Below are 115,343 nucleotides of genomic sequence, written 5' to 3' on the forward strand. Positions count from 1 at the left end.
GCCCCGTCGTCCCGATTCCCGGGCGGCGGGGCTTCGCTGTGGGCGGAACGGGGCTCGTTCACAACGCGTGTCGCAATCCCACCCCATGTCGCCGGGAGCGATTAGGCTCGGAGGACATCCGGGGGCCCGCCCCCGCGCTTCGAGAGGGAGCCTCATGGCACGCATCGGTGAGAGCGCCGACCTGTTCAAGTGCTCCTTCTGCGGCAAGAGCCAGAAGCAGGTGCAGCAGCTGATCGCAGGACCCGGCGTCTACATCTGCGACGAGTGCGTCGAGCTGTGCAACGAGATCATCGAAGAGCGCATGGCCGAGTCCACCACCGGCGTGGTCACCGACTTCGATCTGCCCAAGCCCCGCGAGATCTTCGGCTTCCTCGAGGAGTACGTCGTCGGCCAGCACGCGGCCAAGCGCGCGCTGTCGGTCGCCGTGTACAACCACTACAAGCGAGTCCGGGCTCACGGCACGATCCAGTCCGCCGAGCAGCGCGCCGACGAGGTCGAGATCGCCAAGAGCAACATCCTGCTCCTCGGTCCCACGGGCTGCGGCAAGACCTATCTCGCGCAGACCCTCGCGAAGCGGCTCAACGTGCCTTTCGCGGTCGCCGACGCGACGGCGCTCACCGAGGCCGGCTACGTGGGTGAGGACGTCGAGAACATCCTCCTCAAGCTCCTGCAGGCCGCCGACTTCGACACGAAGCGCGCCGAGACCGGCATCATCTACATCGACGAGGTCGACAAGATCGCCCGCAAGGCCGAGAACCCGTCGATCACGCGGGATGTCTCGGGCGAGGGCGTGCAGCAGGCGCTGCTGAAGATCCTCGAGGGAACGGTCGCATCGGTCCCGCCGCAGGGCGGCCGCAAGCACCCCCATCAGGAGTTCATCCAGATCGACACCACGAACGTGCTGTTCATCGTGGCCGGCGCCTTCGCCGGGCTCGAAGACATCATCTCCTCGCGGGTCGGCAAGCACGGCATCGGGTTCGGTGCTCCGCTGCACAACAAGGGCGACGATCTCACCCTCTTCAGCGAGGTCCAGCCCGAAGACCTGCACAAGTTCGGGCTCATCCCCGAATTCATCGGCAGGCTTCCCGTCGTGGCCTCGGTCTCGCCGCTCGATCGCGAAGCGCTCATGGAGATCCTCACCGAGCCGAAGAACGCGCTGGTCAAGCAGTATCAGCGGATGTTCGAGCTCGACGGCGCGACCCTGGAGTTCGACTCCGGAGCGCTCGAGGCCATCGCCGAGCTCGCCGTCGAGCGCAAGACCGGCGCCCGTGGCCTGCGCGCCATCCTCGAGGACGTGCTCGGGCCGATCATGTTCGAGATCCCGTCGTCGGACGACGTCGAGAAGGTCGTCATCACGCGGGCAGCTGTCGAGGAGGGGGCGACTCCGACGCTCGTCCTGCGGCAGAAGCGCAAGAGCGCCTGACGACGCGCCCGGCAAGGGGCTGACGCATGGACGAGTTCGTTCCCGACCTCGATGACTTCAGCGGAGTGCTGAGCGTCCGTCGCGGCACGGATGTACTGGGGGAGTGGGCGACGGGGATCGCCGATCGCACCGCCGGCGTCGCGAACACTCCGGAGACGCGGTTCGGACTGGCCAGCGGGACCAAGACTTTCACCGCGGTCAGCCTGCTCTCTCTCGTCGCCGACGGAAGCCTGTCGCTGCAGACGCGCGCACGCGAAGTGCTGGGCGACGATCTGCCGCTCGTCGCCGATGACGTCACGATCGACCACCTGCTGACCCATACTTCGGGCATCGGCGACTACCTCGACGAAGAGGTCGATGCGCTGGCGCCGCTGTCGGTGCCGGCGCAGCAGCTCGATTCGACGCCGGCCTATCTCGCGATGCTCGATGGATTCCCGACGAAGTTCGCGGCCGGCGAGCGGTTCTCGTACTGCAACGGCGGGTACGTCGTGCTCGCCGTGATCGCGGAACGTGTCTCGGGCGTGCCGTTCGCCGACCTCGTCGCGCGCCGCGTGTTCGGGCCTGCCGGGATGGCGGCATCCGGATTCTTCCGCTCCGACCTGCTTCCGCCGGGGACGGCGGTCGGCTACCTGGACGACGGTCGGTCGAACGTCTTCGCCCTGCCGGTCCTCGGTTCGGGCGACGGCGGCGCGTACTCCACGGGCGCAGACCTTCACCGGTTCTGGCTGGGTCTGGTGGCAGGCCGCATGCTGCCGCCCGAGCTCGTCGCGCTGGCCATCCAACCGGTCACGCCGGATGCCGACGAGGGCATGGGCTATGGACGCGGCATCTGGCTCGAAGGAGACCACCTCCTGCTCGCGGGCGGGGACCATGGCGTCACGGTGGTCAGCCGGCACGACCCGGTCACCGGAACGACCTCCTCGGCGCTCGCCAACAGAGGGGCCCCGACGTTCGCGCGGGCGCGCAAGGCGATGGAGGCGGCTCTCGCAGGCGGGATTGTCGGAGCCCCTTCGTAGCCTGACCGGGTGAGCATCGAGCCCTTCGAGATACACGTCCCCGACACCGAACTGGACGATCTGCGGGAGCGGCTGGCCCGCACGCGGCTTCTGGACGACTCGCCACACCGACCACCCGCCGGTATGACCGCCGGCTATCTGCGCGAGCTCGTCGATTCCTGGCAGCGCTTCGACTGGCGCGAGCGTGAGGCCTGGCTCAACCGGCATCCGCAGTTCACCGCCCCGATCGGCGATGCCGTCATCCACTTCGCTCATCTGCGCTCCGAGCGCGCTGATGCGCCCGCCCTTCTGGTGATGCACGGCTGGCCGCACACCTTCGCGCTGCAGCTCGACTTCGCCGCCCTGCTGCGCGACTTCCACGTCGTGGTGCCGAGCTTTCCGGGCTTCGGGTTCTCGAGCGCGTACGCGGAGGGCCTCGTGACGGAGCAGCGGCTGGCCGAGACCATGCACGCGCTGATGACCGAGGTGCTCGGCTACCGGCGTTACATCACCTACGGCGAGGACGTCTCGGCCAATGTCAACGAACTGCTGGCGGCGCGGAATCCCGATCACATCATCGGAACTATCGCCACCCACGCGCACTTCCCGTCCCGCGCCGAGCGGGAGACGCTGACCGAGCCGGACGAAGTCGCGTTCTTCGAACGTCTTGCCGCCGACCACGTCACCGAAGGCGCGTACGGCCACGTGCAGGCGACCCGCCCCGACACCCTTGCGGCGGCGCTCAACGACTCACCCGCGGGCCTGCTCGCCTGGCTCACCGAGAAGCTCGTCGAGTGGAGCGACACGCCGCCAGGCGATCCGGCGCTCATCGAGGGGCGCATCTCGCGCGAACGGATCCTCACGGAGGCGATGATCTACTGGGTCACGCAGAGCATCGGGTCATCGTTCCGGCCGTACTACGAGGGCGCCGACCAGCCCGATGCCATTCCGCCGGTCGGCGTGCCGGCCGCGGTCTTCATCCAGCGCCACGAGGCCGACTACCCCGAGTCGCTCGCTCGCCGGTTCTATCGCGACCTGCGCACCTTCGAGCGACTCGACGAAGGCGGTCACTTCACGGTCGCCGAGGTGCCGGCGGCGATGGCGGACCGTACGCGTGCCTTCGCGCGGGAGCTCGGCATGCTCTGAGCCCCCGCGCTGCTCCAGAATGGCCGCTTCCGGTCATGGACGATGGCCCGTCGGGGCGACGCGGACGAAGCGGGCGCCCGGCTTGACTCGCAGGCATGACATCACTCGACACCTCGACCCTTGGCTTGGCTGACGACGTCGGCAGACTCAGTTCCGTCTCGCTCGACCCCACTGACGCGGCGTATGAGCTGCCCGGACCGGCGAGATCCGGTCACCTGCTCATCGACCGGCGTCTCAACGGTCCACGTCGCTTCGCCAACGGCGGCTTCGCCGCAGGCGCGATGGCGCGCTATATCGATGCCGACACGGTGACGGTTGTCCTCCGTCGGCCGATACCACTCGGTCGTCGCCTGGACGTGGTCGGTGAAGGTGCCGGATGCCGCGTCCTGCGACGCCGCACGCTGGTGGCGGAAGCGCACCCCGGCCGGCTCTCCGGCGCACCCGAGCCGCCGGCGCCCGACTACGGCGCGGCGCTGCTCGCGCGCGACGCGCATCCCTTCGCCGACGTGCGCCATGCGCTCTCCGACTGTGTGGTGTGCGGTCCCCGACGCGTCGATGGCATGCACGTCACGCCCGGGCCGGTGCCGGATCGCCCTGATCTGCTCGCCGCCCCATGGGTCGTGGGCGCACGCGACTCGGTGGGGGGCGCGGCGCCGATCGAGGCCATATGGGGAGCGATCGACTGCACGAGCTATCCTGCGGCTGCTTTGGGGTCGAGAACGCTGTGCCTTCTGGGGACGATCACGGCAGCCGTCGAGCGTCGCCCCCGCATCGGGGAGGACCTGGTCGTCTACAGCTGGACGCGCGAGCAGCGCGGGCGGAGGTACGAGACGTCAGCGGTGCTGATCGACCGTTCCCAATCGGTCGTCGCACGTGCGGACGCGACCTGGATCGCCGTCCGGCGCCGGCGGCTCCAGAGGATCGGGACACGGTGACACTCTCGGCGAGGCAGGATGGCCTGATCCGGCCATCCGGTATGGCGGATTCGCGCGATGACAACCGGAGCGTCGGGGAGTTGACTGGCGGCATGAGTGAACAGAATGCACAACGAGCCGCAGCCGATTCCGCGGCGTCGGCTGCGGGCGAGCTCGCCGATCGATTGATCGAGTCCCTGGCCCCCGCTCTCGAGCTGCTGACGATCGAGTTCGGGCGGCGCCTCGGCCTCTATGAGGCGGTCTTGGCCCGCGGCAGCGTCGACCCGCTCGAGCTGTCTCAGGCCGCGGGCATCCACCGGCGGGTCGCGCGGGAGTGGCTCGAGCAGCAGACGGCGGCCGGGTTGCTCGACGTCGACGACGCCGCAGCGGAGCCCGACCGCCGGCGTTTCATGCTTCCGCCCGGGCATGCGGCGGTGCTGCTGGAGCCCGAGAGTCCGGCGTACGCCATGGGTGCGGCGACCATGTTCAGCGGCACGGCCAGCGCCTTCGAGGCCGTGGTGGCGGCCGCCGCCACGGGTGAGGGCGTGTCATACGGGACGTTCGGAGCCGGAGTCCGCCATGGGCTGCAGCAGCTCAACCGGCCGGGATTCGTCAGCGACCTCGACGACTGGCTCGCCTGGATGCCCGACATCACGGAGCGCCTGCGCGACGGCGGCCTCATCCTCGACCTGGGTTGCGGGACAGGATGGTCCTCGGTCGCGCTCGCGCGGCTGTTCCCGCGCGCGCAGGTCGTGGGAGTCGACCTGGACGATGCGTCCATCGCCGAGGCGCGCCTCCTCGCCGCCGAGCTGGGGCTCGGCGGTCGGCTGCGATTCGAGAATGCAGACGCGACCGATCGGCGGCAACTCGCTGCGCTCACGGGCGCGCCCGTCGACCTCGTCACGATCTTCGAGGCGCTCCACGACATGAACGAACCGCGGCAGGCGCTGGAGGCTGCCCGCGCCGTGCTCGCCGAGACCGGGGCGGTGCTCGTCGGCGATGAGCGGGTCGCGGAGGCTTTCGGCAGCCGAGGCGACTTCCTCGAACGCTTGAACTACGCCTTCAGCGTGCTGCACTGCCTGCCGGCGACGATGGCCGAGGGCACGGGCACCGCGAACGGCACCGTCCTGCGACCGTCTACGGTGCGCGCGTGGGCCGCCGATGCGGGTTTCGTGAACACCACCGTCCTGGGCATCGAGCACCCGTTCTGGCGGTTCTACCGGATGGACGGCTGAGCCGTTCGGGCCCTCGTCCTACACTGAGAACGTGATCCCGGAGGACCAGGTCGTCCGTCATGCTCGCGTGGGCGAGCTCGACGTGGCCTGGTCCGCGGTCGGTTCCGGGCCGCCCCTGGTCCTCGGCGGCTGGTGGTCGAGCCACCTGGCATACGATTGGGAATCCCGGGCGTTCCGCGAGTTCGTCGGCCGTCTCGCCGCCCATCGCACCGTCATCCGGTACGACCCGCCCGGCGTCGGTCTGTCGCGGCGGCGGGGGTCAGTGCCGCACAGCCTCGCGCTGCACACTGACGCACTGGCCGCGGTGATCGGCCACGCGACGTCCGATCCCGTCGCGCTCGTCGCCGGCTCGTCGGGCTGCTCGGTGGCAGTGGCGCTGGCGGCGCGACGACCGGAGCTCGTGGATCGACTCGTGCTGTACGGCGGGTACCGGCGGGGGGTCGACATTGCTTCGCCGACCGATCGCGAGGCGATGGTCGAGCTCGTCCGCGCCAACTGGGGGATCAGCTCACGCGTGCTCACCGAGATCTTCCTGCCGGATGCGACTGCCGCGCAACGGCAGGAGTTCGCGCGCGGCCAGCGGCGCGCGGCGTCGGCGGACGACGCCGCGGCGGCGCTGGCCGCGGTCTACGAGCTGGACGCCTCGGACTTCTGCGATCGGGTCGAGGCCGAGACCCTGGTCCTTCACCGCCGAGGTGACCGCGCGATCCGGTTCGCGCTCGGGCGAGACCTCGCCGCCCACATCTCCGGGGCGCGGTTCGAAGAGCTCGACGGTGTCGATCACTTTCCCTGGTACGGGGACTCGGATGCCGTGCTCGAGCGGATCCTCGACTTCCTGGGCGTCGAGACGGCGGCGACGGTGCGGGCGCAGACGCCGCGTCCGATCGACGCTGCGGACCTCGGTCTCACGGCGCGCGAGACCGAGGTCCTGCGCCTCGTGGCCGAGGGGCTGACGGACTCACAGATCGGCGAGCTGCTGTTCCTGAGCCCGCACACAGTGCATCGGCATGTCGCGAACGCGCGCACGAAGCTCGGGGTCCCTTCGCGGTCGGCCGCCGCCGCCCTCGTCGCCGCCGCGATGGCACGAGGCTCTGCCTAGTCCAACGCTCAGTCGAGAAGGCCCCGGCGCTCGAGCAGGGGACGGATGTCGGCATCCCGCCCGCGGAAGTCGCGATAGGCCTCGAGTGGATCCTTCGAGCCGCCGACGCCGAGTAGACGATCGCGGAATCGGTCGCCGTTCGCGCGTGTGAGGCCGCCGTTCTCGCGGAACCACTCGACGGTGTCGGCGTCGAGCACCTCGCTCCAGATGTACGAGTAGTAGCCGGCGCTGTAGCCGCCCGAGAACACGTGCGCGAAGTACGTCGACGAGTACCGCGTCGGCACCGCCGGGTTGCCGAGGCCGATGCCCGCCAGAGCGGATGCCTCGAACTCGGCGACATCCCCGACGTCCGCTGCCTGGGCCTGCGTGAGCGAATGCCACGCCTGGTCCAGCCAGGAGGCGGCGAGGTACTCACTGGTCGCGAAGCCCTGGTTGAAGGCCTCGGAGGCGTGGAGCTTCTCGACGACGTCGGCGGGGAGCGGTTCGTCGGTGTCGACGTGGCGCGCATACGCGGCGAGGATCTCGGGCCAGTAGATCCACATCTCGTTGACCTGGCTGGGGAACTCCACGAAGTCGCGGAAGACGTTGGTGCCGGCGAAGTGGGGATACGTCACGGTCGCGAACAGTCCGTGCAGCGCGTGACCGAACTCGTGGAAGAGCGTGGTCACCTCGTCCAGCGTCAGGAGCGTGGGGCTGCCCGGAGCGGGCTTCGGGACGTTGAGGTTGTTGACCACGACGGGTCGCGTGCCGCGGAGCTCGGACTGCAGCACGATCGAGTTCATCCACGCGCCGCCGCGCTTGGTGTCGCGCGTGTACAGATCGAGGATGAACAGGCCGAGCTCGCTGCCGTCCTCGTTGTGCACCTCGAACACGCGTGCATCGGGGTGGTACGCGGGGATGTCCGGGCGCTCCGTGAACGAGAGGCCGTAGAGCTCCGTCGCAGCCCGGAAGACGCCGTCGTGCAGCACGCGCTCCGCCTCGAACCACGGCCGGAGCGCGCCGCGGTCGAGGTCGTACTCGGCGGCGCGCACCTTCTCGGTGTAGAACGCCCAGTCGTGCGCCTCGAGCGCGAACGGCCGAGGGGACTGGTCGATGATGGCCTGCAGGGCGTCCTGCTCGCGCTGCGCATTGCGGGCTGCCGGGACGGCCAGGCGGCGCAGCAGGTCGTGCACGGCCTCAGGGGATCCGGCCGTCTCATCCGAGGTGATGTACGCGGCGTGGCTGTCGTAACCGAGGATCGCCGCGCGCTCGGCGCGCAGCGCGACGATCTCGCGCAGCACGTCGCGGTTGTCGAACTCGTTGCCGCGCGAGCCTCGTGCCCGGGAGGCCTCGAGGATCCGCTGCCGGCTGGAGCGGTCGGTGAGGGATGAGAGATACGGATGCCCCGTGAACAGCGTGAGCGTGACGACCCAACGGCCTTCGAGGCCTCGATCGGCGGCGGCCTGCGCCGCTGCCGACAGCTCGCCCACTGTCAGGCCGTCGAGCTCGTCGATCGAGTCGAACACGACGGCGAGATCGTTCGTGTCGCCCAGCAGGTTCTTCTCGAACGTCGTGGTGAGCGTGGACAGCCGCTGGTTGATGGCTGTCAGCTTCGCCTTCGACGCATCGTCGAGCCCGGCGCCGGCGTGGGACATCTCACGGAAGTGGCGCTCGACGAGATACCGCTGCTCGGGCGTGAGGTCGAGGACGTCGAGCTGCTCGTGGATCGAGCGGATGCGCGCGTACAGGAACGCATCGAGCTGGATGGAGTCCTGGTGCGCCGACATGAGCGGAGCGAGTTCTTCGTCGATCGCCTGGATCTCGGGCGTCGCGTCAGCCGACGAGACGGTGTAGAAGGTGCGGGCGACGTCGCCGAGCAGTTTCCCGCTGGTCTCGAGCGGGACCAGCGTGTTCTCGAAGGTCGGTGCCGATCGCACGCGCGTGATGTTCGAGATCTCCGTGCTGTGCTCGGCGAAGGCGTGTGCGAACGCCGGCAGGTAGTGCTCGGGGCGAATCAGCGTGTAGTCGGGGAGGCCGTAGGCCAGGCGTGCGGAGTCGAGCAGGGGATTGTCGTTCGGCATGGAGTCAGCCTAGTCACGCGCCGGGTCGATGCCGCCATCTCTTTGCAAAAGGCTCGTTGCAAAGAAGTGCTTGCAAAGAAGTCTTTGCATCGCTATCGTGAAGGCATGACAACGAACGAGAACCCCGAAGAACAGGTTCCCGCCTCCGCGATGGACGAACGCCACGCGAAGGACCGGGTCCTCGACTCCGGGGCGCTACGTGCCCTCGCGCACCCGCTGCGAGTGAAGATCTACGACATCCTCAGCCAGTACGGCCCGCAGACGGCCAGCTCGCTCGCCGAGCTGCTGGGGGAGTCCAGCGGCTCGACCAGCTACCACCTGCGGGCGCTGGCGAAGCACGACCTCATCCGCGAGGCCGCCGATCGCGGCGTCGGACGCGAGCGCTGGTGGGAACGGCCCATCGGGGGCATCTCGTTCGCCAACCCCGATGCCATGTCGACGCCCGCCGGCCGCGCGGCGACGCAGGTCGTCATGAACGAGTTCCTGCGCGGCCGCAACGAGCAGCTTCTCGACTTCGTCAACCGCGGCATCCGCGGCGAAGACGAGGCCTGGGAGGACGGAACCCTCATCTCCACTGCCACGGCGCGGCTCACCCCCGCGCAGAGCAAGGATCTCGCGGCCAAGATCATTGCCCTGATCGACGAGGCCGTGGATGCATATCGACACCAAACCGGCGAGAACGTGCGACCCGTCACCATCCGGGCCGACGTGTTCCCGCTGCCCGACCTGGGAGAAAAGTCATGACCGCCATCACCGCCTCTCACTCGATCAGCGTCGTCACGCCCTTCGAGCGCACGCTCCTCAGCGCTTCAGCGCACCTCGACCGCTTCGTCGCCACTCGCCTCGAGCGCCGTGCGACGGCCGTTCCCCACATTCGCGCCCAGGTCGCCGCCGTCCAGGCGCGGACCGACGCGCAGGCACGGGGTGCGATCGGAATCCTGCCCCGATGACCACCGTGGAGGCCGCCACGAAGACCGGACGTTCCGGCCGTCCGAAGCGCACCCCTCTGGGGCGCGACTTCGGCAAGCTGTGGACCGCGGCGGCGTTCAGCAACCTCGCGGACGGACTGGGCCGGACGGCCGTCCCGCTGATCGCGACGACACTCACCCGTGACCCGCTTGCGATCTCGATGATCGGCGCACTGGCCTTCCTGCCCTGGCTGATCTTCGGCCTGCCCGCCGGCATGATCGTCGACCGTTTCGACCGCCGGTACATCATGGCGATCGCGAACGCCCTTCGCGGCGCGGTCGCTCTCTGGCTGGCCATCCTGACCGTCACGGGTTCGCTCGAGCTGTGGGCTCTTCTCGTCGGCACCCTGATCTTCGGCCTCGGCGAGACCCTGTTCGACAATGCGACGAACGCCGTGATCCCGGGCGTGGTGACGCGGCCGCAGCTCGATCGAGCCAACGGCCGCATGCAGGCCGCGCACATCACGATCGACATGTTCGTCGCCCAGCCCATCGCGGGCGTGCTCTTCGCGGTGTCGCTGGCACTGCCGCTCTGGGTCGGTTCCGCGGGCTACCTGGTCCCTATCGTGCTGGCACTGCTCCTTCCGATCTCGGCGGCCCGACCGCTCCGCGACCGCGAGCGCGTGGTCGATGCGGATGCGCCGTCCGTCGCCGCGGGCACTCCGGTCGCCGAACCGGTGCCGGCTGAGCAGTCCACCTCGAGCGTCTCCGCCCGCGTCGCGATCAGCTACCTGTGGGGCAACCACTACCTGCGGGCCATGGTGCTCTTCACGTCGCTGATCGGCAGCGCGCTCTCGTTCGCGCAGGCCGCGACGATCCTCTACTTCCTCGACGTGCAGGGGGTCACCCCGGCCGCGATCGGCTTCGTGACGGCCGGCATCGGCATCGGCGCCCTGCTCGGCTCCCTGTTCGCCTCACGCCTGGTCGAGCGCTTCGGACGGGGTTCGGTGATGCTCGCCGCCAACGTCGGCGCGGCCGTCGGCCTCTTCCTCACCGGTCTGGCTCCGAACGTCTACACCGCCAGCGCCGCCTACGCCCTGGCCGCGTGCTCGATCTCGGTGTGGAACGTCCCGTGGGGCGCGCTGCGCCAGCAGATCGTCCCGGCGGAGCTGTTCGGCCGCGTCCTGGGGATCATCCGGATGCTGACGTGGGGACTGTTCCCGATCGCCACGCTGCTGGGCGGCTGGGTCGCCCGAGCCGACCTGCGGCTGCCGTTCCTGGCGGCCGGCATCTTCATCGTCGTCGTGACGGGGATCGGCGCGCACCTGCTCATCGTGGGCACGCGCCGAGCGGGCGCCGAGGCACGCGTCGAGGCGGAGTGAGCTCGGCGCCTCAGCCGAACCCGTCCTCCGGATCGTTGCGGGCCACAGCCTTGCCCTCGGCGTCGAGCGAGACGATCACACCGGTGTCGAGCTCGGCGATCGGCTTGCCCTCGAGCCAGGTCAGCGTCCAGCGCGGGCGGGGCTGCCCGAGCTGATCCGCCGGGATCGTCTCGTCGACGGCGCGGATGCCGAGGCGCAGCGCGTCCGGAACGGCTTTGGGCGGTTCGTCACCGGAGGTCCAGCGGGTACCGAGCTGCATGTCAGGCCTCCTGGGGAGCGAGTTCGACGCTGTCGATGACGAGGTCCTCGCCGCCGCCGAGCAGCTCGAGGCGCTCGATGCGGCCGACGGCCTGCAGATCGCCTTCCGCGAGGCGAAGGCGCTCGATCGTCTGGTCGTCGGCCCGAAGCGTCATCGAGGTGACCACGGTCTTCTGCGAAGCCTTGGCCTCGGTCTTGGCCCGACGGATGCCGATGAGTGCGGCGCTGGCCGCCGAGAGCACGTGGGGGTCGCCCTCGATGCCGAGCGGCTCCGGCCACGGCGCGGTGTGCACCGAGCCGTCGTTGAACCATGACCAGGACTCCTCGGCCGCGAACGAGACCACCGGCGCGAACAGGCGCAGCAGCGCCGACAGCGCGGTGCGCAGCGCGAGCGCGGCGGATGCCTGCCCCACATCGGTCTGGTTGTACGCGCGCTCCTTGACGAGTTCGAGGTAGTCGTCGCAGAACGTCCAGAAGAACGACTCGGTCACTTCGAGCGCGCGCGCGTGGTCGAAGGACTCGAGCGCCTTCGTGGCGTCGCGCACGACGGCGTCGAGCGTGGCCAGCATCGAGGCGTCGAGCGCATGCGTGACCTGAGCGCCCTCGGGCACGGGGAAGGACAGCACGAACTTCGCCGCGTTGAGCACCTTGATGGCCAGGCGGCGGCCGATCTTGATCTGCGTCGGGTTCTGCGGGTCGAAGGCGGCGTCCGTGCCGAGGCGGCTCGACGCGGCCCAGTAGCGGACGGCGTCCGAGCCGTGCTGAGCGAGGATGTCGGCGGGAGTGACGACGTTGCCCTTGGACTTGGACATCTTCTTGCGATCGGGGTCCACGATGAAGCCGGAGATCGCGGCATCCGACCACGGTGCGCGCCCGTCTTCCAGGGCGCTGCGCAGCATCGTCGAGAACAGCCAGGTGCGGATGATGTCCTGGCCCTGAGGGCGCACGTCGAACGGGGCGACGAGGTTCCACAGCTCGGGGTCGCGCTCCCAGCCGCCGGCGAGCTGCGGCGTGAGCGACGAGGTCGCCCACGTGTCGAAGATGTCCTTCTCGCCGTCGAAGCCACCGGGCACGCCGCGCTGGTCCTCGGTGTAGCCCGCGGGTACGTCGGTCGTGGGGTCGACGGGCAGCGCGGCGAGGTCGGGCGTGAGCACACGCGAGTAGTCGCGGGTCCCGTTCTCGTCCAGCGCGTACCAGACCGGGATCGGCACGCCGAAGAACCGCTGGCGCGAGACGAGCCAGTCGCCGGTGAGGCCGTTCGTCCAGTTCTCGTAGCGCACGCGCATGAAGTCGGGGTGCCACGACACCTCGCGGCCGAGCGCGAGGAGCTTGTCGCGCAGCGCCTCGTCGCGGGCGCCGTTGCGGAGGTACCACTGGCGGGTCGACACGATCTCGAGCGGGCGGTCGCCCTTCTCGAAGAACTTGACCGCGTGCGTGAAGGGCTTGGGGTCGCCCTCCATCTCGCCGGACTCCTGGAGCAACTCGACGACGCGCTTCTTGGCGCTGAACACCGTCTTGCCTGCGAGCTCCGCGAACGCCGCCTTCGCGGCATCCGTCACGATCACGTCCGGCGCCTCGTCCATGACACGGCCGTCCTGCCCGAGGATCGTGCGGTTGGGCAGGTCGAGCTCGCGCCACCAGATGATGTCGGTGACGTCGCCGAACGTGCAGATCATGGCGATGCCCGAGCCCTTGTCCTGCTGGGCGAGCGGGTGGGCGAGCACCGGCACCTCGACGTCGAACAGCGGGGTGCGCACCGTCGTGCCGAACAGCGGCTGGTAGCGCTCGTCGTCCGGGTGCGCCACGAGAGCGACGCAGGCCGGAAGGAGCTCGGGGCGCGTCGTCTCGATGTGGACGTCGCCGGAGCCGTCGCTCTTGTGGAAGGCGACGCGGTGGTACGCGGCCGGCTGGTCGCGGTCCTCGAGCTCGGCCTGCGCGATGGCCGAGCGGAAGTCGATGTCCCAGAGCGTGGGGGCCATCGCCTGATAGGCCTCACCGCGCTCGAGGTTGCGCAGGAACGCCAGCTGGCTGGTGCGCATCGTGTCGTCCGAGATCGTGCGGTAGGTCTGGGTCCAGTCGACGCTCAGGCCCAGCGCGCGCCACAGCGCCTCGAAGTGCTTCTCGTCCTCGACGGTGAGCTTCTCGCACAGCTCGATGAAGTTGCGACGGCTGACCGGCACCTGGTCCGCCGCGCGGCTGCTCTTGTTGTCGCCGCCCTCGTACGGGGGCGTGAAGTCGGCGTCGTAGGGGAGCGTCGGGTCGCAGCGCACGCCGTAGTAGTTCTGGACGCGGCGCTCGGTGGGCAGGCCGTTGTCGTCCCAGCCCATGGGGTAGAAGACCGTCTTGCCGCGCATGCGCTCGAAGCGCACCTTGACGTCGGTGTGCGTGTAGCTGAAGACGTGCCCGATGTGCAGGCTGCCCGAGGCCGTCGGAGGGGGAGTGTCGATCGAGAAGATGCCGGCGCGGCCGACCTCGGCGGCGCGGACGCGGTCGAACAGGTACGTGCCCTGCTCGGTCCACGCGGCATCCCACTTGCTCTCGAGACCTTCGAGGGCGGGCTTGTCGGGAATCTGCGCGTCGGCCACGGGGTCTCCTAGATCGATATGTGCGGCACTGTGTGAGCGTGCCTGAGTGTGGATGCTCGATTCTACCCGCGCACCGTCAGGCGGGCCGAACCCGGAGCTTCGCGCGTTCGCCAGGGATCGCCACTTTGCAAGTCGTTTGCGCCGGATGCCGCTTGCGAAGTGGCGATCTCCTGCGAAGTGGCGCCGGCTCCTCCCCGCGGAGAGGTGCGCCCGCGCTTATCCACCGACCACTCGACGCGGAGACCGCTTCGGATGCCGAGGACCGAGGCTGTCTGCGTGTCGAACATCGCGAAACAGTCGCCGGCGCTGATCGGCATGCTGGCAGCCGTTCGCCGCGGCGGCGGCGTCGCGCGCGCCCGCACCCTGATCGACGCCGGTCACAGCCGCTACACCGTTCGCAGAGCCGTGGAGTCCGGTCAGCTGATCCACGTCCGGCGAGACTGGGTCGCGCTTCCCGAGGCGGATCACGAACTCGTCTGGGCGGTGAGAGCCGGGGTCGTCGTCAGCTGCGTGAGCCAGGCCAAGCGCCTCGGGCTCTGGGTGCTGCGGGTCGATCGCCCGCACGCGGCGGTCGTCGGGGCTCGCAGGGTGCGAGCCGGGAATGCGACGGTGCACTGGGCGGAGCCGGTCGTGCCGCGGCATCCGGATGTCGTCGTCGACCCGATCGAGAACGTCCTTGCTCTCGTGGCTTCGTGCCAGCCGTTCGAGATGGCGCTCGCGGTGTGGGAGTCGGCGCTCCGCGGCGGAATGGTCGCGCGTGCGTCACTGGAGCGACTGCCCCTCGGAGCCCAGGCGCGGCGGATTCTCGGTGTCGCGTCGCCGTGGTCGGACTCCGGCCTCGAGTCGTTCGTGGTTCCCCGGCTGAGGTGGATGCGACTTCCGATCGTCCCGCAGGCGTGGATCGCCGGGCACCGCGTGGACTTCCTGATCGGCGAGCGACTCGTGCTGCAGATCGACGGCGGGCACCATGTCGGTGCGCAGCGGGCGGCCGACATCGAGCACGATGCGCAGCTGATGCTGCTCGGGTATCACGTCATCCGGGTCGACTACCGGCAGGTCGTCGACCGCTGGCACATCGTGCAGGACACGATCATGCGGGCCGTGGCTCAGGGGCTCCACCTCGCCGGATGACCGCGGCGACCGCCACTTCGCAAGAGATCGCCAGTTCGCAAGACGTTTTCGCCGGACGCCGCTTGCGAAGTGGCGATCTCCTGCGAAGTGGCGGAGTAGAGCGCCCGGCTCAGTCCTGGACGTCGATGCCGTGGGATGCCGCGAGCGCGCGGGCCAGCTGCTCCACCTGCCACGGGCTCAGCGTCGCGCCGCGCAGCGCGCCGACGTTCAGGTAGGACGCGGCGTCGAGTCCGCGCAGATCGACGCTGTCGGCGCGCATGCCACCCGTGTCGACCTCGTCCGCGCGGGTGTTCTCGAACCGGACCCGCGTGAGCGTGGCCTGCGGCATGTCGAGGGTGACGATGGTGCAGTCGGCGACCAGCAGGTCCTCGACCTTGGCGCCGCCGAGCGAGAGGTAGTCGATGCGGACTCCGCGCAGCTCCACCTCGTCGATCCCGGCCGTCGCGAGGTCGAGAGTGCCGATGCGGCCTCCCGTGATCCGCACGCGCCGCAGGCGCGCGTCACGGGCGACGACGGTCGTCGCGCGCAGCTCCTCGATCGAGACATCGACGAGCGTCGCGCCGGTGAGATCGAGGCGGTCGACGGATGCCGCGGCCACCGTGCACTCGGTGAGTGCGGCGTGCGCGGCATCCGTCACCGCATCGAGGTCCGTGATGCGCAGCTGGAAGTGATCGCCTCGGGCTGTGAGGCCCGGCGACTGATCCAGGCGCGGCGGGAGGTCGGGCGCTCCGATACGCGGCGGCTGCGGATGCACATCGGAGCGTCGGGCCATGGAACGACCGTACCGATCAGGCGGGGGCGACCTGCTCTTCGCGCTCGGCGGCTCCCGTGAACTCCGGCTCGATCGGCCGGCGCGAAGCCGCCCAGGCCGACACCAGGGTGACCGCCGACAGGATCGCCAGCACGACGCCGGGGTGCCACCACGCGTTGCCGGTCGCGACGCCCAGCTCGAACGTCAGGTACGGCACGAACCCGCTGATGGTCGCCGCGAGCGCGTACGCGAACGACAGCGCCGAGTAGCGGAAGTGGTCGGGGAACAGATCGTTCATGAGGCCGCCCAGCGCCGCCCACGCCATCGTCGGCAGGATGCCGCCGACGATCATGGTGCCGACGAGGATCGGGAAGGTCGCGAACTGCAGCAGCCAGTACATCGGGAACGCGATCAGCAGCGTGCCGATGGCGCCCCACAGCACGACCCGGGCGGAGCCGATCCGGTTGGCGAGGGCGCCGAACAGCGGGATCGTGACGAGCTGGACCAGGCCGCCGATCGTGGTGGCGATCAGCAGAGCGTCGAACGTGAAGCCGAGCTCGGTCACGCCGTAGTTGATCGTGTAGGTGTTCATCAGCGAGTAGGACCCGATGCCGAGGAGGGCCGCGCCGATCGCGATCGCCATGGCCGCCGGGCGCTGCGCGAACATGGTCACGAACGGCAGCCGATCGCGACGTCCCTCGGTCACCACGCCGCGGAACACGGGGGTCTCGGTGATCGACCAGCGCAGGTAGAGCGAGACGAGCAGCAGCGGGAACGCGAGCAGGAACGGAATGCGCCAGCCCCACTCGACCATCTGCTCGGTCGGCAGCGACAGGGTCAGGACGATGAAGACGACAGCCGAGAGGATCGAGCCGACGGGGGAGCCGAGCTGGGGGATCGCGGCGTAGAACGCGCGCTTGACCCGGCCGGAGTGCTCCGTAGCGATGAGGATCGAGCCGCCCCACTCGCCGCCGAGCGAGAGGCCCTGCGCGATGCGCAGGATGATCAGGAACACGGCGCCGAACCAGCCGGCCTGCGCATAGGTCGGGAGCACGCCGATGAGCCCTGTGGCCACGCCCATGATGCCGATCGTCCACAGCAGGGTGGCGCGGCGGCCCAGGCGGTCGCCCATGTAGCCGAACAGGATCGCGCCGATCGGGCGGATCACGAACGCGAGGGCGATCGTCAGGAAGGCTGCGGCGGTGGCGCCGACCTCGCCCAGCGGCTCGAAGAAGAGCGGGCCGACGAAGAACGCCGAGAAGTAGGCGAAGAGGTAGAAGTCGAAGGATTCGAGCGAGGTGCCGACCATCGAAGCCCACGCGACGCGGCGGGTGGGGCTCGAGGTGGCGTCGGGGGTGAAATCAGTGGTGGTCACGGGCGTCAATCCTGGCATGAGTCCATCAAACCGCGGCACCCCCGTCCGCATTCCCCTTGCGCCGCCACGGTAGACTGGGCTCACCAGCACCGATCCGGCCATCACCGGGGAGCTCTCGGAAGAACAGGACCCCGGTCCTCAGTAGAACCGAGCGGGTCAGGCCCGTCACAGCCGCTGAAGAGAGGCCATCTCCCCACCCCGGGAGAACGGCAAGCGGGGTGGTACCGCGGCTCGGTGGAGTCGTCCTCGCAGGAAGCATCGCAACCTGCTGGAGTGACATGACCTACCCCAAGTCCTCGTTCGGACCCGCCGCCGATTCCGTCGTGCCCAGCCCGCGCTTCCCCGACATCGAGCGCGACACGCTCGCGTTCTGGAAGGACGACGACACCTTCCGCGCGTCGATCGCGCAGCGCGACGGCGCCGACGAGTGGGTCTTCTACGACGGACCCCCGTTCGCGAACGGGCTTCCGCACTACGGGCATCTGCTCACCGGGTACGCGAAGGACCTCTTCCCGCGCTTCCAGACCATGCGCGGCAAGCGCGTGGACCGCGTCTTCGGCTGGGACACCCACGGCCTGCCCGCCGAGCTCGAGGCGATGAAGCAGCTCGGCATCACCGAGAAGACCCAGATCGAGGAGATGGGGGTCGCGGCCTTCAATGCCAAGGCGCGCGAGTCGGTGCTGGCCTATACCCGTGAGTGGGAGGACTACGTCACGCGCCAGGCCCGCTGGGTCGACTTCGAGCGCGGGTACAAGACCCTCGACACCTCCTACATGGAATCCGTGCTCTGGGCGTTCCAGACGCTTCACGAGAAGGGCCTCGCCTACGAGGGCCACCGCGTGCTGCCGTACTGCTGGCGCGACGAGACGCCGCTGTCCAGCCACGAGCTGCGCATGGACGACGACGTCTACAAGATGCGCCAGGACCCGTCGGTCACGGTGACCTTCCCGCTCGTCGGTGCCAAGGCCGAGTCGCTCGGCCTCACGGGCGTGCGCGCCCTGGCCTGGACGACGACGCCCTGGACCCTCCCGACCAACCTCGCGCTCGCCGTGGGACCGGACATCCGCTACGTCGTCGTGCCCGGCGGGCCGGCCGGCGCCGCCGACGTGCACCACACGCCCGACGGCCGGGCGGACGATCCCGCCGAGGCCTTCGCGCACCGCTACCTGCTGGCCGAGGAGCTGCTCGCCGGCTACGCCAAGGATCTCGGCTACGAGTCGGCCGAGGCCGCGCGCGAGGCCGTCGTCCACACGGTCGTCGGCTCGGAGCTGCAGGACGTGTCGTACGACCGCCTGTTCGACTACTACGCGGATGCCGAGACCTGGGGCACAGGCCGCGCCTGGCGCATCCTCGTCGACGACTACGTCACCACGGGCGACGGCACCGGGATCGTCCACCAGGCCCCGGCCTACGGCGAGGACGACCAGCGGGTGACCGAGGCCGCCGGCATCCCGCTCATCATGAGCCTGGACGACGGCGGGCGCTTCCTGCCGCAGGTGACCGACGTCGCCGGCGAGCTGTGGATGGACGCCAACACACCGCTCGTCCGGCTGCTGCGCCAGCAGGGGCGCCTGCTGCGCCTCGCGAGCTACGAGCACTCGTACCCGCACTGCTGGCGGTGCCGGAACCCCCTGATCTACAAGGCAGTCTCGAGCTGGTTCGTCCGGGTCACCGACATCAAGGACCGGCTCCTCGCGGGCAACGAGCAGATCACCTGGGTGCCCGAGAACGTGCAGCACGGCCAGTTCGGCAAGTGGCTCGAGGGCGCGCGCGACTGGTCGATCAGCCGCAACCGCTACTGGGGCACGCCGATCCCGGTGTGGAAGAGCGATGACCCCGAGTACCCGCGCGTGGACGTGTACGGCTCGCTCGAGCAGATCGAGCGCGACTTCGGTCGCCTGCCCCGCAACACCGAGGGCGAGGTCGATCTGCACCGGCCGTACATCGACGACCTGACGCGCCCGAACCCGGATGACCCGACGGGGCGCAGCACCATGCGCCGCATCGAGGACGTCCTCGACGTGTGGTTCGACTCCGCATCGATGCCGTACGCCCAGGTGCACTACCCGTTCGAGAACCACGACTGGTTCGACGCGCACTCGCCCGCGGACTTCATCGTCGAGTACATCGGGCAGACCCGCGGCTGGTTCTACGTCATGCACGTGCTCTCGACCGCGCTGTTCGATCGTCCCGCGTTCACGGGCGTCTCCTGCCACGGCATCGTGCTGGGCAGCGACGGGCAGAAGATGTCGAAGTCGCTGCGCAACTACCCCGACGTCAGCGAGGTCTTCGACCGCGACGGCTCCGACGCCATGCGCTGGTTCCTCATGGCGAGCTCGGTGCTGCGCGGTGGCAACCTCGTCGTGACCGAGGAGGGGATCCGCGCCGGGGTCCGGGAGTTCATGCTGCCGCTGTGGAGCACGTGGTACTTCTTCGCGACCTACGCCAATGCCGCCGGCGCCGCGAACGCCGCCGATCCCGAGGCGGGGTACGAGGCATCCTGGCGCACCGACTCCACGGACGTCCTGGACCGCTACATCCTCGCGCTCACGGGTGACCTCGTGCGCGATGTCGCGGCCGACCTCGAGGGGCTCGACTCGACGATGGCGGCCGCCAAGCTGCGCGACTTCGCCGAGGCGCTCACGAACTGGTACATCCGGCGCTCGCGCGACCGGTTCTGGGTCGGCGTGGTCCCGGGCGACGAGAGCACGAAGCAGGCCTTCGACACGCTGTACACCGTGCTCGAGACGCTGACCCGCGTCGCCGCCCCGCTCATCCCGCTCGTATCGGAGCGCGTGTGGCAGGGCCTCACCGGCGGACGCAGCGTGCACCTGCAGGACTGGCCCGACGCCTCGGCCTTCCCCGCCGCCGACGACATCCGCTCGGCGATGGACGCCGTCCGCCACGTCTCGAGCGTCGCCAACGCGCTGCGCAAGAAGGAGGGCAAGCGCGTGCGCCTGCCGCTCGCGAAGCTGACGGTCGTCACGACGGATGCCGCGTCCCTCGGCCAGTTCGACGGGATCCTGCGCGATGAGCTCAACGTCAAGACGGTCGAGCTGGTCGAGCTCGACGCCGACGTCGCCGAGCGCTACGGCATCAGCAAGCGCCTGTCGGTCAACGCCCGCGCCGCGGGTCCGCGCCTCGGCAAGCAGGTGCAGCACGTCATCGCCGGTGCCCGCGCCGGCCTCTGGGAAGAGGTCGACGGCGCGATCGTGGTCGACGGCGTCGCCCTGCAGGAGGGCGAGTACGAGCTCACCCTCGAGGCCGGCGGCGTGGCAGAGGGAACGGCCATCGCCCTCCTGTCAGGCGGCGGCTTCGTGCTGCTCGACACCGCGACCACTCCGGAGCTCGAGGCCGAGGGTCTGGCGCGCGATGTCATCCGCGCCGTGCAGGACACCCGCAAGGCTGCCGGCTTCGATGTCAGCGACCGCATCCGGCTCGGGCTCTCGTTCGCGGATGCCGAGGACGGCGAGGCCGTGTCCGCCGCGTTCGACGCCGCGGACATCGCCGGCGAGACCCTGGCCGTCGAGCACGCTCTCGCGGTCGGCGCACCGGGCGGCGACGGCGCCGACCACTCGGCGGACTTCGCGGCGGGAACGTTCGCGAACCGCGGTGCGTTCACCGTCTCCGTGACGAAGATCGGGGCATCCGCATGACCGCCAGGGATGAGGCCCGCGCCGACGCCGTGTACGCGGCGCTGCTGGAGCGCCAGGGCGAGCGCTGGGTGCAGCCGCGCGTGGAGCGCACCCGCCGGGTACTGGAACTGCTCGACGATCCGCAGAAGACCTACCGCGTGGTCCACGTGACCGGCACGAACGGCAAGACCTCGACCAGCCGCATGATCGAGAGCCTGGTCCGCGCACACGGGCTGCGGACCGGCCTGTTCACGAGCCCGCACCTGAAGCGGTTCACCGAGCGGATCATGGTCGACGGCGAGCCGATCGACGACGCCGCGATCGCCGACGCGTGGGACGAGATCGAGCCGTTCGTCGGCCTGGTCGACGCCGAGCTGACCGCGGCCGGCGACGCACCGCTCACGTTCTTCGAGCTGCTGACGGTCCTCGCGTTCGTCGCGTTCGCCGATGCCCCCATCGACGTCCTCGTGCTCGAGGTGGGCATGGGCGGCTCGTGGGACTCCACGAACACCGCCGACGGCGACGTGGCGGTCTTCACGCCCATCGACATCGATCACGCCGATCGGCTGGGTGAGACCATCGCCGAGATCGCCACCGTGAAGGCGGGGATCATCAAGGACGGCGCGGCGGTGGTGTCGGCACGACAGGATGCCGCGGCCGAGGCCGCCCTCCGCGACGCCGCCCGCGCGCAGAGCGCCACGATCGCGTTCGAGGGGCAGGACTTCGGTCTCTCCGAGCAGCGACTGGCCGTCGGTGGCCAGCAGATCGCGGTGCGCGGACTCGCCGGCACGTACGACGACGAGTACCTGCCGCTCTACGGCGGTCACCAGGGCTTCAATGCCGCTCTCGCGATCGCCGCCGTCGAGGCACTGATCGGGGGAGCATCCCAGCCCATCGCGGGCGACATCCTGACCGAGGGCCTCGCCCAGGCCACGGCGCCCGGGCGCCTCCAGCTGGTCGGCATCGCACCCACCGTGCTCGTCGACGCGGCACACAACCCGCACGGCGCCAAGGCGCTGGTCGCCGCGCTCCAGGAGTCGTTCACCTTCGACGAATGGGGCGTGGTGTTCGGGGTCTTCGCCGACAAGGACGCCGCGGGCATCGTCGCGGCGCTCGCACCGGTCGCGACGCACGTGTTCGCGACCGCACCGGCATCCGATCGCGCCGAGGAGGCCGACCGCATCGCCGACCTCGCGGAGGCGAACGGCCTGCAGGTCACGGTGCACGACGATCTCGCTCAGGCCGCCGAGGCGGCACGGGCGTGGGCCGCGGCATCCGAAAGCCGTGCCGTGGTCGTCGCCGGCTCGGTCGTCCTGGCGGGCCAGGCGCTCGCGCTGGCCGAGGCCGAGGACTGGAAGAGCGGGTGGGACGCGTGACCGGCACCGCAGCACCGGCTCCGCAGCCGCGGCGTGCCCGCGGCGCCGCCGAGTCGCTCGCCTCGATCGTGCTCGCGTTCGAGTCGATCATCGCGTTCCTCGGCGGTCTCGTGATCTACGGCCTGAAGGCCCTTCCCGAGCCCATCGAGCCGTGGTGGGGGATCGTCGCCGGCTCGGTGGTGGCCGTCCTCATGATCCTGACCGGCCGGTTCGTGCGGTACCCCTGGGGCATCGCCCTCGGCTGGGCGCTGCAGGTCGTCGTGGCGCTGGGCGCGATCTTCGTGCCGGCCTTCGCGCTCGTCGCGCTCATTTTCGGCGGCATGTACGGGTATGCGACGATCAAGGGAGCCCAGCTCGACCGGCGCAATGCCCAGCTCGCGGCGAACACCCCTGACGAAGCCTCAACGGCGAACGGAGACTGACATGTCCACCGAAGAGACCCTCATCCTGGTCAAGCCCGACGGCGTGGCGCGCGGCCTGACCGGCGCGATCCTCGCCCGCATCGAGGCGAAGGGCTACTCGCTCGTCGACATCCGCCTCGTCGAGCCCGACCGCGGCACGCTCGAGCGGCACTACGCCGAGCACGAGGGCAAGCCGTTCTACGAGCCGCTCCTCGAGTTCATGATGTCCGGCCCCTCGGTCGCCATCCGCCTCGCGGGCAACCGCGTCATCGAGGGCTTCCGCTCGCTGGCCGGCACGACCGACCCGACCACGGCCGCCCCCGGGACCATCCGCGGCGACTTCGGCCGCGACTGGGGCCTCAAGGTGCAGCAGAACCTCGTCCACGGCTCCGACAGCCCCGAGTCCGCCGCGCGCGAACTCGCGATCTGGTTCGCCTGACCGCAGCGGTCAGAACAGGCTGCCGAGCACGTTCAGGCGTGCCTGCGCCAGGACGGCGATGAGCGCGTAGCTCAGCACGGCCAGCAGGGGCACCCAGCCCATCAGCGTGTCGGCCGTCCGCCGGACTTGTGCGGGCGCCGGCAGGATGCCGCTGCGGAGGATGTGCAGCGTGACGGCGTAGAAGGTGGGGATGGTGACGATCCAGGTCACCATGCACCACGGGCAGAGCGTTCCCAGCACGTAGATGCTCTGCACGATCAGCCACGCGACGAAGAGGAACGCGAAGAGCAGGCCCGCGTCGAATGCGAGCCAGAACCAGCGTGCGAACCGCGCGCCGGCGAGGATCGCCGCACCGACGACGACGGGCGCGACCCAGCCGGTGAGGCCGAGGATCGGGTTGGGGAAGCCGAAGACGCTGCCCTGCCAGGAGTCGAGGTTCGCGGTGCACTGGACCAGCACGCTGAAGTCGCACGACGCGATCGCATCGGGGTCGGCGAGAAGGTGGAACTTCTCCACGGTGAGCTGGAACGCCGCCCACCACCCGACGGCTCCTGCGACGATCAGCCAGACCGCCAGGGCGGTGGGGCGGGTGTGCGTCTGCGCCTGGGCCATGCGTCGGATTATGGCATCGGCGACTGGGCGGCGGCCCCGTGCGACCCGCCCGGGAAACTCCCGGCGCGGCGCCGATGAGCAATCGACGGGGGAAAGTGCGATAATGGTGGTCGATGGGCAGCGGCCGCGCCGCGACGCACATCACCAGAAGACTTCAGGGCGACGAATGCCCTTGGCAGCGCGAGCTCCCGCCGCATGAGCCGGGAACCCGCTGCAGACCGAGTGAGTTTCGCGGCACCGCAGGTGCGGCACCGCACGAGATTACGCCGGGTGGCGCGCGGTGCCGACCCGCAGGGAGTAAGCCAGTGATGGCCGATGGAACAGATTCAGAACTCAACCTCAACGCTGACTCGGATGCCGCGCTAGCGCCAGACGCAGCGCCCGCCGAAAGCGCGGACCAGGTCGACCAGGCAGAGGCGACGCTCGCCGACGCCGAGGTCGACGCGGTCCGCGAGTCCGTCGAGGCGATCGGCGAGGACGTCCACGATGAGACGCGCGCGGTCGCCGACGAGCGCCCCGAAGAGGCGGCGGAGTCGCCCGCCGAGGCTCCTGCAGCGCCCGAGGCTCCTGAAGAGCCCGAGGTCGCCGCAGAGTCCGCAGTCGAGCCCGAGGCCACCGAGCCCGCGGTAACCGAGCCGGAGCCCGAGGCCGAGGCCGAGGAGACGCCGCTCACGGCCGTCGCACTCGGTCTCCTGCCCGAGGTCTTCGTCTCCGAGGTCTCCACGCAGCTTCACTTCTACGCGCCGGCCGTCGCCCCGCTTCCCGCGATCGACGAGCCCGAGCCCGAGGCCGAGCAGTCCAGCTCGACCTCGCGCCGCCGCAACCGTCGTCGCGGGGGAGAGGGCCGGGACGAGGCATCCGCTCCCTCCGAGCCTGCGCCGCCGCGCCAGCGTGCCGTCGAGCTCATCACCGAGCCGCAGCGCATCAAGGGCTCCACTCGCCTCGAGGCCAAGAAGCAGCGCCGCCGTGACGGTCGCGAGGCCGGCCGCCGCCGCGCCGTGGTCACCGAGGCCGAGTTCCTCGCGCGCCGCGAGTCCGTCGACCGCATGATGATCGTGCGGTCCAAGAACGGCCGCATCCAGATCGCCGTCCTCGAAGACAACGTGCTCGTCGAGCACTACGTCGCCCGCAGCCAGGACTCGTCGCTCATCGGCAACGTGTACCTCGGTCGCGTGCAGAACGTGCTGCCCAGCATGGAGGCGGCCTTCGTCGACATCGGGCGCGGCCGCAACGCGGTGCTCTACTCGGGCGAGGTCGACTGGGATGCCGTCGAGACCGGCAACCAGCCGCGCCGCATCGAGCTCGCCCTCAAGTCCGGCGACAAGGTCCTCGTGCAGGTCACCAAGGACCCGGTCGGGCACAAGGGCGCCCGGCTCACCAGCCAGATCTCGCTGCCGGGCCGCTACCTCGTGTACGTGCCGGGCGGCGCCATGAACGGCATCTCCCGCAAGCTCCCCGACACCGAGCGGGCGCGACTGAAGAAGATCCTCAAGGAGGTGCTCCCCGAGTCCTCCGGCGTGATCGTTCGCACGGCGGCCGAGGGCGCCACCGAGGATCAGCTCACGCGCGACGTGCAGCGTCTGACGACGCAGTGGGAGCACATCAGCAAGCAGATCCAGTCGATCCAGGCGCCCGCCCTGCTGCACAGCGAGCCGGACCTCCTGGTGAAGATCGTCCGCGACGTCTTCAACGAGGACTTCTCGAAGATGCTCATCCAGGGCGAGGACGCGCACCAGACGATCACCAAGTACGTCGAGAGCGTCGCTCCCGACCTGCTGGACCGCGTCGTCGCGTACGACGGAGACCGCGATCCCTTCGACGAGTTCCGGGTCACCGAGCAGATCGAGAAGGCCCTGGACCGCAAGGTCTGGCTGCCGTCGGGCGGCTCGCTCGTCATCGACCGCACCGAGGCCATGACCGTCGTCGACGTCAACACCGGCAAGTTCGTCGGCTCGGGCGGAAACCTCGAGGAGACGGTCACCAAGAACAACCTCGAAGCCGCCGAGGAGATCGTGCGGCAGCTGCGCCTGCGCGATATCGGCGGCATCATCGTCGTCGACTTCATCGACATGGTGCTCGAGTCCAACCGCGACCTGGTGCTGCGCCGTCTGGTCGAGTGCCTGAGCCGCGACCGGACGAAGCACCAGGTCGCCGAGGTCACCTCGCTCGGACTCGTGCAGATGACCCGCAAGAAGCTCGGCCTCGGACTGCTCGAGACCTTCAGCGAGCAGTGCGAGGTGTGCGCGGGCCGTGGCCTGATCGTGCACCACGACCCCGTGGTGAAGCACCGCGGGCCGCAGAGCTCGGGCGGCGCCCCGTCCGGCCGGCGCACCCGCGGCAACGCGGCACCGCAGACCAACGGCGGCTCGAACGGCACGCACGTGATCACGGAGGGCGTGAAGTCCGCGCTCGCCCAGATCGCGGCATCCACCATCCACCATCACGACGAGGCGCACGAGACCGTCATGGCCGACGAGCCGGCTGTCGTGGCGGAGGCCCCGGCTGAGCGGCCCAAGAAGCCCCGCAAGAAGCGCGAGCCCGCGGCGAAGGCGAAGGCCCCGAAGACCGAGACGGACATGCTCCTGGATTCGGTCCTCAGCGCCCTGCCCGAGCCCAAGGCCCCCGGTCAGGGACGCTCGCGCCGCCGCGTCAGCACCGCTGCGCTCACGGGCACCCCGGTCGCCCACACGCCGTCGGAGGACTGACCCTCACGTCTCGCCGCGCCGCCGCAGGCCTCTCGGGGTCAGCGGCCGGCGCGGCGTTCGCGTGCGGTGACCCGGAGGCCGGACGCGATGAGCCGCCGCACGAGCTCGTGCCCGCTCACGTGCTCGGCGCCGGCCGCGACCAGGCGCGCGTGCGCCTCGTCGGGGACGTCATAGTGGTCGCGGTCGAAGCCTCGGCGGGGGATGCCGTTCGCCGCAGCGAAGGCATGGAGCTCCGCGAGATCCGAATCGCTCACCAGATGAGCCCACAGCCTGCCGTGCGCCGGCCAGCGCGGATCGTCGATGAGGATCGCCACGAATGCGATCCTATTCGGCCTGTCCGGACACGGCTCCGGGCGTGCTTTTGCCGTTGGTGCCGGCATCCGGTAAAGTAGTCCTTTGGTGCGTCCCGTTTCGCAGGACATGGCGATGCCCGACAGGCTCAGCAGCCGGCTGGCCGTCGCTCCCGCACCGGAACTTCCTCTTCTCGCAAGGGCAGAGTCTCGCTAAGACAATCGGAGCCGTGCGCTCCATCCAGTAGAAACAGGTGTGAAGTGGTTTACGCAGTTGTGCGCGCCGGTGGCCGGCAGGAGAAGGTGGAGGTCGGCACGATCGTCGTCCTCGACCGCCAGAAGGCGAAGGTCGGCGAGACGCTCGAGCTTCCCGCTGTGCTCTTCGTGGACGGTGACGCAGTCACGGTCGACGCTGACAAGCTCGCCAAGGTGACCGTCACCGCCGAGGTGCTCGGCGAAGAGCGCGGCCCCAAGATCGTGATCCAGAAGTTCAAGAACAAGACCGGTTACAAGAAGCGCCAGGGGCACCGTCAGGACCTCACGCGCGTCAAGGTCACCGGCATCAAGTAAGCCCAGGAGAGACGCAGAGATGGCACACAAAAAGGGCGCAAGCTCCACCCGTAACGGTCGTGACTCCAACGCTCAGCGACTGGGCGTGAAGCGCTTCGGCGGCCAGAAGGTCCTCGCCGGCGAGATCATCGTCCGTCAGCGCGGCACGCACTTCCACCCGGGCGCCAACGTCGGCCGCGGTGGCGACGACACGCTGTTCGCCCTCGAGGCGGGCGCGGTCGAGTTCGGCCAGAAGGGCGGCCGCAAGGTCGTCAACATCGTTGCGGCGGCCGCGGAGTAATCCACGGAGCACACACATTCTCGAGGAAGGGGCGGGCTTCGGCTCGCCCCTTTCCCTTTACTCTGGGCATGACCCAGACAGCTCCGTGAGGGGGATCGCATGGTCACGTTCGTCGATCGTGTAACGCTGCATCTGAGTGCCGGCAAGGGCGGCAACGGCTGCGTCTCGGTGAAGCGGGAGAAGTTCAAGCCGCTCGCCGGCCCCGACGGCGGCAACGGCGGCCACGGCGGCGACGTCGTGCTCGTCGCAGACCCGCAGGTCACGACCCTGCTGTCGTACCACCACTCGCCCCACCGCTCCGGCGGCAACGGCGGCTTCGGCATGGGTGATCACCGCTCCGGCGCCGCCGGCGAGACCCTCGAGCTGCCCGTCCCGGTCGGCACGCTCGTCAAGGACGTCTCCGGCGAGCCGCTCGTCGACATGATCGACCCCGGTATGCGCTTCGTCGTCGCGCCCGGCGGCATCGGCGGCCTCGGCAACGCGGCGCTGTCGAGCCAGAAGCGCAAGGCCCCCGGATTCGCGCTGCTCGGCACGCCCGGGTGGGAGGGCGACGTCCTCCTCGAGCTGAAGACCGTCGCCGATGTGGCCCTGGTCGGCTTCCCCTCCGCGGGCAAGTCCAGCCTCATCGCCGCGATCTCCGCCGCGCGGCCCAAGATCGCGGACTACCCCTTCACGACCCTTCACCCCAACCTCGGCGTCGTTCAGGCCGGCGACACGCGCTACACCGTCGCCGACGTGCCCGGACTGATCGAGGGTGCCAGCGAGGGCAAGGGCCTCGGCCTGGAGTTCCTCCGCCACGTCGAGCGCTGCACGGCGCTCGTGCACGTGCTGGACTGCGCCACGCTCGATCCGGGCCGCGATCCGCTCACGGACCTCGATGTGATCCTCGCCGAGCTCGGCGCCTATCCGGTCCCCGAAGGCCAGACGCCGCTGCTCGAGCGTCCCCAGCTCATCGCCCTCAACAAGGTCGATGTCCCCGAGGCGAAGGATCTCGCCGATCTGGTGCGCCCCGAGCTCGAGGAGCGCGGGTACCGCGTGTTCGAGATCTCCACGGTGAGCCACGAAGGACTCCGCCAGCTGAACTTCGCGCTCGGCGACATCGTCGAGAAGCACCGCATCGAGCTGGCCAAGACTCCCGCGCCCGAGCGCATCGTCATCCGCCCCAAGGGCTCGCAGAAGGACTTCTGGGTGCGCGTCGAAGGCGGCACGTACGGCAACATCTACCGCATCCTCGGCGAGAAGCCGGTGCGCTGGGTGCAGCAGACGGACTTCCAGAACGAGGAGGCCGTGGGATACCTGGCCGACCGGCTCGAGAAGCTCGGCGTCGAGGACGAGCTCTTCCGCGCCGGCGCGATCCCGGGCGCCACCGTGGTCATCGGCGAGGGCGACGGCATCGTCTTCGACTGGGAGCCCTCGCTCAAGTCCGTCGCCGAGCTGGCTACCGCGCCTCGCGGCACCGACCCTCGCCTCCTGCAGAGCAGCCGCCGCACCACATCGGAGCGCCGCGAGCGGTACCACGAGATGATGGACGCGAAGGCCGATGCCCGCGCCGAACTCGAAGCGGAACGCCTTGCGAAGGCGGACTGGAGCGCGGAGGGCGACGAGTGATCGCACTCGAGCGTGACGGCATCCGCTCCGCGCGGCGCGTCGTCGTCAAGGTGGGATCGTCGTCCATCAGCGGTGAGAACGCCGCGAAGATCGGTCCGATCGTCGACGCCATCGCTGCTGCGCACGCCCGCGGCGCCGAGGTCGTGCTGGTGTCGTCCGGCGCCATCGCGACCGGCATGCCCTTCCTGCATCTCGACGAGCGCCCGAGCGATCTCGCGACGCAGCAGGCCGCAGCCGCTGTCGGGCAGAACCTGCTGATCTACCGCTACCAGGCGGCTCTTCGCCCGTTCGAGATCGTGGCAGGCCAGGTGCTGCTCACTGCCGGCGACCTCGAGAACAGCACCCACCGCTCGAACGCGCGCCGCGCGATGGAGCGGCTGCTCGGACTGCGCATCCTGCCGATCGTCAACGAGAACGACACCGTGGCGACCCACGAGATCCGCTTCGGCGACAACGACCGCCTCGCGGCGATGGTGGCCCAGCTCATCGGGGCCGACGTTCTCGTGCTGCTCAGCGACATCGAGTCCCTGTACACGAAGCCGCCGGGGGAGCCCGGCGCAGTGCCGATCCGGCGCGTGGCGCACGACGAGGACCTCCACGGGTTCGAGTTCGGCTCCGTCGTCGTCAACAGCGTGGGCACCGGGGGAGCGGCGACCAAGGTTTCCGCAGCGCGGCTGGCCGCGGCATCCGGAATCGGCGTGCTGGTCACGAGCGCCGACCTCGTCGCGGAGGCTCTCTCCGGCGAGCCGATCGGCACGTGGTTCCAGCCGAACCCCGACCCCGCGGCACCTCTGCCCACGGGTCCGGTGCGCACCGCCCAGCGATAAACTGACCGGATGACCACGACGGCGACGACAGCCCGAGAGCGGATGCTGCTGGCCAAGGACGCCGCACGCACCATCGGCCTTCTCGGCGACACCGAGAAGAGCGACGCGCTTCGCGCGATCGCCGATGCGATCGAGCAGGCGGCGCCGCAGATCGTCGCAGCGAACGCCGAGGACCTCGAGCGAGGGCGCGCCGGCGGCATGGCCGAGGGCCTCCAGGACCGACTGCGGCTGGACGCCGACCGCGTCTCCGCCCTGGCCGCGGCGGTGCGCGACATCGCCGCACTGCCCGACCCCATCGGTCGCGTGCTCGACGAGCGCACACTGGCGAACGGCGTCTCGCTGACGAAGGTCGCCGTGCCGTTCGGTGTCGTGGGCTCGATCTACGAGGCGCGGCCGAACGTCACCGTCGACATCACCGCTCTCGCGCTGAGATCGGGCAATGCGGTCGTGCTCCGCGGCGGCTCGGCGGCGGAGCGGACCAACGCCGCGCTGATCCAGGCCATGCGCGGCGCGCTGGCCGACCGGGGCATCGATCCCGAGGCGATCCAGACCGTCGACGAGTTCGGCCGCGAAGGAGCCCGCGAGCTGATGCAGGCGCGCGGCCTGATCGACGTGCTGGTTCCCCGTGGCAGCGCCCAGCTGATCGAGACCGTCGTCACGGAGTCCTCCGTACCCGTGATCGAGACGGGCGCGGGCGTGGTCCACATCGTGCTCGACGAGTCCGCCCGGCTGGAGTGGGCGCGCGACATCGTCGTCAACGCCAAGGTGCAGCGCCCGAGCGTCTGCAACTCGGTGGAGACCGTGCTGGTACTACGGGATGCCGCGCCCCGCCTGGTTCCGCCCGTCGTGGACGCGCTGCGCGCACAGGGCGTGACGGTGCACGGTGACGAGACGGTCGCGGCCCTGGCGGACGGCGTCACCGCGGCGACCGAGGACGACTGGTCGACGGAGTATCTCAGCCTCGACATCTCGATGCGCGTGGTCGACGACCTCGATGAGGCGCTCGAGCACATCCGCCGCTACTCGACCCACCACACCGAGTCGATCATCACCGACGACGAGGCCAACGCCGAGCGCTTCCTCGCCGAGGTCGACTCCGCCGTCGTGATGGCGAACGCGTCCACCCGCTTCACCGACGGAGGCGAGTTCGGCTTCGGCGCCGAGGTCGGGATCTCGACGCAGAAGCTGCACGCGCGCGGCCCGATGGGCCTCACCGAGCTCACCAGCACCAAGTGGCTGGCGCGGGGCGGCGGACAAGTACGCGTCTGACCGCCTAAACTGGATCCAGCCTGACCCCAGAGGCGAACCGAACGGAGCCCGAATGACCCTCGCCACGATTGTCGCCCTCGCCGCGGAAGAATCCGAGCACCACGGCAACGTGGCACTCGAGACGGTCGGCTACGGCATCATCGCCGTGTGCGTCTTCGCGGCTCTCGCACTCGTCACGCTCTCGTACCGCAACGTCGCCAACCGGCACGCGCACAAGGCCGAGGCGTATGCGCGTGCTCACGCGAACGACGTGCACCAGGCAGGACACGGCCACTAGGTCGACTGGATGACGGTGGCGTCCACCCCGCGAATCGGGGTCATGGGTGGGACATTCGATCCCATCCATCATGGGCACCTGGTCGCCGCCAGCGAGGTCGCGCAGTCTTTCGATCTCGACGAGGTCGTCTTCGTACCTACCGGACAGCCGTGGCAGAAGGAAGACGTCTCGCTGAGCGAGCACCGCTACCTGATGACGGTCATCGCCACGGCATCCAATCCGCAGTTCACGGTGAGCCGCGTCGACATCGACCGATCGGGCCCCACCTACACGATCGACACACTGCGCGATCTGAAGGCGCAGCGGCCCGATGCGGAGCTGTACTTCATCACCGGTGCCGACGCCTTGGCGCAAATTCTCAGTTGGAGGGACCATGATGAGTTGTGGGACCTCGCGCACTTCGTCGCCGTCTCCCGTCCGGGCCATGTGCTGAGCACGGAGGGACTGCCCAGCGAAGACGTGAGCCAGCTCGAGATACCCGCTCTCGCCATCTCGTCCACCGACTGCCGTGACCGCGTCGGACGCGGACATCCCGTGTGGTACCTCGTGCCCGACGGGGTTGTCCAATACATTGCGAAGCATCACCTCTACCGGAGCAAGGAATGAGCACACCTGAGCAGCCGGCGAACCCACCGCTGACACGCAAACAGATTCGCGAGATCCGCAACACCGGGTCGACGCCCGTCATCACGCCTGAGGAGATCGACCAGGCGCCGTCCGCCGCGCCCGAGGGGGCCCCTGAGGTCGAAGCCGAGGAGACCACGCCCGAGGTCGTCGAAGCGGCGCCGGAGGCCGACCCCGCCCCGCCGGCTCAGCCTGCGGCTGCCGCGATGCCCACCTGGTCCGCCGCTCCGCTGCCGCGGGCGGCAGAGCCCGCCGTCGTCGGCCCCGCTCCCGACGCCGATTCATCGGTCGATCTCGGCGCCTCGCCGCTGACCCGTCGTCAGGCACGTCAGCAGGAGCGCATCCGCACGGCCTCCGTGCCCGTCATCACCCCTGAGGTCGCCGCCGCTCATGCGGCCACCACCGGCTCCGCTCCCGTCGCCGCGACCCCTCCGCTGACGCACGCCGAGAGCCCGAGCCTCGACAGCGGCATGCACGACCTCTTCGGACTGCACACCTCGCCGGCTCCGATCATTCGCGATGAGGCCGCCGCTCCGGCCGCGGTCGCCGTGGCGACCGACCGTGAGCCCGCCTCGGCGTTCTCGCCGTGGGCGCAGCCCGAATCCGACTCCGAGTCCGAGTCCGACGAGCGTGCAGCCGACGAGCAGGAACGCGTCGTCAGCCCGCTGCTGGGTGCGGGCCTTCTCGAAGGCGAGCCCGTCCTCGCCGACCTGCCGCCGTCCTTCGACCAGCTGCTGTCACGCTCGACCGGCTCGGTGTCGATGCCCAACGCGCTGATCCTCTCTCAGGCCCCGGAGGTCGCCCCCCTGGGCGCGGCTGTCACGGCGACGGGCGAGGTCATGATCACCGGCACCCTCAACCTCCCCGAGGGGCTCGGTTCGACCGGGCACGCTCGCGGGACGGCCGACGGCAAGGAGATCGACGCCACGCTCGTGGACGGCGAGCTTCCCGCCCATTCCTCTCCGACTCCCATCGCGGCAAGCGCAGCGGTGAGCACGGTCAAGACATCCGGCGAAGTCATCAAGCCCCCGGCCCCCGAAAAGGGCAGCCGACTCATGATGACGCTCGCCATCACCGCGGGCGCGCTGGCGCTCGCCCTTGTGGGCGTGCTCATCCTCGCCTTCGCGACAGGAGTTTTCGCATGACAGCGACCGCACAATCCCACGACATGCTTCAGATCGCGGCCATCGCGGCGGACTCCAAGGGCGGCGAGGATCTCATCGCCCTGGACGTGTCGGAGCCGCTGCCGCTCGTCGACATCTTCCTCCTCGTCACGGGACGCAGTGAGCGCAACGTCGCCGCGATCGCGGACGAGATCGAAGACCAGCTGCACCAGGCCGGACACAAGCGGCTGCGCCGCGAGGGACGCGCGGAATCGCGCTGGGTGCTGTTGGACTTCGGCGACCTCGTCGTGCACGTCTTCCACGAGGAGGAGCGCATGTACTACGGCCTGGAGCGGCTCTGGAAGGACTGCCCCGTGGTCCCCATCGAACTGCCGGCTCCCGCGCCCGCGGAGTAGGCCGGGCGTGGTTCGGACCACGCGCTGACGTGTTGTAAGCTTGTCGAGTTGCCCCGCGGGGCAGCAGAACAAGGGCCTGTGGCGCAGCTGGTAGCGCACCTGCATGGCATGCAGGGGGTCAGGGGTTCGAGTCCCCTCAGGTCCACCAAAACTCCCGGTAAAGTACCAAATCTTCACTCCCTGATCAGGGAGCTTCAATGTTTGGTAGTCGTTTACTGGACACTTCGCCGAGTCGACGCAGCGCGCTCTCGGACCTTCTCGAAGTATCTGGAAGGTACGCGGCACCGCCCGCGCACCTTCGCTATATGGACGCTGTTGGCACCTCAGAGTCGGGACATGGGGACTACGTCTCGTTGGCCGAGCTTGCCGCCGAGCTAAAGGTTTCCGTCCAGACGATCTATGACCTGCGGAGCAAGGGTCGTGGCCCGCGTGGGTTCCGTGTCGGCACGCAGTTGCGGTTTCGCAAGAGCGAGATCGACGCGTGGGTCCACCGCATGGAGCTGGCCGACGAGCGGCGTCACGCCGGCGGTGCGTGGTGAATGGCGGGCGGCCACGCACGCTGATTGGCTCATACGGAACCATCAGTGTCAGAAGGCGAGGCGCGTCGTACGTAGCCTTGGCGCGCATTCGTGACGCCGACGGGCGTCTGCGCAGAGTGACGGGCGCGGCCCGCACGGAGTCGGCCGCTCGAGCCCGTTTGAGGGAGCGCCTGCTGGACAGACCGGGCTTCGGGGCGGGAGGTCTGCTCGATCTCAGCAGCTCCTTCCGTGACCTCGCCGATCTGTGGCTCGAGGATCTGGAGATGCGGGAGCTGTCGGATGGGACGAAGAAGAACTACCGCGATGATCTCCGCCTCCGCGTGCGGCCGCAGTTCGAGCACTTCTCACTCGGTGAGCTCACCACCGGCCGCGTGGAGTGGTTCCTCCGCTCTGAGAGGGCCGTGTCGTTCTCTCGTGCGCACCACTCGCGGACGATTCTTAATCAACTCTTCGGCTTTGCTCTCCGGCACGACGCGATTCCGCGGAATCCGGTGCAGGGAACGAGCCCATTGCGCCGGCCGAAGGGCGAGCGTCAGGCGTTGACCGTGGAGCAGATCAACGCGATCCGCGATGCCGCGGGTCGCTGGCGGACCGGACCCGACGTCAAGGGACCCAAGCCCGACGGGCAGGTGCGCGACATCATCGAGGTGCTCCTCGGCACCGCGCTGCGCATCGGCGAGTGCCTCGCTCTCCGCGTGTCCGATGTAGAGGACGGTCCCAGCGGTATGACGATCTCGGTGACGGGGACGGTCGTGTTGCGCACCGGCAGCGGTGCCGTCCGTCAAGACCACCCAAAGACCGAGCACTCTATCCGCCGAATCGCAGTTCCCGATTTCGCTGCGGACGTCGTTCGAGCACGGCTCGCCGGCATCTTGACTACCGACCCGGGACGGACCATCTTCGCCAATCGCGCGGGCAAGCCACTGAGCCCGTTCAATGTGCGACGTACCTTCCGAGCGTTCCTCGAGCTGGCAGATCTCGCGGGGGAGGGGATCACGTTGCGCTGGTATCGGCGGACGGGTGCAACGGTCATCGCGCGCGGGGCGAGCGCCGACGCTGCCGCCACCTTCCTCGGCCACGGATCGACCGCGATCACAGAAGGGCACTACATCGAGCCCGACCGCAGCGTGGATCGGGGGCCGGCAGGAATCCTCGAACGGACCCTACGCCGGGTGAACCCCGATACCTCGCTGCTCTCGACGGACGACGAAGCGGTCGACAATCCGGCGCTCGACTTCCTCGACGAGGAAGACATCGAAGCGGCCTAGTGCCTATTCGATCGGTTGATCTCGATCGTTCGTGCCCCAACTCGCGATCGGCCCGCCATTCGGGCCGTGGTTCCGCAGGAACTCGCCGTGGACGCGCTCGCAGGCGAGGCGGAGGGTGCTTGACCAGCCGATGACTTCGCCGCGGAAGCTGACACGGTAGCGAACGTCGTCGTCGCTCACTCGGCGGATCTCGATCGTGCCGTACACGCGGTCGTATGCGTCGAGCAGGCTCCAGGTGCCCGTGGGATTTTCCTGCGCTGCCAGGAACGGGTGCCATCGGCGCTGGTCGACCATGGGGTTCCTCCTCCGGCCGACACGGATGAGAGAGTAGAACGACCTGCAGACATCGCCGTGTGAATCGTGGGCGCTGGGTGCGCACCTTCATGCCATGAGCGATCGTGAGCGCGCTGACGCCGTCCTCGAGCACGTGGCTGTGCTCGCGTTCCTGTACTACCCCGGCATCGAGGTGGATGATCCGAGCTACAGCCTCGCCGACGACATCGAATGGTGTCTCGCGCGGCTGGGCGATGTGGCCGACGTAGAGCGGGAACGGATGCGTGCGCTCTTCGAAGGAGCGATCACGGACCCCACCGCGACGCGCGAGGAGTTGTTCACGGCTCTCGTTGAGCTCGACGGCGTTCTCGCAGTGGAGCACCATGAGTGACGCGCAGCCGAGCGACGACGAGCGGGCAGCGCGCCTGGCCGCGCAGCGGAAGGCATGGAACGACGCGCACCCGACCTACTACGCCGAGTACCGTGAGCGGAACCGTGAGGACATCCGCCGGAAGAACCGCGAGCGGGAGCGTGATCGTGCTCAGCGCGAGCGGGAGGAGAAGGCGCGCCGTCAGAAGGGGATAGATCGCGCAAGAGCGTGGGCAGCGGAGCACCCGGAGGAGCGTCAGCAAGCGCGCGAGCGCTACAAGCAGAAGCACCCGGAGACGTACAAGCAGGCGCAGCGCGACTATTACCACCGGAACCGCGACGCGATCGCTGAGCGGCGGCGGGCGCGTGAGGCTGCAGACCCAGCGAAGGCGAACGAGGCTCGACGCCGCGCGGTCGACCGGGCCCGGGCTGCCGGCCGCGACCCGGCATGGTCGCCCACTCCTGAGCAACGTGCGACCTATCGTGAGCACGAGAACGAGACAAGGCGCCTGCAGCGTCGCCGCGCGCGTGCCGGACTGCCCGAGCGACAGCTCCACCGGGTTCACGCGCCGGAGCGACGTCACAACGATGCCGCGGCGGACGCATTCTTCGCGCAGAAGCGGACCGGTGAAGACATCGCCCGAATTAGAAATCAGGACGATCCGACTCCTCCGGACTTGGTGCACGCGTGGCGGGAGCGTTCGGAGAACCGACGTGTCGCGCGTGAGATCCTAGCGATCGCTGAGGAGTACTTTGCCGATCACGAGGTCGAGTTACGGGCACGGGTCGCGGAGGCATCCCGCGTGCGGTTCCGGGGCGGGATGCTGCCGCTCGACGTATACACGGAGCCACGCCGTCACGCCCTCGAGTTCGCAAGCCGGGGCTATCTGCGCGCCAACGCTGCGTCCCCGACGTCATCGCTGACGATCTTTCGCTGGCTCACGACCGATTACGCCCAACGGCGACCCGACATCACGCTCTGATCGATCCGCATTCGGGCATGCTCGGGAGAGCCGCGCGCTTCGCGAATGGTGTCGCAGCGCACCTCTAGGCTGAGCGAATGGTCGACTATGGGGAAGTCGTTGGGGACGGTGTTGCCGCAGGGCTTGGAATGCTGTGGGCGGGGGTCGCGGCGAACCCGTGGACGGTGATCCTGTTCGTAGGGATTATCGTCGGCGCTCTTTGGTTACAACTGACACCGACCCGACGGGGTCGCCGCCGATGACCACGACTGCACCTGCGGACGGGGTCGGCTCTGTCCCCGCCGCGGCGGTGATCTCGGCGTGCCTGAGCGCTCAGGCCGGTGTCCCTGCCCGATCCCGCGTGTCGCGCGTGTTCGGTCAGTCCCCGCTATCGGTCGACTCGCGACCCTGGTATCTCGGCGCACTCGGTGAGCTACAGGTCGCGGAGCGCCTGGCGAAGCTCGGGCCCGACTGGACGGTGCTGCATTCCGTCCCGATCGGCGATCGGGGGAGTGACATCGACCACGTCGTTGTCGGTCCTGCCGGAGTGTTCACGATCAACACGAAGTTCCACGACGACGCCCGGATCTGGGTCGGAAGCACGCGGCTTCTAGTCAACGGCCAGAAGACCGATCATCTGCGCAACTCCCGCTACGAGGCGCAGCGGATCGCCAGGAAGCTGATGGCGGTCGCGGGGGAGCCGATCGACGTCTACCCGGCGATCGTTCTCGTCGGAGCCCGCAGCGTCACGATCCGTGACCGACCCGTGGACGTGACGGTGCTCCGAGACACCGAACTGGTCCGCTGGCTCACCCGGCGCACAGCCATGCTCACGGCTGATGCGCGCGACCGCCTCGCTGAGATGCTGACGCGCCCGGAGGCATGGGGTACGACATCCGGCGCCTCCTCGGAACCGGACCTCACGGCATTCGCCGCTCTTCGCCGCGAAGTGGGCGCCGCGCGGCGCGTGCGGATGTTGTGGGGAACGGCCGGTCTGCTTGGCGGCATAGTGGTGGCCGCGACTCTCTCCATCAATGCCTATGCAACGCTCCTTGGCGGATAGCTCGCATGATGGACTCATGCCGCTGAGTCCGACCATCGCGATGCTTCCCGACACTCCCGATTCTCGGCTGCTAGCCGAGTTGAGTTCCTACTCGGACGACTTGTCCGAGGCGAGTGACGCGATCGAGCAGGCATTGGAAGCAGGACACGAATCGCCGCTCTGGCAGCCGCTGACAAGCTACGCCGTGGTCGCCTACATGCGTGCGTTCGCGCACTCCAACGTCCGGCCCGGCCTCCTCGCGTATGTTCCAGTCCCTGACGATCTGGTCGAAGCGCACGACATGATTCGCGGCTACCGGAACACGACCATCGCGCATTCGCAGTCGGAACTCTCGATGTCGTTGCCCCTTGCCTCGCTCACGGCTGAAGGGACTGTCCGCCAGGTGCTGCCGATCACGATCCGCCACAATCTTCCGCAGACCACGGCTCGCCGCATCGCCGACGCTGTCGACCGGATGAGCGCCCTCGTGGCCGAGTTGATCCAGCCACTTGCCGAGCGGCTCACCGCCGAGTACCGGCACGCAAGCCCTGCCACGATTGCCGGCTGGCCCGTCCCCGACCTGGATCATGAACCTGCTGACCGATTCACTGCGCAATCAAGGAGACGGCGACCGCCGCGCTTCGTCGCGTATTGGGACGTCGGCGGCGTGCCAGTCGACGGCCCTCGCTAGCGCGCCGCGGCTGCGACGTCGTCTGCGAGCCTATCGATGACGTCTGCTAGGCCGCGATTGGCCAGGTCCCACGGGCCTACCGCCCGGGGGTCTCCTCGATCAGCCGCAGGAGTAGCTCGGGAGGAGTCTTCTTGTTGACTAGCAACGCCTCTCGAGCCCCTTGCCCGCCGTGAACTGCGACGTAAGTGAGAGCCTCCAATGATGCGTGCTCGTTTGCTGCGACGGCGGCGACTGCTTTCGGATTGCGGCTGGATGCCGCGGCCATGATCCGCTGTTGATCCGTTCCCTCGGCGAACCCAATCAACATCGACTCCGGGAAGTTTGGATGCTTGATCGCCAAGTTGATCATGTCTTCATCTTTGGTCCCGCCGCATGCGACCTGTCGGAGGAAGAGCTCGGGTGCGTGCGGGTTGCGGATCAGCGCCTTTCGGACCGCGTCGTCGTTGCCGCGGGGGTCTCCGGAGCGGAGGCGTGATGCAACAGCCTCGACGACATTCCTATTGTTCGATCCTGCGAGGCGGACAAGCAGGTCACCCTTCGTGTAGTAATCCTTCGCTACGAGCACTGCAGTTGGGGCGTCTCCCGTGTTCGCCAGCTGTTCGAGGATCGCGATCGGGAGCTCTCCATAGCGCGCGGCCAACGTCCGCCACGTCTCGGAGTTGCCCGTCTTGATCATGTGATCGAGCGCGGCCGCTGAGATTTCGAGGCCACCGAACACGTGATCCAGTGTGCTGATCGACTTAAGGACCGCCGCTCGGACGGAGGGGTGCTCGTCGAACGTCATGCGGCTACGAGCGGGCTCAGAGAGCGCGACCCAGAACGCGCCCGCGTTCGACGCTACCGCGGTGCGAATATCAGGATCGTCGTCTTGGGCCAGCACCTCGAACCCAGCCCGATATGCGACCTCACGAGGCTCTCGCGTATACCCGGAGCGCTCATGCTCACGAATCGCGGCGTCCGGATGCGTCGACCCTGCGGCGGCGACGCGAACCGAAGGTTCAGCGTCCGCAGCGAGGCGCGCGAACGCAGCGGCTGGTGTCGAACGATTGGCGGCGACTGCCCGGCGAACTGCATTCGCCGGATCGTTGGCGAGCTCGTCGAGGATCTCAGGCGATGCGTCTGGATTGGCAGCAAACCCGATCCGGTCGGCTTGACCATCCTCCCGCATCCAACTCCGACGCGAGATCTCGCGGCGAACCTTGCGCGCCATGTCGGCCTTGGCTGCGGCCGTTGCGCTGCCATCCCAGATCGTCCATGTGATGGTGTGACCGTCATCGCGTTCGCTGCGCGTCGTCGTCCGACGCGCCACCCAATCGCCGTCGCTGAGGAACTCAAGGGTACCGACCGCGGAGCCGGGGTTCTCTACGATGTCACTCAAAATCCGCTCTCGCGACCCCTCAAGATCGCGAGGCACCCGATCAGGGTCACCCTTCATCCAAAGCTCCCGATGAGCCCCGCGAGCCACCGCGTCGAGCACATCCGGAGACGCTGCATCGTTCTTGGCCAGAGCCGCCCATACTTGCGCCTCCTCCGCGAGTCGTCGCTGATCGCGGGGAGACGATGACCGCGCGAGGACGCTCATGACCGACTCGACAAGCACGCTCAGAGCCTCGGCGGGCGTGTTCGAGTTTGCCGCAGCCGATATGAGTGGTTCGAGTGGGAAAGTGTCACGCTCTGTGCTGTACGAGGGTCTCGCAGGTCGCGCCGCTCTACGAGCAAGCTGGTCGTTCACTATTTTTGTGAGCACTGGTGCCGTGGCTGATGCATTGGCTGCCACTGCTGCGACGACGTCCGCCGCATCATCCACCGCGAGCCGCATCAGCAGCTCGGGCGGCATGGACGCGTTGCCTGCAACGGACTTTCGTACGGTCTTGTCTGCGTCAGCGGCGAGACTGACAAGGCTGGAGACCGGCATTCCCTGCCCACGAGCCGCGGCGGCACGAATGTTTGGTGCGGGATCGAGGGCGAGTATCTTCAGCACGTCTGACGGCGCGGCCGCTCTCGACGCGACCGCAAATCGGACACTGGAACTCTCGTGCTTTGCAAGGCGCCGCAACACGTCATCCGGCGTGGTCGCCTCCTTGCCGTAATCACGAAGGAGGTCCTCTCCGGCCGTGTCAATGATCGCCAGCACTAGCTCCGGCTTCAGCTCGGGTGGAGTACGCGGGTTGCGCGCGATGGCCTCGAGAAGCACCGGGTCACTCTCTCGCGCGAGACGCCGTATCTCAGCGCCATCGTTCGCAATTCGAGCTCGAGCCACGCCAGCGACACCTTCCGCAGAATCAGTCGCGAGCAGTGTGAGGACGTCCTCCTTCACGTTGGGCGAAATAGCTACGGCTCGCCGAACTGCCTGGTCCCGATCGTTCGCAAGCAGCTCGAAGGTCGCCGAGCTTATGTACCCACTACCGCGCACATGGGAGATCCGCTTCGCGATCGGTTCCGTAGGGATCGTGGCCAGGACGATCGGACGGAGGTCCTCCTGCTCGTATAGGTACGCTCGTGTCGATGTTGGTGTCGCAGGATTCTCGGCGAGGGAACGGGCAATCGCCCGCATTTTCGGCTTCTCCCGATCGTGCCAACTAAACAGGCCGCCCAGGGTGTCTGCGGAAGCGCACGTGTTCCTCGCCACAGCCAGCTTTATCTCCTGCGGCGCGTCGTGCCAGGCAAGGCGAGACAGAACTGCCGGCGGCGTCGCGGGATTCCCAGCGGCAGCAACCTTCTCCGTGAGTGTCGCTCCGCGACGGTTGAGAATGTCACCCAGCACGGCTCCCGGTGTGTTCGGGTTTCCGAAAACTGCGGCGCGAATGTGCTCATCCCGACTACCCGCCAGACGCTCAAGTGAGGGTCCTGGGGTGGAGGTGTTGCCGGCGGCGGCGAAGGTGACGCCAGGTGCACCATCGTCCGCCAAAATTTCCAACACGCTGGGAGGTGTACTGACATTACTAGCGACGAGTGCGCGAAGCTCCGGATTCCCGCTTCGCGAAAGCCTGGCCAATCGCGCCGGCCGGGTCTGCGGGTCTTGAGCTGCGGTACCGCCGAACATCACGACGTTCGACTAATCGAAGCGCATGCGGTGTTGCGTCGTGTTATCGATAGGCGCCACGACTGGTCAGACGTTCCGGGCATCAACGCTCCTCGGTCGGCGGGCAACGTGGATCAACACTATCGACTGCATTCGACACGGCGTTCGACGTTGGGGGGACGGGCCAGGCGGTCATCACAAGGCCCGCGACTATCGCCGTACGCGGTTTCGACCAGCGCCTTCCGAATCGACAGATGCGCGGTCATAAGAGTGACTAGTCTGGACCGTCGTGGGTGGTATGCAACGACTCCTTGACGAGATCGAGTCGCGCGGCTGGTCCGACGTGAATAAGACAGTCTGCTCGGAGTGCTTGACCGATTACGCGCTTAGCGCGGCGGTCCGTGACGCCGGCGGACGCGCGCCTTGTGACTACTGCCACGACTCACCCAGTCACCCCGAGGCAAGCGCTTCCGTCAATATCGTGCTCGACCTAATCGTCGACGGCTTCCGGTATGAGTACGAGGATCCGGTTGAGCAGGTGGTTTACTCCTCCGCAGACGGTGGATACCAAATGGGCCTGCTGGATCCGTGGGACCTCCTGGGAAACCACGAGGTCACTGAAGATGGGCACTTGTTTGAGGATCTTGCCGCTGCGGTCCAGCAAGACGCATGGGTCCAACGAGACCCCTACGCGGCATCACCGACAGACGCCCTGCGATGGGGATGGGAGTCCTTTCGCCAATATGTGAAGCACCGCAGGCGATACACGTTCCTCGTGCGCGACACTAGGTCGATGTACGGCGCAGGGGAGATCACGATGGATGCGATACCAGCTGCACTCGCCGACGCCGTCGAGACCGCGGGCCAGGTACGAGTACTCGACGCAGGAACGAAGTGGTGGCGAGTGCGTGTACACACGCCCGGGGAGCACCATCGTTCGGCTGCGGCGCTTGGATCGCCACCTGACCAGTGGGCCAAGGACAACCGCATGACAGCCAAGGGCATGGGAGCGTTCTATGGTGCGTCCACCGCCGTCGGCGCCCAAACGGAAGTCGCTGGATACGCGGGCCCCACAGACGTGGGAACTATCGGGGAGTTCGAACTACTTCGTGACATCACGGTGGTGGACCTGACGACGGTTGATGAGGTGCCCTCACTCTTTGATCCTGATCGACGGCACGAACGGGCACCGATCGCGTTCATGCGCGATTTTGTCGAGGACGTCGCGCGCGTAGCTGACCCCACAGATCGCCAGAATCTGGACTACGTTCCAACTCAAATCGTGGCGGAGTACCTGAGATACGAACTCCGGGGCCCCGCCGGTCCTGTAGATGGCATCCTTTGGCGCTCCTCGAAAGACCCGACCGTGACGAACTGCGTCGTTTTCGCGACGAACGAACAGATGGCGGAGGTCGGCTACGCCGATGTCAATTCCACCCTCGGACTCGACCCGACCACGGTTCGAGTAATTGCAGCGCCTTTGTAAGGCGTCACGCGGGGGCGGAGATTGATCGTCACGAAACTGCTGGTCATCGCACACCCCCATTAGTGGACCCAGCCGGAGTGATCACAGCGGCCTCCGCCGCAGGTCGCTGGAAACTAGCCAAAACATCGTAGGTGCCGTGAGTTGCGGGGTGACACCCCACAGGCGAATGCGCCACCAAATTCGACAACACGCCGAGGTCACTCGGGGCGCCGGGTCTCCGCTGCGATGAAGGCGTCCTCCACGGCCCGGCGGCGGGCGACGTCCTCGACGACGAACCTGCGAAAGTCGGTCGACCGGTCCTCGATGGGGATCTCTTCGACCGACGGCGCCGGCTCCTCCCCAGGCCACGCCGTCTGACGTGTAGCTCTGTCGCGGTCGAGCCGCGAGCCGCATGCGGCGACCCAGTCGTGCAGGCGCTCTCGGGCCTCGGCGAAGTCCTGATGCCAGCCGAGGGGAGCGGAGCCATGCTGCTCCTCGTCGTATGCGCAGAGCCAGTGCAGGTGTAGGGCGGAGAGTTCCCAAACGAGTTCGGAGTGGCGATGCCACAGCGGCGGGATGATCGACGGTCCGAGACCGTAGGTGCGTCGTAGCCAGTTCACCCACCTGTCGAGTTCAACCCACTCGAATGCGGCTCGATCCGAGGTGAGCACGTTCCAGTTCACCGGGCGGGGCACGCTCGGCAGGCCATCGGCCTCACCCTCGGGGCCGTCCGGCGTTGGTGGCTCGAACTCATACCCGGGAAAGTGCAGGGGCTCGTCGGCGGTCATCAGGCGCTCAGATGGCCACGGGACGGACCGCCGGCTTTGCCGTCGACGGGGCGGATGCCGCCACGGACGGAAGCGCGTTGCGGCGGCGTTGCAGGATGTAGTTGGTGCGCGCGGAGTCGTGGCCGAGGCGCTTCGCTACGAACTCCTCGGTCTCGACCATTTCGCCGTCGCGTTCCCGCGTCGAGGTGTGCGTGTAGCCCTCGGCGATGAATACGTCGCCCTTGTTGAACATCGCGTAAGCCCGTTCCGCGTTGCGGCGGAACATCACGAGGTCGTGGTACGTGGTCTCAGTCTGGGTGAATGTGCCGTCTTCGTTGCGTTCGAAGTGCTCCTGCCCGATGCGCACCCAGAACCGGGCTTCACCTTTCGCGTTGAACGCCAGTTGAGGCTGCGACGCGATGAACCCGGAGAGAGACTGCTGGGTGTGGATAGTCATCGGATGCTCCTACCAAAGGGCCGCAGGTCGGCCATCACCTGGTAGGTGCGTGGCCTATCCCCGCCGCAGTTGTTCCTCGACTCGAGCCCTTTCAGCGCGAAGTTCTGCAGCGTCGGGCCGGGCAGTCCATTCGCGCATGCGCGTGACGATCGGCGGCGCCGACCTCAGCAGTAGGAGCGCCGTGCCGTACGGCAGCGTGCGAATCACGTCGGGCGGCATGATCGGAACCCGGCGCGTTGATCGCTGGTTAGAGCGCATGCCGCGTTCACCGATAGTGATCGAGTCGGTGGCCTCGTCGCGGTCGCCAATCAGGGTGGCGATGTCTTGGAGGTCTCGAGACCCTGAGGCGCCGCCGAGCACGATCTTGGCGATACTCGCGTCCCAGATCGCCGTGGCTGCGTTGTCGCCCCACCGCTGACGGGCCTGCGCGAGCGACTGAAGCACCGGCATCGTGGTGACACCGGTGCCTCCGCCTTCGGCCATCAGGACAGGCAGCGACGGCAGAGGGGCAAGGTTGCCGATCTCATCCAGCGCGAGAAGCAGCGGCGGGTCGAGGCGGGCGCCTGGGGATCTCGCGGCAACGCGCCTCGCGGTTTCGACGAGGTCTTCGACCAGAGCGGCGACGAGGGAGGAGGATGCGCCGGTGCCGGCGCCCGTCGCGAGAAGGTACAGGGTGCCGTTGCGTCGGAGAAAGGTCTCCGGATCGAACTGCTCGTCCTGGCTCGGGCTGACTGCATCGAGAACACGAGGGTCAGCCAGAGCCGCCAGCGCCAGGGAGACGCCCTGCCAGATCGAGTCGCGCGTGCGGGGGTCGGCGTCGATCATCGCCTCAAGCGACTCAGCCCATCCCGTCGCGGCCGCAGGATTGGACGTGAGGATCGCGACGGCATCCTTCGCCGCGGCCGGATCGAGCGTCCAGCGAAAGAGCTCACCAGGTGAGCGGCCGTCGAGCGCTGCGGCGTGCAGCAGCGACTGAAGGGCTGTACGGGTTTTGCCCTCCCAGAAGCCGCCGTTTTCCACCCCAACGCTCGACAGGCCTGTACCGGCCGCAAGCCCCGCGGCGCGAATCATCGCGGTGAGTGGGAGCTCGCAGCCGCGTACCGGAGACCACCGCAAGCCCGCCGGTACCCCCGGGGCAAGATGCTGTGGATCGAACACGGCGACGGGCCCCCGTCTCATGCGCGAGCGAATGGTGGTCGTGAGGTTGTCCGGCCTGGTGGAGGTGGTGACGACGGCGCCAGGTGCGTCGAGGATCGCGTTGATGACGACGTGGGCGCCCTTGCCCGACCGGGGAGGGCCGATCACGAGGATCGAGTCCTCAACCGACGTCCACACCTTCGTTCCTCGCGCCACTCCCACGAGGTAGCCGACGTCCTCGCATCGCGGCTTGTCGACGGACGCGCGAAGGTGGGCAGCGCGCTTCAGCAACGCGTGATCGGAGGCAGCGCGGCGCACGTCGGCCGTGGTCGCGATCCCAGCAATCCGGTTCGGGTCGGACCTGGCGTGACGAGTGTGGTTTCGGATGACGCGCCACACCCACCACCCCGAAACGCTGACTAGCGCCACGAACGCCACGACGACAGCCCAGTACGCCACGGCGTTGAGCCCGGGAGATCCGAGTGCCGCCCCCGGGTCAGCGGGGGAGCCGAAGACACCGAGCCCCGCGGCCAGACCACCTGTCGGCTGCTCCGCTCCTGACAGGAAGGCGGCGAGATTGCCGCCCACACGCAGGATGCCGGCGATCGCAACGGCCCCGCCGAGAGCGAGCAACGCGACGTTGGTCAGCCCGTCGGGACCGGAGACGCCGACACCGTGGGGTCCCGTCATGTGACGATCCCGAAAACACACGTGCCGGAGATTCTCCCCACGAGGACAATCGCGCCCTCGGCGGTCACGCGGCAGAGCCCCGGTTCCAGCAACGCTCGAGCGGACCCGTCCGCAGAAGCCTTGATGTGACGCACGATGATCGCTAGGGCTACTTCTTCGCCCGGGAGGAAACCCTCTTCGCCGTAGACAGCGCGAGGCGGCTCGACCAAGGGGGTCGCATCGATGAGTGCTGCGGGTGCGGCCAGTGGCTCCGCCGGAGCGCTCGACCCTGCGTCCCGGATCTGCGGCGGCACAGTCGGGGCGACCGAGCCCTGCAGCGGCCGGGTGATGAGGTCGGTGAAGACCGTGCCGTCTGCCTCGTGGACGACGACCCGCACCGGCGACCCGTGAGCGAGCAGGACCGTGTCTATGACTTCCGCGAAGGACGCGCGGGTCCAGGGTGCCCCGAACCGAGGCGGTTCGAACGGCGTCCCATCGACGGCGACGGTCATCGTGCCGTCCGCCGAGATCGTCATGGTGATCACGGGAAGGACCGCCGGCACGAGGATCGCGTCGATGGATCGTCGTAATGCGTGCGCTGTCGTCATTTTACGCCCTCCGTCATGCGACCCGTCGTGTCGAATGCTGCGAGCTCCGCGGGGTGCAGCTGGTGCTGGACCACGAAGCTACGGTCCTTGATCCTCCAGAGACCTTGACCCGTGGCGAGGCCGGGCAGCAGGCCCTGCTCGGTGCCAGTGAGGCCCAGCGCGGTCGCAGTCGCTCCGAGTTGGTCCGCTTCCTGCCGGTAGATGATCCGCGTCTCCGCGTTGGCGAGGAGGGATGAGGCGATCGCGCGCATCGCGGAGCCCTGGTCGCCGACGTTGTCGAGGTCGGAGAGCTTGTGGAAGACGAGCAGGTTCGCGATTCCGTAGTGGCGGGCGAGTCGCCACTGAGCGTCCATACGTCGCAGGAGGGCGGGATGCGACATGAGCCGCCAGGCTTCGTCGTAGATGACCCAACGCTGCCCACCGTGAGGGTCGAGGAGCGCCGACTCCATCCAAGCGGAGGAGCAGGTCATGAGGACGGACACGAGCGTCGTGTTCTCGGCAACGCGAGACAGATCGAGCGAGATCATCGGCAGGCTCGGGTCGAAGGTGACGGTGCTGGGACCGTCAAACAGTCCGGCGAGATCTCCCGCGACCAGCCGACGCAGTGCGTGCCCCACGACCCTGCCGTCCTCGACGAGGCGTCGGTCGGCTTGCTGAGATGCGTCCGGAGAGAGGATGCGTTCGACGACCATCGGCAGGATCGGGGTCTCGCATGAGCGGACAGTGTCCGCGAGAGCGAGATCGATCGCGGTGTGCTCCAGCGGGCTGAGTGGTCGTTCGAGCACCGTTTCGGTCAAGGCGCCGATCAGGTCGCGGCGACGAGAGGCGACCTGACCAGCCCAGCTCTCGTCGGAAACGCCGGAAGGGCGATGCCCCTCATCGAGCGGATTGAGTCGGTTCGCCATGCCGTGTCCGAGCACGATTGCCTGCCCGCCCACGGCTTCGGCGACGGCCGTGTGTTCCCCCGTCGGATCGCCGGGTACGTAGACGCGACGGCCGAAGGGGATCGAACGCGTGTAGAGGCTCTTCACCAGCGATGACTTACCGGAGCCCACGATCCCTGCCAGGACGATGTTTGGCGCGGTGATCATTCCACGTGAGTACAGCACCCACGGGTCATAGACGAATGACGCGCCCGAGTAGAGGTCCTGGCCGACGAAGACGCCTTGCGAGCCGAGTCCGCCTTCGGCGAGGAACGGGTAGGCTCCGGCGAGCGTCGCACTGGTGTCCTGGTGGCGCGGTATCCGCAGGCGGCCGGGGGTTCGCAGCGCGGCGGGCCGCGACTCCCCGGCGGCAGGCAGGTAGGCCGTCGCGCGTAGATCCGCGCGCTGCGCTTCGACCTGGGCACGGTCGGATTCGGTGGTGGCAGCGCGAGCGGCGGCACTGAGACGCTGGGATGCCTTCCGTCGGGCGCGACGCTCCTTCCTGCGTTCGCCTGCCGGGTCCACGAGCGTTGTGGTGTGAATGCGCTCACCCCCTTGCGCGTTCACAGCGACATCCCGTTGCGGCGGTGAACTTTCGCACCAGACCCCTGGAAGGCGAAGGGGCCAGGGCGCTGAAACGAGTCGTTCGGATTGACGCGGGGCGCGAGTGATTCCGAGACCTGCGGCGCGGCGACGACGGACGGGCCCCATGCGATTCGGCTGGAGTGCTGAGATGCCCGATCCAGGGCCAAGCTGGCTCGAGCGACAAGGGTCGACGCACGCCGCAGCGCGAGGGCGGCTGCATGGGCTTCCTCCACCCCAGCCCAGTGATCACCGTCGTCAGTCCGGGCGATCGCCTCCGAGCTGGTGTGCGCGAACGCGAGCTGATCGAGCACCTGTTCGAGCGATCTCAGGCCGCCCAGCAGATCCCCGACCACCTCGTACGTCTGTGCCGGATCATCGAACGTGCGCGTGGCGTGCGCGAGAGCGCGCAGAGCGTGACATGCTTCCTCGCCATCGACGACAGGATCCTGAAATCTAGGCATTGTGTGTCCCTTGCAACAGAAGTCGTCAGTCAGGTGCGCGAGGTGTCCCCGCGCGTCATACGGTTCGGCACAGGGGCAGCGCGGCGACGGTGAACGCTTGCGCCTGCTGACCCACGAGCCTCCGTGTTTCGCAGGCAGCTTGCACGGCGGCCTGCTCGATCGCCGCGACTGCGGCATCCAGCTCGTCGACGCTTGGCGCCGACACCGCCACGAGCCCGGTGAAACGCACCACGCCGTGACCAGCCGTGAGGTCTGACTCTTGCTGCACGACGTCGTTGTATTCGGCGGTGCGCGCGGCATCCTCGATCTGCCCGACCTTCGCCCGCTGCGCAGCATCCGAGAGAAGCCCTACCTTCTTTCTCCTGATGTCTCGCGCAGCGAGGTCGGCACGGACCGGCGTGCACGTCAGAGTGAATGTGCGTTGGATACCCGAGGTCAGCAGCAAAGGGGAGAGGAAGCCGGGGTACACCTGTGACCTCGGCCACTCCGAGATCCAGAGAACCGCGTGGTGGGCCGAGTCGGTACGCAGCCGGTCCCAGGTTTCGGAGACTGCGATGGGGCCGGCCGTTGCGAGAGATCGACCGATGTCCCCGTGTCTCTCCAGCGCGGGAGCGGCCGCGGGATCGTATGCGGAGCGCAGTACGACCGCGACCTCGCCTGGGCTCAGCCAGCCTGTGGGCGTTAGGTCGGCTGCCCGCAGTGCTGCTACGAACGTCGTCATCTCCTGACGCAGTACGCTCGCGGCCCCCTTCATGCCACCCCCGGCGGCGCGGATCTGGCGGGCCGCCGCACGCATGTCGAGCGCGAGGGCGATTGTCGTCTCGTGTCGTTCGCCTGCGGGGCCGGCGCGCTCAATGAGCTCCTTGTATGTGACCGCGGGCCAAGAGTCATCGTCGACGCCGTGCCGGGCCCACCATTCGGCGAGCCCGCTTCCGGAGCTGGGCACCGTGCGCTCGGAGATCTGCACGCGCGCGATACGACCCGACCGGCAGACCGTCGCGAGCACCCGCCCCCAGCCGGCCACCCGACGCTCCTGTTCGCCGCTGTCGAGAAGAACGAAAGCCGGATGCGTGATGCCGGCGATCGCCGTCAGGGTCTGGGCATGAGGGTCTTGGATCATGGCGGCGCCCGTCTCGGGGTCGACCCACTCTCGGAGCGCGGCGGCGTCGCCGGGGAGTGCGAGCGTGCCCGCGGGGCGCGGCTTGACCAAGTCCGCGCGGAACCGCAGCTGGCCGCCGACGCTTCGCCACACCCAACGCGTTGCGATCGGCACCCATTCAATGAGCTTCCGACCACCCACGGGGACGAAGGCAAGAGCGACGCTTGTCACCCAGATCGGCGAGGTGAGGCCGAAGAGGATGCCGCCGCCCAGGTACACGGCGCTGGTCAACGCGATCAGTCCGATGGCGAGCGTCACGAGCTGCGCCAGGGAGAGGCCGAGCATCACGCCTCGCTTGGACAGACGGGAGAACTGAACCGGGTGCAGCTGGTTCGCGCGCGGGGGGTTGTTCGCTGTCATGCTGTCGTCCTTTCGCGCGGCGTGGGGATCGGCCGCGTGGGCGGGTTCGGTGTGCGCGGCTGTGGCATCGGTTGCCCGGTAGCCGGCGAGGGTGTCGGTGCCGGTGGCATGTCCGCCGGAATGGCACCCTCGGCATGTCCCATGGCTGCTGATCCGGTAGCGTTGGCGAGCTTGGGTCCGGCGGAGGCAGCCTTGCCAGCCACCTGACCGCCGACGATGACTGCGGCGGCCGGGCCGGCGGCCGCCGCAGCTCCTGAAGTTCCTGCGCCTGACGCTGCTGCCCCAGACGCTCCCGCGCCGGCACCCGATCCGGTGGCGCTGCCGGCGGCGCTCGTTGCCACCGGGGGCGCCGAGCCGCTCGAGGTTCCACCTCCGTCGAGGATCGACTTCGCCGACTTCGCAGTCCCGGGGCTAACCGGCACCGGGACGGGCCGATTCAGTGCTCCCTTAGCCTCCTGTTCGGTCGACATCGCGTGGTACATATCGACGCCGACGAACGAGATGAACTTGTAGGTCATGTAGGGCGCGAAGGCCGCGACGAGCATGAGCACGACTCCGGCCACAGGATCGCTGATCGAGGCGAGATCAAGGTCAATCGGCGCCGCGGTCTGATTGATCGCGACCAGGAAGAGGACGACGAGCACGAGCTTGGAGAACACGAGGGCCACAACGAACGCCACCCACTTGCCGAACCAGCCGCGGGCAGCATCCCAGGAGAATCCAGCCAGTGCGATCGGCGCGAACACGATCGCCACCAGGAGCAGAGCTTTGCGGATCAGGAGCGAGAACCACACAATCGCGGTGGCTGCGATCGCGAGTCCTGCCAGGAAGATCGTCATGATCGCGCCGACGCCTGGGCTCGCGATATTGATCGCGACCAGGCCGGCGGCCATCAGGGCGATTCTGTCGCCCATTCCCTCCATCGTGTTTCCGGTTGCCTGGACGATCCCGATGGCCAGCTGATCTGTGACCTCCAGCAGCGTCGCCGTCAGGGTGATTGCGACGAACGATCCGAGGACGGACTTGCCGAGCCCCACAGCAGCCCGGGAAAGCGCAGTCGGATCGCGATGCGCCAGTCCGGTGATCAGTTGCAGGCAGAAGAACACGAGCATGACGAACAGCGCGACGCCGAAAAGCAGGTTGTACACCTGGGTGTACTGGTCACCGGTGACGTCGACGAGGGTGGTCGTGTCGAACACCGCCCAGACGGCTTCGAAAAACCACGCGGCGGCTGCGGCGAGCGTGTGGGCGAGCCAATCGAAGGGCGCGGCAACGAGCGAAGTGACACCCGACCCGACGGTCTGGCATACCTCGGCGATCGCCGGGATATCGCAGACCCCGCCCACTCGCGTCGTTCCTCTCAATCGGCCGCGTCTCGCTCAGACGGACTGGCCGACACCCCAGAAGAAGTTCACAAGCGTGACGGACGCCCCGCAGATGAGTGCCGCGCCGCACGCCACCAGAACGCCGAGCTTGCCCCGTGAGGCGAGATGGGGATTCGATGAGTTGGCTCCATACCCCCACGCGACAGCGGCGATGATGAGGGCGAGCACGGCGAGAATGAGCCCGACTGTCATTACTGCGCCGACGATGACGCGGAGTTGCTCGATGCCGGGAAGTCCCGACCCGTTGGGAACGATGTCGATCACGGTCGTGCTCCTTGTCTGCGCAGAAACGAACCTGCGTACAAGGTGCGTGCGGCGTCCCCGAGATCCGTCGACCCGCGCAGTCCGTGCACGCACTCTGGCTAGAGCTGTTGGCCGACCCCGATGAGGAAGTTCATCCAGGCGACCGCCGCGCCGGCAAGTGCCGCTGCGCCGACAGCAACAAGAAGGCCGGTACGGGCTCGCGTGGCTGATTGGTAATTCCCGCTCGTCGACGCGATCGCCCATGTGGCGGCGCAGATGAGGATCGCGAGTACCGCGAAGACCAGGACATACATGAGGAGCGCGCCGACGATCACGCGGAGGTCACCCGCTCCTCCAACCGCTCCGAAGTCCGGGAAGATGTCCATTTCGGTCACCTCATGCGCCTGCCGCGCACGCCGTCCTGCCAGCGGTCGCGGCATCCAATCCTTCGGCGCCGTGCTCGGCGAGCCACGGGTCTGCGTCGATCGCCGGCTCGAACGCTCCGCCGGGACGGATCTCGAAGTGCAGATGAGATCCCGTGGACTTGCCGGATGACCCTACGTCTCCGATGTGCTGGCCAGCGGTGATGCGCTCGCCGACCGAGACATGTACGCCGGTCGGCCACATGTGCGCGTACGCCGACGCCACCCGCTCTCCGTTGACCGTGTGCTCAATGACGATCAGCTGTCCGTAACCCCCATACGGCCCTGCCCAGCTGACGACCCCGTCCGCGATCGCGAAGATGGGTGTGCCGTCCGCCGCAGAGAAGTCGGTTCCTGCATGGAATGCGGGTCGACCGGTCATGGGGTCAGTGCGCCCGCCGTAGCCGCTCGCCCGCACCCACGTGTCGCTCGGGAGGGGGAAGACGACGCGGGTTGTCTCGGGGACGGAATCGAGAGGCGCGCCGCCTCCGGTCGCCGACGCGATTGGCCGGGTCAGCGCGACGAGGACGGCTTCCGCAACGGGCTGATACTCCTCATAGCGGTCGGGGAAGGCTGAGCGCTCGACAGCTTGCGCAGCCGAGCCGGGATCGGCTGCTTGCCAGCCGGGGATGTCGAGAAGCCCCGCGGGGGAGGGGAAGTTGGGTCCTTCTGCTCCGCCGAAGAATGCGCGCACCTGGTACTCCGGATCCATGAGCTCCTCGACGGTGCCCCAGCCGGAGGTCGGGCGCATCTGAAAGAGGCCGAGTGAGTCGTGGTCGCTGCCGACGCCGTCGTTGGGTATGCCGAGCGATGCCGGATGGGCGGCGTTTGCGAGCATCCGCAGGGTCGACTCGGTGAGCGCGGCCATCAGCCCGATCAGCACCCCCTGCCGCCCGACACCCTCAATGCCACTGCCTACCGTGATGATCGTCGCGGCGTGGGTGAGCTGTGCCTGCCCGAGGGTCACAGACACGCCGTCGCTCCGTCTTGCGGTCAACCTTTCGGGCACGTCGGTCACGACTAGCTGGCCGGACGCCTGGCAGGCAGCAAAAGCGGCGGGGGAGAGGACGAGGGGGAGAGCGATCAAGCCGGCGAAAGGCAGCGTGAATAGAACGACGGCAAGGGCGATCACGAGCTTCTTCATATGCGGCGTCCGTCACCGGAGCGGGTTGTCGACCGCGGAGAGCCGGAGCAGGCGGCATTCGTCGAAACTCGGCTCGCAGGCGATGAAGAGGGTGAATGCGATTGGTCGAGACGTCTCCTGCGCCTGGGTCCCTACGATGCCCGCGCGGTGGCGTGTTCCCGTGACCGTGTACGCGATGGTTCCGGGAAGGATTTGGCCAGGTGTCGCTTGATCGATCGCGTCGTTCCAGGATGCCGGCACGAACGCCTCGTCGATGATGAGCCACTGGCGCGTGCCGTAGGTGCGCAGCGTTATCCAGGCTTCCGTCGTCGGCAGGTAGGTGCGGACATCGGAGGCAAGCCCGGCGGTCTCGGCTCCAGAGGGATCCCCTGCATCGACGACTACCTGTGCGTAGTCGGCGGGATCGAAGTCCGTGGCGGCGTCCCAGTTGATGAGCGCGCCGGCGGCTTGGCGCGCGAACGCCTCGGCATTCGATGTCGAGCGGATCGGGGGAAGCGTTGCGCTCGAGGCGCTCGGTTTGGGGCTGACGTCCGAGGCAGCCGGGGCTGTCGGCGCGACGGCGGTCGTCGGAGTGCTGGGCGACGGTGCCAGTACAAGGCCGTACAAGCCGACGCCGACAAGTGCGGCCAGCGCGCCGAACCCGATCGAGAAGAGAAGGACGATGCGCCGCCCTGGGCTCACAGACGCGGTCATCACGCGATATCCCGTCTCAGCTGGACACGTGCGCTGCGGAGCGCCGCGAAGAACTCCACGGTCGAAGCGAGCGTCGCTTCGAACTGCTCGAGTTGCTCATCCGTCAGTTCAGTAGCCACAGCCGCGACATCGAAATGGGTCCACCAGAGATCCAGGTCCTCCCACACACGCACGAACGCACGGACGGGAAAGACGTGCGCCGTCGCAGCACGAGACCTGGATGGTCGCTGGCTGCGCTTCGCCTCCTTGACTCTCGCGAGCGCCGCGTTCGCCAATTGCTCGAGTTCATCGGGCGGCTCGAAGTCCTCGGGCGCTTCGAAGTCCTCGAACTGCTGTGGCGACACCGGCTCGAGGAGTTGCCTGATTCGCGCGTGTGACGCGGCGACACTGCCGCCCTCGTCGATGAGCCGCAGTTCTTGGCTCGCTTTCTCCTTTTGGGCAGGGTCGGTGCCGGGGTCAGCGACAACGCGCTGTAATTCGGCAATGCGTTCCAGCGTGGTGTACGACGCCTTTCCGGTGACCATCTGGGCTGCCTGGGTGCGACTCTTGCCTGCTTTGAATTGCGGTGGTGCCACGGTGGCACCACCGTCCTTTCCATCCCGAGAATCCGCACGGCTGAAACGCGTCGCGGACTGCCGGCGAGTCGCGTCGTCAGTGATGTGATCCTTCAGTTCGGTGTACAGGGCAGCTGCCTCTGTCGGCGTGAGCGGTTTGTGGAGGAGGTTCTCGGCCTGCTCTGCCAGCAACTCGGCGAGCCGATCCGAGATCCCGGACCTCACCCATACCTTGATCGTCTTCTCGCCCAGCCGCTTCAGCGCTTCGAGCCGACGGGCACCGCACACCAGAACGCCTTCTGGTGTCACGGTGACAGGCTGGAGAAGTCCGTCGCGGGTGATCGACTGGGCGAGCTCATCGATGTCTCCGAACTCGGTACGGTGCCGCTTCCCGACGACGATCGATTCGATCGATCGTTCGAGCTCGATGTGGCCGACTCTGGTTCCCATGGTCACCGCCTCGATCGCTCGGCGGGGGCGGCGAGACTCACCGCGAGGACGAGATCGTCATCCGTCAGCAGTGAACGTAACGGTTCACCGATCAGCAGGCGGAGCAGGATGCCGCGTCCGGCTGTCGTCCGGGCGACCTCGGGTTCCGGGTTGCCGAGGACAGCGCGTAGTAATCCGTTCCACGATGCGGACGACAGATCGAGGAGAGTTCTTCCGTGAACGTCGCGCCGAAGCGATTCCCAGGCGGTCGCACGCGAGGGAACCTCACTGAGTCGTGCGCAGATGTACTCCATCGCGGTTCGCGCGGGCGTGCGCGGCCAGCCGAGTAAGGTCATGAAGGCGATCGCATTCTCGACTGCCTCTCCAATCCCGGCGCCGTCCGATGAGCACCCGTCATCGAGCGCGTCCCCGGCACCCTGGACACGCAGTGACGGGTGATAGTCGCTCAGGGGGTTCTCTCGGTCACTGAATCGCTCGGGGTCGTGGAACGACGAGAACTCGGGTCGGCGCGCCTGGTAGACCGAGCACAGCAGGCCGTTCGCCCGTTCCTCCGCGATCAGCGTCACCTGCACGGCCCGAGTGACTACCGCCCAGGGGTCGTCGGCATTGCGCACCGCCGACGAGCGCATTGCGTCGAATGCGGCCGCCGCGGCATCCCATGGATCGAGTCCGTGCTTGCGCGCCAGCTTTGCGTAGCGCCGAACGACATACTCCATGAGCGCTGCGGCTTCGGCGTCGCGGCGCCAGGCGCCGTGGTCCTGCGCGGCGAGGCGTTTGAGCACTTTGCGCAGCCCCTCGGAGCTCTCAAACGCGGCGGGCACGCTCGCCGACTCGGACGAGTCCGGAACGCGCTGCGAGTGCACCGATGCGGCGGCAGCTGAGCGGGAACCCTGGCTCGACATGGCAACCTCGCTACCGACCGATTCCAGAACGACGGACGGACACGTGATCAGCGCGGCCGTTTCCGAACGCCTCCACCGGCGGTAAGTGAAGGGCCCGTTCTCGGATTGCGCGGCGAGTAGCCGCAACCCCCTGCGTCGGGAAAGCGCGCGCTCGCCAGGCGAGCGAGGACTCGAGGTCGATTCCCTGGCTCGCGACGCGCCCGGTGACCGCGGGAACGAGTTCCGTAGGTCGCATCCAGACCACCTCGCTTCGAACCCGCTCAGCGCCAGATAGGGACAGCGGCTGCCTCGCAAGCGAAGGATCGCCGTGCCGCGCCAATTCGGAGACCTCTTCGGGTGACCGCTTATCGACGAGTTCACGTTCACGCTCGGACGCGTCCACGCGAAGCGGTAGGCCGGGTCGCCCGACTCGCTCGTATTCGTTCATGACGTAACCTCCTTCTGAACCTCAGGTGTGCCGATCGTCCCCGCGAACCACCGGCCGACTGTCGACGGATGAACTCCCGTGGCGCTCGCAATCTCCTTGTTCGACATCCCGCGCTGCCGCATTAGCGCGGCAACGCTTCTCCGGGCACCCTTCTCCGGAACCTCGACCAGCGAGCGAATCGGAACGACTTCTGTGGACAGGTCTCGTGGCGTCTCTGCTGTGGAGGAAACGTGAAGCCGGAATCGCTGGGTGAGAACGACCGTCAGGTGAGTGATCGCGAGAAGCACCAGCGGCGGTACTGCGGCAACCGACGCTGCAAGCACGGGAAGAACATCGGCATCGGCCGCGACGACGGCATGGATTGAGTTTGCGGCGACCGATACCGCAGCACCGATCATGAGCAGCACCCACGGATACCACGCACCCGGTGTCCGGCGAGCGCGACGACGGCAACGGTTCCGACGACGATGATTCCGTCCACAATGAGCGGCCACGCCCACGCCTGCGTCGTCGCGATGCCGGACGCGTGGGCGAGATCCGTGAGAGCGGTGAACGACAACCAGAACGCACCGACAGCGATGAACACAGTGCCGACTACCGCGGTCCATACGGCAATCCGTCCTGACCGCAGGTCGGTCGTAGCGGGGATCATGAGATCACCTGCCCGCTGAGCGAGCGGGATGCTGAGCTGCCACCACTGATGCGAAAGGGTGGCGTCTGCCCCACCACCGTTCGGTACGCAGATCGGATGGTCGTCAGGATCTCAGCCCGATGCAACCCCGCATGCTCCGCAGCAGGCCCGAGTACGTTGCGCGCGCTGTGATCAGTGACGCCGTTCTCGGCGAGCCGGCATGCGGCCCAGTACAGGGCGCGGTTCCGCTCGCCCTCAGCCCGTGCGGCCAACCACGCCGCGAGACGCTCCGCGTCAACATCGCGGCGGGCCTCCGCGGGCATTGACACAACAGAGGTCGGCCTCGGGTCAAGGAACTGTCGAAGCGCCGATCCGTCGATAGACACGGCGTCCCCGCGTCCGGCGCCGATCAGCTCATACGCAGACCTGTTGCCTTCGAACAGCACCTGCGACGGCGGCACGATGACGTAGCCGCCCTCGCCCCGGAAGTCGATGCCGGCGCTAGCGGCCTGCCACGATGCCTGAACGTGATCAGGGTCTGCGGGGTAGTAAGCGTGCATCCCCCCGGATGCCGTCTTCACCAGCGCCTGCCAGCGATCCACGAGACCTTCCCGGCGAGCGAGTTCGAAGGCAGCGAATCCGCGCACCCGCCCGTGCACATCGATGTCTACGACCTCGACGGCGGAAGCGCGCCCGGTCGGCATGCCGATGTTCGCGTCGGGCCATCGAGACCACCATCGGGCAATCTGCCGGTCGTCGGAGGTCGCGTCGCGGAACCCGTGCTCTGTCAGCGGTCGCTTCTCTGCTGGCTTGCAGGGGAAGATCGGGACTCCTGCCGCAGCGAATCGAGCGGCGCCTTCCCGCGGCGAGAGGCCGATCATTCCGGCGAACAGGGCGACGGTGTCCATCACAGATCCCGGGCGGAGATCGCGGAATCGGGGGACGAGTGCCGGACCCTCAGGCGGCGGACATCATCGAATCGTGCCACCGGACCCGCAACGAGAGGCTGAAGTGCAAACCGGTGCGCTTCCCTCGTCAGACCCGGCGGGTCACCCGAGCCGGCTTGCAACGTCGGCAACTCCGTGAGGATCGTGACCGCTGTCGTCCGCACTCGCTCACCAGTGGCTTGCACCACTTCCACCGGCGTCTTGCCCTCGACGGATGTTGCCCAGGTCGCCACATACGGGATCGTGTAGCCCGATGTGTCGAGGCCGTGGGCCGCTCCGATCATCAGAGCAACGGACTCCGCTTCGACCTCCCCGATCCCGCGATGGAATACGGCATCGGCGTTGTCAGGGCCGTGCAGCATCATGTGCGCCAGCTCGTGCGCCAAGGTCTTCGCACGTGCCGCGGGGTCTATGTCACCCCGAATGGCAACGCTCCGAGTGAGGTAGTCAGTCATGCCGTTGGCTCCGCCGAGATCGCGATCGCTCCCAACAATGCGCAGCGTGTACCCGTGTTCGCGTACGAGGGATGCAAGACCATCCCAGAGACCTTGTGGCGCCTCGCCCGCGAGCAACTGCGGAGTGGGGGCATGGGGGATCGGGACACCGCTCGTCTGCGAGGCATCCCACACGTATGCGGGCCGCACCCCGACCATTCGAGTGCGCACTTCGTCGTTGCGTCTCGGGGTCTCGTGAGGCGCAAGACGACGCCATGACTCGGCGACCTCTGGGGTGGGGGAGGTGAACCGCGCGTGGATGGGCGCAAAGATCATGTACCCGGTCTGGCCGCGATCGACCGACCTCCCAAGCGTGCGCCATTGCCGGAACCCCGCGACGTACGTCGGCGTGGGCTCAGCCACCCTGCCCTGCTCGAACGCAGCGAGGTGTTGCAGCCAGATGAGCATGGTGTTGTTGAACGAACGAGAGCGGAATCGCGCGCCGAACTCAAGAGCCCGCACCCAGTCTTCGCTCGTCACCAGCGTGGCCACGGCATCCGCCAGCTGAGCGTGCAGCCGTTCGAGCTTCGCCTCAGTGGAACCGGTTGTGGGGGATTGGTGAGTCATGGCGCGGGAACCTCCTTCTGACTGGCCCGCAGCGGCTTCTTGGGGGAGGTACGCGTCATCTCACCGGGACCGACGGGCGATCGCGCGAACGATCGACCCGAGACGGTTGTGCAACTGTTCGCTCGCGAGCGGGCGTGCTCGTGAAATTCCAGCGCGCCAGCGCGCTGGCTGAGTGGGGTGGGGTGCCGGCAATTCCGATGATTCTTGCTGGGCGATGACCTCCGCTTTGAGCATGCTCAATTTGGTTTGGCATCGTTTTAGCATCGATATTGAGCATGCGCAACGGGTTGATTTGAGCATGACCAACGAGTACATTGAGCATTCTCAACGCCCGCCGACTGGCGCTCCAAAACGACAAGCCTTGCCTCACCCGAGGGGAAGGGTGGTCTACCGAAATGACAGAAGACGAGAGCAAAGTGGCCGCGGAAGACCTCGCGAAACGCCTCAGGCTGCTCCTCGACGTCGCGATCACTGAGTCGGGTTCTGAACCGACCTACGCCCAGATCGCGGCGTTCCTCGAGATGCGCGGCGTCAACCTGTCGAGATCTCGATGGACATACATGGTCAACGGCCATCGCTACGTGCAAGACCCCGTGCTGTTCGAAGGTCTGGCTGCGTTCTTCGACGTGGATGCCGCGTTCCTGCTCGGGGAGGACGGCGCAGCGATCCCGGACAAGGTCACCGCGCAGCTTGATCTCGTGCGGGCGATGCGGGCAGCGAAGGTGAAGTCGTACGCCGCGCGCACGCTGGGGGACATCTCCCCGAAGGCTCTTCAGGCGATCAGCAGATTCCTGGATGAGGAAATGACACATACCTGAGCAGTGCCCTTGCCGGTCCCTTGTGGCCCCCCCACCGGCACATGCTCCCCAGACGGGAGTGACATCGTGCATATCGAGCAGACCGTGTCGACGGCCGTCGCAGACCTTGCGCTGGGTAGCACCTTCACCTTTGACGATCTCGTTGGGGCAATTCAGGATCACCGGCAGCGCACACTCCGCATCGTGGAACTTGCGGATCTCGGCGACCACGACGGCATCTGCGCGGTGTGGCTCATCACCGAGAACGAAGACCTCGTCCTACACGCGCACAGCGACTCCGTCCTCCATCGCCAGCAGTTTGTGCTGCACGAGTTCGCCCACATGATCCTCGGGCATGGAGACGACGACGAATGTTCGACCGAAGACTTCCTCCTTCCAGACATCCCCGCCCGAACTCGTCGTCGATTGCTCACCCGACAAGACCTCGACTCTCACACCGAGATCGCGGCTGAGGCCTTGGCTGACCATCTCGCTGCGGCGATCCGAGGCTCCGTGTGCGGCGAATCGCGTTACCTCGAGATCTTCGGGTGATGCAGACCTTCGTCGCAGTGCTGATGTGGCTACTCGTGGCGAGCCTGCTCATCCTGCGCCGCGGACGAACCGAACGAAGCATCACCTACGCGGCGGTCACGATCGCCGTAGCAATGACAATCAATGTTGATTCGGTCTACCGGCCCCTCGATGCACTCCTCGGTGGCTCGAATGTCGCCACACTCATCGGGGACTGCGCGCTGATGGTCGGGATCTTCTTCCTTGGCCGAGGGATCATGAAAGCAGGCGAGTATCAGCCCGGCCCCGTCCGCGTTGCGCTCGGCCCCGCTGCCCTCGTTGTTGCGCTGGGTGGCGTCGTGGTGGCCTTCCTGCTCATCGACCGTGGCGCGACGACAACCAACTTCATGATCGATCTCGGAGCGCAGCCTGCGGCTGCTGCATATTCGATGATCCAGTTCAGCTACTACGGGATCGTCGTCGGCACCATGGCAGTCCTTGCCAGTCGTCAATATCGGCTGAGTGCTGGTCGACAGCGTTTGCCTGCCGGTTGTCTCGTCGTCGGCTCGATCCTCGGAGTCGCTCTCTGTGTCGTCGTCCTCATCATGGACATCGCACACGTTGCCGGGGGTGTAGACGTGATGGCTGACGTGTCTATCGCCTATGGACCTCTCTACATACTGACCTTCCTTTTCCTGTGCGTCGGACTCGCTGGGCAGCCGACAGTGCGTTACCTGAGCGCGCGCCGGAGGGCGGCGCGAACACGCACGCTCATCAAGGAACTGTCGCCCGCATGGCGAGCGGCGACGATCGTTCGCCCGGGATTGAGTCAGACGGATGCCGCGTCCGTGCAAACCGATGGCCTCGAGGCACAGTTGCATCGACAGGTCGTAGAGATCCGCGACGCGATGATCGACCCGCGCGTGTCGTTTTCTCTCAACGCAGGCGACCGTCTCGTCCTTGAACGTGCCGAGCAGCATCTCCTCGGAACCAACGAAGCTCGACTTCACGCGTCGGCTGCGCCTGCCACACGGCGCAACTCTCAACGAGGAGCGGCATGAGGGGTCCGATTGCGCTGGGAGGCGTGCTGGCAGCCGCGACGCTATCGTTGGGCCTCGGTTTAGTGATCGCGCGGCGCCTGACCGCCCCTTCGGGCCCGCGCCGATTCGACCTGCTTATCCGTGCCGTCGAACAGGATGGCGACCGGCAAGCAATCGTGCTCGATCGAACGCATCAAACTGAGTCCCCAGGTGAGTTCACTCTGATGTTTCCGGGTGGCCATTGGGTGCAGCTGTCTGCCGAGGTCCTTGATCGCGGGCCTGGGCGCATCGCGCGTGAAGTGACGGCAACGGCACCGGGGTTCACACCGTCAGCCGGGGAGTGCGCCTCCTGGAGCGGCATCTACTTCATGACCCCCCTCGATGCGGGTCTCAGCGCCCGCGACGTTGCCATCCACACCCCGTCTGGGCCTGCGCCGGCATGGCGCATCGATGGAAGTGACGTGCAGTCAACGAAGTGGGCAATTCACATCCATGGGCTCGGCAGCCCGCGAGCCGGAACGCTGCGAGGTGTGCAAGTCACCACCGAGCTGGGTTACACGTCGCTCGTCGTCAGCTACAGGAACGATGGCGAAGGCCCGTGGCGCGAAACTGGTCGGTCAACCCTCGGCGCCACTGAAGTTGACGACGTGGATGCTGCGATCCAGTACGCCATCGATCAGGGCGCACGTCAGGTCGTTCTCTTCGGCTGGTCGATGGGAGCACAGGTCGCACTTCAGCTTGCTGCACGGGCGCGCTACGGGCGGCCGGTAGCCGGGCTCGTGCTTGAGTCGCCCGTTCTCGACTGGGTCGCGACTATCAAGGCGAACTGTGCTCGTGCAGGGCTGCCTGCCGCGGCAGGGCTCCTCGCGATCCCGTGGCTCCTATCGCCCTTTCTCGCACGTGCAGTCGGCCTGCCTGGCGCCATCCCTCTTGGGGATCTCGACTGGATCGCACGCGCGCGGGAGCTGACCGTCCCTACGTTAATCTTGCACGGAGCGGATGACGACTCGGCGCCGCCTGCGGTCTCTCGCAAGCTTGCAGCGCTGCGTCCAGGTCTCGTTCAGCTCGAACTCTTCGACGCGGATCACACGATGACGTGGAACTCCGACCAAGAGCGCTGGCGATCCATTGTCGCAGCCTGGCTATCCCCACCGAACCTGAGCCCATCCACCCTAGGCGGATCCAGACTCCATTAGTTTGCGGATTCGAGTTCCGTGTGGTGCGTGATGCATGTCGCGCCAGACTGCCCATGACTTGCAGCATGAGCGCGAAGGTGACGAGGCTATGACTGACGTAGTTTCACAACGGGTGGTGTCGCCCGGCGTGGCTATCATCCAAACATGCCCGAAAATGCTCCGCCTGCCGACTTCGAGCTCCGCGTCTCGCCCACGCTCGACGCCCCGGCGGAACTCCAGGAGATCGCGCGGCTCTACTGGGAGCACGACGGGCTCGACCCGTACGGCAACGGCGTTCTCTGGACGCGCAAGACCACGGAGATCGACTTCAAGCCGTGGTCCGGCACCGTTCACTACGCTGCGGCTGCCGGGGGAGTGGCGACCTCCCGGACCTTCGACTGCCCAACTTGCGGCGAACCACTCACCCTCAGCTCGCGCCAGACGCTCGCCGACGCCCGCCGGGGGCTCTCGCCCGAGTGCAGGAAGTGCAACGGCACCATCAACGAGAGGGCTGCCGCCGTGCTCGACCCGTCCACCGTCGAAAAACGGCAGGGGAAGGCCAAGGCGGACAAGCGGGAGCGGGCCGCGGCGGAGGCCGCGCGCGAGAATGATGCGCTGCGCGTGCAGGAGGAAGCAGCTCTCGAACAGATGCGCCGTGCCGCCATTGCGGCCCAGTACCCGAGCGAGACGGAGGACCCGGGCGAGTACGACCTGGTGCACGCGTCCGTGACTGACAAGGTCGGCGCGCTGGCCGTCATCCAGGCGCTGGGCTTTTCATCCGGGTTGGTCCACGTCGGTCGCTACGCCGAGGCGGACATCGCGCCGACCGTCGACATGTCGGTGGAGCTGCTGGCCGCCGCGTGGCGGGCGCGGCTGCTGCTCGTGCACCCGTCCTCGCCATCGAACGCGTTCGTCTGGAGCGAGGACGATCCGGCAGAACTCGGATCGAGCATCTACACGGAGCGCACCAACTTCACCGTGCCCGGTGGCAGCACACTGGCCCGCCGCATGGAGCAGTTCGCAGGATACCTGCGCGACCATCTGGAACTCGCATCGCTGTGGTCGACGCAGCGGCGAGAGCTGCGCGACCTGGCGAAGACCCTCGTGGCCGAGGAGGCGATCCGCTACTTCCGCCATCAGCTCGCCGATCACGGCTTCCCGGACCCCGCCGAGCATCACCTTGAGACGCTGCGCAGCCACGCCGAGCGCGGCTCCCGGCACTTTTCGCTCGGCCAGCTGTATCGGATGGCATGGACGTCGGCCCGCAACGCCGCCTCCGCCTACGAGCGCAACCGGGGGATGAGCAAAGAGAAGGCGGCGGCGCACGGAGTGAACAGCTTCGTGGGGTGGGTCCAGCGCGGACTCGACGCGCCCGCCGAACTGGGTGACCACTTTCGGGAGGACTTCGAGCTGCCGCTCACCGCCGCAACGGACGTCGTCTTCCGCGTCGTGCTGGACCTGAGCCCGATGCGCGCGCTGCCCGGGGACATCGACGCCGCGCTGGAGGGATCTCCCGACGAGGAACTCCGGCGGGCATGCAACGACCGGATCCCCGATCGCCACGAGGTCATGGAGTGGCTGCGGACGAACGCCGAGTGGGAGCCGGACGACTTCCGGTCCGGCCTCGAACGCGTCGGCGGAGAGGACTTCGAGCTCTGCGGGCCGGGGTGCGCGCACGAGCGTGCGCCGATGGTCGCGTACCAGTCTTCACGCCTGATCGACCGGATCGTTTCGCGCGTCGGCGCCCGGGATGCTGCCGTCGTCACGGCGGAAGCGATGTCGATTGGCAACGAGAACGACTACCGGGGGAGAAGCGGCGACCTCGTGCTCGCTCACGTCGCGCGCGCGCTCGGCTGGACTTCCGCCGACCGTGAGGACGACGAACGTGAGGACCTCCCCGTCGCCTTCTGACAGCTCCGGGCGCTAGTTGCGGTTCAATCCGTGACGCCGGGTATCGAGGGCGTCCTTGAAGTGACTCTCGGCGATGTTGATGTCACGCGTCGGCGTCGCGGGGTCGAAGACCCGCAGGAGCGAGTATCGGAAGCTTGATGGATCGAGGCCCTTCAGCTCCACATTGCCGCCGTGGCCGTTCGTGGCGTAGATGCTCCAGCGCTGCCGGATGCTCTCCTCACCGTCTGCCTTCCCGACGTACTGCTTTCCGTCCCGGGTATCGGTGATGAGGTAGATACCGAACACCGAGGAGAGCGCCGTGCGCCACGACGCATACCGATGCTCACGCATCACTGCTCGCAGCTGCACGTAGCTCAGCACGAGGCGGTCGAAGCCCGGGAACGGCACCGGTTCCGCATCCGCGATACCCATAACCGGGTAAGTCGCTGCGGTCGTAGCGTTCATCTTCCAGGCGCGCGGTGACTTCCAGCCGATCACGAGTCGACTGCGCAGATCGGCCATGTGCTCTGTTTCGACGGTGTCGAACGTCCGGATGATCCCGTCGTTGTCGATCTCACCGCGGTTCTCCACGACCGACCACAGGCGTGCCTGGTCGCCGCCCTCTTTGATGAAGACAACCCAGAGCCGTTGCGGGACCGCGGGGAAACTGCGGGTGCTTGCAGACTGGCGCCGCGTGTACTCGAAGATCTCCGCATGCGTCGAGTTCGCGTGAAGGCCCGTCAGACCGCTTTCTTCGGCTTCCTGCGCGAAGGCATGGCGGATCACGAGGGCCTGTGCTGGATCGATTCCCGCGTCGATCAGCAGCGGGCCAAGTGTCAGCGCCATAGGTCTATCACTTCTCTCCGGGCGCAGTCAGTTGCTCGTCAGGCGCGTCGTCTTCGTCGCTGTGTCGACGGTGCAATCGTTCGTTCACGTCCCGCACAATCTTCTCGGCGGTTGACTTTGCACCCTCAAACGTTTTGATACCGAAGCGCCGGGTGATCTCGACTCCGTCGGCGCCGACCTCGACTGCCTTGTCTCTTGCCTCCCCGACGGCGACCACCCAACGCTTGGCTTCTATCTCCTGGCGAGTTGTATCAATGCCAAGCCGCTCATGGAAGATGACGACGTCGGTGGCTACTTCATTACCGGAACGCACGACATTGCCGGCTTTGAAGGGATGCAGCAGCGCCTTCTCGTTTGCTGTGCTCGCTGCCGCGTCCATGCGACTCAGCAGGCTGTGCGTTGTGGCTGCGATCTGTTCGCGGCGCTTACGACGCGCAGCCTGCAGTCCTTCTCTGTGGCGATCGAGTTCCGCGGGAGAGGAGTCAAGCACGCGGTCGAGTTCCAACACGGCGAGGCCGTCTTGTAACTGAAAGCAGCGCGCCAGCACGGCCAGCCACTCTTCCACCGTGGCCTCGGCAGCTGCGGCAGCGTCCGCCACATCGCCGACGTTTCGTTGCTTCTTTTCGAGCTTCTCCGCCAGCGCGTCGAGGCGACGAAGCGCATACCCCTGCGCGGCCGCGATGTCCTGCGCGGTGCCCTGCACCTTTGACCACGTGACGTCGGACACGCGGCCCGTGTGCTCCCGGACGGTCATGGCCTCGTCGATAACGAAGCCGACTCCGATCATCTCCGCAATCGCGGCATCCTTCTGGGCGCGCAGTATGTCGTCGACCTTCTCGTCGATCGTCGCGAGATAGTCCGTGATCTCATCCATCGTCTGCTGCATCGCGAGCTGCGCCATCACGCCGGCCGCGCCGGCCAACATCGCTGGGCTTGTGAGCATCGAGCCGATCGAGCCCGGCTTCACGAACTCCAGGATGCCGGTGATCTTGCCACCCTTGGTCGTGGTGATCGCTCGCTGGACGCCCGATGACGAGCCCTTCATCATCTGGTTGACCTTCATCGCCTCGGCGGACTTTTCCGTCAACTTCACCCACCGCCCCGAGTTGGCGGCGATCTGAGACCCCGCTTGGGCGGCAGTCGACCCAGTGTTCAGGACGGAGCCAAGCTTCTGCTGGAGGTCGAGTTCCTTCGAGGGCACGCCCGCGGTGCGAAGAAAGAGATCGACCGCGCCCGGGTCGCCGAAGACCGCGAGGCCATCACCGTCGCTAACCAGCTCGATCTCGTCACTCATCGCTTCACCTTACGAGGTGCGACCGACGCCGTTCCCACACCACCCTCGTGTTCCTGGGCGGGGTGGTGGCGGCCCAGCCCCCTTCGGACGATCATCGAGGGCATGACGAGCCGAGATGAGCGAGGAGTTAGGGCGACACCACGAAGCCCTGTCCAGCTCACGGCAGATCAGATCAAGCTGCTGTCATGGGTTGTGGATGGATGCCCGACCGGCGTGTATCCGGAAGGCTCGTTCGCGCATCGCATTTCGGCGCGTGCTCTCGTGAGTAGAGGGCTTGTCGATGTGTCGGGTCACGGAGCATCTTGGTGCGCCGTGCCGACGGAGCGTGGGCGCGCTTGGCCAGACCTGCCCAACGGCGACCTCTCGCCGCGGCAGCAGCATGTGCGGCACGGTGGCGGTTCCGATTCCCATGCAGTACTAGCTACCTCCGCAAGCAGCCGCTCTCGACGCCGCGGAGCGCCCGCCACGTCCGTCCCGATCACGCACGTCAGCAGGCAGGAGATCTTCATGAGGTTCAAGGTTGCGGTCACGCGCGTCCAAGTGGCCGAGCGCTGGATTCGAGCCGTCGACGAAGAGGACGCCGCCAGGAAGGTTCGCGAGGAATTCGAGAAGCCGTACGCCTACTTCGGTCACTGGGAGACGAAGGCGTCCGAGATTGACGTCATCGAAGCCGAGGAGATCACGGTGGTTCGCTCAAACCTCCTGGACGATTCCGGGCCGATGCTCCTGTCGATCAAAGACGCAGCCGAAGCACTTGGGATTCCGCACCGCGCGCTTGGGGTACTGGCGGCCGAGGGAGATATCGAGTGCACCCGCATCGGGACTCGGAAGTATGTCTCCCGGGACGCCATCTTCGCGTTCGTGCAAGCGAACACCCGCCGCGGGTAGACGACAACCAGGGTTCTCGCGCCTTGACGCCCACTCCACGGCGCTTCCCGCCCGGCACGGTACGCTGGTAGCGCTGGCCTCTGTAGCTCAGTGGAAGAGCCACTCCGTCCTAAGGAGAGGGTCGGGGGTTCGAATCCCTCCAGGGGCACTTTTCTTTCTGATCAGGTATTTATATCGGTCAGAATGGCGCGGTGTCGCGAGTCTTAAGCGTTCATGGCGCGGGCGGTGGCGGCGGGTCGGGCATCGCGTCGTTGAGGCGAGCTGCAACCGCGTCGAGATCGTCGTCGAATAGATCGGCGTAGGTGTCGAGCGTCATCGCCGCCGACGCGTGACCGAGCATTCGCTGGACTGCCTTGACGTTGGCGCCCGCGCTGATCGCCAGTGACGCAGCAGTGTGCCGGAGGTCGTGTGGTGTCAACCGGGGGATCGAGGGGTCTTCCTGTCGGGCCCGACGCACCGCCGTGGCGAACCAGCTCCGCTCGTCGCTCTCGCGCTTCATATGCGTCACGCCGTTGCCGAACAGCAGGCCGTCAGGCGCCTTGTCGCGACAGGCGGCCTTGATGAGCGGGTCGAGACGTTCGGGGTACGGCACGGAGCGCCGCTCGTGGGTCTTCGGGGTCCCGACGTGAATCTCCCACTTCACCAGCACCGCATTCTCTTCAACGCTCAAGCGGCGTCTGGCTCGGCTGACATGGCGGACACGCAGCGCCGTCGCCTCACCCCAGCGCAGCCCCGTGTAGGCGAGCACGAGGACCAGGGTCGGATGCGCCGAGTTCGCCGCGAGCGTGCTGACCTGCTCATGGGTGAGATACACCCGCGGCTTCGCCACGCCTCGCTTTGGCAGCGTGCGAAGCCCCCGCGCCGGGTTGGTGGCGATGCGCTGGTCATCCACGGCCATGTCGATGATGCCGGCCAGGACGCCGAGTGCGCGCATCACAACCGAGCGGGACTTACGAGTGGCCAGGTCAGACACCCACGCCTGCACTTCAGACTTGTGGATTGAGGAGAGTTCACGGTGTCCCCACACAGGCGCGACGTGCGCGTTCCACGACGTCACCAGCGGCTGGAACGACGCCGGTTTGAGCATCGGCGGCTGCTTCGATTCCAGCCAGACAGCGGCGAGATCGCCTACGCGGATCTTCGCCAGTTCCGGGTCGATGTAGGCGCCGGTGGCTTTGGCAACGGTGACCGAGGAGAGGAAGAGCTCTGCCTCACGCCGAGTGGCGAAGCCGCGCTTCTCCGTTTCGCGTCCATCCGGCTTTCGGTAGCGCGCACGATAGCGACGGCCCTTTACGGTTTCATACGGAGTTACCGAGCCCATGGTGCCCTCGCCTCTACTCACGGTGCGCCGCAATGTTCCTCTCAGTCTGTCCTGCGCGGCAGCGCTCTGAGTCCGAGGGGAAGGCGTCAGAGGATCGTGGCGTCCTTCTCGCTGGCGACACCCTGTGCGATCGCGCAGCACTGCGCACGGAGCGCCGACAATTCGCGAAGGGCACGAGGGTTGTCGCGGAGGTTCAAGAGCGGCCCATGGCGCCGGATAAGTGCGACCTCGACGTCGTGCACACCCTCATCGAACGCGACCCAAGAGACCTCCAGGTTGTCGTTGATCCAGTTCACGATCGCAACGGTGTCGGTGGGGGAGAAGCGGTAGTTGCGCTGATTCGCCTTGCCCACCAATGAGCCGGCCACCGGACGGTATCCGAGGACCGCCCCAATGCTACGAAAGAAGGTGCCGTGCCCCCGACCGCGAAGCTCGTTGCGAAGGAACCGCTTCCGGAGCGTCTGGCCGGTCGCCTCGCCGATGTAGATCAGGGTGGACTCGCGTTCCTCCGCAACCGAGCGATACGGCTCGGGGATCACGACCAGGCTTCGAGCGCGGATGGCGTAGAGCCCGAACTGATCCGGCACATCAGCGTCGACCTCCTTGGCGCTGCGGAAGTGCGTGGGTTCGAGCAACGTATGTTTGACGTCGCTTGGAGCCTGCCTCGGTGTCGGCATCCTCTCGATAGTTCGCGGTTTCACGGCGAGCGCGCACGCCGTGCATCGGAGTTCGGGCGCGACACTCCCGGTACTGATCAACGAGATCTTGCCGTCGGCGACGTCGAATAGGTGAGGGTAGTTTCGCGCGCGGGCGCTGATCTGCCCGGAGCCAATCGGCCGGAGATCGGCACGTTGGTAGAGCCCACGCCGATTCACTTCGTCTGCAACCTGGCGAGGAGTCAGTGGTTCTCCTGCCGCCGCGAGCACTTCCCGCACCGCCGCGTGGAGCGTCATGGGACGAGGGTCTCGACGGTAGATGAACGCGATTGCACCCGGTCACTGATGAGCTGGAAAATGTTGTCGACGTAGCGAGACTGGACCCGGTGCTTGACACCGCTGCGCATCTCGGTCACGAGCTTATTGATTGAATCGGCGTGCCGGAAGTCACCGCCCGCGACGAAGTAGGCGCGCAGCCATGATTCGGGATCGACGGGGAGGCCCTCGCTGGCGAAGGCGCGCACAAGTTGGACAACCGCGTCCTTGCCGTAGCCGGAGCTGAGCCCGTTGTACTGCTCATCCACCATCATGCTGGCTGCCTCCACCATGAGCGGGTCGGGCGCTGGTGCGGCTTCTCCGGTGTGCAGATTGAGCGCACCGTGCGCATCGAGCCAAGTGCGCACCTCATCGGCGTGCCACCAGATGAGGACGAAGAGTTTCTGGAGTTTGCCGTCGTCGACGAGCTCATGGAGCGTCTCGACGTCCTCGCGCCTTCTGGGTGCACTGCGATGACGCAGCGCTCCACGACCGTGTCAGTGTTTCGGAGCTCGCCGAAGTTCGCGACGCTGTGGACGCTTCGCTTGGTACCCTGCGGAGCGATGTAGTCGGCAACCTCTCGCTCCAGATTCCTGTCGGACTTGTTGTAGCGCGCGAGGTCTGGGACGGCAAACATGTACGGTGCGGAGCCAACCCAGCTTCGAATCACTTCGCTCTGAGGGACCATTGCCGTGGCCTGTTGCGCCCAGTCGGCGCGGATCATGTAGGCGAGTTCTCCCATGCGAAGCAGGATCGCACGAGGGTCCGACATCAACCGTGCCTGCTGAGCTCGGCGTTGACACCGCGTCACTCGCGTCGGATGGACCGACGACACCGGGGTGTGCGATAGTCCTTCACAGAACTCAATAGATATGCGCGGCCGTCGACCGGTTCGAATCCGGTCCCTGCTTATTGGCACAGCAGTGGCACTAACCCTTCTCTGCATAGCACCCAGCGTGATTCTGGTTCTCGAACCACCAGCAGATTGGAGGTACTTCATGGAAGCAATCTCGGTACAGGTACTACCCGTTCTGACTGACCTAACATCGCAAGTTCTTTCGGGGTTGGTCTTGGTATGGGCGTCCGTTGCTTTCGCGAAATCTCAGTGCGCACACCGCTGTGCTGTGCTGAGCGACTAGCGAGCAAGCGAAACGCCCCCGGTATTCAGTCCACTAGGAGGAACGCCGGGGGCGTTTTGGCTCTCAGGTCGGTCGTCAGGTGTGATCGGCCGAACACGGCCATCGTGTTCACTACGATGAGCTCGTGTCGCTGACGACGTGAGGCAGCGCCAACGAAAGGACTTCCTGGTGGCGAAAGGTCATCTGTGCCCGCAGTGCGGCACGTACACGCTGCAACGCATCAGCACTAACTGGGTGCAGTGCACTTCGTGCGGGTTGAAGAAGCCCGTCGACTAATCTGACCGCCCACCGCGACCGAAACCGGAGATGCTGTTGAATCACGGCCAGATCGACCGCGGCCTCTCTCGAAGTCATTCGCTGATTAGCGGAGCTCAGGCCGCGCGGGTGCTGAGCGCGGAGGCGCAGGTCGCGGGGGAGCTTCGTGGACGCCTCGGATCTCTTCTCGACCTCCTTGACGAGTGCATCGCAGATCGGGACTTCTGGCGATCTCTCTCACAGGCGGACGTCTATTTGGACTCGTACGCGGCACGAGGGTTGATTGGTGTCGGTTCTGCGCCGTGGGAGGAGCTCCTCCACTCAGGTGGGTACGTGTCTCCGCCGCCGCCGTCTGCCGACCAACTCGCCGCAGCTATTTCGATGAACGTGCGCCACGCCATCGAATCGAATCCAGCTGAACTGGGGCGCTCCTACTCCTCTTTTGTTCTCAACGTCCGCGACCGGCTCAAGCTCCACCTTCGGATACTGCGCGATCGCCTACAGCTCAGCGGGACTCCCAGGGGCGCAAGCGAACTTCCCTTCGTGGCGAAAGTTACGACGGACGCTGCGATCGACACTGCGGCAGCTCTCGCGCTGCCCGCGATCGCTGCTGACACAGTCGGCAGCGCAGGGCTCGGCATCGTCGCTTCGATGCTTTCCGCAGTGGCTGATCGGACGTGGGGAGCCTTCGAGGAGTATCGAGATCTGCGCCGTCCCCTGTCGCGTCGTCGTGAGCACGACCCGATCCTGCAGCTCCTCGCCCTGATGATGGACACCGTCCAGGAGATGCGGGTGAACGCCAGCCTGGAGCTCCCGGATCCGGGCTGGGCACAGGCTCTCTCAGATCGGCTGGAACGGCAGTCCTCCTGGATGCGGAAGATGGCCGCTCCGCCCGACGGTGACTTTCCGCAGTGGCGACATATCGATGAGTTCTCCTACAACGTGCGTCACGGTGGGGACGAACCGGATGCACACCTGCTCACGCAACTTCTCCGCCATCTCGAGGATGCATTCGCAGCGCGCGTCTACTGAGTCGGCTCCGCTGTCAAGCTCGTCCGAGCAGCTTGGTTCAGACGAACTCAATCTCGTCCTGCATCAGATCCCACACCTTTTGCCGTTCAGCGCTGAAGTCAACTGCGCGCCCCGCGGCGGTCTCAGCGACGCGCTCCAGCGGCCAGTCGGTGAGCGTGCCGTAGCGCGCCGAATAGATGGCAAGGCTCCGGATCTCGTACGCGTCCGAGTAATCCAGGAGGGCGTATCCCAGCAGCTGATGGACGTGCTCGGGCTTGAGTACGTCGGGCCGGTCGCCGGCCTTGGTCTTGGGCGCGAGGTTCGACTTGATGTCGACGAGCGTGCCGCCGGAGATCAGGTCGGCTTCTGCGGCGATACGCTGCCCATCGCCGGGCCTCGACAGGTCGAATAGCGGTCCGAACACGGTCGGCGGCTGCAGTCGCGACATCAGGCGGGCTTCGAGTAGCTCGCGAAGGGCTGTCAGTTCGACGACAGCCTCGGGAGGCGCCTCTGTCATCATCAGTGGCGCGGAGAACTCACGCGACCGCACCAGCTCGGGGATCCGCGGCGCGACGGCAACACCTGCGCGGAACGCCGAAACGCACAGCGCGAGGCCCCACGCGGCCCTGGCCTGAGTCTCTCGCTCCGGGTCGTTCGCGAGCGCCACCAGGCCGGCCAACTCCTCGTGATAGCCCTCGTTGAAGGGAAAGAGCTGCGCAGCGGAATCCGGCAGCTCGGACGGCTCTGCGATAAGCCGCGGGATCAGATCGACCGCCGTGCCGATCATCGTCGCGCTGGCGCCCGCGCTGTCAACGGCGAGCGCGTCGGCGCGAGCCTTGTAGTCGGCCTGGATGGGCTTTAGGTACGGAAACGTTGAGCGCAGGTACGCCCCGAGCGTCGTGTTGGCGTCCTTGAGATCCTGGCTGAACGTGCCGCGCGTCCTGTACATGCCTCAGACGGTATCGGTAGCGGACGACATGGCGCCTCGCCGCTGAGAGGTGCGTTGTGCAATCGTCAACGCAGGATTGACTTTCGCAACGTCGCGTTCATAATCAGCCGTCCGCTCCTCGTCGGGCTGCGGTGTCGAGGATTCCAGCCGGGGATCATCCGCCGCTTCCGATGAGGAGGCTCACCCATGAGTGAGAACGAACCACCTTAGGTGCCGACCACGGCCCTCGGACCTGTCCGTCCGCTGTCATCAGGATCACGGACGGCCTGCGAGCGCAACTGGACGTGATCGCCCAGCTGAACGATCGCAGCGTCACCGAAGAGATCCGTCTGGCACTGGAGGCCTGGGTCGAGACCAGCAAGTCCGACCCGAAGGTGCTCCAGCGAGCCGAGACGGTGCGTGCCGAGATCGAACGCGAAGCCCAGACCAGGCAGACCGCCATCGAGGCCATCTTCGGGCCAGACGCCGCGGCTCCCAGGCGGGGCCGCGGCTGACGCAGGACTGGGGATCCTGCGAACTGGGGCGACTGTCCCGGGGATCGAGGGCCACGCGCTCTCTCCCCGGGCGGTCGCCGCCTTTCCTTGCCTCGTTGATGCGCTGCGGTACGTGCGAGAACCATCCGGGTTCTCGGCCGCTTGCATCAAGGAGGACCGTCATGGTCAGAGGAATCGTCATCCCGGCCGCGGGGGAGGAGCCGCTCGAGGAGCGCGACTTCGCCGAGCTCGAGGACTACCAGAGCGCCGTTGGCGGCTGGATCGAGGCTGTCGACATCCCGTCGATCGGCGTGACCGTCTACGTCAATGAGGAAGGGCTGCTCCGGCAACTTTCCTTCAACAGCCGCGCGACGTTCCTGTGGTGGCACGAAGTGCCGGAGGTCAGGCAGAAGGCGATGCTCGTGGGCGACGCGGTCGTCGTGGGTCTGCCCGACAGGCGGGACGAGAGCACGGACGTGCCGCTGGACATCGCCGATCGCTTCACGAAGCGCGCCGATTGGCGCGTCGAGATCCGTCGGCTCGGCGATTCGGAGTGGTACGGCGACGATACGACCTACCGCGACTACTTCGAGGCGCTCGTCTGGGCAATGATCACCGTGAGCCGTTGGGAAGTTGTGGACGCCGCACGCATTACATCGGCGAATCCAAATCAGGACGTCACCTGCTGACCGGCAACGGGGCGACGACCGTCAGGAATCGAGAACGCACGAGTTCTTTTCCGGCGGTCGTCGTCCTACTTTCTATTCGGCCGGAGTGCGGCGTCCGGGAGCGGCGCGTCGTAGCGAATCGGCCTACTTGTCTGGCGGCCCTGTCTGCACGATGTCGGTGGGCTCGCCGCCGCTGTCGTAGGCGACGTCGTACTGCGCGTTGCATCCCCAGCAACGGTTGGCTCCGCTCTCCAACGCCAGTACCTCCTCACACTCCTTGCAGACGTATGTGAGGGTTCCGCAGGAGCTGCAATAGCCTGCCAGCTCCCCGCTCGGCCACTCGCCGAGCAGCACTTCCCATTCGTAGCAATTCTCGTTGGCGCAGCGGCTGAACCCCAGCGCTCGGTTAGCCTCGTCGGCCCAGTTGTCGCTCGGCGTCGCTGCAAGGAGATCCGCGAACGTGACGCTCGTGCTCGGAGGAAGCGTCTCCGGCACCGGGGCTTTGGGATCGAGGATCCGCAGTTCGACTTGCGGGATCCGTTGCCCTGCCGCGCGGGCGGTCGCGTTCTTCGAGAAGCCCTTGCCCGTGTAGAGCACTCCCATCGCGGCTCCGACGTCGATCAGCTTGCCGATGAACTCGTCGACCATGCCGATGCCGAGCTTGTTCCGGTAGAGCTTGCACTCGACGACAACCAGGTGCTTCACCCCGATGGTTTCGCTCACGGCGAGGGCGTCGATCTGTCGGCTCGTTTTCGACAACGTGTCAGTCAGGCGGTGGTCGCTGTGAACGTCGGCACCCGGGTGAATCGCTTTGAGTTCCTTGGCGACCCGGAGTTCGAACTGCCGCCATTCGGAAGTCGACCGCGGATTGTCGACTGGAGTGGGATCTTCGTCGGTTGTCAGCTCGCTCACCCCGCCAATCTTGCCGACTCTTGCGCGGCATAGGAAACTCGCGGGTGCGTGCTGATGGATAGCATCTCTGGATGCCGCGCCTCGGTCCGTCGCCGCTTGCCCTGTCGCATGCTGCTGTCATAATGAGGGCCAAATGGGGACAGCAACTACATCACATGACGCGAATACGTCCACCTCAATCGAGGTGTCTTTGTGAGGCTCGTCAAGGCAGAGATCCAAGGATTCGGCCGCCTTGCGACTGGCAAGGTCAACCTAGATAGCAAAGTGATCGCGGTCGTGGGGCCGAACGAGGCCGGCAAGACGACGCTACTTAGGGCGCTCGCGTATGTCGACAACGGGGCGACACTCACCGCTTCCGAACGTTCCCGTGGGATGAATGTCGACGACAGCGCGACCGTCGTACGCGTTCAGTATCTTCTCAACGAAGGCGACGTTGCGGCGGTCGAGGCGTTCGACCTCGAGGACGTCCCGCAGTCGATATGGCTATCGCGCGCTGCAGGCGACGGGACGGTACGTGAATCTGTCCTACCCGCCCCTCGCAAATCCATTGCACCGCTTTCAAAGGCGCTCGCTGCGGTCAAACGGGCCGCGACCAAGAAGGCGTTTGGGGAGCTGGCATACACAGCACCAGTTCCGTCCGAGGACGGTACGGTCGACCCCGTCGATGAAGCGCATGCGTCGCTTCGAGAGCGTGCGGAGAACGCGATCTCCAGCCTGCTGGCTGAGGCTGACGCGGAAGGCCCTGTTGCTCCGGCTGAACGGCGTGCCGACGAGCTACGCGCAATCAGCCACGATCTGTCGGTCTATGGACTCGCACAACAGCTCGCCGCCACGCTTGGCGAGGTGATTGCGTGGGTAGACAGGGCCGACCCCACCGCGGAGGTGGCCTCCGCGCTCTACGGCCGAACGCCCGACATTGTGCTGTTCGGTGAGCAGGACCGAATGCTCGCCTCCGCGCACGGCCTCAGCGACGAACTCGTGGCCAACCCTCCCGCCTCGCTCCGGAATCTGGCCGGCATGGCCGAGCTCGACCTCGGTAAGGTCTGGGCGACGTTCACGAACGGCGACGAAGGAGAACGCGAGACACTCATCGACCGCGCGAACCAGACGCTCGCGGCCAAGTTCGACAAGGCGTGGAACCAGTCCAAGGTGACGGTCGTCCTCAAGACCGAGGGCGCCACGCTAGCGATCCGCATCAAACAAAACGGCAACCGCATCACCCAGTTCGATGAGCGCAGTGCCGGACTCAAGATGTTTGTTGCGTTGGTTGCATTCCTCGAGGTGCGCGGGAAGACCACCCCGCCAGTGCTCTTGATCGATGAAGCCGAGACACACCTCCATATCGACGCGCAGGCCGACCTGGTGAACACATTCATGACGCAACAGCAGGCCGCCAAGATCATCTACACGACTCACTCGCCTGCGTGTCTTCCGCCTGATCTCGGCTCGAACATTCGCGCCGTTGTGCCCGATCCTGACAACGAATACCGCAGTCTGATCAAGGGCAGCTTCTGGGACGGCGCGGCTGGGTTCTCGGCGCTGATGCTCGCGATGGGGGCAGGCGCTGCGGCTTTCTCTACCGCTCGTTACGTCGTCCTGGCGGAGGGCGCGTCGGAGATGCTCGTGCTGCCGAGCCTGATTAAGTCGGCGGTCGGTGTCGCCGACCTCGATTATCAGGTTGCGCCGGGCCTTTCGGAAGTTGCCCCTGAGATGTACCCGGAGCTCGACCTCGCCGGTGCTCGGGTGGCGTACCTAGTTGACGGGGACCAAGGTGGGCTCGACCGTCGCCGTGACCTCATCGCGGGCGGTGTGCCGGAGGATCGAATCGTGACGCTGGGCGCGCTCACGCTTGAGAATCTTCTTGATGCGGAGTCCTACACGACAACGCTGGCGAAGCTCCTCAAGGAGTGCAATCCGGATGCGGTCGTCCCGGACCTCCCGGATCTACCCGACCCGACCGCGGAAGTCTGGCCCTCATTTGTCGAACGTTGGGCGAATGAACACTCGCTGAAGATGCCTGGTAAGCGGATCGTCGCGAGCCGCCTGGTCGAAGATGGGTGCGCAAGTCCCAGCGACTTCGGCGCCCCAATTCTTGCGTCGGCTCACGCCGAGCTCCAATCGGTTCTGAAGCGAGCCAGTTCGGGCGCGACGTCGTGAGCTCAGTCAAGACACACATTCGGAGCATCGACGAGGCTATCCGAGGAAACATCGACAGCCTTGGCGACAATCGGGGCCTTCTCTCGCAGAACATGCTTCAGCAGCTGCGTCACCTAACCGAGGGCGCCGCCGTGATGGCGCACACACGGGACGCATCGACTGAGCACGACTACGACGCCATTGAGGCCGGACTGGCGCATGTGCGGTCGCAGGCCAAGCTCGGTTTCCTCCGCCGCTTCCATAAAATGCTCCAGCCGAGCGCTTCGCACTACACGTTCGATGGAGACAGCTCCGAACGCCTGATGCTCAAGTACTACGAGCACCTGGTTCGCCTGCGGACGTACCTCAACGACGAGTTCGGGATGAGCGTTCTCGGGAATCTTGAATCGTTTCCCATCGACCTCGATCCATCACTCAGGGAGTACCACGAGAAGATCGCAGCACGCATCGAGGCGGTCCGCGACTTGCCCGAGCGCGGTGACTCTTCGTCGCGCTACTACGTGCGGAAGACTCGGCCTTTCTTCGTCGGTGGGCGCATCTACTACGAGGTCACCTTCACCAATCCTGTCGACAAGGTCAGCAAGTTCGACCGGGTCATCGCGTTCACGGACCAGGACATCAGCGATCGTTATGCCGCGACGTTGACCCTGCGGGCGGACGCCATCGATGTGCTTGGGCAGACAATGCCGATCCTGGTGATCCGAAAGTGGGAGGTGTCGATTCGTCCCTGCGAGCTTGACAACTTCGCGCGCTTCTTCGGCCCCAGGACCAAGATCAACACAGGTAGCCCGGAGTATCGCCGGCTTATGCGGTACCTCACCAACACCGGCTCGACACTGCTCGATCTCATCGATCTGCCGGACGCGCGGTACGCAGAGATCAAGACGGGGGTTACTGAGCGATCACAGACTCCGTATATCTTTCCAGTGCTCGACAAGGCGCGTGTCGCCATCCGCAACCGTGAGGCCGGCTACGTCCTGCTGCGCTATCTATTGCTGCAGATGCGCAACTCCGTGCTCCGTGAGCAGTGGAGTCCTGACAGCTGCGGCCGTCTGTCCGGACTCAACTTCCAATGGGGATGCATCCCCTTCGATCAGATGCCGTTCTGCACCTTCCCCTTGGGACATCGGCCCCGGTTCTGGGACCTCATGGAGGCAATCGATCCGGCCGAACGTACCCACGAGCTCCTCGCTCGGCGCGTCAAGAACAACGTGGACCGTCGAGGCATGCTGTACACGCCGCTCACTGAACTTGAGCCCTTCGGCGACGTTCCCGCGCTCATCCAACGCCACAACGACCTCCTCTACTACAAGCACAAGGCTCGGTCGTTGGACGTGGATCGGGGTCACGTATTCATTCGCGGATACGAGAACGACACGGTCAAGATCATCGAGAAGGTGCAGGAGTACGCGGGTTCGGGCGTGGGCGGCTGGACGGATGCGATGGAGCGCTGGCTCGCAGAGCGCCCAACTCTCGTGAACGACCCGATCAAGGCGGAAGCCCTGAAAGCGCTCTTTGCGGATTCTCGCGTCGCCTTGATCTACGGCGCGGCAGGTACCGGAAAGTCAACGACGATCGACTACATCGCCCAGCGCTTCAACGGAGAGCCACTGTTGTTTCTCGCGAATACACACCCTGCGGTAGATAACCTCAAACGGCGCGTACAGACCCAGCACGGCGAGTTCCGCACCATCGCGAGCCACAATTGGCGGACCGGCTCCGATCCAGAGTTTGAAGTTGTGGTGATCGACGAGTGCAGCACGGTTAGCAACGAAGCGCTCCTCCGCGTACTGGAGAAGACGAAGTTCAAGCTGCTCGTCTTGGTCGGCGACGTGTATCAGATCGAGTCGATCCAGTTCGGGAACTGGTTCGGCATCATGCGGTCATTCGTGCCATCTTCGTCAGTCTTCGAGCTGGAGACGCCCTACCGTACGACCAACGCAAACCTGCTCGCCCTGTGGCAGAAGATCCGCAACCTCGATGACGACATCACCGAGACGATGGAACGCGGAGACTACTCGACGGTACTCAGCGAGGAGTTGTTCGAGGCGCATCGCGACGACGAGATCATCCTCTGCTTGAACTACGACGGCCTCTACGGAATCAACAACATTAATCGGTTCCTCCAGAGCAGCAACCCGAGCGAGCCTGTCGACTTCGGGCCGGCGACGTTCAAGGTCGGCGACCCGGTCGTCTTCAATGACAGCGACCGGTTCAAGCCGCTGATCTACAACAACCTCAAGGGCACGATCGTCGGCATCGACCGGCAGCTTGGATACATCCGCTTCGAGATTGACCTTGACCGCGAGGTGACCGAGCTGTCCGTCTGGAGGACTGAGCTCACCTGGATCCGCGACTCGGTCGTCGCGTTCGACGTCTACGAGTTAGCGAACAGTGACGATGATGACGTCGACCTCAACACGTCGATCCCTTTCCAGGTCGCGTATGCGGTGTCGATCCACCGCGCGCAGGGCCTCGAGTACGAGTCTGTAAAGGTCGTCATCACCGACGCCAACGAGGATGACATCTCGCACAGCATCTTCTACACAGCGCTCACGCGTGCTCGCGAGAATCTCCAGGTCTTCTGGACGCCCGAAACGCAGAAGGCGGTCATCGAAAGGCTCGAGCGCAAGACCAACCAGAAGGATGTGTCGCTGCTCACGGCACGAAGGGGGCTTAGCCGCGCGTCATAGCCGACGTCAGCTGGCATCGCCCAGCAGCTGTGCGACCAGTACCTCGACGAGAACCTTGAGGCGCAAGACCAGAAGGACGTGCCCCCCCGGCCCCGGCCCCGGCCCCCGGCACGGCGACGGCTCAGGCGCGCGTGGGCCGACTCGGGTTGTTGAGTTGGTCACAGGGGAGCTCCTCCGTTCCGGTGCGGACCGCCTCTACTTGGAAAGCTTCCGTGGACCTTTGGCGCGCATCGCTACGCCGCTCCGGTGAAGCGATCTGAGTACGGCGCCATGCGACACCTTGTGCTTATTCTCGATCACAGCCACGGTCGCGCCAGCCTCGTACTCCTCGGCCATCGCCTTCGCTTCCGCGTTCGTGACGCGCCGCTTCTTCACGACGACCGCGTTGTCGCGGAGGAGGTTCACGACCGCCGACGTGGACACGCCGTATTGCTCGGAGAGGCTTCGAGCACTCTCGCCTGCCTCGTAGCGATGGATGATGTCGGCCACCTTCTTCGGGCCGAGCCTCTGGGATAGGCCGTGAGCACGGTACTCAATAGATGCTCCAGAACCCTCGCCACTGTCACCGGGCACCGCGAGATTTCGCAGTTCCTCGGATGTGAAGGGCAGATCCCAATGGTTAGAACAGAGGTCCCTTACGTCAGCCTCGCAGGACTCGAACCCCGAACGACAGAACCGACCCCTTTCAGGAGATCCCTACCTCGACGGGCGACCCGGCTTCGACCCCGCTTCCGACCGACCTGTCAATCTCAGCCACCAACCATCGCTCCCACACGTCTTGCAGATCAAGGACCGTGCCCGCCCCGGGGAGTTCGACCACGGGAGGCGGTGCCGGGTGTCGGTGTCGATGCGGGTGATGAGCGCCGGCGATGGTTACAAGTACCTCCTCCGCACGGTTGCCGCGGCTGACGGGGATCGGTCGCTTTCCACCCCGCTGACCCGCTACTACGCAGAGTCGGGCACGCCACCTGGGCGGTGGCTCGGGAGCGGGCTGCCAGCCCTTGCCGACGGGCGGATCGATGCGGGATCGCGGGTCTCCGAAGCCCAACTCGAGTTGCTGCTGGGGATGGGGCGAGACCCCGGCACTGGTGCTCCTCTCGGGCGGGCATATCCCGAGTATTCGGCCTCCGAATCGGGGCCGAATGGCATGACTCCACCCGAGTCGACAACCTCGCTGCAGACCCACCGCCGCGCTGTGGCCGGCTACGACTTCACCTTCTCGCTGCCGAAGTCGGCATCCGTCCTCTGGGCGGTCGCCGACGCGGGGACCCAAGCGAAGATCACCGCTGCCCATCACCACGCCATTGACGACGTTTTGGCCTTCATGGAGCGGGAACTCGCCGCGACCCGCGCAGGCGAGGCAGCACGCAACGGTGCCGTTGCGCAGGTCGAGGTCACGGGGTTGATCGCCGCCGCTTTCGATCACTTCGACTCGCGCGCGGGCGATCCACAGTTGCACACGCATGTCGTGGTGAGCAACAAGGCGCGGACGGTGTTCGACGGCAAGTGGCGTTCGCTTGACGGGAGACCGCTGCACGCGGCAACGGTGGCGATCTCCGAGTTGCACAACGCCGTGTTCGCCGACCACCTGACGCGTGCGCTCGGCGTCGTGTGGGAGCGGCGCGAGCGCGAAGCCGATCGCAACCCCGTCTGGGCGATCGCAACCGTTCCCGAGGATCTCGTGGCCGAGTTCTCGTCTCGCTCGCGTCACATCGACATTGAGAAGGACCGGCTGGTTGACGAGTACGTTGCAACGCACGGTCACGCACCGTCGAAGGTCACGGTCATCCGGCTACGCCAGCAGGCGACGCTATCAACGCGTCCGGAAAAGCAACTCCGATCGCTCGCGGATCTCACTCACGATTGGCGCATCCGCGCAAGCCGACTGCTCGGAAGCGACGCGACGGCATGGGCTCGAGGCGTGATTCGAGATGCGGATGCCCCGACGCCGTTGCGCGCCGAAGACGTGCCGCACAGCATCCTGAACCAACTTGCTGAACGCGTCGTCGACGTCGCAAGCGAGCGCCGTTCGACCTGGAGTCATTGGAACCTTTACGCCGAAGCCGCGCGGCAGACGATGGGGTGGCGCTTCATCGCAACCGAAGACCGCGAGGCGATCGTGGGCATGATCACGGATGCCGCGGAGCAACGCTCCGTTCGGCTCACGCCTCCCGAGCTTGCACTCTCGCCCGCCGAGTTCCGACGTGAGGATGGCACGACCGTCTTCCGCCCGAGCAACTCCGAGCGTTACTCGTCGATCACTCTCCTGGATGCGGAGGAGCGACTGCTCGCCTCGTTGCAATCGACCCACGGTCCGGTCGTCGGCGCTGCAACCCTCGAGCATGCCGAGCGAGCGCGCCGCAATCACGGGATCGTCCTCGGAGAGGATCAGCGCAACGCCCTTCATTCGATCGCAACCTCATCGCGCAAGCTCGATGTCTTGATCGGCCCGGCCGGTGCCGGCAAGACGACGGCGATGCATGCCCTACGACTCGCGTGGGAGCACGAGCACGGGCGTGGCTCGGTCATCGGGCTCGCGCCTTCCGCTGCCGCCGCTCGTGAGCTAGCCGAAGACCTCGGCATCTCAACCGAGAACACGGCCAAGTGGTTGCACGACAATCGCCAAGGGCACGCGTCAGTGCGAGCTGGTCAGCTCGTCATCATCGACGAAGCATCCCTCGCCGGCACGCTGACGCTTGATCGCATCTGCACTATCTCGATGCACGAAGGTGCGAAGGTCCTCCTGGTGGGGGACTGGGCGCAACTGCAATCGGTCGACGCAGGCGGCGCGTTCCGGATGCTGGTCGAAGCACGTTCCGATGCTCCCGAGCTCGCAGACGTGCATCGCTTCCGGCAGGCGTGGGAGAAGGACGCGTCCCTGGACCTCCGCAACGGGCGACTAAATGCCCTGGACGCATACGGCGCGCATGACAGGATCGTTGGCGGCGATGCCGATGCAATGTCCGATGCGGCCTACGGTGCTTGGCTACGAGACATCGCCTCCGGCATGTCGTCAGTGCTCGTCGCTGACACGGGGGAAGCGGTCGGTGCGCTCAACCGACGTGCGCGCGCCGAGCTGATCCTTTCCGGCGCTGTGGAAGCCAGCGCCGAAGCGCCGCTGCGCGATGACGCGGCAGCATCCATCGGCGACGTCGTCATCACCCGCAAGAACGACCGCCGACTGCGATCGGGAGGCAGCTGGGTGCGCAACGGTTCGCGGTGGCGGGTCGTTGCGATTCGTCGCGATGGTTCGTTGCGCGTGCGAAACACTGACCGCATCGGGGCTCGACCGCTCTGGCTGCCTGCCGAGTATGTGGCTGAGAACGTCGACCTCGGTTACGCGGTGACCGCCTACCGGGCGCAGGGGATCACAACGGACACGGCGCACGCAGTCATCGAGCCTGGAACGACGCGCGAGAACCTGTACGTCGCGATGACGCGGGGAAGAGCATCGAACACTGCCTACGTGGTCACATCGCGTCCCGACGACAATCACTCCGCGCTACATCCCGGAAATCGTTCCGATGCGACGGCCCGCGACGTGCTCGTGGGCGTGCTCGGACATGTGGGGGCCGAACTGGCGGCACACGAAGCGCTCGTCAACGAGCAGGAGAGTTGGGGGTCGATCGCGCAGCTCGCTGCCGAGTACGAGACGATCGCGTCGTCCGCACAGCGGCCACGGTGGACGCACCTCATCCAAGCCTGTGGACTCCCGGCCGCACTGGCCGAGGCCGCGATCGCTTCGGACGCGTTCGGCGCACTGACTGCCGGCCTGCGACGCGCCGAAGCGGTCGGGCACGACGTCGACGCGTTGCTCCCGCGAATCGCTTCTGCGCGCGGTTTCGAGGATGCTCAGGATGGCGCGGCCGTGCTCCACGAACGTCTCGAGCGAGTTCTCTCTCAGCCGTCGAGTGGCAGCTCGCGGGGGAGCGGACGCCGGTTGATCGCCGGCCTCATCCCTGCGGCGATAGGGGAGATGGATGCCGAAATGCGGCGTGCTCTCGACGAACGGGCACATCTCATCGAGGCGCGTGCGACGGCGTTGGTCGAGAACGCATTGACGTCGCGAGCGACCTGGATTGCGTCGCTCGGGCGCATTCCCTGGGAAGCGGCGCGAGCGACTGCATGGCGTCGCCAGGCGAGCATTGTCGCGGCCTACCGTGACCGGTACGGCGTTTTCGATGATGACGCGCTCGGCGCTCCCGCTACCTCGCCGAACCAGCGAATGGATGCTGCGGCCGCACGCGTGGCGCGTGATCGCGCGATCTGGCTATCGCGAGCGGATGCTCCTACACAGCCGCAACGAGGCCTACGACGCACCGGGCGCATCCACAGTCTGTAGCCGCGGACCTATCGGCGGCAGAGGGGCGAGCGTAGCCTGAGCGCAACCGCCTGCCCCACGCCTGAAGGAGAGGCCTGGCCGATGTTCCAACTACTGGTCGCCTTCGTGAGTCGCATCTACTCGTTCTTTCAGCGGACGATGCCGACGAACATCCTGATCCGCGCCACACACACCCGCCGCGGCCTCAAGTGGTGCGTGCCAGCGATGCTTCTCGGCGTTGTCTACATTGTGATCGCTGCAGCGCTCGCTCAGTGGGTCACCAGCGGCGCGCCGGGCTGGATCAACCTGCTCGTCCTGGTGTGCCTGTGGAATGCGCTCAAGTTCGTGGTGAATGGGCCGATTATGCTCGTACGGCTGGTGCGCGTGCGGGCGATCGAGCGGCGTTATCGAGAAACGGAACCGACGCCCAACGAATCAACGTTGACTTCTGCGTCAGCCATTCACCAGACCTCCACGTCCCACTTGAGCCGCTGATCCCAGATGCCTCGGTGCACTTCGCTCGCTTCGTCCGCGAGTTCCCGAGCAACCTCCTGGAATATGAACTGTGTGATGCCCTGGATCGTGGGCTTGATCTTGCCCCAGTTGTCGGCGGGGTTCATGACGTCGAGGAATGGCAAGCCGCCACTCGAGGTCGGCATGATGTGAACTACCGCGTTTCGCTTGCCGATGATGTCGCCGCGATCCCAATGGTTCGCGAGTGTCGTCTGGACCGGCGATGGGACATACCTGGCCGATTCGCGAAGGAGCGCCTTGATCGCTGCGCGCGCCGAGCCCTCTTCCGGGCGGAGCGCTTCCGCCAGTCCGACGCCACGCACGAGGGTCGACGTCCCAACCAGATCGGGCCAAGGTTCGGCCTCAAGTCTGAGCGCAGCCACGTGGCGGACAAGACCCTCGTACGCCGCAGCGATGTGCTTGTTCTTGATGGGCGTCGCAGGGATCGCAGGCAAGTTCAGGTCGATGTCGTTCTGTACAACCATTCCAAAGGTCCAGCCGACGATGACTGGGGAGAACTCTTCACGGCCGCCGAGTTCGCTGACGTCCTGCTCGTCGGTATCAAGGTGGGCGAGAATCTCAGACCTCATCGCCGCCGAGAAGTCATCGGAACTACCGCGACGTCGCAACGCCGTCAGAATCCAGCTGGCGAGAAGTGCGTGCGGAGCTTCGAGGCGCTGGATTTCATCCGCTGGGACGCCGGTGTTGAGCAGTTCGACGTTGCTAGACCACTTGCGTCCATACGCCTCCGCCGCCGAATCGAGCCATTCAAGATCGAGTTCAATCTCCGCCAGCCGAGGCTCGAGGGCGGCGTGTGCGTCAGCATCGTCAGCGAGGCGGCGATATAGGACGTTGTACACCAGCGGCGAAAGACGACAGCTCAGTTCGGCCACAGGATGCTCTCCAGCTGCGCGTCGAGCGGTCCCACTGGAAGTACCTCCGCCGCTTGCACCTCAAGTGCGTCTGCGGCGACTGGGAACTGCCGCAGGTCAGTGAGCCGCATCTGAGGCACGGTCCCATCAAGCGCTAGGAAACGCCACCGTGCAAGACCGATTGCGCTGTTGAGGAAGCTCGCGATCGCGGGGGCAAGCATCCGCTCGCTCGGCCGGACCCGGTAAACGGTGTCGCTGACGAGCATGGGCTGACTGACCACCTGAGCCAGCGGTCGCTCGCCAATGACCGCAACGAGCACATCGCCTGGTTCGGCGATGAGCGAGTTCGGTAGCACTGGCGCAGCTTCATCACGCCTTCCCGCCAGGTACATACCGGTCGCGAGTGGAAGCATGTCGGTGGAAGGGTTCATTGGTTGGTCTTCGCGCGGACGCGACTGGCGCCCCCGAACGATCTCGCAGTAGTTGCTGAGCGGCTCACCCTCCTGCATGAGCGAAGGGTTGGCAGAGGCCAGAGCGAACCGCCATTGCTGGCCGCGCAGGTCAGTGACCCGCCACCACGTTGTGGGCCCCTCCTGCTCCTGACCTCGAAGCCTCTGCTCGACCGCTACCAACCGGTATGCCACGGATCGCTGCTCGTCAAGGCTCGGAACCACGATTTTCATGCGCAGCAGTGCCGCGGTTGCGTCGAGCTTGCCAGAGGATTCCGCGGTTACGAGGCGCCGAAGTGATCGCCCAGAACGACTGTTCAGCACTCCCCATAGCCAGTGCGAATCGATTACCGAAGGGTCCGGGCGAATGGCGAGAAACTGCGCAGACGCGAGCGAGCCGGTCAGCGTCTCATTCACGAAGAGCGCGGGTACGTTGGTCGACGGAACCAACACGTCACCAGGCTGCAAGGCGCGACCGAACCCGCCCACTCGAAAGGCGGCGCCGATGTAGCCGCGCTGACGACGACGGAGGACTCCAGTCACGCTATCGATACTCAGCGGCGTAATGACCGGGAAGTCTGGTTCAGCCTCTTCGACAGCCGAAAGCGTGTGTGCAACCTCGCCAAGTTGAAGAAGAGGCTGATTGGCAGGCCAGGCGAACTCGTCGATCGCGAGACTTCCGATGTCCCATGTCCGCTTGCTTCGGAGATCAGTCAGTACCCAATTACTCATGACCAGATCTCGCTGAACCCGTCAAGGTGATCTACCGCGGCCTTCGTCAGCGCCCCCTCCACACCGAGCTGCACCTGCCAGTCGTCATCGGCCGCCTGGCCGACGAACGTCTCGCCAGGGGCATCGCCCTTATCAATCACCAGCACCACACCGGCGAAGCTCGTGCCAGGCACCGCGCCGCGCGGTGTGCCGATCAGTGCGCCGACGCGGAACTCGTTGGCGAGATACTCCCGGTAAGCGTCGCCGCTGGAACGGTAGACAAATGATCGCGGAAGCAGGATGACTGCGCGACCGCCCTCTTCGAGGTGACGGAGCGACAGGTCGACTGCGGCCAGGTCCATGTCGGTGGTGACGCGCCCGTTGAGCAGTTCGTAGGGCTGCGGCAGCCGCATACCCACTGGTGGGGCGGTGACGATCGCACTTGACATCGGCAGCTCGACGCGGAACGCATCCCCGGCCACTATGTCCGTTGGCACGCCTGCAATCTCGCCAATCGCACGAGCGATCGCTGCGGTTCGCTCCTCCAACTCGACGCCAAGGAGTCTGACGTTCGGCGGCGATTCGCCTCGTTCCATCGCCCCTCTGACGCGATCGGCGACCGCCCAAAGGAAAGAGCCGACACCAGAGAACGGGTCAAGGACGAGTCCTTCGAGCCGATTACCGATCAGGCGCGCAACCAGCGCCGCGATTAGCGGGCTGCTGGAATGCTGGGCGAACCCCGACCGCGAGGTCGTGTCGGCGATGGCACGCATTGCCGCCCGCCAGTACGCCTCGTTGGTGACAGAGAACCCTTCCAGTGTCGGAAGACCGACGGGAAGCTCGCGCGGCGCCATCTCCCGGGTGAGGCTCGCAAGCCAGTTCGTGAGAAGCGGCTCAACAACTGCGGGGTCGTCGACCTCTCCGTGGGATCCAAACGGTGGGGGCGTCGGTCCGCTGACAGGCTCAAGACGTCGGAATGATCGATCTGCCTTGAACCACTTCGTGCCCATGACGACGTAATTGTCTGCGGTGCCGAGCGTGCTGGCGTACTGCGCGACCTGCGGGAGTACGAACTCGGGCTTGCTGCTGCTCGCTCCGGACTTGATCTCGATGACTACCCAGGGAACGACTTTTCCGTCCTCGCTCGCCGCCCACGCGACGATATCCGGACGCGAGTTTGTGCCAGCGATGCGCAGGTCCGACTCCACCGACCGAAATCCAGCGTGGCGCAGCTGTTCCACAACACGCGCGACGATCGCTTCGTGCTCGCGTCTTGGACTCGACATCACGTTGCCCCCTTCCTGAGCTTGAGCAGCCGGCAAACCTACCATCGCCCGGACTCGGGAGCAAACGGGTGGGTTGTGACGCCGCATACGGAGTGACGTGTCGGCCGAACGACCACCACTGCGCGGTGGACAGACTGTCGTGCGCCAACCGTGTCGTGCTGCCGGATCGGTCGACCCCGCTGGCTAGTGTGAGAGTGAAGTCCTGGGGAAGTCCCCGCATTTTGCACCTGCAGAGGTGCGCAGGAGGAGCCACGAGCATGCCCCGAGCTACGACGATGAATCACCGACGCGCTTGCGTAGAACGCACGCACGGCGCGCTGTCAACGATGGCGGTGCGGTAATGGCCCTCAAGAAGTCGGACCTCTACAGCTCTTTGTGGGCAAGCTGCGATCAGCTCCGCGGAGGTATGGACGCCAGTCAGTACAAGGACTACATCCTGACGATGCTCTTCATGAAGTACGTCTCGGACAAGGCGGGGTCCGATCCGGACAGCCTCATCGAAGTGCCCGACGGCGGGTCCTTCGAGGACATGTTCACCGCCAAGGGCGATCCCGAGATCGGTGATCGCTTCAACAAGATCATCGGCAAACTGGCGGATGCAAACGGCCTCCGCAACGTAATCGATCAGGCCGATTTCAACGACGCCGAGCAGCTCGGCAACGGCAAGGAGATGCAGGATCGCCTCTCCAAGCTCGTGACCATTTTCCGGGACCTCGACTTCCGCGGCTCTCGTGCAGAAGGCGACGACCTGCTCGGCGACGCCTACGAGTACTTGATGCGCCACTTCGCGACAGAATCCGGCAAGAGTAAGGGGCAGTTCTATACGCCCGCAGAGGTCTCCCGAGTACTCGCGAAGGTAGTCGGGATCGGCAGCTCGACCAGCCAGGACGAGACCGTCTACGACGCAGCCTGTGGATCAGGGTCTCTGCTGCTGAAGGCTGCCGCTGAGGCTCCTCGCGGGATGACGACCTACGGCCAGGAGAAGGACAACGCGACCTGGGCCCTCGCCAAAATGAACATGATCCTGCATGGCAACGCGACTGCGGAGATCTTCAAGGGCGACACGATCACGAGCCCGAGCCCGCAGCTCACCAACGGTAAGAGCTTGAAGACGTTCGATTACGTCGTGATGAACCCACCGTTCTCTATCAAGTCATGGAACAACGGGCTCGAGGAGGACTTCGGTCGGTTCGAGTACGGCATGCCGCCCGAGAAGAACGGCGACTACGCCTTCCTCCTTCACGCCCTTACCTCGTTGAAGTCCGAGGGTAAGGCGGCCGTCATTTTGCCGCACGGCGTCCTCTTCCGCGGTAACGCCGAAGGCAACATCCGTCGCGAACTCCTCAAGCGTGGCTTCATCAAGGGCGTCATCGGCCTGCCAGCGAACCTCTTCTACGGCACGGGGATCCCGGCGTGCATCGTGCTCCTCGACAAGGAGAACGCTGTCAGCCGCAAGGGCGTCTTCATGCTGGACGCGAGCAAGGGCTTCGTCAAAGACGGCAACAAGAACCGCCTCCGCGACCAGGACATCCACAAGATCGTCGACACCTTCAACCGCCAACTGCCGATCGATGGCTACTCGCGCATGGTGCCGATGAGCGAGATCGCCGATCCCAAGAACGACTACAACCTCAACATCCCGCGCTACATCGACAGCTCGGAACCCGAGGATCTTCAAGATCTCTCGGCGCACCTCCACGGCGGCATCCCCAACCGTGACATCGACGCGTTGCAGAGGTACTGGGACGCACTGCCCGCACTGAGGAGTGCGTTGTTCGAGCCGCTTCGCGAGGGCTACTCGAAGCTCAAAGTCGAGCCTTCTGAGGTGCAGGACTACGCCCTCAATCGAAGCGGGCTGGATACGATCCGCCAAGAAGTGGCGTCTGTTGTCTCGGACTGGTTCGAGACTCACCGCAGTGCACTGCTCGGGATAACAGCCGATACGAAGCCGAATGACTTGATCCGGGACCTCGGCGACGACCTGCTCGCGCGCTTCAAGGACATGCCGCTCCTGGACGAGTACGACGTCTACCAACAGCTCATGAGCTACTGGAACGACACCATGCACGATGACGTCTACCTGCTCATGACTGAGCTCGGCAACGGAGGCTCATGGGCGACCGCGGCAAAGCCTCGCCCGACGATCGAGGACAAGGAGCGCAAGCTCACCGAGGACGCGGATCTTGAGATCGGTAGCGGCCGCGCCAAGAAGAAGTTCAAGATGGACCTCATCCCGCCGGCTTTGATCGTGTCGCGATATTTTGCCGCCGAAAGGGCGAAGACCGACGAGCTCCAGGCCGCCGCTGAAGACGCTGCCCTCGCCGTCGAGGAGTTCGTCGAAGAGCACGCTGTCGAAGACGGTCTGTTTGCCGAGGCCATGGATGACGAGAAGATCTCGAAGGTGCTTGCAGCCAAACGCCTGCGCGAGATCAAGGGCTCAGGTGACAAGGAAGAGATCGCCGCACTGGGCCGCCTGATCAGCCTTTACGGCAATGAAGCCACCGCGAAGAAGACAGCAAAGGACGTTCAGGCGACGCTCGACGAGCTGACCCTGCGTCAGTACGGCGCACTCACCAACAGCGACGTCCAGGAGCTTCTGCTGGATGCGAAATGGCGATCGACTCTGCTTGAGCACGTTGACGGCGCAGTAAGCAACCTCACACTCGCACTCGTCGGCCGCGTGAATGCACTCGGTGAGCGCTACGGGGGGACGGTCGCGGACCTTGAGTCACGGCTCGCCAGTCTCGACGCGAAGGTGATGGCGCACCTCGCGGCAATGGGGGTGCGTTGATGGCACGCAAGACTCTCGGAGAAATCTCAACCTTCATCACAAAGGGGGCGACGCCGACGACCTACGGATACAAATGGCAAACCTTCGGCGTGCCCTTCCTTCGGAGCGAATGCGTCTCCAGCCAGGGGCTGGACATGCGCCAGTCGATGTTCATCTCCGAGGGTGCCGACCAGTCCTTGCGTCGCAGCCGCGTTAAGGACGGCGACATTCTCATGACGATTACCGGCAACGTAGGCCGAGTCGTGCGGCTCACCGGTATCGGGTCAGCCAATATCAACCAGCACATCGCCAGGGTTCGTATCAAGGATCGGAACTTCGACCCCAGCTTTGTTTATCACTTCCTTTCGCAGGGCACGATGCGGGAATACTACGAGTCGATTGTCACAGGACAGGCGTATCCGCAGATCAGTCTTGTGCAGGTGCGGTCGACACCGATGCCGGAGATCGGTGTCGAGGAGCAGAAGGAAATCGCCCGAGCGCTTGATGACGCCGACGAGCTGATCGGAACGCTTGAGGGGCTCATCGCCAAAAAGCAGGCGATCAAGCAGGGCATGATGCAGCAGCTCCTGACCGGGCGTACCCGGCTTGAGGGCTTCACGGAGCCCTGGGGGGCTCGCCCACTAGGGGATCTCCTCGCATACGAGCAGCCCGGCCGTTACCTCGTTGCGACCACTGACTATACGCCGAGTGGCATCCCCGTTCTCACAGCAGGGAAGACCTTCATTCTCGGACGCACACAGGAGCGCAACGGGATCTTCGAGGCTGTGCCCGTCATCATTTTCGATGACTTTACGACTGCTTCGAAGTACGTCGGTTTTCCGTTCAAGGCGAAGTCATCAGCAATGAAGATGCTCAGCGCACGCACTGAAGTGAATCTCCGGTTCGTCTTTGAGCGAATGCAACTCATCGACTTCGTGGCTGTCGACCACAAACGCCGTTGGATAGCTGAATACAGCAGGATTCAGGTCGCAGTGCCATCTCGCAATGAACAGGACGCAGTTGCGGCCGTGATTCAGGACGCCGATCGAGAGATTGAAGTGCTCAATCAGCGTCGTGCAAAGGCGCGCGCCATTAAACAAGGCATGATGCAGCAGCTCCTCACAGGCCGCGTTCGTCTTCCTGCGGAGGCAGCGGCATGACTGGGCTTAACACTGAGTGGGCACGCAAAGAGCTTGACGCACTCATCCACTTGACCGAACTTGTTCCACATCCGTCTCCGAATGTCATTGGCAGCTTCCCGCGTGGCTCGGAAGAAGATATTGCCGCGCAAGCGCAGGTCGTTGAGCAGATACTGGATCGAGTTCTTCCACGCTGGCGAGTCGAAGTTCCGGACGATGAGTACACAGCGTGGGCTAGACATCGTGAGGCTGCAACGCGCGCGCGTGCGCAGTTGAAGCGTGCTGACGAGATCCGGCAGAACCTCGGAGATGACGCACCGGAGATTTCAGCCGCAGACCTGCATCCCTGGATCTGGAGCGGCGCGCGGTCGCTCTGGCAGTCGGGGCACTACGTGCAGGCTGTGCGCGACGCGGTGACGAAGCTCAACGCCGAGACGCAAAACAAGGTGGGGCGTCGTGACGTCAGCGAGACGGACCTTTTCAAGCAGGCCTTCTCGCTCGATGAAGCGAAGCCCGGCAAGTCGCGGTTGCGCCGCATGCCACCCGAAGACAGCGACACGTATCGTTCCGTGCAGCGCGGGGCGATGTCGCTTGCCGAGGGCGTGTTCGCCGGCATCCGTAATCCGCTCTCACATGAGGCGGATCAGGAGCTGTCCGAGCAGGTTGCGCTTGAGTACCTGGCGGCGCTGAGCGTGCTCGCGCGCTGGGTAGATGAATCAAATGTGGAGCATGCAGGGGGGACGTCATGAGCACAGTGGGACAGATCGAGAAGAAGACGCAGGACCGCGTCGTCAAGCTGTTCAGGGAGCAGCTTGATTACGACTACCTCGGTGACTGGCACGACGGCAATCGGACCAACGGCATCGAGGCTGACCTCCTTACCCAGAACCTGCGCGCTCGGAACTACGACGACGTCCTCATCACCCGCGCCATCGAGCAGCTAGAGAAGGCCGCCGCGGTAGGCGTCGGCCACAACCTCTACGAGGCGAACCGGGATGTTCACCAGCTGCTCCGCTACGGCGTGAAGGTCAAGGCAGCTGCCGGTGAATCAACGCAGACAGTCTGGCTCATCGACTGGCAGACCCCATCAGCCAACCACTTCGCCCTCGCACAAGAGGTCACGGTGCTTGGCCACCACACCAAGCGCCCGGATATCGTGCTCTACGTCAACGGGTTGGCGCTCGGGGTCTTGGAGCTCAAGCGCTCCAAGGTGTCGCTGACCGAGGGGATCCGCCAGTCCATCGGCAATCAAAGTAAGGACTTCATCCGGCCGTTCTTCTCGACCGTCCAGTATCTGTTCGCCGGCAACGATGCCGAGGGGCTGCGATACGGCGTCATCGATACGCCTGAGAAGTACTGGCTTGAATGGAAGGAAGACTCTGACGTCGAGTCGCCGCTTGACCGTGCGCTGCTCCAGATGTGCAGCAAGGACCGTTTCCTTGAGCTGATCCACGACTTCATCGTGTTCGACAAGGGAGTCAAGAAGGGGCCGCGCCACAACCAGTACTTCGGCGTCAAGGCAGCGCAGGAGCGCATCGTCCAGCGAGAGGGCGGCATCATCTGGCACACCCAGGGATCGGGCAAGAGCCTGACGATGGTCTGGCTGGCGAAGTGGATCCGCGAGTCGCAGGTCGGCACCGACCCCCGTGTCCTCATCATCACCGACCGCACGGAGCTCGACGACCAGATCGAGAAGGTATTCAAGGGCGTCAATGAGTCCATCTACCGGACCAAGAGCGGCGCCGACCTAATCTCCACACTCAACACCTCCGAGGAGTGGCTCATCGGGTCGCTCGTGCACAAGTTCCGTGACAACACCGACAGCGCGGATGCCGACACCGACGACTACATCGCTGAACTCAATGCCGCGCTCCCGAAGGGCTTCCGCGCCAAGGGCAACATCTTCGTCTTCGTCGACGAGGCCCACCGCACGCAGACCGGCAAGATGCACCGCGCTATGAAGCAGCTCCTGCCGGACGCGATGTTCATCGGCTTCACGGGTACGCCGCTCCTCAAGGCGGACAAGGCGACCAGCATCGAGACCTTCGGGTCGTTCATCCACACCTACAAGTTCAACGAGGCTGTCAGCGACGGCGTCGTGCTTGACCTTCGCTACGAAGCGCGTGACATCGATCAGGACCTCACCTCACCCGCCCACGTCGACAAGTGGTTCGAGGCGAAGACCAAGGGCATGACGGATCTCTCCCGCGCCGAACTCAAGAAGCGCTGGGGCACGATGCAGAAAGTGGTCTCCAGCAAGTCTCGTGCTGAGCAGATCGTCGCCGACATCCTCCTGGACATGGAAACCAAGCCGCGCCTGATGGACCGCCGCGGCAACGCCATGCTCGTCGGAGCCAGCATCTACCAAGCGTGCAAGTTCTACGACCTGTTCGTCGCCGCTGGCTTCAAGGGCAAATGCGCCATCGTCACGAGCTACCAGCCGAACGTCACCGAGATCTCGAAGGAAGACTCCGGGGCAGGCAAGACGGAAAAGCTCGCGCAGTACGACATCTACCGCCGCATGCTCGCGGACTACTTCGACGAATCCGAAGACGCGGCCATGGGGCGCGTCGAAGAGTTCGAATCTGCCGTCAAGAAGCAGTTCATCGAGGAGCCGGGCCAGATGCGGCTGCTCATCGTGGTGGACAAGCTCCTCACGGGCTTCGACGCTCCGAGCGCTACCTACCTCTACATCGACAAGAAGATGCAGGACCACGGGCTGTTCCAGGCGATCTGCCGCGTGAACCGGCTCGACGGCAACGACAAGGACTACGGCTACATCGTCGACTACCGTGACCTCTTCAACTCGCTAGAAAGCGCCATCAACGACTACACCTCAGGCGCCCTCGAAGGGTACGAGAAGAAGGACATCGAAGGACTCCTCACCGATCGCATCGACAAGGCGCGCGACGACCTTGATGACGCACTTGAGCGAATCCGTGCGCTCTGCGAGCCCGTGCTCCCTCCCAAGGGGACTGATCAATACCGCGCGTACTTCGTCTCGAAGGTGGCCGGCGATGCTGCTCAGATCAAGGCCAACGAACCGAAGCGCGTGGAACTCTACAAGGCCGTCTCAGGGGTCGTACGCGCATTCGCCAACGTCGCCAACGACATGGCCGAAGCGGGCTACAGCCCTGCCGACGTCGACAAGATCAAGAAGGAGATCGCGCACTACAGCGACGTGCGAGCCGAGGTGAAGCTCGCCGCAGGTGAAGACGTCGACTTCAAGGCCTACGAGGCCGACATGCGCTTCCTGCTTGATACCTACATCAAGGCGGGCGCCTCGGAAGTCGTGTCCAACTTCGAGGACACCGGCCTCATCGACCTCATCGTCAAGCTCGGCCCGGCCGCGATTGACAAGCTCCCTCCGGGCATCAAGAAGAGCAAGGACGCAGTTGCCGAGACCATCGTCAACAACATGCGCAAGGTGATCATCGACGAGCGCGCGCTCAATCCCAAGTTCTACGACCGCATGAGCGAACTGCTCGACGCGATTCTTGAGGAACGCCGCAAACAAGCGCTCGACTACGAGGCGTACCTGGCCAACATCCTCGAAGCAGCACAGCAGCTCGGGGCCAAGGACACTGGCAAGACCTACCCGACGTGGGCGAAACACGGTGGACAGAAGGCACTGATCGACACGCTGGATGACGATACTGACCTCGCGTTCGTCATCGACTCCGCGGTGCGAAACGTGAAGAAGCACGACTGGGCCGACAACCCGATGAAGCGTAAGCAGGTCAGACAAGCTATCGCCCGAGCCCTTCCCGACGCAGACGGTCGGCTCGACGCGGTGTTTGATCTCGTGAGGTCTCGTGATGAGTACCGCTAGCGCGTACCTCACAGTACGAGGGCTCGATATCGACGTTGTCCGCAAGGACATCAAGCACCTTCATGTCGGTGTCTATCCGCCAGCCGGACGTGTGCGTGTCGCCGCGCCCATGGGGTTGGACGACGAGCAGATCCGACTGGCGGTGATTCAGCGTCTCGCCTGGATCCGGCGACAGCGCAAGGAGCTGCAAGACGCTGCGCGGCAATCAGTTCGCGAGATCGTGACAGGTGAGTCGCACTACGTCTGGGGCATCCGGAAGCGATTGAAGGTGATTGAGCGACCTGGTCGCGCGCATGTCGAAGTCGACGGTGACCGTCTCGCCCTATACGTAACTCCCGACGCCTCCATTGAGCAGCGCCGTACCTATCTCGAACGGTGGTACCGCGCGCAACTCCGCGCCGTACTCCCTGATCTCATTGATACCTGGGAGCAGCGGCTTGAGGTGACCGTCCCCAAGTGGACGATTCGGAAGATGAAGACCAAGTGGGGCTCATGTAGCCGCGAGAGCCATCATCTGTGGTTTAACGTCGAGCTCGCCAAGAAGCACCCTGATTGCCTCGAGTACATCGTTGTGCACGAACTCACCCACTACTTCGACGGCGCTCACGGTGCGCGCTTTGCTGCCCTGATGGATCGCAACTTGCCCGACTGGCGGGTCCGTCGCGATGAGCTAAACGATGCGCCGCTGGCGGAAGAGGTCTGGACGGCATGAGCGAACGACCGACGGGTCAGGGGCGTGATGACCGAACGAAACCGTGAGATCCCTCAAGATGTGCAAGCGATTGTGCTGGATACCAACTCGGGCAGCAACGGCTTCTTGAACCTGGAACAGATCCGGGAGTTGGTCGACGTGATCAACGCGCAAGAACTGGTCGTGGAAATCTGGATTCCAGAGCCCGCGCTATGGGAGTGGGCCGAACACGCTCACAACTTGGCCCTGACCACGAAGAAGACAACTGAGGCGGCGGCGCGGCGCTTGGACGCATCTGGCGTCGAGGGGTTCGCCGAAGTGGCGTACACCTGGAGCATTGCTGAGCTTGTCGAGCACCTGGAGGAGAAGGTCACTGACTTTTGGCTCGACGATGGGCGACAGGCCGTTGTGGTTCTTGATCTTGGTAACCATGCAGAAGCGGCAGTCGCAGGCATCCGCGATCAGGTGCTCAAGTTAGGGGCCGGGCGTACAAAGTCGGACAAGGGTCAGGCGGTAAAGACTGGAGCATCCGACAGCGCTTCGTGGCGCTTAGTCGAAGCGGCGGCTGACTCTTTGGGCAGGGTCGTGCTCGTCACCGCTGACCGCGATGCGGACCAGCACTTTGCTGATGGTGATGCTCCGGTTTTACTCAAAGACATTTGGGCCGCTAAAGAGGCATTGCTTCGTCTACAGAACGGATCGGAGCTCGCGTTCGATCTCGTTGATCAGGCGATCCGCGAGGACTTACCGCGCCTGTCCGAACGTCAGCTCCATCGCGCGACCGTCGCGGGTGGTTTGCCACCAGGGTTGCTGCCGCGCCGGGACTCCAACTACGATCCTGTGGTCCGCGTGCTCGGAATCGATCGTGTGGTGAACGTAGACGACATTGAAGTGTCCCGAAGGGACGAAACTGCCACGGCACTCGCGCTGGTCGAACTTCGAGTCAGCGTCGATTTCCTTCGATGGGATCCCGACAGCGAGTCGTTGGAGTCCGACACCGTCGAAGAGTCCGGGGTCGAGGCGCTGGCGCAGGTGAGCGCTGAGTCAGGCGGCATCCAGAACCGGGATTGGTCGGCTTGGGTCAGTCAGTTGGATCTCCGCGCGTAGCGGCGCAAAGTACTGGCATCGCCGCGCACTCCGATCGCGAGCGAACCTGAGTTGTAGTCCTTTTCTCGACACTTCGGATATCTCGCAGGTCCTCGAAATGTGTCGAGAATCCTCGAAGCCCGGTCGCGTATGCTGGCAGTCACCACCACCGGAGTGAAGCCGAAGGGCTAGATTCCGGGGGTTTTGGGTATCCGCGGAGACCATCCGGGCCTGTGGCGCAGCTGGTAGCGCACCTGCATGGCATGCAGGGGGTCAGGGGTTCGAGTCCCCTCAGGTCCACCGAACGACAGCGAAAAGCCCCCGGATTCCGGGGGCTTTCGCTGTTCCGGGGCGCCGGAAATCCTCGCTCCCGACCTCACGGCAAAGCATCGATGCTCCCGGAGAGAACGCGCACCTTCCCAGCATTCACGCCAGCGGGACGACGGTGAAGACGGCCACGCTGAGCACCACCGGCCCGTTCGTCGCCGAACCCGACAGGTAGCTGTAGATGCCCACCGCACCCGGGGCCTGCAGCCCGGCGCTGGTATCGGTTGCGGTGGCCTGCCACGTGGCGGGTTCCGTCGTCCCCGATTCCCACACCTTCGCGCGCAACGTCGTCGTCCCGGCACCCTGCGCCTGGAACCGAGCGTTGAGCACGTCGCCGGGAGCGAACACGCCCGTCGCGTTCTGAGCGGCCAGCGTGGTCTCGACACCGTTGACCGTCCGGACCAGGAAGATCGTGGTCGCCGTCGCCGTCACGCGCACCTTCAGCCGATAGTCCGAGGTGCCGATCCGCCGGGCGACCAGGGACGTGTACACGCCGCCGCCGGTCCCTGCCTTGTCGAAGCCGAAGCTGCTGGTCATCTCGACGTTCGTCGCAGCCACGGCGTTCAGGTACGCCGACGGACCGGTGCCCGTCGCCATCAGCACCGTGCCGGAGCCGCCGGCGACGGCGAAATTGCTGGCCGCGGTGGTCGTGGCCCACGCGCCGCCGGTGTTCGCGGCGCCCCACCCGCCTTGGACAGTGCGGTCGAAGGTGTCGTTCGCGATCACGGTCGGCGTACCCCCCGCCGCCACCGTGACCTGACGGCTCTCGGTGTCGGTCGCGCCGCGGTTGTCGGTGACCGTCAGCACGATCGTGTACGTGCCCGCCGCCGTGTAGGTGAACGAGGTGGTCCCACCCGTTGTGCTTCCCGTGCCGGCACCCCCGAACGCCCACGAGTAGCCCGCGATCGAGCCGTCCGGATCGGTGGACGACGTGCCATCGACCGACACCGTCAGATTGCTCGTGGCCGTCGTGAACGCGGCGACCGGGAGCTGGTTCGTCCCACCGGGCGGCGGGGTCCGTCCGCTCGCGCTGTACTGCGCCTGGATCTGGCCCAGGCTCAGCGCGGTCGGGTAGATCGCCACCTCGTCGACCCCGCCGGCGAAGTTGGCCGTCGTCGGCCGCGACGGCCAGCCGTCGAGGCTGTCGCCGCCGACGCGCCAGTAGCCGAGATACGCCTCACCCTGCGTCGTGTCCGTGCGGCCGGCGACCTGTGCACCGTCCACATAGAGCACCATGCCGGCCGGGCCCATCGTCGCGGTCACCTGGTGCCATTGGTTGTCGTTGTAGGAGCGCGGGCTCGTGATCGTGCGGTTCGACCCGTCCTGGGCCCGTACGCCGAACATGAGCTGCCCGGAGTTCGTCATGTACAGGTGCCGGTCGCGGTGGCCGGACCCCGCCTCCCGGTACTGCAGGTCGCTGAAGCCCAGGATGCGGCCACCCCTGGTCGATGTGGTTCTGATCCACACCTGACTCGAGAACGTGTCCGGCGCGGTCCGGGTGCCCCAATTGCAGCCGCCGAGCGCCGCACAGTTGCCGGCGTAGATGCGGCTGAAGTTGTTGTCACCCAACGCAGCGGCCGAGTCGCCGGGGATCGCGCCCGCCTGATTCCAAGTCACCCCCGCGTCGCTGCGAGCGTCGGTCACGCCGATTCCGGGAACGCTCGTGGCAGACGCCGCACGGTCGACGACCCGTGTGCCGCTCGTCTCGTTCAAGGGCCAGTAGATCGATGCACCGCTGCTGCGCACCGACGTCCCGTACGCACCGGATGCCGCCATCGAGGTGGGCATCGTGATCGACGCCGTCGCGCCGATCACCTGGTTGCCGCCCGGATCGGTGACCTGCAGCTGATATTCGTAGGTCGAGCCGGGCGAGAGTCCGGTATCGACGAATCCCATCAGGGGAAGCGTCCACCAGTTCGAGTCGGCGGTCGTGTCGTAGCGCGGGCTGCCGAACGCGCCGTTGCGGATCACCCGGTAGCGCAGGTTGCGATCATCCCGGTCGAACCCGGCGGGAAAGCTCACGCGGACGGAGGTGGTCGACGTCGCCACAAGCGTCGGCACGGTGGCGTTGCCGACGAAGCGCGGGCCCTCGCCGCCGGGCGCCTTCGACCGGACGGCGAAGCGCACCAGCCCCTGCTGGGCAACGCCGTTCACCGCCGGGAATTCACCGCCGTAGACCACGTACTCGTCATTGCCCGCGACGCTCCAGCCGGCCTGGTACTGACCGGTGTAGCTGCCGATCGACATGTCGGGAAGCCAGTTCGCCAGTGACGGACCGGGCTTGCGGAAGTGCCAGTTGGGGTAGCCGTGGACGTCGTTGAGGATCTCCCCGCCCACGGCATCCGTCCACGCCATCGCATGCTGGAAGCGCCATTCGTTGTACTGCGGGAAGCCGCCGCCCATGTTGCCGCAGTAGTGCGAGTGACCCGCGACATAGACGAAGCCCCGGGCCATGAAGCTCGAGTACGTGTCGCCATGACAGTCGGTCACCCATTCGACCTCGCCCGTCGTGACCGGCGTCTTGAAAGTCCCCTCGAGGTTGCCTCCCGGGCCGAAATGCCAGGTCGTGCCGTAGAGGAAGCCGTTCTGCACTCTGAGACTCGAGATCCCGGCATCCGGTCCCGCATTGCGCACGCCGTTCGCCGAGCTCGTGGCACGATCCCGCCACGCCCTGTCGAGCGCTCCCGGGGTGGCGGTGTTCGCGCCGGCCACCTTCGCCAGGCCGTAGGAGGGCTGGCCGCCGACGTTCTGGAACGAGCCTCCCGCGAAGACGGAGTTGCCGTCGGCGGAGATCGCCAGTGCCCACACCGTGTAGTCGGCGTTGGGGTTCCACGACAGCGTGGTGCCGTCGGAGGCACGGTAGGCGACGAGGTTGTTGCGCAGCGTGCCGTTCTGCAGTCCGGCGAACCCGCCTCCGACATAGACGGCGTCGTTCGTGGCGACCACGGTGCGGGCCTGCGAGTTCACTCCGCTCGGGTTGAAGCTGGCGACCAGTGCACCGGTGGTCGCATCGAACGCGGCGACCCGGCGACGCGCGAACCCGTTGGCCGTGACGAAGTCGCCCACGGCATAGATGCGCGTCCCGTCCGGCGACGCCGCCACCCCGAGCACCTGGCCGTTGAGGGAGGGAGCGAACGTCGAGATGAGGTTGCCGGTCGTAATGTCATACGCGAGGAGGTTGTTCCGAGCGGTGAGGTTGGTTCCGGGTGCGGCGCCGGCCGGACGAGCGGCCGTGAAGCTGCCCCCCGCGTACACCCGATTGCCCACGACGACCTGCGACCACACCACACCGTTGATCTGGACGGTCGGCAGGCGGTCTGCGGACACAGCCGTCACGGGCGGCTGGACCACCGGCGCGGGCGCGGCCGTCGCCGGGGCAGTGCCGAGCACCAGCAGCCCGGCAACGACCACGCCGACTGTGGTGAGCATGGCCAGCGGCCGGCGCAGCGCTTTGAGTCTTCCCCACATGAGAACCTCCCCGGGATCGCGGGATCCCACAGAGCCGCCGGCGAACGCGGTGCGCTGCCGGCAGGGTCCCGAACGAGTCACCCTGGGCGCGGTGCTCGCACGCGGCAAGCTCTACCGGGCCACACCGGTGTTGATCGCATGCGTGAAGCGGCTCCCCAGAGACCGTGGCTGAATTGTCCCTCTCGACGCAACTGGCCACAAGGGCCTCCACCGAAAGACAGCGGAAAGCCCCCGGGATCCGGGGGCTTTCCGCTGTTGCCGGGCGAACGAGCGCGGCGGCGATCACGGAAGGGCCGCGGCGACTCATCGCCACCGCGGCCTTTCCATCAGCTCACGCGGTTCGTCGGCGCATCACTGCGAGCCACAGACCCAGGAGCACCGCGGCCGCGCCGCCGACGGCCAGCGGCATCCAGGCCCCACCTAGACCAGTTGCGGCAAGGTCAGAGCCGGAGCCGGCACCGGAGCCAGAGCCAGAGCCGGCACCGGAGCCGTTGCCACCACCTGCCGGCGGGGTGGCGGTGTAGGCGTTGTCGACCACGATGACCGTTTCGACGCCGAGATCGGCCTCGAACGAGCCGAGGTCGTCCCATGGGGTGGCAGGGCCGCCGTCAGCCGACAGCGTCGCGCTGGTCGCGACATCCCACCCCGCTGCGGCACCGGTCTGCGACTCGGTCAGCGTGCAGGCCTGGGGCTCGCGGATGCCGGTCACGGTCTCGGTGACCGTGGACGCACCCGCTTCCAGGACGACCTCGGTGATCACGCCGTTGCAGTCCAGCGAAAGGATCACCGGGGCGCTGCGCTGGGTCAGGTCGCTCGGTGCGTTCTTGGTGACGGTGATCGTTCCGGCGGGCACGATCTCGTTCGAGAACGTGCACACCGGGTCGGGAGCCGACTCGGTGACCGCGACCGTGACGTAAGCCGAGTCGAGGTCGACCGACTGCTCGGCGCCGCCGCAGTCGACGCCGGTCATCCGCCACACACCGGCGTCGCTCGCTGCCGGCATGATCTCCTGAATGCCGAAGAGGCCGTGCTCCTGGACGTCGATCCTCTCGTAGGCGGTGTCACCGGCGATAGAGACGTTCTCTTCGGTGGTCGTGGCGTTCGCGGTGACCACTCCGGCCCCCGTTGCAGGCTCTCCGGTCGCGGTCAACGGGAACATGTCGTATGTGAATGAGCCGACGCCGCCCGTGGTGATCTTGGCCACCGACAGCGAGGCGCTCGCGATGAATTCGTTCACGACGAGGCATTCGATGTTGTCGCCGGTCTGGAAGGTGGCGCTCGTCTCCCAGACTCCGTTGCCCAGATCCGTGATCGGCTTGGCCTCACCGTTGCACTGCGCGGTCACCATCTCCCAATGGCCCGCGTCCGTAGCCGCCGGCATGGTCTCCCGTGCGGTGATCGTTCCGGGCTCGGCGGATGGCACAGAGGTGACCAGCTGCGGCTCGCCTTCGTTCAGGGTCGTGACGGTCGCGTTCACCGTCATACTCGGCCCCACGATCGTGAAGGGGAAGGTCCCCACCCGACCGAGCGTCGCCTTCCACAGCGAGGCGGGGCCAGTCGGAATGCGGCTGTTCGTGTACGTGCAGGTGACGTCGTCGCCTTCCGCGAGCCGGATCCCGGTCGCGGTTCCGGCGATGTCGATCACGCTGGTACCGGCAGCCGAGACGCACTCGAGGCCGTCGAAGGTCCAGCCGGCCTCGTCGAGCTCGCGGAAGGTCCATGGCTCGTCACCGGGACCGACGGCGGCGCGGATGAACGTCTGCGAACCCGCGGTGGCCGCGTCCGACCGCAGCGTGAAGGTTCCCAACTGGCCCTCGGGCTTGTTGAACGAGATGTTGCCCTCGAAATCGAAGGTCCCCGCACCGTTGGTGACCGCCGGCACTTCCTTGCGCACGGTGATCGTGCCGGTGCCAGGGGGAGGGGTCGTGGCGTAGTAGTAGCAGAAGACGTGCGTGGAGCCGTTCGGGAACCACACATAGTCGACGTTGTCGCCGTTGAGTCCGTCCTGGGCACAGCGGAGGGTGCCGAACGCGACATCCGCCTGCCGGCCGTTGAGCGTATCCACGCCGACGCCGCCCTGTACGACGAGGCGCCCGCCCGACTGCACGGTCGCAATCTGCTCGGGCGTCAGCGGAACCGTCACGGCACCATCGATCGTCTGACCGGTCGGCAGGCCGGCGGAATCGAGCTCGGCCGTACTGGCGGCTGTGGTGACGGCGCCGTCCATGTACGGACTCGACGCACGGCTGAGCCAGTTGGCGGCTTCCGTCTTGGCGATGATCCCGCGGCCGACGGAGAGCGTCCAGTCAGGGAACGGACGGCAGTTCGGCGAACCGGCGGCCTCGGAGGCGGGGTTGATGATCCCGTTCGTCGCATACGTCGTGTCGGGGCCGAGATTGCGCAGCGACTCCATGATGTTGTTGCGCGCCTTGTTGGCCATGATGTCGGTGTACTCGTCGCAGATGCGTGCGACGTAGGTGACGGACAGCGGCTCGGCTGCCGCGGCGGGCGCGGCGGCGACGATCGCCGATCCACCGACGAGTGCGATCGCGACGAGGCCCGCGGCAAGGCGGCGGCCGCGGCGGACGGGAGAAGAAGGCATGTTGATCCTGTTGGGTCCAAGGGAGTCGGCGCTCGGGTAGAGGCGCCGACAGGAGAGATGCCCTCGGGGGCGGGATCTCACGCGATTCTTGCTGAGAGTTCGCTGGATCCAATCAGATCGCCACCGGGATTGACCCCGCTGGATCCGCAGGGGACCCTGGGATCTCGAGACCAGGAGGCGTTCCATGTCCGATGTCACCCCGTTCCTGTGGTTCGACAGCGACGCGGAAGCGGCGATCTCGTTCTACGTTCAACTGATTCCCGGCTCTGAGATCGTTGCGCTGGGCCGCTATCCCGACGAGGTGCCGGGGATGGGCGGCACCGTGATGCACGCTCACTTCCGCCTCGCCGGCCGCGACTACTACGCGATGGATGCCGGTCCGCAGTTCCCGTTCACCGAGGCGATCTCGCTCTACGTCTCGTGCGCGGACCAGGCCGAGGTCGACCGGTACTGGGACGCGCTGACCGCCGACGGCGGCCAGGAGCAGCCGTGCGGCTGGCTCAAGGATCGCTGGGGGCTGTCGTGGCAGATCATCCCGGACCGGCTCATCGAGCTCATCCGTCACCCGGATCCGGCGAGGGCGCACCGCGCGGTGCAGGCGATGCTCACGATGCGACGGATCGACATCGCCGCGCTCGAGGCGGCCGCGGCGGGCACATGAGGCGTGCGACGCGGGTCGCGGCATCCGTTCTCGTCGTCGGCGTCCTGTCGGGCTGCGCCGCCGAAGTGCCCGACCGAGCCGTCCCGCCCACCGCGTCGTCCACGGCGTCGGCCGAGGCATCGCCCACGCCGCGTGCCGGCTGGTGGCAGCCCGCGGGTGCGCCGGAAACCCTTGCCGTGGGTCTGGCCGCGCCCTGGTCCGTCGCTCCGGTGCCCGGCGGCGGCGCCCTCATCTCGCAGCGCGACGACGGCACGCTGCTCGAACTCCTTCCGGGCGGCGACCTGCGCAGCATCGGCACGGTGCCCGGCGTCGTCTCAGGCGGGGAGTCGGGCCTGCACGGGATCGCGCTGCTCGAGGACGGCGACACATCGTGGCTGTACGCGTACCACGGTGCGCAGGAGGACAACAGGGTGATCCGGATGCCGCTGCGCGGCGAGCCCGGCACATTCGAGGTCGGCGCGGCGGAGGTGGTCTTCGCCGGCATCCCGCGGGCGAGCACCCACAACGGCGGACGGATCGCCTTCGGCCCGGACGGCTTCCTCTACGTCAGCACCGGGGACGCGCAGCAGCGCGACGCCGCGCAGGATCCCGATGCCCTCGGCGGCAAGATCCTGCGGCTCACCGAGGCGGGGGAGTCCGCCCCGGGCAACCCCGGCGGCGGACCGGCGTGGTCGTGGGGTCATCGGAACGTGCAGGGCCTCGCCTGGACGGCGGACGGGCGGATGTGGGCCAGCGAGTTCGGCCAGAACACGTGGGACGAGCTGAACCTGATCGAGCCGGGCGGGAACTACGGCTGGCCCATCGTGGAGGGGATGGCCGGGCGGGACGGTCTGATCGACCCCCTGGTGGTCTGGGCGACCGCGGACGCGAGTCCGAGCGGCATCGCGGCCGTGGGAGACACGCTCTTCGTCGCAGGCCTTCGGGGAGAGCGGGTGTGGATGGTCGACACGTCCGCCGGGGCGCTCGCCGCCGAGCCGGTCGCGGTCCTCACCGGGGAGCAGGGCCGGCTGCGAGAGGCGGTCGCGGCACCGGACGGCTCGCTGTGGCTGCTGACGAACAACACCGACGGCCGAGGGACACCGCGCCCCGAGGACGACCTCCTCATCCGTCTGCCGGTGCAGCCACGACCGTGACGGGCGCGCAGGGTCCGCTCGGAGCTGCGCGCGCTACGGTGAGTCGGTGAGCTCTCAACCCCGGTGCCCGCATTGCCGGCACTTCGTCTACCTGGACACGTTGACGTGCCCCAACTGCGAGGCGGAACTCGGCTACAACATCGAGCTGCGCGAGTTCTTCGGTCTCCGCCACGGCCGTGTGCAGATCGGGGAGCGGACCTGGTACGCGTGCTCGAATCGAGAGTGGGACTGCAACTGGCTCGTGCGCGACGACGCGCCGGCGGGCCGCTGCTTCTCGTGCCGTCTCACCCGGCGCCGTCCCGACGCCGGCGACACCGTCGCGCTCGAGAAGCTCGCCAAGACGGAGGAGGCCAAGCGGCGGCTGCTGCTGCAACTGGGCGATCTCGGACTGCCCATCGCCCCGTGGGACATCAAGCCCGGCGGCCTCGGGTTCGACCTCATCTCGAGCCTGACCGACGGCAAGCCGGTCATGATCGGGCACGCGAACGGCATCGTCACGATCGACCTGGCGGAGAGCCTGGATGATCGCCGCGAGGCGCTGCGCGTGCGACTGGGGGAGCCCTACCGGACGATCCTCGGGCACCTGCGTCATGAGGTGGGCCACTACTACCAGAACGTGCTGCTCACCGACGAGGCACTGTGGACGCGCTGTCGCGAGCTGTTCGGCGACGAGCGGGCGAGCTACCGCGACGCGCTCACGCGTCACTACAAGATCGGCGCCCCCGCGGGCTGGCACGAGAGCTTCATCTCGGAGTACGCCACGATGCATCCGTGGGAGGACTTCGCCGAGACCTTCGCCCACTATCTGCACATCACGGGAACACTGCAGACCGCCGCGGTCATCGGCATCCGGCTCGACTCGGCGGTGAGCAACCTGCGCGACATCGACGTGGTCCCGCTGCAGTCGTACCAGGACGAGCCCGTGCAGCGGCTGCTCAGTGACTGGCAGTGGCTGTCGCAGGCGTTCAACCGCATCAACCGGGCCATGGGCTTCGGCGACCTCTACCCGTTCACGATCGTGGGACCGGTGCGGCACAAGCTGGAGTTCCTGCACGAGATCATCACGCGCGCGCCTCTGACGCTCGACCAGCAGATCGCGATCGCCCTCGCGACCGACGAGGAACGGGCGTGAGCAGGCAGTCCGTCCTGCTGCGATCCACGGCGGGACTCGTGCTCGGCGCGGCCCTGGCCGTCGCGGCCACGGGCGGCGCCTCGGCCGAAGCACCGGCAGTCGAGGAGCCGGCGACCGTGCGCGTGGAGGCGGCCCCGGCCGACGCGATCCAGGATGCCGCGGCCCAGCGCGTCGCCGCGATGTCGGTGCGTGAGAAGGCGGCCTCGGTCGTGATGGGCCACCTGCCGACGACGGATCCTGCTGCTCTGCAGGCCTACATGGCCGCCACGGGCATCGGCGGCTTCATCTTGATGGGTGCGAACATCCCGCCCGACGAGGACGCGCTGCGCGGCGTGACGGCTGCGCTCACCCTCGATGCTGCCTTCCCGCCGCTGCTCGCCGTCGACCAGGAGGGCGGCGACGTATCCCGGCTGCCGTGGGACGGCTTCGCGTCGGCCCGCCAGCTCAAGTCCGAGCCGCCCGCGGCCGCCCTGTCGGCCTTCGCGGGCCGCGCTGCGCTCGTCCAGCGGGCCGGTATCGGCGTCAACTTCGGGATCGTCGCCGACGAGACCGCCGACCCGGCCTCGTTCATCTACCGGCGCGCGCTCGGCACGACTCCGGCTTCGGCTGCCGAACGGGTGGCGGCTGCCGTCGAGGGCGAGGGATCGGATGCGCTGTCGACCCTCAAGCATTTCCCCGGTCACGGCGCCGCACCCGGCGACTCGCACCAGGGGATCCCCTCGACCCCGATGAGCAAGACCGATTGGGCGTCCGCCGACGGCCTCCCGTTCCAGGCGGGGATCGACGCCGGCGCGCCGCTGCTGATGTTCGGGCACCTCGCGTACACCGCGGTCGACCCCGCGCCCGCCACGCTCTCGGCGGAGTGGCACCGCATCGCGCGGGAAGAGCTCGGGTTCGAGGGCGTCGCGGTGACGGATGACCTCGGCATGCTGCAGGCTTCCGGGGTGCCTGCCTACGCCGATACGGTCGCGAACGCGGTCGCTGCTCTCGCCGCGGGCAACGACATGGTGCTCGCGGTCGTGTTCTCCACCGCCGACACCGCTCCGCGCATGGTCGACGGGATCGTGGCGGCCGTCGAGTCCGGCGCCCTGCCGGCCGAGCGGCTCGAGGAGGCCGCCGAGCGGGTGGCCGCGCTGCGACTGCGGCTCGCGGCCGAAGGCAGGGGTCTCGTGCCATGCGCGGACTGCGCGCCCGCGGAGTGACTCAGGAGCCCTCGATCACGCCCAGCAGGCGTGCGCGCAGCAGCTGTCCGCGCTCTGTGAACCCGCGCTGCGCGCGCACGTACGCGGTCTTGCCCTCGGGAGTCTCAATGGGCACCGGCTCGTAGCCCCACGCGCTGAGGTCGTATGGCGAGGCGCGCATGTCGAGGGTGCGGATGTCGCGCGTCAGCTCGAAGGTGTCCAGGAGCAGGTCGCCCGGGATGATCGGGCCGAGCTTGATCGCCCACTTGTACAGGTCCATGCCCGCATGCAGGCAGCCGGGCTGCTCTCGCACCGCCTGACTCTCGCGCGACAGCTCGACGCGGTTGCGCGGGACGGCGTCAGGGGTGAAGAACCGGAAGGCGTCGAAGTGCGTGCAGCGCAGCTCGTGCGCCTCGACGACGGCGTCGGTCGGTCCCTGCCCGAGGCGCAGCGGTGCGGGATGCCGATGCTCGCCCTGGCGGTAGACCATCGCCCACTCGTGCAGGCCGAAGCAGCCGAAGCCGGCGGCTCGGCCGGCGGTCGCGCGCAGGATCCGGGTGATGTTCGCCACGAGCAGGTCGCGGTGGCCTCGCAGCGCGACGCCGTCGACCCGAAGCGAACCGGGGAGCGATCCCGCCGCGTACCAGCGCCATTCCGCGCGACGCGAGGTCGCGGCATCCGCCAGCTCGACGCCCTCACCCGGGTGCCACCGCCGCAGCACGGCGGGCTTGTACGAGTAGTACGTGAAGAGGAAGTCCTCGACCGGATGCCGCTCACCACGCGACGAGCGCTCGCGGTGTGCGAGGGTCAGCGCGTCGGCCCGGACCTCATGATCGGCCTCGAGTTCCCGCCATTCGCGCGCGGTCAGCACCGCGTCGGAGGCGGGGGCGATCGTCACCGTTCGAGGATACGCGGCCCGATCGGGCGGAACCTGGGCACTGTGGACCGGTCAGTCGTCCGCAGGCTCGATGAGGTCGGGGGAGTTGTTGCGCACGTTGCCGACGGCCTTGGACACGACGTGATCGGCGAGCGTGTCGGCGAGCGCCGGGGCGGCGTCGATCGTCGCGTCGAGGACGTCGCGCACGTTGTCGGTCGTCGGATCGAGCCACGCGTCGGCGTGATCGGGGTCGAGGAACAGGGGCATGCGGTCGTGGATGGAGCCGAGGTGACCGATCGAATCGCGCGTGAGGATCGTGAAGCTCAGCATCCAGCGCTCGGGGTCGTCGTCGGTCTTCGACTTGTCGCGCCACCACTCGTACAGGCCTGCCATCAGCAGCGGGGACCCGTCGGCCGGGTGGATGTAGTGCGGCACCTTGACGCCGTCGACGGTCTTCCACTCGTAGTAGCCGGATGCCGGCACCACCGCGCGCCGCTTCTCGAGCGCCGAGCGGAACATCGGCTTGTCCTCGAGCTCTTCGGACCGGGCGTTGAAGGCGCGGGCGCCGATCTTGGGGTCCTTCGCCCAGCCGGGCACGAGCCCCCATCGAGCGCTCTCGAGCCGGCGGACGGGCAGCTCTTCCTTGACCGAGTCGAGCACGATCGCCACCTGCGCGGTGGGTGCGACGTTGTACGACGGCTCGGGCAGATCATCGCCCTCGACATCGACGCGAAGCACCCCGACGAGCTCGGATCCGGCACTGGCCACCACGAAGCGTCCGCACATGCGGCCAGCCTACGCGCGGGGTCCGACCTCATCGGGGCTCCGCCCCAAACCCCCGGTTTGCTGACGCGCGCCCGTCGTCCGAGAGACCCGATGTCAGCTGGGGACGACGCCGATCGCCTCGAGCCGCTCGAGCAGCCCGGCGCCGTCGGACTCCGTCACCCAGGGGACCGAGGCCGCGGAGTGGTCGTTGACAGCGGTCCGGCCGCCGGCGAGCACGGCCTCCGCAGGGGACAGGCGGCGGATGGCGACGCCGACCACGTTCTGCGGGTGCTCGGCGGTGAACGTCGTGTAGATCTCGTCGTCGTGCTGGCCGTCGTCGCCGATGAGGAGCCAGCGCACGTCCGGGAACTCCTCGGCGAGACGGCGGAGGTTGGACAGCTTGTGCGCCTTGCCGCTGCGGAACCAGCGGTCGTGCGTCGGGCCCCAGTCGGTGAGCAGGAGCGATCCGGGCGGGAAGAGGTGACGACGCAGGAAGCGCATCAGCGTGGGCGCGATGTTCCACGCGCCGGTGGAGAGGTAGATCACCGGGGAGCCCGGGCTTTCGCGCACGACCCGCTCCAGGAGCACAGCCATTCCCGGGACGGGCTGGCGGGCGTGCTCGTCGACGACGAACGAGTTCCACGCCGCGAGCAGCGGGCGCGGGAGGGCCGTCACCATCACGGTGTCGTCGACGTCGGAGACGACCCCGAAGCTCACCTCGGGCGCGACCACGAAGGCTCGCGTCTCGACCGGCTCGCCGTCCTCCACCGTCATGGTGAAGGTCTGCCAGCCGGGTTCGAGCCGCGCGGGCAGCCGCACGTCGATCACTCCGCCGCGGTCCGCGACCACCTCGTGGTCGACGCCCGCGATGGTGACGGTGACCTGCGCGTAGCCGATCGGCACGGCGACGAAGCTGCGCCAGCCTCGGACGCTGGCGTACTCGCCCGACTCGGTGCGCTTCACCGGCGGCACGATCATGACCCGGCCGAGAACCCGCACCCAGTCCGGTCCGGCATACCCCGGGAAGGGCGTCACCGTCGGCGTGTGACCCCGGCGGCGCGCACGGCGCTCGCGCCAGGAGTGGAAGCGGTACTCGAGACGGGCGAACCACAGCACTTTCGTGCGCGCGGTCTTCGCTTCGAGCTCGGGCATCCTCTCAGTCTTCCATGTCGGCATCGATGGAACCGCCCGGCGACGGCACCTCGTCGTGCGCGTGGTCGAGGTGCTTGCGCTCGACGCGCTCGATGACCTTTTTGCTGACGAAGACCAGCACGAGGAAGGTCACGATCACGCCGACGAAGATGTAGCCGGCGTAGTGGATCTGATCGGCCAGCTGGCGGTACGTGCCTGCCGCGACCGCCGCGACCGAGATGTACAGAGTGGCCCACACCACGCAGGCCGGGATGGTCCAGGCGAGGAACCGCTTGTAGGGGTAGCCGCTCATGCCGACGGTGAGGGGCACGAGCGAATGCAGCACGGGGAGGAACCTCGAGATGAAGATCGCAGGCCCGCCGCGGCGGCGCAGGTACCGCTCCGACCGATGCCAGTTCTCCTCGCCGATGCGGCGTCCGAGGCGGGAGTGCTGGATCTTCGGCCCCAGGAACCGGCCGAGCCAGAACCCGATGCTCTCGCCGATCAGCGCGCCGACCACTACGGCAAGCCCCAGGAGCACCGCCTCCAGCGGTGAGTCGACCGCGGTGGCGGCGACGATCACGACGGTGTCGCCGGGCACGACCAGGCCGATCAGGACGCTGGTCTCGAGCATGATGGCCAGCCCCGCCAACAGAGTCCGGAGCACCGGGTCGACGCTCTGGACGGCGTCGAGCAGCCAGGTCAGGAACTCGTTCACCCCACGAGCCTAGAACCCGGAGCGGCCCTCTAGCCTGGGAACATGTCGGAGCCGCTCGTCGCCGTGGAGCTGGCCCGGTGGGTGGATCCGGCATCCGTCTTCCTGGACCAGCACGCCCGCGACGAGCACGCCTTCTGGCTGGATGCCGGACCCGGCGCTGCCGAGGGCTGGAGCTGGGTCGGCACCGGCGTGCCCGAAGACGACCCCGGCGCCGTGCGAGCGGTGGTCTGCGCCACCGCGGATCCGGGCGACGGCTGGCCGGCGGGACGATTCCGCGGTGGCTGGGTGGGCTGGGCGGGCTATGACGCGGCAGCGGCCCGCGCCGACGCGCCGGCCGAGGTTGACGACGCGAGCCCGGAGCAGTCGTGGCTGCGCGTGGACCGGTTCGTGGCGTTCGATCACGGCAGCCGCCGCGCCTGGGCGGTGGCGCCCGCCCGGGACGTCCGCACGCTCGCCGCGACGGCGGCGCGCGCGACCGAGCCCGCTGAACCCGCCGCACCTGCGACGGCGGCCCGCGCACGGCCGCGGCACGCGGCGGGGGAGTACGCCGAGCTCATCGAGCGCTGCCGTGACGCCATCCGCGAGGGCGATGCGTACCAGCTGTGCCTGACGACGCGCTTCTCGATCGACGCCGCTGTCGATCCGGTCGACGCCTACCGGCGCCTGCGCGCGGCGACGCCCGCGCACCATGGCGGACTGGTGCGCACCGGTGGGGTGGCGCTGGCCAGCGCCAGTCCCGAGCGCTTCCTCGAGGTCGAGCACGGGGTCGTGCGGACCCGTCCCATCAAAGGCACGCGCCCGCGCGGGAAGGACCCTATGACCGATGCGGCGCTCGCCGAGGAGCTGCGCACCGACGAGAAGGAGCGCGCCGAGAACGTCATGATCGTCGATCTCATGCGCAACGACCTCTCACGGGTGTGCGACGCCGGCTCGGTCGGCGTCGACGCCCTGCTGCAGGTGGAGTCCTACCCGGCCGTGCACCAGCTGGTCAGCACCGTCTCGGGCACGCTGACGCCGGGCACGACCGTCGGTGGGCTCCTCGACGCGGCCTTTCCCGCCGGCAGCATGACGGGCGCCCCGAAGCTCTCCGCGATGACGATCCTCCACGAGCTCGAGCGCGGTCCGCGCGGGGTGTTCTCGGGCTGCTTCGGGTGGGTCGGCGACGACGGGGCGCTCGACCTCGCGATGGTGATCCGCTCGATCGTCGTGCACCCGGGCGGCGCATACGTCGGCGCCGGCGGCGGGATCACGTGGAGATCGGATGCCGCGGCCGAGGTCGCCGAGGTGGGGATAAAGGCGCGCGGGCCGCTGGCGGCCCTGGGCGCGGAGCTGCCGCCCGGCTGGTGAGCACGGGTTCCGCTAATCTGGAGTTTCGCGCTCGCGCGCGTTCCCGACTTCCTCGATTGGTTCCCTCGTGTCACAGATTCCCCCGTCCGACACCGCTGTGCCCGCCGACGGCGGAGGGTACGACGTCTACGCCGTGCAGAAGAAGTGGCAGGCACGGTGGGAGGAGGCGGACCCGTTCCGCGCCGGCGGCGCGGAAGACACGCGTCCCCGCAAGTACGTGCTCGGCATGTTCCCGTATCCCTCGGGCGACCTGCACATGGGTCACGCCGAGAGCTACGCCTATGTCGACGTCGTCGCGCGGTTCTGGCGTCACCGCGGCTACAACGTCCTCAACCCGATCGGCTGGGACTCGTTCGGCCTGCCGGCCGAGAACGCGGCGATCCAGCGCGGCGCCGACCCGCGCGAGTGGACCTACGCCAACATCGCCCAGCACAAGAAGAGCTTCCGCGAGTACGGATCGTCGTACGACTGGTCGCGGATCCTGCACACGAGCGACCCGGAGTACTACCGCTGGAACCAGTGGCTGTTCCAGCGCCTGTTCGAGCGCGGTCTCGCCTACCGCAAGGACAGCCCGGTCAACTGGTGCCCCAACGACCAGACCGTGCTCGCCAACGAGCAGGTCGTCGACGGGCACTGCGAGCGCTGCGGCGCCGAGGTCGTGAAGAAGAAGCTCACGCAGTGGTACTTCAAGATCACGGACTACGCCGACCGTCTGCTCGACGACCTCAACCAGCTCGAGGGGTTCTGGCCGCAGAAGGTCATCCGCATGCAGCGCAACTGGATCGGCCGGTCGGTCGGCGCTGACATCGAGTTCGAGATCGAGGGACGCGAAGACCGGGTCACCGTGTTCTCCACGCGCCCCGACACGCTGCACGGCGCGACCTTCTTCGTCGTCGCCCCTGACAGCGATCTGGCCGCCGAGCTCGTCGAGGGCTCGTCCGACGAGGTGCGCGAGCAGTTCCGCGAGTACCTGGAGCGCGTGCAGCGCGAGACCGACATCGAGCGTCAGAGCTCGGACCGCCCCAAGACCGGGGTCTTCCTCGGCCGCTACGCGATCAACCCGGTCAACGGCGAGCGCCTGCCGATCTGGGCCGCCGACTACGTGCTCGCCGACTACGGCCACGGCGCCGTGATGGCCGTGCCCGCGCACGATCAGCGCGACCTCGACTTCGCCCGTGCGTTCGATCTGCCGGTGAAGGTCGTCGTCGACACGACGGCGCCCATCACCGGTGCGATCCCCGTCATCGAACTCGACGACGACGGCGTGCCGATCGATCCCGGTGCGGGCGAGGCATCCCTGTCCGATCTGGACCCGGCCCGGACGGGCGTCGCCCTCACCGGCGAAGGCCGGATGATCAATTCCGGCTCGCTCGACGGCCTGTCCAAGCGCAACGCGATCGCCCGCAGCATCGAGCAGCTCGAAGCGGCGGGCACCGGCCGCGCTGCGAAGTCGTACCGCCTCCGCGACTGGCTCATCTCCCGCCAGCGCTTCTGGGGCACGCCGATCCCCATGATCCACACCGAGGACGGCCGGATCGTCCCCGTGCCCGAGGACCAGCTGCCGCTGGTGCTGCCCGACGCCCAGGGGCTCGACCTCACGCCCAAGGGCACCTCCCCGCTGGGCGGTGCGACGGAGTGGATGGCCACGGTCGACCCCGAGACGGGGGAACCTGCGCAGCGCGACCCCGACACGATGGACACCTTCGTCGACAGCTCGTGGTACTTCCTGCGCTTCCTCGCGGCGCAGGACCCGACCCAGGCGTTCCCGACCGCGGAGGCCGATCGCTGGGCCCCGGTCGACTCCTACATCGGCGGCGTCGAGCACGCGATCCTGCACCTGCTGTACGCGCGCTTCATCACGAAGGTCCTGTTCGACATGGGGCTGATCGAGTTCACCGAGCCGTTCACCAGCCTGATCAACCAGGGCATGGTGCTGCTCGACGGCTCGAAGATGTCCAAGAGCAAGGGCAACCTCGTCGAATTCGCCTCGAGCATGGTCGACCCCGGTGCCGACGCGGTGCGCGTGGCGATC

General features: G+C 66.8%; 98 protein-coding genes, 3 tRNA genes and 2 pseudogenes (1 of these 103 running past the window's edge). 60 read left to right on the forward strand and 43 right to left on the reverse strand.

The window, feature by feature from the left end; all coding sequences use genetic code 11:
* The first annotated feature begins 154 nt into the window (after positions 1-154).
* The 6 genes from clpX to ASD56_RS08620 all read left to right on the forward strand — a co-directional run bounded on the left by clpX (position 155) and on the right by ASD56_RS08620 (position 6,812).
* Complete coding sequence (clpX, locus tag ASD56_RS08595) at positions 155-1,423, forward strand: ATP-dependent Clp protease ATP-binding subunit ClpX (protein WP_055964289.1); 1,269 nt, start codon at positions 155-157, stop codon at positions 1,421-1,423.
* Between the two features lie 26 nt (positions 1,424-1,449).
* Entirely contained in the window at positions 1,450-2,439 is a 990-nt protein-coding gene (locus ASD56_RS08600; protein WP_055964292.1) for a serine hydrolase domain-containing protein, read from the forward strand.
* A gap of 9 nt (positions 2,440-2,448) precedes the next feature.
* Entirely contained in the window at positions 2,449-3,564 is a 1,116-nt protein-coding gene (locus ASD56_RS08605) for an epoxide hydrolase family protein (protein WP_055964295.1), read from the forward strand.
* A gap of 95 nt (positions 3,565-3,659) precedes the next feature.
* Positions 3,660-4,499: a hypothetical protein gene (locus tag ASD56_RS08610; RefSeq protein WP_055964298.1), complete on the forward strand. Its 840-nt coding sequence runs from the start codon at positions 3,660-3,662 to the stop codon at positions 4,497-4,499.
* Between the two features lie 92 nt (positions 4,500-4,591).
* Entirely contained in the window at positions 4,592-5,713 is a 1,122-nt protein-coding gene (locus ASD56_RS08615; RefSeq protein ID WP_082541428.1) for a class I SAM-dependent methyltransferase, read from the forward strand.
* A gap of 31 nt (positions 5,714-5,744) precedes the next feature.
* Complete coding sequence (locus tag ASD56_RS08620; protein WP_055964303.1) at positions 5,745-6,812, forward strand: alpha/beta fold hydrolase; 1,068 nt, start codon at positions 5,745-5,747, stop codon at positions 6,810-6,812.
* A gap of 8 nt (positions 6,813-6,820) precedes the next feature.
* On the opposite strand, the gene ASD56_RS08625 is transcribed toward ASD56_RS08620, so the two are convergent.
* A complete protein-coding gene (locus tag ASD56_RS08625; protein WP_055964306.1) occupies positions 6,821-8,872 on the reverse strand; it encodes a M3 family metallopeptidase in 2,052 nt (683 codons plus the stop codon).
* A gap of 105 nt (positions 8,873-8,977) precedes the next feature.
* Here ASD56_RS08625 and ASD56_RS08630 point away from each other — a divergent pair, with 105 nt between their 5' ends.
* Genes ASD56_RS08630 through ASD56_RS08640 form a run of 3 tightly spaced genes read left to right on the forward strand, consistent with a single transcriptional unit; the run spans position 8,978 to position 11,162 of the window.
* Positions 8,978-9,616 (forward strand): ArsR/SmtB family transcription factor, encoded by a 639-nt coding sequence (locus ASD56_RS08630; protein WP_327043464.1) that lies wholly within the window; start codon positions 8,978-8,980, stop codon positions 9,614-9,616.
* Entirely contained in the window at positions 9,613-9,822 is a 210-nt protein-coding gene (locus ASD56_RS08635; protein WP_055964309.1) for a hypothetical protein, read from the forward strand. Before ASD56_RS08630 ends, ASD56_RS08635 begins: the two co-directional genes overlap by 4 nt.
* On the forward strand, positions 9,819-11,162 hold the full coding sequence (locus ASD56_RS08640; RefSeq protein WP_082541389.1) for an MFS transporter: 1,344 nt from the start codon (positions 9,819-9,821) through the stop codon (positions 11,160-11,162). The genes ASD56_RS08635 and ASD56_RS08640 overlap by 4 nt, the downstream gene beginning before the upstream one ends.
* 10 nt (positions 11,163-11,172) lie before the next feature.
* On the opposite strand, the gene ASD56_RS08645 is transcribed toward ASD56_RS08640, so the two are convergent.
* A complete protein-coding gene (locus ASD56_RS08645) occupies positions 11,173-11,421 on the reverse strand; it encodes a hypothetical protein (protein ID WP_055964312.1) in 249 nt (82 codons plus the stop codon).
* Position 11,422: 1 nt separating this feature from the next.
* Complete coding sequence (gene valS / locus ASD56_RS08650) at positions 11,423-14,005, reverse strand: valine--tRNA ligase (RefSeq protein ID WP_055964317.1); 2,583 nt, start codon at positions 14,003-14,005, stop codon at positions 11,423-11,425.
* 276 nt (positions 14,006-14,281) lie between these two features.
* Here valS and ASD56_RS08655 point away from each other — a divergent pair, with 276 nt between their 5' ends.
* Positions 14,282-15,136: a DUF559 domain-containing protein gene (locus ASD56_RS08655; RefSeq protein ID WP_235565620.1), complete on the forward strand. Its 855-nt coding sequence runs from the start codon at positions 14,282-14,284 to the stop codon at positions 15,134-15,136.
* A 109-nt stretch (positions 15,137-15,245) separates the two neighbouring features.
* On the opposite strand, the gene ASD56_RS08660 is transcribed toward ASD56_RS08655, so the two are convergent.
* Both ASD56_RS08660 and ASD56_RS08665 read right to left on the reverse strand, forming a co-directional pair.
* On the reverse strand, positions 15,246-15,908 hold the full coding sequence (locus tag ASD56_RS08660; RefSeq protein WP_055964321.1) for a hypothetical protein: 663 nt from the start codon (positions 15,906-15,908) through the stop codon (positions 15,246-15,248).
* Between the two features lie 16 nt (positions 15,909-15,924).
* Positions 15,925-17,262, reverse strand: a complete 1,338-nt coding sequence (locus ASD56_RS08665; protein WP_235565622.1) for an MFS transporter — start codon at positions 17,260-17,262, stop codon at positions 15,925-15,927.
* A 278-nt stretch (positions 17,263-17,540) separates the two neighbouring features.
* Between ASD56_RS08665 and ileS the strand changes: the two genes are divergently transcribed.
* Genes ileS through ndk form a run of 4 tightly spaced genes read left to right on the forward strand, consistent with a single transcriptional unit; the run spans position 17,541 to position 23,113 of the window.
* On the forward strand, positions 17,541-20,918 hold the full coding sequence (gene ileS, locus ASD56_RS08670) for an isoleucine--tRNA ligase (RefSeq protein WP_055964324.1): 3,378 nt from the start codon (positions 17,541-17,543) through the stop codon (positions 20,916-20,918).
* Positions 20,915-22,273, forward strand: coding sequence for a bifunctional folylpolyglutamate synthase/dihydrofolate synthase (locus ASD56_RS08675; RefSeq protein ID WP_055964327.1), 1,359 nt, complete (start codon positions 20,915-20,917; stop codon positions 22,271-22,273). The genes ileS and ASD56_RS08675 overlap by 4 nt, the downstream gene beginning before the upstream one ends.
* The gene (locus ASD56_RS08680) at positions 22,270-22,695 is read left to right on the forward strand and encodes a DUF4233 domain-containing protein (RefSeq protein WP_327043466.1); all 426 of its coding nucleotides are present in this window, start codon (positions 22,270-22,272) and stop codon (positions 22,693-22,695) included. The genes ASD56_RS08675 and ASD56_RS08680 overlap by 4 nt, the downstream gene beginning before the upstream one ends.
* Before the next feature lies 1 nt (position 22,696).
* Positions 22,697-23,113, forward strand: coding sequence for a nucleoside-diphosphate kinase (gene ndk / locus ASD56_RS08685; RefSeq protein ID WP_055964334.1), 417 nt, complete (start codon positions 22,697-22,699; stop codon positions 23,111-23,113).
* 9 nt (positions 23,114-23,122) lie between these two features.
* Here ndk and ASD56_RS08690 read toward each other — a convergent pair whose 3' ends face one another.
* Positions 23,123-23,725, reverse strand: a complete 603-nt coding sequence (locus tag ASD56_RS08690) for a vitamin K epoxide reductase family protein (protein WP_055964339.1) — start codon at positions 23,723-23,725, stop codon at positions 23,123-23,125.
* Positions 23,726-24,033: 308 nt separating this feature from the next.
* Between ASD56_RS08690 and ASD56_RS08695 the strand changes: the two genes are divergently transcribed.
* Positions 24,034-26,430 (forward strand): Rne/Rng family ribonuclease, encoded by a 2,397-nt coding sequence (locus ASD56_RS08695; protein WP_055964342.1) that lies wholly within the window; start codon positions 24,034-24,036, stop codon positions 26,428-26,430.
* 38 nt (positions 26,431-26,468) lie between these two features.
* On the opposite strand, the gene ASD56_RS08700 is transcribed toward ASD56_RS08695, so the two are convergent.
* Positions 26,469-26,744, reverse strand: coding sequence for a DUF4031 domain-containing protein (locus ASD56_RS08700; protein ID WP_055964345.1), 276 nt, complete (start codon positions 26,742-26,744; stop codon positions 26,469-26,471).
* A 237-nt stretch (positions 26,745-26,981) separates the two neighbouring features.
* Here ASD56_RS08700 and rplU point away from each other — a divergent pair, with 237 nt between their 5' ends.
* From rplU to ASD56_RS08760, 12 genes are all read left to right on the forward strand, one after another.
* The gene (gene rplU, locus ASD56_RS08705; protein ID WP_055964346.1) at positions 26,982-27,290 is read left to right on the forward strand and encodes a 50S ribosomal protein L21; all 309 of its coding nucleotides are present in this window, start codon (positions 26,982-26,984) and stop codon (positions 27,288-27,290) included.
* 19 nt (positions 27,291-27,309) lie between these two features.
* Positions 27,310-27,570 carry a 50S ribosomal protein L27 gene (gene rpmA / locus ASD56_RS08710; RefSeq protein WP_055964349.1) on the forward strand — a complete coding sequence of 87 codons (261 nt, stop codon included), beginning with the start codon at positions 27,310-27,312 and terminating at the stop codon, positions 27,568-27,570.
* Positions 27,571-27,669: 99 nt separating this feature from the next.
* Positions 27,670-29,178, forward strand: coding sequence for a GTPase ObgE (obgE, locus tag ASD56_RS08715; RefSeq protein ID WP_055964352.1), 1,509 nt, complete (start codon positions 27,670-27,672; stop codon positions 29,176-29,178).
* Positions 29,175-30,005 (forward strand): glutamate 5-kinase, encoded by an 831-nt coding sequence (gene proB / locus ASD56_RS08720; protein WP_055964354.1) that lies wholly within the window; start codon positions 29,175-29,177, stop codon positions 30,003-30,005. Before obgE ends, proB begins: the two co-directional genes overlap by 4 nt.
* Positions 30,006-30,014: 9 nt before the next feature.
* On the forward strand, positions 30,015-31,274 hold the full coding sequence (locus tag ASD56_RS08725; protein ID WP_055964357.1) for a glutamate-5-semialdehyde dehydrogenase: 1,260 nt from the start codon (positions 30,015-30,017) through the stop codon (positions 31,272-31,274).
* A gap of 52 nt (positions 31,275-31,326) precedes the next feature.
* Positions 31,327-31,551, forward strand: coding sequence for a hypothetical protein (locus ASD56_RS08730; RefSeq protein WP_055964360.1), 225 nt, complete (start codon positions 31,327-31,329; stop codon positions 31,549-31,551).
* Between the two features lie 9 nt (positions 31,552-31,560).
* On the forward strand, positions 31,561-32,157 hold the full coding sequence (nadD, locus tag ASD56_RS08735) for a nicotinate-nucleotide adenylyltransferase (RefSeq protein ID WP_055964364.1): 597 nt from the start codon (positions 31,561-31,563) through the stop codon (positions 32,155-32,157).
* Positions 32,154-33,320, forward strand: a complete 1,167-nt coding sequence (locus tag ASD56_RS08740) for a hypothetical protein (RefSeq protein ID WP_055964367.1) — start codon at positions 32,154-32,156, stop codon at positions 33,318-33,320. The genes nadD and ASD56_RS08740 overlap by 4 nt, the downstream gene beginning before the upstream one ends.
* Positions 33,317-33,694, forward strand: a complete 378-nt coding sequence (rsfS, locus tag ASD56_RS08745) for a ribosome silencing factor (protein WP_055964370.1) — start codon at positions 33,317-33,319, stop codon at positions 33,692-33,694. The genes ASD56_RS08740 and rsfS overlap by 4 nt, the downstream gene beginning before the upstream one ends.
* Positions 33,695-33,766: 72 nt before the next feature.
* Positions 33,767-33,842, forward strand: a tRNA-Ala gene (locus ASD56_RS08750).
* Positions 33,843-34,047: 205 nt separating this feature from the next.
* A complete protein-coding gene (locus ASD56_RS08755; RefSeq protein WP_200947486.1) occupies positions 34,048-34,233 on the forward strand; it encodes a helix-turn-helix transcriptional regulator in 186 nt (61 codons plus the stop codon).
* Positions 34,227-35,501, forward strand: a complete 1,275-nt coding sequence (locus ASD56_RS08760; RefSeq protein ID WP_157535898.1) for a site-specific integrase — start codon at positions 34,227-34,229, stop codon at positions 35,499-35,501. The genes ASD56_RS08755 and ASD56_RS08760 overlap by 7 nt, the downstream gene beginning before the upstream one ends.
* 3 nt (positions 35,502-35,504) lie before the next feature.
* Here the strand turns inward: ASD56_RS08760 and ASD56_RS08765 are convergent, their stop codons facing one another.
* The gene (locus ASD56_RS08765) at positions 35,505-35,795 is read right to left on the reverse strand and encodes a hypothetical protein (protein WP_055964379.1); all 291 of its coding nucleotides are present in this window, start codon (positions 35,793-35,795) and stop codon (positions 35,505-35,507) included.
* A gap of 94 nt (positions 35,796-35,889) precedes the next feature.
* On the opposite strand from ASD56_RS08765, the gene ASD56_RS08770 reads away from it, so the two are divergent.
* The 4 genes from ASD56_RS08770 (at position 35,890) to ASD56_RS08785 (ending at position 38,838) form a co-directional block, all read left to right on the forward strand.
* On the forward strand, positions 35,890-36,165 hold the full coding sequence (locus tag ASD56_RS08770; protein WP_055964382.1) for a hypothetical protein: 276 nt from the start codon (positions 35,890-35,892) through the stop codon (positions 36,163-36,165).
* Positions 36,158-37,126, forward strand: coding sequence for a hypothetical protein (locus ASD56_RS08775; protein ID WP_055964385.1), 969 nt, complete (start codon positions 36,158-36,160; stop codon positions 37,124-37,126). Before ASD56_RS08770 ends, ASD56_RS08775 begins: the two co-directional genes overlap by 8 nt.
* 238 nt (positions 37,127-37,364) lie before the next feature.
* The gene (locus tag ASD56_RS08780; RefSeq protein ID WP_082541391.1) at positions 37,365-38,168 is read left to right on the forward strand and encodes a nuclease-related domain-containing protein; all 804 of its coding nucleotides are present in this window, start codon (positions 37,365-37,367) and stop codon (positions 38,166-38,168) included.
* A gap of 16 nt (positions 38,169-38,184) precedes the next feature.
* The gene (locus ASD56_RS08785; RefSeq protein ID WP_055964391.1) at positions 38,185-38,838 is read left to right on the forward strand and encodes a hypothetical protein; all 654 of its coding nucleotides are present in this window, start codon (positions 38,185-38,187) and stop codon (positions 38,836-38,838) included.
* Between the two features lie 76 nt (positions 38,839-38,914).
* Here the strand turns inward: ASD56_RS08785 and ASD56_RS16175 are convergent, their stop codons facing one another.
* Positions 38,915-41,602, reverse strand: coding sequence for a hypothetical protein (locus tag ASD56_RS16175; RefSeq protein WP_157535900.1), 2,688 nt, complete (start codon positions 41,600-41,602; stop codon positions 38,915-38,917).
* Between the two features lie 117 nt (positions 41,603-41,719).
* A pseudogene (locus ASD56_RS16625) lies at positions 41,720-41,881 on the reverse strand (variant leucine-rich repeat-containing protein); the annotation flags it as partial.
* Positions 41,882-42,158: 277 nt separating this feature from the next.
* Here ASD56_RS16625 and ASD56_RS08795 point away from each other — a divergent pair.
* On the forward strand, positions 42,159-43,346 hold the full coding sequence (locus tag ASD56_RS08795) for a HEPN-associated N-terminal domain-containing protein (protein ID WP_055964396.1): 1,188 nt from the start codon (positions 42,159-42,161) through the stop codon (positions 43,344-43,346).
* A gap of 197 nt (positions 43,347-43,543) precedes the next feature.
* Here ASD56_RS08795 and ASD56_RS08800 read toward each other — a convergent pair whose 3' ends face one another.
* The 5 genes from ASD56_RS08800 to ASD56_RS08820 all read right to left on the reverse strand — a co-directional run bounded on the left by ASD56_RS08800 (position 43,544) and on the right by ASD56_RS08820 (position 48,453).
* On the reverse strand, positions 43,544-44,113 hold the full coding sequence (locus ASD56_RS08800; protein WP_055964400.1) for a hypothetical protein: 570 nt from the start codon (positions 44,111-44,113) through the stop codon (positions 43,544-43,546).
* Positions 44,114-44,120: 7 nt separating this feature from the next.
* Entirely contained in the window at positions 44,121-44,549 is a 429-nt protein-coding gene (locus tag ASD56_RS08805) for a single-stranded DNA-binding protein (RefSeq protein ID WP_055964403.1), read from the reverse strand.
* 54 nt (positions 44,550-44,603) lie between these two features.
* The gene (locus tag ASD56_RS08810) at positions 44,604-46,376 is read right to left on the reverse strand and encodes a type IV secretory system conjugative DNA transfer family protein (RefSeq protein ID WP_055964407.1); all 1,773 of its coding nucleotides are present in this window, start codon (positions 46,374-46,376) and stop codon (positions 44,604-44,606) included.
* The gene (locus tag ASD56_RS08815; RefSeq protein WP_157535905.1) at positions 46,373-46,867 is read right to left on the reverse strand and encodes a hypothetical protein; all 495 of its coding nucleotides are present in this window, start codon (positions 46,865-46,867) and stop codon (positions 46,373-46,375) included. The genes ASD56_RS08810 and ASD56_RS08815 overlap by 4 nt, the downstream gene beginning before the upstream one ends.
* A gap of 92 nt (positions 46,868-46,959) precedes the next feature.
* The gene (locus tag ASD56_RS08820; protein WP_055964412.1) at positions 46,960-48,453 is read right to left on the reverse strand and encodes an ATP-binding protein; all 1,494 of its coding nucleotides are present in this window, start codon (positions 48,451-48,453) and stop codon (positions 46,960-46,962) included.
* A 236-nt stretch (positions 48,454-48,689) separates the two neighbouring features.
* Here ASD56_RS08820 and ASD56_RS16180 point away from each other — a divergent pair, with 236 nt between their 5' ends.
* Entirely contained in the window at positions 48,690-49,025 is a 336-nt protein-coding gene (locus ASD56_RS16180) for a hypothetical protein (protein WP_235565624.1), read from the forward strand.
* Here the strand turns inward: ASD56_RS16180 and ASD56_RS08830 are convergent.
* From ASD56_RS08830 to ASD56_RS08880, 11 genes and pseudogenes are all read right to left on the reverse strand, one after another.
* Positions 48,988-50,451 carry an SCO6880 family protein gene (locus tag ASD56_RS08830; RefSeq protein WP_055964417.1) on the reverse strand — a complete coding sequence of 488 codons (1,464 nt, stop codon included), beginning with the start codon at positions 50,449-50,451 and terminating at the stop codon, positions 48,988-48,990. The genes ASD56_RS16180 and ASD56_RS08830 overlap by 38 nt on opposite strands.
* On the reverse strand, positions 50,448-51,797 hold the full coding sequence (locus tag ASD56_RS08835) for a hypothetical protein (RefSeq protein ID WP_055964421.1): 1,350 nt from the start codon (positions 51,795-51,797) through the stop codon (positions 50,448-50,450). The genes ASD56_RS08830 and ASD56_RS08835 overlap by 4 nt, the downstream gene beginning before the upstream one ends.
* A gap of 33 nt (positions 51,798-51,830) precedes the next feature.
* Positions 51,831-52,100 carry a DUF6112 family protein gene (locus ASD56_RS08840; protein ID WP_028495551.1) on the reverse strand — a complete coding sequence of 90 codons (270 nt, stop codon included), beginning with the start codon at positions 52,098-52,100 and terminating at the stop codon, positions 51,831-51,833.
* Between the two features lie 98 nt (positions 52,101-52,198).
* On the reverse strand, positions 52,199-52,465 hold the full coding sequence (locus ASD56_RS08845; RefSeq protein WP_055965822.1) for a DUF6112 family protein: 267 nt from the start codon (positions 52,463-52,465) through the stop codon (positions 52,199-52,201).
* 10 nt (positions 52,466-52,475) lie between these two features.
* Positions 52,476-53,474, reverse strand: coding sequence for a M23 family metallopeptidase (locus ASD56_RS08850; protein WP_235565626.1), 999 nt, complete (start codon positions 53,472-53,474; stop codon positions 52,476-52,478).
* Between the two features lie 183 nt (positions 53,475-53,657).
* A complete protein-coding gene (locus ASD56_RS08855; RefSeq protein ID WP_055964427.1) occupies positions 53,658-54,338 on the reverse strand; it encodes a hypothetical protein in 681 nt (226 codons plus the stop codon).
* Positions 54,338-55,342: a ParB/RepB/Spo0J family partition protein gene (locus tag ASD56_RS08860; protein ID WP_055964430.1), complete on the reverse strand. Its 1,005-nt coding sequence runs from the start codon at positions 55,340-55,342 to the stop codon at positions 54,338-54,340. Before ASD56_RS08860 ends, ASD56_RS08855 begins: the two co-directional genes overlap by 1 nt.
* Before the next feature lie 2 nt (positions 55,343-55,344).
* Positions 55,345-56,370, reverse strand: a complete 1,026-nt coding sequence (locus ASD56_RS08865) for a hypothetical protein (protein ID WP_235565627.1) — start codon at positions 56,368-56,370, stop codon at positions 55,345-55,347.
* Between the two features lie 297 nt (positions 56,371-56,667).
* Positions 56,668-57,323 (reverse strand): annotated as a pseudogene (locus tag ASD56_RS08870) (DUF2637 domain-containing protein).
* Positions 57,320-58,210, reverse strand: coding sequence for a bifunctional DNA primase/polymerase (locus ASD56_RS08875; protein ID WP_055964434.1), 891 nt, complete (start codon positions 58,208-58,210; stop codon positions 57,320-57,322). Before ASD56_RS08875 ends, ASD56_RS08870 begins: the two are co-directional and overlap by 4 nt.
* Complete coding sequence (locus tag ASD56_RS08880; RefSeq protein WP_235565629.1) at positions 58,210-59,310, reverse strand: ArdC-like ssDNA-binding domain-containing protein; 1,101 nt, start codon at positions 59,308-59,310, stop codon at positions 58,210-58,212. The genes ASD56_RS08875 and ASD56_RS08880 overlap by 1 nt, the downstream gene beginning before the upstream one ends.
* A gap of 395 nt (positions 59,311-59,705) precedes the next feature.
* Here ASD56_RS08880 and ASD56_RS08885 point away from each other — a divergent pair, with 395 nt between their 5' ends.
* The 5 genes from ASD56_RS08885 to ASD56_RS08900 all read left to right on the forward strand — a co-directional run bounded on the left by ASD56_RS08885 (position 59,706) and on the right by ASD56_RS08900 (position 64,743).
* The gene (locus ASD56_RS08885; protein WP_055964437.1) at positions 59,706-60,128 is read left to right on the forward strand and encodes a hypothetical protein; all 423 of its coding nucleotides are present in this window, start codon (positions 59,706-59,708) and stop codon (positions 60,126-60,128) included.
* Positions 60,129-60,194: 66 nt separating this feature from the next.
* Positions 60,195-60,659 carry an ImmA/IrrE family metallo-endopeptidase gene (locus tag ASD56_RS08890; protein ID WP_055964440.1) on the forward strand — a complete coding sequence of 155 codons (465 nt, stop codon included), beginning with the start codon at positions 60,195-60,197 and terminating at the stop codon, positions 60,657-60,659.
* Entirely contained in the window at positions 60,659-61,678 is a 1,020-nt protein-coding gene (locus tag ASD56_RS08895) for a hypothetical protein (protein WP_235565630.1), read from the forward strand. The genes ASD56_RS08890 and ASD56_RS08895 overlap by 1 nt, the downstream gene beginning before the upstream one ends.
* Positions 61,675-62,853 (forward strand): alpha/beta hydrolase family protein, encoded by a 1,179-nt coding sequence (locus ASD56_RS16015; RefSeq protein ID WP_082541392.1) that lies wholly within the window; start codon positions 61,675-61,677, stop codon positions 62,851-62,853. Before ASD56_RS08895 ends, ASD56_RS16015 begins: the two co-directional genes overlap by 4 nt.
* A gap of 144 nt (positions 62,854-62,997) precedes the next feature.
* Positions 62,998-64,743, forward strand: coding sequence for a hypothetical protein (locus tag ASD56_RS08900; protein ID WP_055964446.1), 1,746 nt, complete (start codon positions 62,998-63,000; stop codon positions 64,741-64,743).
* A gap of 12 nt (positions 64,744-64,755) precedes the next feature.
* Here ASD56_RS08900 and ASD56_RS08905 read toward each other — a convergent pair whose 3' ends face one another.
* The gene (locus tag ASD56_RS08905) at positions 64,756-65,568 is read right to left on the reverse strand and encodes a GIY-YIG nuclease family protein (RefSeq protein WP_055964449.1); all 813 of its coding nucleotides are present in this window, start codon (positions 65,566-65,568) and stop codon (positions 64,756-64,758) included.
* A gap of 7 nt (positions 65,569-65,575) precedes the next feature.
* Entirely contained in the window at positions 65,576-66,862 is a 1,287-nt protein-coding gene (locus tag ASD56_RS08910) for a hypothetical protein (protein ID WP_055964452.1), read from the reverse strand.
* A gap of 507 nt (positions 66,863-67,369) precedes the next feature.
* Between ASD56_RS08910 and ASD56_RS08915 the strand changes: the two genes are divergently transcribed.
* Positions 67,370-67,750, forward strand: coding sequence for a helix-turn-helix domain-containing protein (locus tag ASD56_RS08915; protein WP_055964455.1), 381 nt, complete (start codon positions 67,370-67,372; stop codon positions 67,748-67,750).
* A gap of 76 nt (positions 67,751-67,826) precedes the next feature.
* Positions 67,827-67,898 (forward strand) — tRNA-Arg (locus ASD56_RS08920).
* Positions 67,899-67,961: 63 nt separating this feature from the next.
* On the opposite strand, the gene ASD56_RS08925 is transcribed toward ASD56_RS08920, so the two are convergent.
* From ASD56_RS08925 to ASD56_RS08935, 3 genes are all read right to left on the reverse strand, one after another.
* Positions 67,962-69,071 (reverse strand): site-specific integrase, encoded by a 1,110-nt coding sequence (locus ASD56_RS08925; RefSeq protein WP_055964458.1) that lies wholly within the window; start codon positions 69,069-69,071, stop codon positions 67,962-67,964.
* 86 nt (positions 69,072-69,157) lie between these two features.
* The gene (locus ASD56_RS16185; protein WP_157535917.1) at positions 69,158-70,024 is read right to left on the reverse strand and encodes a GIY-YIG nuclease family protein; all 867 of its coding nucleotides are present in this window, start codon (positions 70,022-70,024) and stop codon (positions 69,158-69,160) included.
* The gene (locus tag ASD56_RS08935; RefSeq protein ID WP_157535920.1) at positions 70,021-70,410 is read right to left on the reverse strand and encodes a hypothetical protein; all 390 of its coding nucleotides are present in this window, start codon (positions 70,408-70,410) and stop codon (positions 70,021-70,023) included. The genes ASD56_RS16185 and ASD56_RS08935 overlap by 4 nt, the downstream gene beginning before the upstream one ends.
* Positions 70,411-71,487: 1,077 nt before the next feature.
* Here ASD56_RS08935 and ASD56_RS08945 point away from each other — a divergent pair.
* Positions 71,488-72,468 carry a hypothetical protein gene (locus tag ASD56_RS08945; RefSeq protein ID WP_055964470.1) on the forward strand — a complete coding sequence of 327 codons (981 nt, stop codon included), beginning with the start codon at positions 71,488-71,490 and terminating at the stop codon, positions 72,466-72,468.
* A 37-nt stretch (positions 72,469-72,505) separates the two neighbouring features.
* On the opposite strand, the gene ASD56_RS08950 is transcribed toward ASD56_RS08945, so the two are convergent.
* A complete protein-coding gene (locus ASD56_RS08950; protein WP_055964473.1) occupies positions 72,506-73,396 on the reverse strand; it encodes a hypothetical protein in 891 nt (296 codons plus the stop codon).
* A gap of 284 nt (positions 73,397-73,680) precedes the next feature.
* On the opposite strand from ASD56_RS08950, the gene ASD56_RS08955 reads away from it, so the two are divergent.
* Together ASD56_RS08955 and ASD56_RS08960 are read left to right on the forward strand one after the other, a co-directional pair.
* Positions 73,681-73,890 (forward strand): hypothetical protein, encoded by a 210-nt coding sequence (locus tag ASD56_RS08955; RefSeq protein ID WP_082541393.1) that lies wholly within the window; start codon positions 73,681-73,683, stop codon positions 73,888-73,890.
* 161 nt (positions 73,891-74,051) lie between these two features.
* A complete protein-coding gene (locus ASD56_RS08960) occupies positions 74,052-74,558 on the forward strand; it encodes a DUF3846 domain-containing protein (protein ID WP_055964479.1) in 507 nt (168 codons plus the stop codon).
* A 123-nt stretch (positions 74,559-74,681) separates the two neighbouring features.
* On the opposite strand, the gene ASD56_RS08965 is transcribed toward ASD56_RS08960, so the two are convergent.
* Positions 74,682-75,449 carry a restriction endonuclease gene (locus ASD56_RS08965; RefSeq protein WP_055964482.1) on the reverse strand — a complete coding sequence of 256 codons (768 nt, stop codon included), beginning with the start codon at positions 75,447-75,449 and terminating at the stop codon, positions 74,682-74,684.
* Between the two features lie 192 nt (positions 75,450-75,641).
* Here ASD56_RS08965 and ASD56_RS08970 point away from each other — a divergent pair, with 192 nt between their 5' ends.
* Both ASD56_RS08970 and ASD56_RS08975 read left to right on the forward strand, forming a co-directional pair.
* Entirely contained in the window at positions 75,642-77,606 is a 1,965-nt protein-coding gene (locus tag ASD56_RS08970) for an AAA family ATPase (RefSeq protein WP_055964485.1), read from the forward strand.
* The gene (locus tag ASD56_RS08975; protein ID WP_055964487.1) at positions 77,603-80,299 is read left to right on the forward strand and encodes an ATP-dependent DNA helicase; all 2,697 of its coding nucleotides are present in this window, start codon (positions 77,603-77,605) and stop codon (positions 80,297-80,299) included. The genes ASD56_RS08970 and ASD56_RS08975 overlap by 4 nt, the downstream gene beginning before the upstream one ends.
* 195 nt (positions 80,300-80,494) lie before the next feature.
* Here the strand turns inward: ASD56_RS08975 and ASD56_RS08980 are convergent, their stop codons facing one another.
* Positions 80,495-80,788 (reverse strand): hypothetical protein, encoded by a 294-nt coding sequence (locus ASD56_RS08980; protein ID WP_055964490.1) that lies wholly within the window; start codon positions 80,786-80,788, stop codon positions 80,495-80,497.
* Between the two features lie 358 nt (positions 80,789-81,146).
* Between ASD56_RS08980 and mobF the strand changes: the two genes are divergently transcribed.
* Positions 81,147-84,641, forward strand: a complete 3,495-nt coding sequence (gene mobF / locus ASD56_RS08985) for a MobF family relaxase (protein ID WP_157536027.1) — start codon at positions 81,147-81,149, stop codon at positions 84,639-84,641.
* A gap of 81 nt (positions 84,642-84,722) precedes the next feature.
* The gene (locus tag ASD56_RS08990) at positions 84,723-85,115 is read left to right on the forward strand and encodes a hypothetical protein (protein WP_055964493.1); all 393 of its coding nucleotides are present in this window, start codon (positions 84,723-84,725) and stop codon (positions 85,113-85,115) included.
* Here ASD56_RS08990 and ASD56_RS08995 read toward each other — a convergent pair.
* Genes ASD56_RS08995 through ASD56_RS09010 form a run of 3 tightly spaced genes read right to left on the reverse strand, consistent with a single transcriptional unit; the run spans position 85,082 to position 88,451 of the window.
* Entirely contained in the window at positions 85,082-86,026 is a 945-nt protein-coding gene (locus tag ASD56_RS08995; RefSeq protein WP_157535922.1) for a hypothetical protein, read from the reverse strand. The genes ASD56_RS08990 and ASD56_RS08995 overlap by 34 nt on opposite strands.
* Positions 86,014-87,186: a hypothetical protein gene (locus tag ASD56_RS16190; protein WP_157535925.1), complete on the reverse strand. Its 1,173-nt coding sequence runs from the start codon at positions 87,184-87,186 to the stop codon at positions 86,014-86,016. The genes ASD56_RS08995 and ASD56_RS16190 overlap by 13 nt, the downstream gene beginning before the upstream one ends.
* On the reverse strand, positions 87,183-88,451 hold the full coding sequence (locus ASD56_RS09010; protein WP_235565674.1) for an HsdM family class I SAM-dependent methyltransferase: 1,269 nt from the start codon (positions 88,449-88,451) through the stop codon (positions 87,183-87,185). The genes ASD56_RS16190 and ASD56_RS09010 overlap by 4 nt, the downstream gene beginning before the upstream one ends.
* Before the next feature lie 340 nt (positions 88,452-88,791).
* Between ASD56_RS09010 and ASD56_RS09015 the strand changes: the two genes are divergently transcribed.
* The 7 genes from ASD56_RS09015 (at position 88,792) to ASD56_RS09045 (ending at position 98,269) form a co-directional block, all read left to right on the forward strand.
* Positions 88,792-91,242 (forward strand): type I restriction-modification system subunit M, encoded by a 2,451-nt coding sequence (locus ASD56_RS09015; protein WP_082541397.1) that lies wholly within the window; start codon positions 88,792-88,794, stop codon positions 91,240-91,242.
* Entirely contained in the window at positions 91,242-92,381 is a 1,140-nt protein-coding gene (locus tag ASD56_RS09020) for a restriction endonuclease subunit S (protein ID WP_082541398.1), read from the forward strand. Before ASD56_RS09015 ends, ASD56_RS09020 begins: the two co-directional genes overlap by 1 nt.
* Positions 92,378-93,109 carry a TIGR02391 family protein gene (locus ASD56_RS09025; protein ID WP_055964518.1) on the forward strand — a complete coding sequence of 244 codons (732 nt, stop codon included), beginning with the start codon at positions 92,378-92,380 and terminating at the stop codon, positions 93,107-93,109. The genes ASD56_RS09020 and ASD56_RS09025 overlap by 4 nt, the downstream gene beginning before the upstream one ends.
* On the forward strand, positions 93,106-96,192 hold the full coding sequence (locus tag ASD56_RS09030; protein ID WP_055964521.1) for a type I restriction endonuclease subunit R: 3,087 nt from the start codon (positions 93,106-93,108) through the stop codon (positions 96,190-96,192). The genes ASD56_RS09025 and ASD56_RS09030 overlap by 4 nt, the downstream gene beginning before the upstream one ends.
* A complete protein-coding gene (locus ASD56_RS09035) occupies positions 96,179-96,904 on the forward strand; it encodes a M48 family metallopeptidase (protein WP_055964523.1) in 726 nt (241 codons plus the stop codon). Before ASD56_RS09030 ends, ASD56_RS09035 begins: the two co-directional genes overlap by 14 nt.
* 27 nt (positions 96,905-96,931) lie before the next feature.
* Positions 96,932-97,990: a hypothetical protein gene (locus ASD56_RS09040; protein ID WP_157535928.1), complete on the forward strand. Its 1,059-nt coding sequence runs from the start codon at positions 96,932-96,934 to the stop codon at positions 97,988-97,990.
* 206 nt (positions 97,991-98,196) lie between these two features.
* Positions 98,197-98,269: transfer RNA gene (locus tag ASD56_RS09045), tRNA-Ala, on the forward strand.
* Between the two features lie 126 nt (positions 98,270-98,395).
* Here the strand turns inward: ASD56_RS09045 and ASD56_RS09050 are convergent.
* Positions 98,396-101,764 (reverse strand): LamG-like jellyroll fold domain-containing protein, encoded by a 3,369-nt coding sequence (locus ASD56_RS09050; protein ID WP_157535931.1) that lies wholly within the window; start codon positions 101,762-101,764, stop codon positions 98,396-98,398.
* Between the two features lie 331 nt (positions 101,765-102,095).
* Entirely contained in the window at positions 102,096-104,366 is a 2,271-nt protein-coding gene (locus tag ASD56_RS09055; RefSeq protein WP_055964532.1) for a prealbumin-like fold domain-containing protein, read from the reverse strand.
* A 184-nt stretch (positions 104,367-104,550) separates the two neighbouring features.
* Between ASD56_RS09055 and ASD56_RS09060 the strand changes: the two genes are divergently transcribed.
* From ASD56_RS09060 to ASD56_RS09075, 4 genes are read left to right on the forward strand one after another with little or no spacing between them, the layout of a single operon-like run.
* A complete protein-coding gene (locus tag ASD56_RS09060) occupies positions 104,551-105,027 on the forward strand; it encodes a VOC family protein (RefSeq protein WP_055964535.1) in 477 nt (158 codons plus the stop codon).
* Entirely contained in the window at positions 105,024-106,160 is a 1,137-nt protein-coding gene (locus ASD56_RS09065; protein WP_055964538.1) for a PQQ-dependent sugar dehydrogenase, read from the forward strand. Before ASD56_RS09060 ends, ASD56_RS09065 begins: the two co-directional genes overlap by 4 nt.
* A gap of 46 nt (positions 106,161-106,206) precedes the next feature.
* On the forward strand, positions 106,207-107,292 hold the full coding sequence (locus tag ASD56_RS09070) for a zinc-binding metallopeptidase family protein (RefSeq protein ID WP_055964541.1): 1,086 nt from the start codon (positions 106,207-106,209) through the stop codon (positions 107,290-107,292).
* The gene (locus tag ASD56_RS09075; RefSeq protein ID WP_235565632.1) at positions 107,289-108,494 is read left to right on the forward strand and encodes a glycoside hydrolase family 3 N-terminal domain-containing protein; all 1,206 of its coding nucleotides are present in this window, start codon (positions 107,289-107,291) and stop codon (positions 108,492-108,494) included. Before ASD56_RS09070 ends, ASD56_RS09075 begins: the two co-directional genes overlap by 4 nt.
* A 1-nt stretch (position 108,495) precedes the next feature.
* Here ASD56_RS09075 and ASD56_RS09080 read toward each other — a convergent pair whose 3' ends face one another.
* From ASD56_RS09080 to ASD56_RS09095, 4 genes are all read right to left on the reverse strand, one after another.
* A complete protein-coding gene (locus ASD56_RS09080) occupies positions 108,496-109,365 on the reverse strand; it encodes a 3-methyladenine DNA glycosylase (protein WP_442922401.1) in 870 nt (289 codons plus the stop codon).
* A 57-nt stretch (positions 109,366-109,422) separates the two neighbouring features.
* Entirely contained in the window at positions 109,423-110,136 is a 714-nt protein-coding gene (locus tag ASD56_RS09085) for an SOS response-associated peptidase (protein WP_055964547.1), read from the reverse strand.
* 93 nt (positions 110,137-110,229) lie between these two features.
* A complete protein-coding gene (locus tag ASD56_RS09090; protein ID WP_157535934.1) occupies positions 110,230-111,267 on the reverse strand; it encodes an App1 family protein in 1,038 nt (345 codons plus the stop codon).
* 4 nt (positions 111,268-111,271) lie between these two features.
* Positions 111,272-111,964, reverse strand: a complete 693-nt coding sequence (locus ASD56_RS09095) for a DedA family protein (RefSeq protein WP_055964554.1) — start codon at positions 111,962-111,964, stop codon at positions 111,272-111,274.
* Between the two features lie 42 nt (positions 111,965-112,006).
* Here ASD56_RS09095 and pabB point away from each other — a divergent pair, with 42 nt between their 5' ends.
* Both pabB and leuS read left to right on the forward strand, forming a co-directional pair.
* Positions 112,007-113,311 (forward strand): aminodeoxychorismate synthase component I, encoded by a 1,305-nt coding sequence (pabB, locus tag ASD56_RS09100; RefSeq protein WP_055964557.1) that lies wholly within the window; start codon positions 112,007-112,009, stop codon positions 113,309-113,311.
* A 67-nt stretch (positions 113,312-113,378) separates the two neighbouring features.
* Positions 113,379-115,343 carry the 5' portion of a leucine--tRNA ligase gene (leuS, locus tag ASD56_RS09105; RefSeq protein WP_055964560.1) on the forward strand. It continues 627 nt past the right edge of the window, so only the first 1,965 of its 2,592 coding nucleotides appear in the window; the start codon lies at positions 113,379-113,381; its stop codon lies beyond the right edge, outside the window.

Origin of the sequence: Microbacterium sp. Root166 (assembly GCF_001427145.1) — a bacterium.
Classification (GTDB): domain Bacteria; phylum Actinomycetota; class Actinomycetes; order Actinomycetales; family Microbacteriaceae; genus Microbacterium.

Bases quoted from the DNA above. Each gene is read 5' to 3' on its own strand.
- ASD56_RS16190 (WP_157535925.1), bottom strand. From the start codon at position 87,186: ATGAGTAATTGGGTACTGACTGATCTCCGAAGCAAGCGGACATGGGAC.
- ASD56_RS08660 (WP_055964321.1), bottom strand. From the start codon at position 15,908: ATGGCCCGACGCTCCGATGTGCATCCGCAGCCGCCGCGTATCGGAGCG.
- pabB (WP_055964557.1), top strand. From the start codon at position 112,007: ATGTCGGAGCCGCTCGTCGCCGTGGAGCTGGCCCGGTGGGTGGATCCG.
- ASD56_RS08625 (WP_055964306.1), bottom strand. From the start codon at position 8,872: ATGCCGAACGACAATCCCCTGCTCGACTCCGCACGCCTGGCCTACGGC.
- ASD56_RS08740 (WP_055964367.1), top strand. From the start codon at position 32,154: ATGAGCACACCTGAGCAGCCGGCGAACCCACCGCTGACACGCAAACAG.
- ASD56_RS09085 (WP_055964547.1), bottom strand. From the start codon at position 110,136: ATGTGCGGACGCTTCGTGGTGGCCAGTGCCGGATCCGAGCTCGTCGGG.
- ASD56_RS08900 (WP_055964446.1), top strand. From the start codon at position 62,998: ATGCCCGAAAATGCTCCGCCTGCCGACTTCGAGCTCCGCGTCTCGCCC.
- ASD56_RS08855 (WP_055964427.1), bottom strand. From the start codon at position 54,338: ATGACCGCGTCTGTGAGCCCAGGGCGGCGCATCGTCCTTCTCTTCTCG.
- ASD56_RS08730 (WP_055964360.1), top strand. From the start codon at position 31,327: ATGACCCTCGCCACGATTGTCGCCCTCGCCGCGGAAGAATCCGAGCAC.
- ASD56_RS09015 (WP_082541397.1), top strand. From the start codon at position 88,792: ATGGCCCTCAAGAAGTCGGACCTCTACAGCTCTTTGTGGGCAAGCTGC.
- ASD56_RS08915 (WP_055964455.1), top strand. From the start codon at position 67,370: ATGAGGTTCAAGGTTGCGGTCACGCGCGTCCAAGTGGCCGAGCGCTGG.
- ASD56_RS09035 (WP_055964523.1), top strand. From the start codon at position 96,179: ATGAGTACCGCTAGCGCGTACCTCACAGTACGAGGGCTCGATATCGAC.
- ASD56_RS08780 (WP_082541391.1), top strand. From the start codon at position 37,365: ATGACCACGACTGCACCTGCGGACGGGGTCGGCTCTGTCCCCGCCGCG.
- ASD56_RS08815 (WP_157535905.1), bottom strand. From the start codon at position 46,867: ATGACCGTCGCCGTCGATGGGACGCCGTTCGAACCGCCTCGGTTCGGG.
- ASD56_RS08630 (WP_327043464.1), top strand. From the start codon at position 8,978: ATGACAACGAACGAGAACCCCGAAGAACAGGTTCCCGCCTCCGCGATG.
- ASD56_RS08770 (WP_055964382.1), top strand. From the start codon at position 35,890: ATGAGCGATCGTGAGCGCGCTGACGCCGTCCTCGAGCACGTGGCTGTG.
- ASD56_RS08845 (WP_055965822.1), bottom strand. From the start codon at position 52,465: ATGGACATCTTCCCGGACTTCGGAGCGGTTGGAGGAGCGGGTGACCTC.
- ASD56_RS08875 (WP_055964434.1), bottom strand. From the start codon at position 58,210: ATGGACACCGTCGCCCTGTTCGCCGGAATGATCGGCCTCTCGCCGCGG.
- ASD56_RS08765 (WP_055964379.1), bottom strand. From the start codon at position 35,795: ATGGTCGACCAGCGCCGATGGCACCCGTTCCTGGCAGCGCAGGAAAAT.
- clpX (WP_055964289.1), top strand. From the start codon at position 155: ATGGCACGCATCGGTGAGAGCGCCGACCTGTTCAAGTGCTCCTTCTGC.
- ASD56_RS08830 (WP_055964417.1), bottom strand. From the start codon at position 50,451: ATGACAGCGAACAACCCCCCGCGCGCGAACCAGCTGCACCCGGTTCAG.
- ASD56_RS08800 (WP_055964400.1), bottom strand. From the start codon at position 44,113: ATGACCGCCGACGAGCCCCTGCACTTTCCCGGGTATGAGTTCGAGCCA.
- ASD56_RS09055 (WP_055964532.1), bottom strand. From the start codon at position 104,366: ATGCCTTCTTCTCCCGTCCGCCGCGGCCGCCGCCTTGCCGCGGGCCTC.
- rpmA (WP_055964349.1), top strand. From the start codon at position 27,310: ATGGCACACAAAAAGGGCGCAAGCTCCACCCGTAACGGTCGTGACTCC.
- ASD56_RS09050 (WP_157535931.1), bottom strand. From the start codon at position 101,764: ATGTGGGGAAGACTCAAAGCGCTGCGCCGGCCGCTGGCCATGCTCACC.
- ASD56_RS16185 (WP_157535917.1), bottom strand. From the start codon at position 70,024: ATGACGCTCCACGCGGCGGTGCGGGAAGTGCTCGCGGCGGCAGGAGAA.
- rsfS (WP_055964370.1), top strand. From the start codon at position 33,317: ATGACAGCGACCGCACAATCCCACGACATGCTTCAGATCGCGGCCATC.
- ASD56_RS09010 (WP_235565674.1), bottom strand. From the start codon at position 88,451: ATGTCGAGTCCAAGACGCGAGCACGAAGCGATCGTCGCGCGTGTTGTG.
- ASD56_RS08775 (WP_055964385.1), top strand. From the start codon at position 36,158: ATGAGTGACGCGCAGCCGAGCGACGACGAGCGGGCAGCGCGCCTGGCC.
- ASD56_RS08860 (WP_055964430.1), bottom strand. From the start codon at position 55,342: ATGGGAACCAGAGTCGGCCACATCGAGCTCGAACGATCGATCGAATCG.
- ASD56_RS08645 (WP_055964312.1), bottom strand. From the start codon at position 11,421: ATGCAGCTCGGTACCCGCTGGACCTCCGGTGACGAACCGCCCAAAGCC.
- ASD56_RS08805 (WP_055964403.1), bottom strand. From the start codon at position 44,549: ATGACTATCCACACCCAGCAGTCTCTCTCCGGGTTCATCGCGTCGCAG.
- ASD56_RS08910 (WP_055964452.1), bottom strand. From the start codon at position 66,862: ATGAGTGACGAGATCGAGCTGGTTAGCGACGGTGATGGCCTCGCGGTC.
- ASD56_RS08640 (WP_082541389.1), top strand. From the start codon at position 9,819: ATGACCACCGTGGAGGCCGCCACGAAGACCGGACGTTCCGGCCGTCCG.
- ASD56_RS08635 (WP_055964309.1), top strand. From the start codon at position 9,613: ATGACCGCCATCACCGCCTCTCACTCGATCAGCGTCGTCACGCCCTTC.
- nadD (WP_055964364.1), top strand. From the start codon at position 31,561: ATGACGGTGGCGTCCACCCCGCGAATCGGGGTCATGGGTGGGACATTC.
- ASD56_RS08615 (WP_082541428.1), top strand. From the start codon at position 4,592: ATGAGTGAACAGAATGCACAACGAGCCGCAGCCGATTCCGCGGCGTCG.
- obgE (WP_055964352.1), top strand. From the start codon at position 27,670: ATGGTCACGTTCGTCGATCGTGTAACGCTGCATCTGAGTGCCGGCAAG.
- ASD56_RS09090 (WP_157535934.1), bottom strand. From the start codon at position 111,267: ATGCCCGAGCTCGAAGCGAAGACCGCGCGCACGAAAGTGCTGTGGTTC.
- ASD56_RS08810 (WP_055964407.1), bottom strand. From the start codon at position 46,376: ATGACGGGACCCCACGGTGTCGGCGTCTCCGGTCCCGACGGGCTGACC.
- ASD56_RS08885 (WP_055964437.1), top strand. From the start codon at position 59,706: ATGACAGAAGACGAGAGCAAAGTGGCCGCGGAAGACCTCGCGAAACGC.
- ASD56_RS08905 (WP_055964449.1), bottom strand. From the start codon at position 65,568: ATGGCGCTGACACTTGGCCCGCTGCTGATCGACGCGGGAATCGATCCA.
- ASD56_RS08600 (WP_055964292.1), top strand. From the start codon at position 1,450: ATGGACGAGTTCGTTCCCGACCTCGATGACTTCAGCGGAGTGCTGAGC.
- ndk (WP_055964334.1), top strand. From the start codon at position 22,697: ATGTCCACCGAAGAGACCCTCATCCTGGTCAAGCCCGACGGCGTGGCG.
- ASD56_RS08785 (WP_055964391.1), top strand. From the start codon at position 38,185: ATGCCGCTGAGTCCGACCATCGCGATGCTTCCCGACACTCCCGATTCT.
- ASD56_RS08925 (WP_055964458.1), bottom strand. From the start codon at position 69,071: ATGGGCTCGGTAACTCCGTATGAAACCGTAAAGGGCCGTCGCTATCGT.
- ASD56_RS16015 (WP_082541392.1), top strand. From the start codon at position 61,675: ATGAGGGGTCCGATTGCGCTGGGAGGCGTGCTGGCAGCCGCGACGCTA.
- ASD56_RS16180 (WP_235565624.1), top strand. From the start codon at position 48,690: ATGGGCTTCCTCCACCCCAGCCCAGTGATCACCGTCGTCAGTCCGGGC.
- ASD56_RS08675 (WP_055964327.1), top strand. From the start codon at position 20,915: ATGACCGCCAGGGATGAGGCCCGCGCCGACGCCGTGTACGCGGCGCTG.
- ASD56_RS08950 (WP_055964473.1), bottom strand. From the start codon at position 73,396: ATGTACAGGACGCGCGGCACGTTCAGCCAGGATCTCAAGGACGCCAAC.
- ASD56_RS09020 (WP_082541398.1), top strand. From the start codon at position 91,242: ATGGCACGCAAGACTCTCGGAGAAATCTCAACCTTCATCACAAAGGGG.
- ASD56_RS08610 (WP_055964298.1), top strand. From the start codon at position 3,660: ATGACATCACTCGACACCTCGACCCTTGGCTTGGCTGACGACGTCGGC.
- ASD56_RS09030 (WP_055964521.1), top strand. From the start codon at position 93,106: ATGAGCACAGTGGGACAGATCGAGAAGAAGACGCAGGACCGCGTCGTC.
- ASD56_RS08945 (WP_055964470.1), top strand. From the start codon at position 71,488: ATGCTGTTGAATCACGGCCAGATCGACCGCGGCCTCTCTCGAAGTCAT.
- ASD56_RS08990 (WP_055964493.1), top strand. From the start codon at position 84,723: ATGTTCCAACTACTGGTCGCCTTCGTGAGTCGCATCTACTCGTTCTTT.
- mobF (WP_157536027.1), top strand. From the start codon at position 81,147: ATGCGGGTGATGAGCGCCGGCGATGGTTACAAGTACCTCCTCCGCACG.
- ASD56_RS09060 (WP_055964535.1), top strand. From the start codon at position 104,551: ATGTCCGATGTCACCCCGTTCCTGTGGTTCGACAGCGACGCGGAAGCG.
- ASD56_RS09065 (WP_055964538.1), top strand. From the start codon at position 105,024: ATGAGGCGTGCGACGCGGGTCGCGGCATCCGTTCTCGTCGTCGGCGTC.
- ASD56_RS08880 (WP_235565629.1), bottom strand. From the start codon at position 59,310: ATGACTCACCAATCCCCCACAACCGGTTCCACTGAGGCGAAGCTCGAA.
- ileS (WP_055964324.1), top strand. From the start codon at position 17,541: ATGACCTACCCCAAGTCCTCGTTCGGACCCGCCGCCGATTCCGTCGTG.
- ASD56_RS09040 (WP_157535928.1), top strand. From the start codon at position 96,932: ATGACCGAACGAAACCGTGAGATCCCTCAAGATGTGCAAGCGATTGTG.
- ASD56_RS08960 (WP_055964479.1), top strand. From the start codon at position 74,052: ATGGTCAGAGGAATCGTCATCCCGGCCGCGGGGGAGGAGCCGCTCGAG.
- ASD56_RS08690 (WP_055964339.1), bottom strand. From the start codon at position 23,725: ATGGCCCAGGCGCAGACGCACACCCGCCCCACCGCCCTGGCGGTCTGG.
- ASD56_RS08795 (WP_055964396.1), top strand. From the start codon at position 42,159: ATGCAACGACTCCTTGACGAGATCGAGTCGCGCGGCTGGTCCGACGTG.
- ASD56_RS08695 (WP_055964342.1), top strand. From the start codon at position 24,034: ATGGCCGATGGAACAGATTCAGAACTCAACCTCAACGCTGACTCGGAT.
- ASD56_RS08895 (WP_235565630.1), top strand. From the start codon at position 60,659: ATGCAGACCTTCGTCGCAGTGCTGATGTGGCTACTCGTGGCGAGCCTG.
- ASD56_RS09025 (WP_055964518.1), top strand. From the start codon at position 92,378: ATGACTGGGCTTAACACTGAGTGGGCACGCAAAGAGCTTGACGCACTC.
- ASD56_RS08725 (WP_055964357.1), top strand. From the start codon at position 30,015: ATGACCACGACGGCGACGACAGCCCGAGAGCGGATGCTGCTGGCCAAG.